The organism is Paenibacillus foliorum (genome assembly GCF_013141765.1).
Taxonomy (GTDB): domain Bacteria; phylum Bacillota; class Bacilli; order Paenibacillales; family NBRC-103111; genus Paenibacillus_S; species Paenibacillus_S foliorum.
This window is the reverse complement of record NZ_WHOD01000022.1, coordinates 1-115343: the sequence shown is the minus strand read 5'-3', so window position 1 is coordinate 115343 and position 115343 is coordinate 1. Positions and strand designations below refer to the sequence as shown.

General features: G+C 44.4%; 105 protein-coding genes and 1 riboswitch (1 of these 106 running past the window's edge). Of the genes, 78 read left to right on the top strand and 27 right to left on the bottom strand.

What is annotated here, in order from left to right; all coding sequences use genetic code 11:
* Positions 1–714: the 3' portion of a copper amine oxidase N-terminal domain-containing protein gene (locus tag GC093_RS06295; protein ID WP_171651016.1), read on the top strand. The gene continues 867 nt to the left of window position 1, outside the view; only the last 714 of its 1581 coding nucleotides appear in the window; the start codon falls outside the window, past its left edge; the stop codon is at positions 712–714.
* Between the two features lie 142 nt (positions 715–856).
* On the opposite strand, the gene GC093_RS06290 is transcribed toward GC093_RS06295, so the two are convergent.
* Together GC093_RS06290 and GC093_RS06285 are read right to left on the bottom strand one after the other, a co-directional pair.
* Complete coding sequence (locus GC093_RS06290) at positions 857–1060, bottom strand: type II toxin-antitoxin system antitoxin (protein WP_171651015.1); 204 nt, start codon at positions 1058–1060, stop codon at positions 857–859.
* An 11-nt stretch (positions 1061–1071) separates the two neighbouring features.
* The gene (locus GC093_RS06285) at positions 1072–1914 is read right to left on the bottom strand and encodes an SPFH domain-containing protein (RefSeq protein WP_171651014.1); all 843 of its coding nucleotides are present in this window, start codon (positions 1912–1914) and stop codon (positions 1072–1074) included.
* A 203-nt stretch (positions 1915–2117) separates the two neighbouring features.
* Here GC093_RS06285 and GC093_RS06280 point away from each other — a divergent pair, with 203 nt between their 5' ends.
* The 4 genes from GC093_RS06280 to GC093_RS06265 all read left to right on the top strand — a co-directional run bounded on the left by GC093_RS06280 (position 2118) and on the right by GC093_RS06265 (position 5528).
* Positions 2118–2462, top strand: coding sequence for a thioredoxin family protein (locus GC093_RS06280; RefSeq protein ID WP_171651013.1), 345 nt, complete (start codon positions 2118–2120; stop codon positions 2460–2462).
* A 209-nt stretch (positions 2463–2671) separates the two neighbouring features.
* On the top strand, positions 2672–3604 hold the full coding sequence (locus GC093_RS06275; RefSeq protein ID WP_171651012.1) for a COX15/CtaA family protein: 933 nt from the start codon (positions 2672–2674) through the stop codon (positions 3602–3604).
* 241 nt (positions 3605–3845) lie between these two features.
* The gene (locus GC093_RS06270) at positions 3846–4565 is read left to right on the top strand and encodes a Cthe_2314 family HEPN domain-containing protein (RefSeq protein ID WP_246313676.1); all 720 of its coding nucleotides are present in this window, start codon (positions 3846–3848) and stop codon (positions 4563–4565) included.
* Positions 4566–4739: 174 nt separating this feature from the next.
* Positions 4740–5528, top strand: coding sequence for an SDR family oxidoreductase (locus GC093_RS06265; RefSeq protein WP_171651010.1), 789 nt, complete (start codon positions 4740–4742; stop codon positions 5526–5528).
* Positions 5529–5646: 118 nt separating this feature from the next.
* Here GC093_RS06265 and GC093_RS06260 read toward each other — a convergent pair whose 3' ends face one another.
* On the bottom strand, positions 5647–5892 hold the full coding sequence (locus GC093_RS06260; RefSeq protein WP_171651009.1) for a NifU family protein: 246 nt from the start codon (positions 5890–5892) through the stop codon (positions 5647–5649).
* A 79-nt stretch (positions 5893–5971) separates the two neighbouring features.
* Here GC093_RS06260 and GC093_RS06255 point away from each other — a divergent pair, with 79 nt between their 5' ends.
* Positions 5972–6226, top strand: a complete 255-nt coding sequence (locus tag GC093_RS06255) for a YuzB family protein (protein ID WP_171651008.1) — start codon at positions 5972–5974, stop codon at positions 6224–6226.
* 1 nt (position 6227) lies between these two features.
* On the opposite strand, the gene GC093_RS06250 is transcribed toward GC093_RS06255, so the two are convergent.
* Complete coding sequence (locus GC093_RS06250) at positions 6228–7292, bottom strand: NAD(P)/FAD-dependent oxidoreductase (RefSeq protein WP_171651049.1); 1065 nt, start codon at positions 7290–7292, stop codon at positions 6228–6230.
* A gap of 91 nt (positions 7293–7383) precedes the next feature.
* The gene (gene mqnE / locus GC093_RS06245) at positions 7384–8484 is read right to left on the bottom strand and encodes an aminofutalosine synthase MqnE (protein WP_171651007.1); all 1101 of its coding nucleotides are present in this window, start codon (positions 8482–8484) and stop codon (positions 7384–7386) included.
* A gap of 430 nt (positions 8485–8914) precedes the next feature.
* Here mqnE and erpA point away from each other — a divergent pair, with 430 nt between their 5' ends.
* From erpA to sda, 5 genes are all read left to right on the top strand, one after another.
* Positions 8915–9286 carry an iron-sulfur cluster insertion protein ErpA gene (gene erpA / locus GC093_RS06240; protein WP_171651006.1) on the top strand — a complete coding sequence of 124 codons (372 nt, stop codon included), beginning with the start codon at positions 8915–8917 and terminating at the stop codon, positions 9284–9286.
* Positions 9287–9433: 147 nt separating this feature from the next.
* Positions 9434–9640 carry a hypothetical protein gene (locus tag GC093_RS06235; RefSeq protein WP_171651005.1) on the top strand — a complete coding sequence of 69 codons (207 nt, stop codon included), beginning with the start codon at positions 9434–9436 and terminating at the stop codon, positions 9638–9640.
* Positions 9641–9655: 15 nt separating this feature from the next.
* Positions 9656–10915, top strand: coding sequence for an ATP-binding protein (locus GC093_RS06230; RefSeq protein WP_171651004.1), 1260 nt, complete (start codon positions 9656–9658; stop codon positions 10913–10915).
* A 92-nt stretch (positions 10916–11007) separates the two neighbouring features.
* Complete coding sequence (locus tag GC093_RS06225) at positions 11008–11415, top strand: cytochrome-c oxidase (protein WP_171651003.1); 408 nt, start codon at positions 11008–11010, stop codon at positions 11413–11415.
* Positions 11416–11759: 344 nt separating this feature from the next.
* The gene (gene sda / locus GC093_RS06220; RefSeq protein WP_376768632.1) at positions 11760–11906 is read left to right on the top strand and encodes a sporulation histidine kinase inhibitor Sda; all 147 of its coding nucleotides are present in this window, start codon (positions 11760–11762) and stop codon (positions 11904–11906) included.
* Positions 11907–12003: 97 nt separating this feature from the next.
* On the opposite strand, the gene GC093_RS06215 is transcribed toward sda, so the two are convergent.
* Positions 12004–12990, bottom strand: coding sequence for an NAD(P)/FAD-dependent oxidoreductase (locus GC093_RS06215; protein ID WP_171651001.1), 987 nt, complete (start codon positions 12988–12990; stop codon positions 12004–12006).
* Between the two features lie 422 nt (positions 12991–13412).
* Between GC093_RS06215 and GC093_RS06210 the strand changes: the two genes are divergently transcribed.
* The 7 genes from GC093_RS06210 to GC093_RS06180 all read left to right on the top strand — a co-directional run bounded on the left by GC093_RS06210 (position 13413) and on the right by GC093_RS06180 (position 18566).
* Positions 13413–14603, top strand: coding sequence for an NAD(P)/FAD-dependent oxidoreductase (locus tag GC093_RS06210; protein ID WP_171651000.1), 1191 nt, complete (start codon positions 13413–13415; stop codon positions 14601–14603).
* Between the two features lie 2 nt (positions 14604–14605).
* The gene (locus GC093_RS06205; protein ID WP_171650999.1) at positions 14606–14893 is read left to right on the top strand and encodes a hypothetical protein; all 288 of its coding nucleotides are present in this window, start codon (positions 14606–14608) and stop codon (positions 14891–14893) included.
* Positions 14894–15133: 240 nt separating this feature from the next.
* On the top strand, positions 15134–15916 hold the full coding sequence (locus tag GC093_RS06200; RefSeq protein ID WP_171650998.1) for a hypothetical protein: 783 nt from the start codon (positions 15134–15136) through the stop codon (positions 15914–15916).
* Between the two features lie 3 nt (positions 15917–15919).
* Positions 15920–16291 (top strand): GntR family transcriptional regulator, encoded by a 372-nt coding sequence (locus GC093_RS06195; protein WP_171650997.1) that lies wholly within the window; start codon positions 15920–15922, stop codon positions 16289–16291.
* A gap of 26 nt (positions 16292–16317) precedes the next feature.
* Positions 16318–17052, top strand: a complete 735-nt coding sequence (locus GC093_RS06190; protein ID WP_171650996.1) for an ABC transporter ATP-binding protein — start codon at positions 16318–16320, stop codon at positions 17050–17052.
* A gap of 48 nt (positions 17053–17100) precedes the next feature.
* Entirely contained in the window at positions 17101–18069 is a 969-nt protein-coding gene (sppA, locus tag GC093_RS06185; protein WP_171650995.1) for a signal peptide peptidase SppA, read from the top strand.
* A gap of 23 nt (positions 18070–18092) precedes the next feature.
* A complete protein-coding gene (locus tag GC093_RS06180; protein ID WP_216624522.1) occupies positions 18093–18566 on the top strand; it encodes an RDD family protein in 474 nt (157 codons plus the stop codon).
* A 98-nt stretch (positions 18567–18664) separates the two neighbouring features.
* Here the strand turns inward: GC093_RS06180 and hemQ are convergent, their stop codons facing one another.
* Complete coding sequence (gene hemQ, locus GC093_RS06175) at positions 18665–19411, bottom strand: hydrogen peroxide-dependent heme synthase (protein ID WP_171650992.1); 747 nt, start codon at positions 19409–19411, stop codon at positions 18665–18667.
* Positions 19412–19625: 214 nt separating this feature from the next.
* Between hemQ and GC093_RS06170 the strand changes: the two genes are divergently transcribed.
* From GC093_RS06170 to dnaI, 4 genes are all read left to right on the top strand, one after another.
* Positions 19626–19910, top strand: a complete 285-nt coding sequence (locus GC093_RS06170; RefSeq protein WP_171650991.1) for a YuiB family protein — start codon at positions 19626–19628, stop codon at positions 19908–19910.
* 21 nt (positions 19911–19931) lie between these two features.
* Positions 19932–20129 carry a YwbE family protein gene (locus GC093_RS06165; RefSeq protein ID WP_171651048.1) on the top strand — a complete coding sequence of 66 codons (198 nt, stop codon included), beginning with the start codon at positions 19932–19934 and terminating at the stop codon, positions 20127–20129.
* Positions 20130–20305: 176 nt separating this feature from the next.
* Entirely contained in the window at positions 20306–21811 is a 1506-nt protein-coding gene (locus tag GC093_RS06160; protein WP_171650989.1) for a replication initiation and membrane attachment family protein, read from the top strand.
* Between the two features lie 24 nt (positions 21812–21835).
* A complete protein-coding gene (dnaI, locus tag GC093_RS06155; protein WP_171650988.1) occupies positions 21836–22786 on the top strand; it encodes a primosomal protein DnaI in 951 nt (316 codons plus the stop codon).
* A gap of 872 nt (positions 22787–23658) precedes the next feature.
* On the opposite strand, the gene GC093_RS06150 is transcribed toward dnaI, so the two are convergent.
* The gene (locus GC093_RS06150) at positions 23659–23805 is read right to left on the bottom strand and encodes a YqzM family protein (RefSeq protein ID WP_171650987.1); all 147 of its coding nucleotides are present in this window, start codon (positions 23803–23805) and stop codon (positions 23659–23661) included.
* A gap of 300 nt (positions 23806–24105) precedes the next feature.
* Here GC093_RS06150 and trxA point away from each other — a divergent pair, with 300 nt between their 5' ends.
* Complete coding sequence (gene trxA, locus GC093_RS06145) at positions 24106–24423, top strand: thioredoxin (protein WP_171650986.1); 318 nt, start codon at positions 24106–24108, stop codon at positions 24421–24423.
* Positions 24424–24579: 156 nt separating this feature from the next.
* A complete protein-coding gene (gene uvrC, locus GC093_RS06140) occupies positions 24580–26529 on the top strand; it encodes an excinuclease ABC subunit UvrC (protein ID WP_171650985.1) in 1950 nt (649 codons plus the stop codon).
* 20 nt (positions 26530–26549) lie between these two features.
* On the opposite strand, the gene GC093_RS06135 is transcribed toward uvrC, so the two are convergent.
* Entirely contained in the window at positions 26550–28205 is a 1656-nt protein-coding gene (locus GC093_RS06135; protein ID WP_171650984.1) for a CPBP family intramembrane glutamic endopeptidase, read from the bottom strand.
* Between the two features lie 249 nt (positions 28206–28454).
* Positions 28455–28601: riboswitch (cyclic di-AMP (ydaO/yuaA leader) on the top strand.
* 109 nt (positions 28602–28710) lie between these two features.
* On the opposite strand from GC093_RS06135, the gene GC093_RS06130 reads away from it, so the two are divergent.
* The 3 genes from GC093_RS06130 to GC093_RS06120 are packed head-to-tail and all read left to right on the top strand — an operon-like array spanning position 28711 to position 32034.
* Positions 28711–30063 carry a TrkH family potassium uptake protein gene (locus tag GC093_RS06130; protein ID WP_171650983.1) on the top strand — a complete coding sequence of 451 codons (1353 nt, stop codon included), beginning with the start codon at positions 28711–28713 and terminating at the stop codon, positions 30061–30063.
* A gap of 12 nt (positions 30064–30075) precedes the next feature.
* Positions 30076–30738 (top strand): potassium channel family protein, encoded by a 663-nt coding sequence (locus GC093_RS06125; protein WP_171650982.1) that lies wholly within the window; start codon positions 30076–30078, stop codon positions 30736–30738.
* A 51-nt stretch (positions 30739–30789) separates the two neighbouring features.
* Entirely contained in the window at positions 30790–32034 is a 1245-nt protein-coding gene (locus GC093_RS06120) for a cation:proton antiporter (protein ID WP_171650981.1), read from the top strand.
* A gap of 26 nt (positions 32035–32060) precedes the next feature.
* On the opposite strand, the gene GC093_RS06115 is transcribed toward GC093_RS06120, so the two are convergent.
* A complete protein-coding gene (locus tag GC093_RS06115) occupies positions 32061–32948 on the bottom strand; it encodes a LysR family transcriptional regulator (RefSeq protein ID WP_171651047.1) in 888 nt (295 codons plus the stop codon).
* Positions 32949–33272: 324 nt separating this feature from the next.
* On the opposite strand from GC093_RS06115, the gene GC093_RS06110 reads away from it, so the two are divergent.
* The 5 genes from GC093_RS06110 to GC093_RS06090 all read left to right on the top strand — a co-directional run bounded on the left by GC093_RS06110 (position 33273) and on the right by GC093_RS06090 (position 39511).
* On the top strand, positions 33273–33929 hold the full coding sequence (locus GC093_RS06110) for a succinate dehydrogenase cytochrome b558 subunit (protein ID WP_171650980.1): 657 nt from the start codon (positions 33273–33275) through the stop codon (positions 33927–33929).
* A gap of 16 nt (positions 33930–33945) precedes the next feature.
* Complete coding sequence (gene sdhA, locus GC093_RS06105; protein WP_171650979.1) at positions 33946–35706, top strand: succinate dehydrogenase flavoprotein subunit; 1761 nt, start codon at positions 33946–33948, stop codon at positions 35704–35706.
* Between the two features lie 2 nt (positions 35707–35708).
* Positions 35709–36473: a succinate dehydrogenase iron-sulfur subunit gene (sdhB, locus tag GC093_RS06100; RefSeq protein ID WP_171650978.1), complete on the top strand. Its 765-nt coding sequence runs from the start codon at positions 35709–35711 to the stop codon at positions 36471–36473.
* 748 nt (positions 36474–37221) lie between these two features.
* Positions 37222–38289, top strand: coding sequence for a LacI family DNA-binding transcriptional regulator (locus GC093_RS06095; protein WP_171650977.1), 1068 nt, complete (start codon positions 37222–37224; stop codon positions 38287–38289).
* 94 nt (positions 38290–38383) lie between these two features.
* Positions 38384–39511, top strand: coding sequence for a glycoside hydrolase family 88 protein (locus tag GC093_RS06090; protein ID WP_171650976.1), 1128 nt, complete (start codon positions 38384–38386; stop codon positions 39509–39511).
* Between the two features lie 52 nt (positions 39512–39563).
* Here GC093_RS06090 and GC093_RS06085 read toward each other — a convergent pair whose 3' ends face one another.
* A complete protein-coding gene (locus GC093_RS06085) occupies positions 39564–40514 on the bottom strand; it encodes a cation diffusion facilitator family transporter (RefSeq protein WP_171650975.1) in 951 nt (316 codons plus the stop codon).
* 753 nt (positions 40515–41267) lie between these two features.
* Here GC093_RS06085 and GC093_RS06080 point away from each other — a divergent pair.
* The gene (locus GC093_RS06080) at positions 41268–43358 is read left to right on the top strand and encodes a stalk domain-containing protein (RefSeq protein ID WP_312886465.1); all 2091 of its coding nucleotides are present in this window, start codon (positions 41268–41270) and stop codon (positions 43356–43358) included.
* Between the two features lie 310 nt (positions 43359–43668).
* On the opposite strand, the gene GC093_RS06075 is transcribed toward GC093_RS06080, so the two are convergent.
* Positions 43669–43830: a hypothetical protein gene (locus tag GC093_RS06075; protein ID WP_171650974.1), complete on the bottom strand. Its 162-nt coding sequence runs from the start codon at positions 43828–43830 to the stop codon at positions 43669–43671.
* 172 nt (positions 43831–44002) lie between these two features.
* Here GC093_RS06075 and GC093_RS06070 point away from each other — a divergent pair, with 172 nt between their 5' ends.
* Complete coding sequence (locus tag GC093_RS06070) at positions 44003–44665, top strand: carboxylesterase family protein (RefSeq protein WP_246313667.1); 663 nt, start codon at positions 44003–44005, stop codon at positions 44663–44665.
* Positions 44666–44857: 192 nt separating this feature from the next.
* On the opposite strand, the gene GC093_RS06065 is transcribed toward GC093_RS06070, so the two are convergent.
* On the bottom strand, positions 44858–46087 hold the full coding sequence (locus tag GC093_RS06065) for a PQQ-binding-like beta-propeller repeat protein (protein WP_171650973.1): 1230 nt from the start codon (positions 46085–46087) through the stop codon (positions 44858–44860).
* A gap of 223 nt (positions 46088–46310) precedes the next feature.
* A complete protein-coding gene (locus GC093_RS06060) occupies positions 46311–47915 on the bottom strand; it encodes an FAD-dependent oxidoreductase (RefSeq protein ID WP_171650972.1) in 1605 nt (534 codons plus the stop codon).
* A 352-nt stretch (positions 47916–48267) separates the two neighbouring features.
* Here GC093_RS06060 and GC093_RS06055 point away from each other — a divergent pair, with 352 nt between their 5' ends.
* From GC093_RS06055 to GC093_RS05980, 16 genes are all read left to right on the top strand, one after another.
* Positions 48268–48570 (top strand): 4Fe-4S dicluster domain-containing protein, encoded by a 303-nt coding sequence (locus GC093_RS06055; RefSeq protein WP_171650971.1) that lies wholly within the window; start codon positions 48268–48270, stop codon positions 48568–48570.
* Between the two features lie 64 nt (positions 48571–48634).
* Positions 48635–49411, top strand: coding sequence for an ABC transporter ATP-binding protein (locus GC093_RS06050; RefSeq protein WP_171650970.1), 777 nt, complete (start codon positions 48635–48637; stop codon positions 49409–49411).
* 26 nt (positions 49412–49437) lie between these two features.
* Positions 49438–50286 (top strand): ABC transporter permease, encoded by an 849-nt coding sequence (locus tag GC093_RS06045; protein ID WP_171650969.1) that lies wholly within the window; start codon positions 49438–49440, stop codon positions 50284–50286.
* A 98-nt stretch (positions 50287–50384) separates the two neighbouring features.
* Positions 50385–51242, top strand: a complete 858-nt coding sequence (locus tag GC093_RS06040; RefSeq protein WP_171650968.1) for an ABC transporter permease — start codon at positions 50385–50387, stop codon at positions 51240–51242.
* A 28-nt stretch (positions 51243–51270) separates the two neighbouring features.
* A complete protein-coding gene (locus GC093_RS06035) occupies positions 51271–52305 on the top strand; it encodes an ABC transporter substrate-binding protein (protein ID WP_246313659.1) in 1035 nt (344 codons plus the stop codon).
* A 60-nt stretch (positions 52306–52365) separates the two neighbouring features.
* On the top strand, positions 52366–53973 hold the full coding sequence (locus GC093_RS06030; RefSeq protein ID WP_171650967.1) for an FAD-dependent oxidoreductase: 1608 nt from the start codon (positions 52366–52368) through the stop codon (positions 53971–53973).
* A complete protein-coding gene (locus GC093_RS06025; protein ID WP_171650966.1) occupies positions 53970–54317 on the top strand; it encodes a 4Fe-4S dicluster domain-containing protein in 348 nt (115 codons plus the stop codon). The genes GC093_RS06030 and GC093_RS06025 overlap by 4 nt, the downstream gene beginning before the upstream one ends.
* A 479-nt stretch (positions 54318–54796) precedes the next feature.
* Positions 54797–55087 carry a hypothetical protein gene (locus GC093_RS06020; RefSeq protein ID WP_171650965.1) on the top strand — a complete coding sequence of 97 codons (291 nt, stop codon included), beginning with the start codon at positions 54797–54799 and terminating at the stop codon, positions 55085–55087.
* A gap of 122 nt (positions 55088–55209) precedes the next feature.
* Positions 55210–56034 (top strand): prohibitin family protein, encoded by an 825-nt coding sequence (locus GC093_RS06015; RefSeq protein WP_171650964.1) that lies wholly within the window; start codon positions 55210–55212, stop codon positions 56032–56034.
* Positions 56035–56641: 607 nt separating this feature from the next.
* The gene (locus GC093_RS06010; RefSeq protein WP_171650963.1) at positions 56642–57835 is read left to right on the top strand and encodes an MFS transporter; all 1194 of its coding nucleotides are present in this window, start codon (positions 56642–56644) and stop codon (positions 57833–57835) included.
* 492 nt (positions 57836–58327) lie between these two features.
* Complete coding sequence (locus tag GC093_RS06005; protein ID WP_171651043.1) at positions 58328–59185, top strand: ABC transporter permease; 858 nt, start codon at positions 58328–58330, stop codon at positions 59183–59185.
* A 26-nt stretch (positions 59186–59211) separates the two neighbouring features.
* Positions 59212–60087 (top strand): carbohydrate ABC transporter permease, encoded by an 876-nt coding sequence (locus GC093_RS06000; RefSeq protein WP_171650962.1) that lies wholly within the window; start codon positions 59212–59214, stop codon positions 60085–60087.
* 74 nt (positions 60088–60161) lie between these two features.
* Positions 60162–61700 (top strand): extracellular solute-binding protein, encoded by a 1539-nt coding sequence (locus GC093_RS05995; RefSeq protein ID WP_171650961.1) that lies wholly within the window; start codon positions 60162–60164, stop codon positions 61698–61700.
* A 274-nt stretch (positions 61701–61974) separates the two neighbouring features.
* On the top strand, positions 61975–63873 hold the full coding sequence (locus GC093_RS05990) for a hypothetical protein (RefSeq protein WP_171650960.1): 1899 nt from the start codon (positions 61975–61977) through the stop codon (positions 63871–63873).
* A 26-nt stretch (positions 63874–63899) separates the two neighbouring features.
* Complete coding sequence (locus GC093_RS05985) at positions 63900–66191, top strand: helix-turn-helix domain-containing protein (RefSeq protein ID WP_171650959.1); 2292 nt, start codon at positions 63900–63902, stop codon at positions 66189–66191.
* Positions 66192–66416: 225 nt separating this feature from the next.
* Complete coding sequence (locus GC093_RS05980; RefSeq protein ID WP_246313644.1) at positions 66417–68714, top strand: helix-turn-helix domain-containing protein; 2298 nt, start codon at positions 66417–66419, stop codon at positions 68712–68714.
* Positions 68715–68786: 72 nt separating this feature from the next.
* Here the strand turns inward: GC093_RS05980 and GC093_RS05975 are convergent, their stop codons facing one another.
* The 7 genes from GC093_RS05975 to GC093_RS05945 all read right to left on the bottom strand — a co-directional run bounded on the left by GC093_RS05975 (position 68787) and on the right by GC093_RS05945 (position 76689).
* Positions 68787–70130 carry an FAD-dependent oxidoreductase gene (locus GC093_RS05975; RefSeq protein WP_171650958.1) on the bottom strand — a complete coding sequence of 448 codons (1344 nt, stop codon included), beginning with the start codon at positions 70128–70130 and terminating at the stop codon, positions 68787–68789.
* An 11-nt stretch (positions 70131–70141) separates the two neighbouring features.
* Positions 70142–70999 carry a carbohydrate ABC transporter permease gene (locus GC093_RS05970; RefSeq protein ID WP_171650957.1) on the bottom strand — a complete coding sequence of 286 codons (858 nt, stop codon included), beginning with the start codon at positions 70997–70999 and terminating at the stop codon, positions 70142–70144.
* Positions 70989–71906 carry a carbohydrate ABC transporter permease gene (locus GC093_RS05965; RefSeq protein ID WP_171650956.1) on the bottom strand — a complete coding sequence of 306 codons (918 nt, stop codon included), beginning with the start codon at positions 71904–71906 and terminating at the stop codon, positions 70989–70991. Before GC093_RS05965 ends, GC093_RS05970 begins: the two co-directional genes overlap by 11 nt.
* 13 nt (positions 71907–71919) lie before the next feature.
* Positions 71920–72606: a hypothetical protein gene (locus GC093_RS05960; protein WP_171650955.1), complete on the bottom strand. Its 687-nt coding sequence runs from the start codon at positions 72604–72606 to the stop codon at positions 71920–71922.
* Positions 72607–72669: 63 nt separating this feature from the next.
* Positions 72670–73968, bottom strand: coding sequence for an ABC transporter substrate-binding protein (locus tag GC093_RS05955; protein ID WP_171650954.1), 1299 nt, complete (start codon positions 73966–73968; stop codon positions 72670–72672).
* 125 nt (positions 73969–74093) lie between these two features.
* Positions 74094–74873, bottom strand: a complete 780-nt coding sequence (locus tag GC093_RS05950) for a response regulator transcription factor (RefSeq protein ID WP_171650953.1) — start codon at positions 74871–74873, stop codon at positions 74094–74096.
* Positions 74851–76689 carry a cache domain-containing sensor histidine kinase gene (locus tag GC093_RS05945; protein WP_312886464.1) on the bottom strand — a complete coding sequence of 613 codons (1839 nt, stop codon included), beginning with the start codon at positions 76687–76689 and terminating at the stop codon, positions 74851–74853. Before GC093_RS05945 ends, GC093_RS05950 begins: the two co-directional genes overlap by 23 nt.
* A 217-nt stretch (positions 76690–76906) precedes the next feature.
* On the opposite strand from GC093_RS05945, the gene GC093_RS05940 reads away from it, so the two are divergent.
* The 11 genes from GC093_RS05940 (at position 76907) to rpmG (ending at position 88837) form a co-directional block, all read left to right on the top strand.
* Positions 76907–77875 carry an ABC transporter permease gene (locus GC093_RS05940; RefSeq protein ID WP_376768633.1) on the top strand — a complete coding sequence of 323 codons (969 nt, stop codon included), beginning with the start codon at positions 76907–76909 and terminating at the stop codon, positions 77873–77875.
* Between the two features lie 16 nt (positions 77876–77891).
* Positions 77892–78767: a carbohydrate ABC transporter permease gene (locus GC093_RS05935; protein WP_312886463.1), complete on the top strand. Its 876-nt coding sequence runs from the start codon at positions 77892–77894 to the stop codon at positions 78765–78767.
* A 138-nt stretch (positions 78768–78905) separates the two neighbouring features.
* Positions 78906–80492 (top strand): extracellular solute-binding protein, encoded by a 1587-nt coding sequence (locus GC093_RS05930; RefSeq protein WP_171650951.1) that lies wholly within the window; start codon positions 78906–78908, stop codon positions 80490–80492.
* A gap of 15 nt (positions 80493–80507) precedes the next feature.
* Complete coding sequence (locus GC093_RS05925) at positions 80508–81713, top strand: oligogalacturonate lyase family protein (RefSeq protein ID WP_171650950.1); 1206 nt, start codon at positions 80508–80510, stop codon at positions 81711–81713.
* Between the two features lie 233 nt (positions 81714–81946).
* Positions 81947–83161: a GTP-binding protein gene (locus tag GC093_RS05920; RefSeq protein ID WP_171650949.1), complete on the top strand. Its 1215-nt coding sequence runs from the start codon at positions 81947–81949 to the stop codon at positions 83159–83161.
* Between the two features lie 239 nt (positions 83162–83400).
* The gene (locus tag GC093_RS05915; RefSeq protein ID WP_171650948.1) at positions 83401–84285 is read left to right on the top strand and encodes a carbohydrate ABC transporter permease; all 885 of its coding nucleotides are present in this window, start codon (positions 83401–83403) and stop codon (positions 84283–84285) included.
* Between the two features lie 18 nt (positions 84286–84303).
* Positions 84304–85203 (top strand): carbohydrate ABC transporter permease, encoded by a 900-nt coding sequence (locus tag GC093_RS36580; protein ID WP_171650947.1) that lies wholly within the window; start codon positions 84304–84306, stop codon positions 85201–85203.
* 37 nt (positions 85204–85240) lie between these two features.
* Positions 85241–86524, top strand: coding sequence for an ABC transporter substrate-binding protein (locus GC093_RS05905; protein ID WP_171650946.1), 1284 nt, complete (start codon positions 85241–85243; stop codon positions 86522–86524).
* Between the two features lie 76 nt (positions 86525–86600).
* A complete protein-coding gene (locus tag GC093_RS05900) occupies positions 86601–87320 on the top strand; it encodes a glycerophosphodiester phosphodiesterase (protein ID WP_171650945.1) in 720 nt (239 codons plus the stop codon).
* A 37-nt stretch (positions 87321–87357) separates the two neighbouring features.
* Complete coding sequence (locus tag GC093_RS05895) at positions 87358–88575, top strand: ROK family transcriptional regulator (RefSeq protein ID WP_171650944.1); 1218 nt, start codon at positions 87358–87360, stop codon at positions 88573–88575.
* A gap of 112 nt (positions 88576–88687) precedes the next feature.
* Positions 88688–88837 (top strand): 50S ribosomal protein L33, encoded by a 150-nt coding sequence (rpmG, locus tag GC093_RS05890; protein ID WP_171650943.1) that lies wholly within the window; start codon positions 88688–88690, stop codon positions 88835–88837.
* A 114-nt stretch (positions 88838–88951) separates the two neighbouring features.
* Here rpmG and GC093_RS05885 read toward each other — a convergent pair whose 3' ends face one another.
* Complete coding sequence (locus GC093_RS05885) at positions 88952–89857, bottom strand: LysR family transcriptional regulator (RefSeq protein WP_171650942.1); 906 nt, start codon at positions 89855–89857, stop codon at positions 88952–88954.
* 124 nt (positions 89858–89981) lie between these two features.
* Here GC093_RS05885 and GC093_RS05880 point away from each other — a divergent pair, with 124 nt between their 5' ends.
* Positions 89982–91259: an adenylosuccinate synthase gene (locus tag GC093_RS05880; protein WP_171650941.1), complete on the top strand. Its 1278-nt coding sequence runs from the start codon at positions 89982–89984 to the stop codon at positions 91257–91259.
* Between the two features lie 95 nt (positions 91260–91354).
* Here GC093_RS05880 and GC093_RS05875 read toward each other — a convergent pair whose 3' ends face one another.
* Positions 91355–92689, bottom strand: coding sequence for a DUF4179 domain-containing protein (locus GC093_RS05875; protein WP_171650940.1), 1335 nt, complete (start codon positions 92687–92689; stop codon positions 91355–91357).
* Positions 92676–93215 carry a sigma-70 family RNA polymerase sigma factor gene (locus GC093_RS05870; protein ID WP_171650939.1) on the bottom strand — a complete coding sequence of 180 codons (540 nt, stop codon included), beginning with the start codon at positions 93213–93215 and terminating at the stop codon, positions 92676–92678. Before GC093_RS05870 ends, GC093_RS05875 begins: the two co-directional genes overlap by 14 nt.
* 247 nt (positions 93216–93462) lie before the next feature.
* On the opposite strand from GC093_RS05870, the gene GC093_RS05865 reads away from it, so the two are divergent.
* From GC093_RS05865 to GC093_RS05835, 7 genes are all read left to right on the top strand, one after another.
* Positions 93463–94488 carry a response regulator transcription factor gene (locus tag GC093_RS05865; protein ID WP_171650938.1) on the top strand — a complete coding sequence of 342 codons (1026 nt, stop codon included), beginning with the start codon at positions 93463–93465 and terminating at the stop codon, positions 94486–94488.
* On the top strand, positions 94488–96305 hold the full coding sequence (locus GC093_RS05860) for a cache domain-containing sensor histidine kinase (protein ID WP_171650937.1): 1818 nt from the start codon (positions 94488–94490) through the stop codon (positions 96303–96305). Before GC093_RS05865 ends, GC093_RS05860 begins: the two co-directional genes overlap by 1 nt.
* Before the next feature lie 128 nt (positions 96306–96433).
* Positions 96434–97405, top strand: a complete 972-nt coding sequence (locus tag GC093_RS05855; RefSeq protein ID WP_246313635.1) for an ABC transporter permease — start codon at positions 96434–96436, stop codon at positions 97403–97405.
* Between the two features lie 15 nt (positions 97406–97420).
* A complete protein-coding gene (locus tag GC093_RS05850) occupies positions 97421–98314 on the top strand; it encodes a carbohydrate ABC transporter permease (protein WP_171650936.1) in 894 nt (297 codons plus the stop codon).
* A gap of 16 nt (positions 98315–98330) precedes the next feature.
* On the top strand, positions 98331–99992 hold the full coding sequence (locus tag GC093_RS05845) for an ABC transporter substrate-binding protein (protein WP_171650935.1): 1662 nt from the start codon (positions 98331–98333) through the stop codon (positions 99990–99992).
* Positions 99993–100101: 109 nt separating this feature from the next.
* Positions 100102–102354, top strand: a complete 2253-nt coding sequence (locus GC093_RS05840) for a glycosyl hydrolase family 95 catalytic domain-containing protein (RefSeq protein ID WP_216624521.1) — start codon at positions 100102–100104, stop codon at positions 102352–102354.
* A 25-nt stretch (positions 102355–102379) separates the two neighbouring features.
* The gene (locus GC093_RS05835) at positions 102380–103408 is read left to right on the top strand and encodes a glycoside hydrolase family protein (protein WP_171650933.1); all 1029 of its coding nucleotides are present in this window, start codon (positions 102380–102382) and stop codon (positions 103406–103408) included.
* A gap of 667 nt (positions 103409–104075) precedes the next feature.
* Here GC093_RS05835 and GC093_RS05830 read toward each other — a convergent pair.
* Entirely contained in the window at positions 104076–104276 is a 201-nt protein-coding gene (locus tag GC093_RS05830; protein ID WP_171650932.1) for a hypothetical protein, read from the bottom strand.
* 207 nt (positions 104277–104483) lie between these two features.
* On the opposite strand from GC093_RS05830, the gene GC093_RS05825 reads away from it, so the two are divergent.
* The 5 genes from GC093_RS05825 (at position 104484) to GC093_RS05805 (ending at position 109448) form a co-directional block, all read left to right on the top strand.
* Positions 104484–106139, top strand: coding sequence for a GAF domain-containing sensor histidine kinase (locus tag GC093_RS05825; protein ID WP_171650931.1), 1656 nt, complete (start codon positions 104484–104486; stop codon positions 106137–106139).
* 32 nt (positions 106140–106171) lie between these two features.
* Positions 106172–106843 carry a response regulator gene (locus GC093_RS05820; protein WP_216624520.1) on the top strand — a complete coding sequence of 224 codons (672 nt, stop codon included), beginning with the start codon at positions 106172–106174 and terminating at the stop codon, positions 106841–106843.
* A 150-nt stretch (positions 106844–106993) separates the two neighbouring features.
* The gene (locus GC093_RS05815) at positions 106994–107575 is read left to right on the top strand and encodes an NADPH-dependent FMN reductase (protein ID WP_171650930.1); all 582 of its coding nucleotides are present in this window, start codon (positions 106994–106996) and stop codon (positions 107573–107575) included.
* A 32-nt stretch (positions 107576–107607) separates the two neighbouring features.
* Positions 107608–108057 carry a VOC family protein gene (locus GC093_RS05810; RefSeq protein ID WP_171650929.1) on the top strand — a complete coding sequence of 150 codons (450 nt, stop codon included), beginning with the start codon at positions 107608–107610 and terminating at the stop codon, positions 108055–108057.
* An 89-nt stretch (positions 108058–108146) separates the two neighbouring features.
* On the top strand, positions 108147–109448 hold the full coding sequence (locus GC093_RS05805) for an FkbM family methyltransferase (RefSeq protein ID WP_171650928.1): 1302 nt from the start codon (positions 108147–108149) through the stop codon (positions 109446–109448).
* Between the two features lie 52 nt (positions 109449–109500).
* Here GC093_RS05805 and GC093_RS05800 read toward each other — a convergent pair whose 3' ends face one another.
* Positions 109501–110403 carry a cyclic di-GMP-binding domain-containing protein, MshE-related gene (locus GC093_RS05800; protein ID WP_171650927.1) on the bottom strand — a complete coding sequence of 301 codons (903 nt, stop codon included), beginning with the start codon at positions 110401–110403 and terminating at the stop codon, positions 109501–109503.
* Positions 110403–110783, bottom strand: coding sequence for a response regulator (locus GC093_RS05795; RefSeq protein WP_216624519.1), 381 nt, complete (start codon positions 110781–110783; stop codon positions 110403–110405). Before GC093_RS05795 ends, GC093_RS05800 begins: the two co-directional genes overlap by 1 nt.
* Positions 110784–111085: 302 nt before the next feature.
* Between GC093_RS05795 and GC093_RS05790 the strand changes: the two genes are divergently transcribed.
* The 4 genes from GC093_RS05790 to GC093_RS05775 are packed head-to-tail and all read left to right on the top strand — an operon-like array spanning position 111086 to position 114854.
* On the top strand, positions 111086–111631 hold the full coding sequence (locus GC093_RS05790) for a SiaB family protein kinase (protein WP_171650926.1): 546 nt from the start codon (positions 111086–111088) through the stop codon (positions 111629–111631).
* Between the two features lie 19 nt (positions 111632–111650).
* On the top strand, positions 111651–112037 hold the full coding sequence (locus GC093_RS05785) for a DUF1987 domain-containing protein (RefSeq protein WP_171650925.1): 387 nt from the start codon (positions 111651–111653) through the stop codon (positions 112035–112037).
* Positions 112038–112046: 9 nt separating this feature from the next.
* The gene (locus GC093_RS05780) at positions 112047–113012 is read left to right on the top strand and encodes a sensor histidine kinase (RefSeq protein ID WP_171650924.1); all 966 of its coding nucleotides are present in this window, start codon (positions 112047–112049) and stop codon (positions 113010–113012) included.
* Positions 113013–113015: 3 nt separating this feature from the next.
* Positions 113016–114854, top strand: coding sequence for a SpoIIE family protein phosphatase (locus GC093_RS05775; protein WP_171650923.1), 1839 nt, complete (start codon positions 113016–113018; stop codon positions 114852–114854).
* Positions 114855–115343: the final 489 nt, after the last annotated feature.

The following is a 115343-nucleotide window of genomic DNA, read 5'->3' as shown; positions in this document are numbered from 1 at the left end:
TCTGTGCAGGAATTACTGAACTCCCCATCCGGAGAAGATCTGAGTAAGCTGTTAAATGATTCGCTGTACTTGAAGATGGATTTATTTGTTGACAGTGAACTGACGACTCGCAAATCCAATATGGAATTTGCTTATTCATTACCTGATACTGAAAGTGCTGTAAAAGGCTTGAAAATCAACGCATCCAGCGAAATCTGGGATGTGAACAAGCCAGTAACGGCAGACAAGATCGATACTTCGAAGGGACAATTAGAGCTTACGACGCTAGGTAAACCGTCCAGAGTGATTTCGGTTGTGGACCCTAAGTCTCGCTTGTACACATTACTTAAAGAAGATTTAAATATTACGAAAAAAGAAATCACTATGATTATGGGCAGCCAGGATGATTATGTGGGGGACTCCTCTAAACCCTACAACAGCAACGGTACAATAATGGTTCCAGTTCGTTTTGTTGTCGAACAGCTGGATGCTGATGTAGCATGGGAGTCATCTACGCAAAAAGTAACCGTCACCGACCTTGTGAGCGGAGCTGTGATCAATCTGAATGTCGGAAGCAAGCAAGCAACTGTTAATGGTATGATCAAACTGCTAGATAAGGAGTCGGAGCTTACCAATGGTTCAACCTATGTACCTATTCGCTTCATTGCTGAGAGTATGGGCGCTAAAGTGAATTGGAACCAGGAGCTGCAGATGGTTACTATCACACGTGATTAGTCTACCCTAGTAAATGAAATCCATTACATGTGAATATTAAGTTTTGAGAATAGTCTCCATAAGAAAAAGCCTGATTCCGCCGGATCAGGCTTTTTTCTTATGCTTGCGGTTCGGTTGGAAGTCAGGCGCTGCTTACCCGAGCTTAATCCTTTAATTTATCCTGGCTATCTATTTCTGTGATTCCAGGAGGACGTGGACCAGGTAGCCGCCCAGCACGGGCTGTAGCTTCACGCAGTAGAAACTCGATATGTCCGTTGACACTTCGGAACTCATCATTAGCCCATCGTTCTAGCGCTTCATATAGCTTCGGGTCCAACCGCAGAGCAAAGTTTTTCTTGGTTGCCATAGGGGTTCAGCTTAATAAAGACTGCCTGTATTAATAACAGGGCTGGCGGAACGATCTGAAACGATGGCAACCATCAAGTTGTTGATCATAGCGGCTTTGCGCTCTTCATCGAGAACTACGATGCCGTCCTGCTCGATTTGGGCAATTGCCAACTGGACCATGCCGACGGCTCCTTCAACAATTTTGGAACGCGCAGAGATGATGGCCGCCGCCTGCTGACGCTGAAGCATGGCACTGGCAATTTCGGTTGAATAGGCAAGGTGAGTCAATCGGGCTTCCATAACCTCTACACCGGCTACAGACAATCGTTCCTGCAACTCGCGGCTCAGCTCAAGCGCAATTTCTTCGGAATTACTGCGCAGTGAATATCCTTCTCCTTCAAACACATCATAAGGGTACTTGTTAGCAACATGACGTAGTGCTGTCTCACTTTGAATTTCAACGAACTGCTCGTACTTATCAACATCGAACATGGCTTTGGCCGAATCAACAACGCGGAATACAACAACTGCGGCAATTTCAATCGGATTGCCTTCTATGTCATTGACTTTAAGCTTGACGCTGTTGAAGTTGCGGACCCTTAATGAAACGGATTTGCGAATGGAGAAGGGCATGACTAGCCAAAGGCCACTTGCTCTTATTGTACCGACGTAGCTTCCAAAGAAAGTAACGATTATAGCTTGATTCGGTTGTGCAACTGTAATACCTGATGCCAGGGCTACTCCGATAATGAGAAGAAGAATACCTGGGATTACTATCTCCTTAACCAGTAAGAAAGTTGCGAGAGCCATAAAGATCAAGATTAATAACAAACCAAGGAAGCCGTTAAAGGACCAAGCTTTTTGTTCTTTCATTTTAGAACACTCCTTTTTGTGTAACATATTGTTTTGATATTTAAATGATATCACTTTTAGTAATAAATGTAAAATGGAATAAGATGTTAATTAACAAAACGGGCGTTGACAGGGGATGGACATCGTGCTATAAGTGGTTGTAAGCTGAGTGTGAGGGCGAGAGAGAAATCGCCAAACTAATTAATTAAAGGCGGTGCAATAGGATGGAGCAAGTGTCGACCGAGCAAGTATTTGAACAGAAAATTGCTGGAAGCAAGCCTACAATTGCTGTATTTAAAACAACCTGGTGTAAAGATTGTCATTTCATTGATCCATTTATGCCTGCAGTGGTGGAAGCATATAAAGATCGTTTGGACTTTATTCAGCTGGACCGGGATGAAGTGCCGGATCTATGCGAGAAGCTGAACATTCTGGGGATTCCGAGCTTTATTGCTTTTCGTGAAGGTGAGGAGCTCGTTCGTTTTGTTAGCAAGCTGCGCAAAACCAGAGATGAAATTGAACAGTTTCTCGATCGCGCCCTGGAAGTTGCCGAAGCCTTGAAGAAGTAACGCATAGCAAATAATTTAGGTGAAAAAAGCTGATGCTTCAGGGATATGTCTCTCACATATCTCTTTGAAGGGAATCAGCTTTTTTCTTTCAACGCTTTGTAACATTTCCACATGGATTTGCTCTTGGATTATCGCTATAATGATACATGAACGATTCGACTTAATTAGCAATATATGTCGAATTCAGAAAAAGTAGGTGAAACCAGTTCATGAATCTTCAAAAATGGCTGAAACGGTTTTCGTTCGCCAGCATGTACGGAATGTTTTTAATTCTTGTAATGGGCGCGCTTGTCACTAAGACAGAATCAGGCCGCGGTTGTGGAGACGATTGGCCGTTATGTAACGGTAAATTCATTCCAGCCTATACGATCGAATCTATTATTGAATACAGCCACAGGTTTGTGGTCGGCGTCGTTGGTATCATATTGTTGATCACGATGTTGTTGGTCCTCTTCTACAGTAGAAGCAAGGAAGCCAAATGGTTTGTATCGGGTGCGATGTTGTTTACAGTATTGCAGGCTATTCTTGGGGCAATGGCTGTTATATGGCCGCAATCGTCTGCTGTTCTGGCGCTTCATTTCGGCTTCTCATTGATGGCATTTGCGTTTACTCTACTGCTCGCCTTAGTGTTTACCCGATTCGGAAGCTCAATGTCGGGACCGCCTTCAACCTTATCGATTGGTGTTCGCTGGGGAGTAGCATTGACCTTGATTTACAGCTATGCGGTTGTTTACCTGGGAGCCTTTGTAAGACATACAGAAGCATCGGGAGGGTGTATTGGCTGGCCGTTATGCAATGGACAAGTGATACCCGAGATGATAGGGGCAACCCGAATTGTATTTGCACATCGTGTAGGCGCGATTATTTTGTTTCTGATCATCATGTGGTTATTTATGGCTATAAGATCGCAGAACGGGAAGCAGGATAATGCTTATCAAGCTGCCAAATGGGCGCTCATTCTGGTTGTGCTGCAAATATTTAGCGGTGCCTTTGTAACTTTGTCCCTGGGGTATGATTGGTACTTGATAGCAAGCCTTATCCATGCGGTTCTCATCGCTTGCTTGTTCGGTATTCTTTGCTATTTATGTGTACTTGCCCTGCAGGCAGGAAAGGGCGGCAGACAGGCTTACGGAGCTAGATAGCTGCGTAAGCCTTCTTTTCTATCATGCGGCTCATTGGAAGCGCTGCACAAAGAAAAAGCAGTGGGTTGAAATAAGTGTCGCTGTAGATCCGAAGCTGGGCATGTTCGTAGGGAAGTTGGTTTATTTAGCATTTAATGCCTCATGGAATCGGGTATCATCCCGATTCCGCGGGTGTATACTTAGTTGATAAGCATAGGCAATATCATCTGGAAGGAAGTGAGCACATAGGATGCTTAGAAGCATGTTCGGCGAACCGCGCCGTAAAGATGAAGGACTGTTAGCAGCCGTCAATCAAGCGATAACGGGCTATCTGCACTTGCTTGAGTCGGTTCCGGCTGAGGAGCGCAACCTGCAGGAGCGGCGATATATAGTATGGGGCCGAGGCTTCCTTCGCGCGTTAGACGAGCTGGAGCAAAGCCAATTCGCAGCTGTAAGCTACGGCAGCAAGGTGACGAAGACCTATATTGATGAAATGTCAGACACTGAGCTTGACGACTATCATAGGCATCTATATTTCTATAAAAATGCAATCATTCGTTTATTCGCTATATTGGATAAGCTGGGTCATTTCATGAACGAGCGGTTCCGTCTAAAAACCGAAGAAATTAAAGCGCGATATTCTTATTTCACGGTACTGCGTAATATGCACACAAATCATTTGTACACCAAATTGGAAGAGCAGCTGTATGGATTAAAAGTAGCTTACAAAGTGCCTGTTGAGCGTCTTCGCAATGAACGGAACATGGAAATTCATACGATTAATGCAGATCTGCTTGATGACCTGCTTCAGGCTGCTGAATCAAAGCAATCATTAGATCAACGTAAGAAAACGGAAAATATACAAGAGCATCTCAAGGATCTTGAAATTGGCTGTAATATGACGTTTACCGCCAGTGAGAAGATATTTACCTATATTCGTACTTTATCGGAATCGTCCGGTCAGTACTCACCTTCGAACTGAAGGGCTCGCATGGAGTCGCTTAACGTTGCATGGGTTGAATCGATGGGGCGGTTCATCTATACTTTAGAGTAGCAAAGCTTAGTAATTGCTTACTAAGTTTAACTTTCCTTGCGGAAAGTCTAGCAAATGCTTACGAGGTAAAATTTCCTCATGGAAAGTTTAGGAGGGGCGAGCATGACCGAACAACCAAAAGTTGCACTCATAACAGGAAGCGCCAAGGGATTGGGCAAGATGACAGCGCTTCTGCTCGCCGAATCAGGTTGCGATATAATTATTAATTATGTGCACAGCCAGAAGGAAGCATATCTATTATGTGAGCGCATCCAAGCAAAGGGACGCCGCTGCATAGCTATTCAAGGCGATGTGGCAAACCCGATGGAAATGAGCCAGCTTGTAAAGTCGGCTGTGGCCGAATTTGGCAGCATTGATATTTTAATTAATAATGCAGGTCCGTTTGTCCGCGAACGAAAGCTGTTTAGTGAGTATTCGCAGGAAGATATTAATTATTTAATGCACGGCAACTTGTTAGGCGTGATGCAGCTAGATCATTTGGTATTGCCCATGATGCGAAATAAGAGTTGGGGAAGAATCGTCCATTTTGGCTTTGGTCACGCAGCAGAAGCAAGAGGCTGGCCGCATCGTGCTGTTTACGCAGCGGCAAAAGTCGGGCTGGTATCATTTACTAAAACCTTAGCGGTAGAAGAGGCCCCTTACGGCATTACAGTTAATATGATCTGTCCAGGGGATATCCGTGGAATGAACAAAGAGAAATTGATTTCCGAGGTAGAGCAAGAGATTGATCCTGAATCTCCCCGTGGACGACCAGGAGCTGGTGAGGATATTGCTAGAGTTATTGCTTTTCTCTGCGAGGAGCGGTCTGATTTTATTACGGGCAATATCATGGATGTTTCGGGTGGTCTGGATCCAATCAGGGCGATCATTGGTTCATCTCACCAGAAGTAAGTAACTGCCATGAATGAGGGCCAGATTAAGTATAAAAAAGACCCTACAGCACTAAGAGTAGCGGCGCGAGCGCCAGCAACCTTAAGAGCTAAGGGTCTTTAATTTGTTGAAGGATAAATTAGAACACTTGTACAACCTCTTGAACACCCTCAACTTCTTCGAGCAATGCGCGTTCAATACCGGCCTTCAATGTGATCGTTGAGCTTGGGCAGCTGCCGCAGGCACCTACCAGCTTAAGTTTGATGATACCATCCTCCACATCAACAAGCTCAACGTCACCGCCATCGCGCTGCAAAAACGGGCGAAGCTTATCTAAAACCTCCAGTACCTCATCGTACATGGTGCTTTGTGTTTGTTCACTCATTTGCTTCAACTCCTTTCTATAACTTATTATATTACAATAAGCGCAAAAATAAAATGGTTTACAAGGCGGATGATCATATATGAGACCTATCATTGAATTTTGTACGAATAATATGCACCATGGAACGGATCGATTAATGAAACAATTGGAAGACAACCCCGATTATGATGTGATTGAATACGGCTGTCTTGGCAATTGTGGAGAATGTTATATGTTCCCTTATGCTCTGGTTAATGGTGAAATAGTGGTGGGAGCCAATATTGAGGAACTGCAGCAGCGAATCGAACATAAACTAAAAGAGATCGAAGCCATGTTCGATCTCCTTGGAGAATAGATTAACCAAAATGATGCTTGGACAGCCAGAGTACACCGCTCTTTAGAGTTCGTGCAATTTTACCTGTCATAATCGTCCTTTTGCCCATCAGCCCAAAACCTGATTTTTTACCTAGTGAACCCAGAACCCCTTTGAGCTTAATTTTTCCTAGCCGAGGGGTTTCATTTTTCCAAATAGCCTTCATGACCTCTGCAATCTGCTTGCCTTGGCCTTCCGCCGCCTGGGCGCTTGGAGAAAAAGGAAGGGAAGCGCAGTCGCCTACAACAAAAACGTCTGGATATTCATTGATTTGATGGAATTTGTTAATAATTATACGTCCCTGATTATCCTTAGGAAGCTGCAGCTGCTGTATGATCGGGCTTGGCTGAATCCCTGCAGTCCAAATCGTAACGTCTGTATGGATGATCTCCTGATCGTTATAGAGGAGCCCGCCTTCCAAACGGGAAAGATTAATATGTGACCTCAGTTCAATATCATGCTCCAGCATCCACTCACGAACGTAAGATTGAAGCTTAGGCGGGAAAGCAGATAACACGCTAGGGCCGCGGTCTATAATCCTTATGTTCATATCCGGACGGCTTTCTCTTAGTTCTGCAGCCATCTCTACACCGCTTAAACCGCCGCCTATAATTGAAACTTGGCCGTAAGGAACGGTATCATTGACGGTTTGATAAGTTTTGCGTGTCGAGGACAATGTTTGGATACTATGCGAATACTGTTCGGCTCCAATAATTTGGTGATACTTGTCCACACAGCCGAGCCCTATAACGAGCCAATCATATGAAAGCGGGTCGTCATTCTCAAATAGAACCAGCTTGTTAACCGGATCAACCGCCGTCACTTCTCCATATTTAAGGATTAGGCGTGGGTCTACTGGAAACTGAACACGTATTTCATTATCTGCTACCGTTCCAGATGCCAGTGCGTAATATTCCGTCTTCAGTCCCTGATAGGGCATACGGTCGATAAGTACGAGCACAGTGTCCGAAGGTAACTCTTTTTCTAAAAGCTCGTTGGCTATAGTCAATCCCCCGTAGCCGCCGCCTAAAATAACTAATTTCTTCATCATGATGAACCCTTTCTATATGGGGACGGCAAGCCTCCCTGAAAAATATCAGCAGCATTGTCATGGTCATATCTTCTGAGTAAATTTTGAACTAATAAACTTTGATTTCGTTATAGAATGTATCACGTTCAACTGGAATGCGACCGGCACCTTTAACAAGCCAAACTAGCTCTTCACGGGTCAAGCTATCCGGTGATAAGGCACCTGCGGCATGACTGATACGCTCCTTTACAATCGTTCCGTGAACATCAGAAGCACCGAAAGTTAGGGCTATTTGCGTTAATTGTGTGCCTAGATTGATGAAGTATGCTTTGATATGTTGAATATTATCAACCATTAAGCGGCTGATTGCGATTGTTTTCAGATCATCAAAAGCAGCCACGCGGCGTTTCAAGCCTGCACTTACGCTGGCCGGTTGTACGGAGTTCGGAATGAACACCATGAAACCGTTGGTCTCATCCTGCACTTCGCGCAAATAGATCATGTGTTGAATTCGTTCTTCCAGCGTCTCAATGGAGCCATACAGCATAGTCGCATGTGTTTTCAGACCTAAACCGTGAGCAACCCGTTGTACTTCTAGCCATTGGTCCGTTGTTGCTTTACCAACGCCCATTTTCTTCCGATAGCGCTCAGATAGGATCTCGGCACCGCCGCCTGTCAATGTGCTTAAACCGGCATCCATAAGTGTCTGAAGCACCTCTTTATAGCTTAACCCACTGAGGCGAGAATAAAACTCGATTTCAGCGGCAGTATGAGCCTTGATGGTAACATCAGGATAACGTTCCTTCAATGCGCGGATACAATTCACATAATATTCAAAAGGTACATTAGGGTTATGTCCTTGAGCTATATGGAACTCGCGCATACCCGGATGATAATGCTCATCAATAAATTCAAACATTTGCTCAGGTGAAAGCGTATAGGAACCTTCCTCGCCCTCATCTTTGCGGAAATGACAGAATGCACAGTGAGCTTCACATACATTGGTAAAGTAAAGGCTCATATTATCGATGAAATAAACCCGTTTACCATTCAGTCTGAGATTAACTTCATTTGCCAGCTGCCCAATTGTAAGCAAGTCATCGGATTGATACAAAAATACGCCATCCTCAAGCGATAAGCGTTCACCATGCTTCACTTTTTCTGCTATTTCTGCCATTCTTTGATCCGGATTACTGATAACGATGCTCATAAATCCACCTCCAAAATGAATAACAAAGTCATGCTTTTACCATGAATGACCTTTTGATTGATATCGTCGAACAGGGAGGAGTGTACCATTATATTCATATATAAAGTCTCCTTATTAAAACAAATAAATTAAAACAATACTATCTATTATAGACCTCCTTATCGGGCGGGGCAATACGTAGTTCGACAAAATGGGGATTAGCCCTTAACGGGCTCGAGACAGGTTGTGGTAATAGATATAAGTCCTTGAGGAGTCTGCTTATTAGGAGTATACTTATAAAGAAGAGGCAATATGTTAGAGAAAAGAGAGCTCCTATCTGGGCTAATTAACCTTTCTAAAAGTTGAACATCTGTTTCATTATTGCTCTCTAGCGATATATGAACTTTGAGCATTATCATGGCACTCCACTACCGTAAGGAGGTTGTATTTTATGATTACAATTAGCGAAACAGCAAGCGATAAAATTAAAGAAATGTTGGCCAGTGAGGAGACACCGGATTTATTCCTTCGTTTAGGGGTGAAATCAGGAGGCTGCAGCGGTTTTTCATATGGTATGGGCTTCGATGACCAAGAGAATACTGACGATAAAGCTTTTGAATTGAATGGGTTAAAAGTGGTAGTCGATCAAGAAAGCTCTAAATATTTGTATGGCATCGAGATCGATTTTAAAGAATCCGGCATGGGCGGCGGCTTCACCATCAACAACCCGAATGCAGTTGCATCCTGCGGCTGTGGCTCTTCGTTCAAAGTGAAGGACGAAGAAGGCACACCTGAGAAATGCGACGATAAAGTCGAGGCTTAACAGGGCTATAGAGATTTGAGTGAAATATTGACTTGCAATTATCTTGAAAGTACACAACCCTAGAAATACGATTTCTGGGTTGCAGATTACGACCTTCTAAGTGTGTGTGTTGATGCTGATACACATATTTTAGAAGGTTTTTTTTACATGCTTAAAAACAAAAAAACGAAGATACCAGATGGCAAACGTCCAGATCAGCAAGAATATCCGCAGATTAGCTTTCAACAACAAAGTGAATATCAAATTGGATTCAAAAATGAAAGAGTGTGGTATAATTTTACTATAAAGAGAGGTAATAACTCCTTCCAATCAAACTTTAACTCACAAATGTTAGGAGATAGGTTATGTCACTAAAAGTGGTGCAAATTTATGGGATTTAACTACGAATTAAGCAATTTTCTTCTTAATATTTTTTTCATCTTGTTCCCACTAATTTTTTATCAATTTACAATTCATGAAAAGATGAATCATAGAACAGCTTTTAAAAATGTAGTCATCTTTTTTTTATTTGCCACCCCAATGATTTTATGTATGTATTTTCCTCCTGTAGAAGCAAATGGTTTAATATTTGATCTTAGAATTATTCCTTTGATATTGGGATGTTTTTATGGAAACTCCAAAACTTCTATTATGTTACTCCTCTCTCTTATAAGTGTTCGTTTTATGATTGGCGGTACAGGCGCTTATCTAAATTTAATTTCTTCCACTCTATCGTTCATTGTAATCATATCTTTATCAAACAAATATCATTCTTATAGTTTATTTAATAAAATTCTCATATCCTCTATACTATCTTTTGTTTGTAAAATAATTGGCATATCAAGTATTCTAGTTATTGATTCTTATTATGATTTCCTATCTGCTTTTAAATTTTATATTGTTCAAAGTTTATTTATGGGCTTAGCTATATACATTATTGAATCTATTAGAAGAAACGCTGAACTAAAAAAAGAATTAATATTCTCAGAAAAAATGAACATCGCAAGTATTATTTCCGCATCCGTTGCGCATGAAATTAGAAATCCGCTAACCTCAGTTAGAGGGTTTATTCAACTACTTACTCAAACAGAACTGAATCCTGACAAAAAACAGATGTATGGGAAAATTTGTTTAGAAGAAATTGATCGTGCGGAGCAAATTATTAATGATTATCTATCATTAGCAAAGCCTTATCCGGAGATTTTGGAAGAATTGGATATTGGTGAGGAAATTCAATATATTTATAATGTTTTAAAATCCGTTGCAAACCTTACAGGAGTAGAAGTAGAGATTAAATATGACATTAATTTGTTAGTATTAGGTGATCGGAAAAAGCTAAGGCAAAGCATCATTAACATTGCCAAAAATGGTTTAGAAGCGATGCGAGATAAGAGAGGAGTACTTAAAATTGAAGCTTATAAGAGAAACAATGAGGTGATTCTCTCCATTAGCGATACTGGAATTGGAATGACAAATGACCAAGTAAGTCGTCTAGGAATGCCCTATTATTCTAACAAAGATAAAGGTACAGGTCTTGGGATGATGGTGTCATTCAGCTTGATAAAAGGTATGTTAGGAAAAATCAATGTAAAAAGCGAATTAGGAAAAGGAACTGTATTTGATATTTCCTTTCCCTTATTGAAAATATAAAAAAAATAATTGTAAAATTTAGTTGATTGTCTTGAATTTGGGAATGTATTTGTTATAATCATCTTGTCAAATACCTGAAGAGGGGTTGTCTTATGGGTGCTAAGCTAATTAAAATTGCTTCGGTATACTTTGTTGTAGGTGTGTTTTTTGGCATGTTTATGTCCATCACGCACCAGTTTCAATTCGCTTCTGTGCATGCCCATATTAATTTGGTAGGCTGGGTTTCACTTGCATTAGCGGGGTTTGTGTACCATGTATTTCCAAAGGCGGCCTCATCCTTGTTGGGGAAAATTCATTTTTGGCTCCACAATATCGGATTGCCGATTATGATGATCGGACTTATTTTCCTTCTTAGTGGAATGCAAGCTGCGGAACCTGTTGTTGCGGTAGGCGGTTCTTTGACTGCTCTTGCTGTAGTCCTGTTTACCATTAATGTACTGAAAAATGTCAGCGAAGCCAAAGATCAAAGCATTACACACAACAAGACAACATCCTTGTAAACCCGTACATAATGAGAGCGCATGCCTTAGGGCTTGCGCTTTTTTTGCTTTCCTCGATTGAATGAGGATGCTTACTAGTATTCACAAAAAAGGGAGCCATCCTTTTATCACTCGATTAAGTAAAATCTGGAAAAAATATTTTTGAATTATTATTTTCAAATAGGAGCTTGTGCATAACCTTGTCCACATAATCCACTGCATAACCGTATAGGATTCCACACTTATTAACATAATACACACAGGTTATACACAAAATGATGTGGATAACAGAACGCTTGTTCTAAAAGCATATACATGTTAATATAATTTTACCTTAAAGAAGTTAGGTGATCTTAATGAGACTAATGAGTAATGAAATTTTAATTGATTCATACTTTAAGGCGTTGAATTTGAAGCTGGAAGCCGAGTTTATCGAATTACTGCTCGAAGAAATCAGACGTCGTAAGCTGAATTTGGAATATTACGGTAACAATGAAGCGCAGGTCAGTTGACCTGCCTTTTTTTTGGATTTTGGCATTCTGAGAACAATAAAAAGGTTTCCGCCAATGTTAGTTGTGGCAGAAACCCTTATTATTTGAACTGGTTAAATTACATTTTCATGTTGCTGCTGTGACCTGGGGACAACTTAGCCGAAGGGTCAATATAAACTTTTGCATTGTTGATTGCCGTTGGAGCTTCACCAAAGCCTACAGCTATGAGCTTGAGCTTTCCAGGGTATGTAGTGATATCGCCTGCTGCAAAAATACCTGGAATGCTTGTTTCCATACGCGAATCAACAATAATTGAACCATTGTCAATTTCAAAGCCCCACTCTGCAATAGGACCAAGCGACGAAATAAATCCGAAATTAACGATAACCGCGTCGACATCCAAATCATAGGTTTCTCCGGATTTGATATCAGCCAAGGTAGCTTTAGTGATAAATTCATCTCCGTGAAGCGCTGTGATTTCTTTTGGTGTCTGTACATCTACTTTGGAACTCATTAGGTTTTCAACACTGTGTTCGTGAGCACGGAACTTATCTCTGCGGTGAATTAACGTAACTTTCTCAGCAATCGGCTCCAGCATCAAAGCCCAATCTACTGCAGAATCGCCTCCGCCGCTAATCAGAACCTTTTGTCCTTTGAAACGATTCAGGTCGCTGACAAAATAATGCAGGTTCTTTTTCTCGAACTTGGATGCCTCTGGAAGCTCTAGACGTCTAGGCTCGAATGCGCCAACTCCGCCTGTTATAATAACGGCTTTAGATTGATGAACTCCTTTATCCGTTACTACCTCAAAAAGACGCTCATCCTTTTTGATAACCTGAAGCACTTTTTCCTCTAAACGAATATCGATAGGGAAATGCTTCATTTGCTTATCGAGGTTGTTAACTAGCTCTTGAGCTGTAACCTTCGGAAAGCCTGCAACATCATAAATATACTTCTCCGGGTACAACGCGGCTAGCTGCCCACCTAATTGCGGCATGCTTTCAATGATCTTTACCGATGCTTGACGCATACCGCCATAGAAAGCGGCAAACATACCTGCTGGGCCTCCGCCCACGATAATAATGTCTACTATTTCATTTTGCATTTTTCTAAACGCACCTCCGAGACTTAATAACAATCGAATTATATTATAAACCTATAAATTTGGAAAGAAAATAATAACGATTTTCATTTACATTTAGAATAAAAAGATATAATCATGTGCTTTATTAACTATTATGGGAATATTCAGCAATCAGAAGTAATCCTGTATATATACGGGCTAGTCTCGGTTTTTTCTGTGATTTTTAACCAAAATAATACTTGCTATTTGTCATGTTACATTATATTATGTCTTGAGGAACTGGATAAAACTGATGGCTTAACTCGCTTTTTAACGCTTATATTTTCAATTCATACTGTTCAAACTAGTATTGAAAAATAATTCTCGGCGTAGTATGTGTAAAATTTCACAAACGAATTATGACCATTAAATACAGAATATAAACAGGATGGAAGGGATCAACCATGAGTCGAATACCAAGAATAGTCATTTTGGGAGCAGGATATGGTGGCATTGTGACGGCTATTCGTTTGCAAAAGGAATTAAATTATAACGAGGCAGATGTAACTCTGGTTAACAAACATGATTATCATTATATTACTACTCATCTGCACATGCCTGCCGCAGGCACAGACAATCCGGAGAACGCGCGCGTTAATATCCTTAAGCTAATTGATGAATTCAAAATCGACTTTGTTAAATCCACTGTTGTACAAATTCGTCCACAAGAGAAAAAGGTTATTTTGGAAGAAGGTACATTGTCTTATGATTATTTGGTCGTAGGACTTGGCGGAGAGCCAGAAACCTTTGGTATTCCGGGATTGAAAGAGAACGCGCTTAGCATTCGCAGTATTAATAGCGTACGCTTTATTCGCGAGCACATAGAATATCAATTTGCAAGATTTAAACGTGAGCCGAACCGTTTGGACTACTTAACCTTTGTAGTGGGCGGAGCAGGCTTTACAGGAATCGAATTTGTCGGAGAATTGGCCGATCGTATTCCTCAACTTTGCAAAGAGTTCGACGTGGATCCGTCCCTTGTTAAAATATATAATGTGGAAGCGGCGCCAACGGCTTTACCTGGTTTCGATCCCGAATTGGTAGAATATGCGATGAATGTTCTGCAGAATAAAGGGGTTACCTTTAAAATAGCAACCGCAATTAAAGAATGCACGCCGGATGGCGTTTCATTGGCTACTGGTGAAGAGATTAAGTCGGCTACTGTTGTATGGACTGGCGGTGTTCGCGGTAATCACATGCTGGATGATGCTGGTTTTGAAACGATGCGCGGCAGGATCAAGGTTGACGAGCAGCTTCGCGCTCCTGGTCATGATAACATTTATATTCTGGGCGATTGCTCGATAGTATTGAATCCGGAAGGCCGTCCTTACCCGCCTACAGCACAAATATCGATGCAGCAAGCTGATGTCTGTGCGCACAACCTCGTAGCTTCAATTCGTGGCGAGCAAATGAAAAATTTCGTCTTCCAAAGTAAAGGTACAGTTGCATCCCTTGGACGCGGTGAGGCTATCGGTATTGTTGGTTCACGTAAAATCAAAGGCGGCCTCGCGGCTGTAATGAAAAAAGTCATTGACGTGCGCTATTTGTACATCATTGGCGGTATTCCATTAGTACTTAAGAAAGGCCGTTTCTAGTAATGCGCCACTGCAGCGTACAGGTACGCGGTTTATTGACGCGGGACGAGTTGGATCGTTACAATGCCCTTATAGACGTTGGTCACTTCCTAGAATCTCAAACCCGCTATGATCTAGTTTATACGGTGCAAAAAGAAATTGACATTCTCATTCTCCCGGCAATTGAACGTCTTAAGGAGAAGTCGCGGCAGCGTGATAGGGACACAGAAGCCTATCTGGCGGCTAAGAACGATAAAAGCGAAGCAAGTCGCGATGATCGTTTTGATGATGATGACGAAGACGATGTATAAGCATTGAGTTTACTTTATATTAAAAAACCTGTGGTTTCACCGATGTTCTGGTGAAACCACAGGTTTTTTTGCTATTTGAATCATCAGTTTCCTTAGAAGCTAGATAATCCTTCAATATTGATGACGTTGTTATCGAAAACTTGCTTTATTGGAACATATTGACACAAGAATTGAATCGGTGTACTATTGTGGTAGTACACTAGTTATCTGAATATTTCGCATCTCTAGGGGGGCAAACAGTTGAAGGTTTGGTGGAGTTTGTTTAAGAAGGAATTGGCCTTTGGTACAAGGTGGTCAGGTCCTATCTGGATTTATTTATGCATTGTTTTGATTTTGGGCGGTTTATCAGTCTTTTTATCCTATCGCTTTCAATCTGGTTTTATTAGCAATTTATGGCTGTCTATCATGTATCTCCATTTTTTTGCTCCGGCTGCCTATATGCTAATAAGCTTACAGAAAGAACGTAAGCTGGACCCTTTTTGGTTGCAATTGCCATTGCCAGGCTGGAAGCTGTTAGCGGCAAAATATGCGGCAGCATTTGTTGAATTCATTTCGGGTTTATTGGTTTCAACCGTATTTTTCTTATGGGTACAGGCCGTTGAAAAATCAGGAGTTGAATGGCTAGTTGGGGAAGAGAATCGAATTGATATAAATAGTGAAGCTCAGAAAATATGGGTTGTATTTAATGGTACTAATGTTTCTATTGTTCTGGAATTTATATCTATATCCTTTGCATTGGCGATATCACTAGTTATGCTGTATCTTACTGCCTCTGCGTTAAGGAACCGATTTGGGCGCTGGAACTGGCCTCTGGCTGTATTGTTGCTTGTAGCCGTTTCAACTCTGGAGTATTTCTTTGAGCAAACTGCCGCATACCGTTATTTTTTCGACTGGGGTAATCCTGATGTCAACGGGGTAGGAAGCTTATTCAACTCCTCTGGTGAACATCTGTGGGTATGGTTGAATATGGCAATATGCTTGTACTTATCTGCATGGCTATTGGATCGCAAAGTGGAGGTATAGGATATGGTTGAACAATTTTCGAACACACAACCGATTTATTTACAACTGGTTCAGCGCATATGCCGACAAATTGTTCGACGGGAGGTACAGCCTGGTGAAAAATTACCCTCTGTACGCGATCTGGCGGTCGTATATGGAGTAAATCCAAATACCGTACAACGAGTAAATATGGAGTTAGAGCGGATGAAGATTGTTGAAAGTCGAAGAGGACAGGGCATTTACGTGACAGAAGACAGCTCAAGGCTAGCCTTAATGAGAGAGCAGCTAAAAGAAGAACAAATTACTCGTTTTGCAGACGAGATGAATGAATTGGGCTATTCCGAAGAGGAAATTGTTGCTGGTGTAAAGGCATTTTTGGAAAGTAAAAGCAAATAGATCTACTAAGTGCAGGAGGAGTTCAAATGGGCGTAGAAGCGGCCAAGAAAGAGCCTATTATTATTTTCGATCAAGTGGAGAAAAGGTTTTTCGGTAAATTAGCTATAGTTAAGGTGAGCTTTGAGATTCCAAGAGGTGAAATTATTGGGGTTATTGGGAGAAATGGCAGCGGTAAATCCACGGTTTTGAAATTAATGGCCGGGCTGCAAAGACCAAGTGCAGGGCGTGTGCTGCTGAATGGCAGGGCTCCGGAGCGACTAAGCTCAAGAGAGGTTGCTTTTTTGCCGGAGGCTGATGTGTATTACCCCTTTCATACTGTGAAAAAAGCACTGCAATTCTACGATGAGATATTTGATGATTTTGATAGGGATAAGGCATTGGAGGTAGTTGAAGTTTTCCGATTGGACTTGGAACAGAAAGCCTCTCAATTATCGAAAGGACAACGTGCACGCTTGAAATTAGCATTGACGCTAGCTCGACAGGTGCCTTTAATTGTGATGGATGAACCGTTATCAGGTTTGGATCCCTTAGTTCGAGAGGAGATTATCCGCAGCGTTATAGCATTAATTGATCCTCAGAAACAGACCTTGGTGATGACTACTCATGAGGTGGATGAAATTGAATCCTTATTGGATAGAGTAATGCTGATTAATGAGGGAAGAGTGGTTGGTTATGAAGAGGTAAGTCAAATTCATGGTGAATATAACGTTGGATTAGTTGAATGGATGAAAAAAAAGATAGTAAAGGACTTATCAATATAATTAATTGTTAATAAACACAGTTCATTTCAATGGGGGAGGAAAGCATCAATGGGACGAAAGGGATGGGCCTGGCTCATTGTAGGCGTATTATTTGCAAGTTTGATCGTCATTCTTATTACGAAGTCTGACTCGCTAATGAGTGGGGATGTAATGGGAGGTAAACAAAAGTGGAATGAACAAACCGTTCAAGGTAAAGGGACTGATAAAGTAGTCCAACTGTTTGTTGAGGGTGCTATTACCGAAAAAAGCGGGAGCTTCTCAAGCGCTTTAAACGCAGGCAGCTACATTACCCAACTGGACCAGGCTCGCAAGGATAAGGATGTGAAGGCTGTTGTAATCCGGGTAAACAGTCCGGGGGGAGAGGTAGTAGCTTCGGACGAGATTCATTCCAAAATTGTGGAGCTTAAGGAAAGCGGTAAGCCGGTTATTGTGAGTATGGGCTCAATGGCTGCTTCAGGAGGTTATTATATCTCGGCCCCGGCAGATTATATATTTGCCAATCCTGCAACTTTAACAGGCAGCTTGGGCGTTATTTTCTCTATAGCTAATTATGAGAAAGCAGCTGAGTGGCTTGGTTACAAGGAAAATACAATCACAAGTGGTGCATATAAAGATATTGCGAGTCCACTTCGGGAGATGAAGCCAGAAGAGAGAGAAATATTTCAGAAGCTGGTAGATGAGAGTTATCAACAGTTCGTTACGGTTATTGAAAAGGGGCGTAAGCTGCCGCGAGAAACGGTCCTGAAGCTCGCAGACGGGCGTATCTATTCAGGCCAGCAGGCTAAAGCCTTGGGTCTGATTGACGCGTTCGGGACTATGGAAGCAGCTACTGCCTATGCATCGGAAAAAACAGGAATTGCCAATCCGAAGGTGGTTCGTTATGTTAAGGAGCCTTCTTTGTCGGATCTATTCAGCGGTGCAATGATGCACTCGGCATCTCCTGCAGCGCAGGTGCTGCAAGAAGTACTACCGGAAGTATCCATAGGTCCTCGACTTATGTATCTTTTTAAATATTAATTTCTTAGAAGGAGTGAAGAGAGTTGGAGAGCGAAACGAGATCAGAACCCGCATATTCAGGAGGGAAAACGTCTTATTCTGAAACCATTAGCACTGAAAGAAGGTACGCAGGGTTTTGGATACGATGCGGGGCTACTTTGTTGGATGGAATTTGTTTACAAACGGTATTCATTATCTTTCATTTAATGCTTGGTTATAGTCTACTTGAGCCGCCGTTTGCTATTTCTATGCTGGAGTCCTTCCTAGCTTGCGTTTATTATATTGTTATGACGGTGATCTGGGGACAAACCTTAGGTAAAATGGCTCTAGGCATCAAAGTTATTCGTAATGATGGAGCTCCAAATACTTGGGGAATCATTATTTTAAGAGAGGTTATCGGTAAATTTATATCCGGTATTATTTTCTGCGTTGGTTATATGATGGCTGGCTGGGATGATAAAAAACGTGCACTTCATGATCGGATGTTTGCAACTCGTGTAGTGCGGGTAAATAAATAATTAGAAATCGTTGCTAGGAAAAGAGCCTTGTCCGCTAAGTAAAATGGCGGAAAGGCTCTTTTGGGATAACATACAATTTCAGCGGTATGGAACCTCTATTAAAGCTTCAACATAGCTGTCATCTTGTCTTTGTTCAACAGGTTGCCGACATAGAACTCGCCGAACTCGCCGAAACGGGCGCTAGTTTCATCGAAACGCATTTCATGAACGATTTTTTTGAATTGCAGCGCATCGTCCGCGAACAAGGTAACGCCCCATTCCCAATCGTCCAGACCGATGGAGCCAGCAATAATTTGTTTGATTTTACCGGCATAGTTACGACCGATCATACCATGGTTGCGCATAAAGCCGCGGCGCTCGTCTGCGGATAGCATGTACCAGTTATCATTGCCCTCGCGACGTTTGTTCATAGGATAGAAGCATACATGCTTAGCTTTAGGCAATGTAGGCTTTAGACGAGCAAGAATATCTGGATCCTGCATCGGATCTGTACCTGGTTTAGCCATATAGCTGCCAAGCTCTACAATAGAAACATAGGAGTAGGTAGGTATGGTTACTTGAGCAAACAACGTTTTGTTGAATGCTGTTTCCAGTTCGTTAAGTTCCTCCAAGGTTTCACGCAGGTGCATGAACATGAAGTCGGCTTTTTGTCCGACGATACTGTAGAACGCGGTGCTGCCCTGTTTTTGATCCTCTACATCTTGATACTGTGCAAGCAGGCTGTACAGCTCGTCCTCTGCACGGTTTCTTTCCTGTTGGGTAAGACTCTTCCATGCCGTCCAGTCGATAGCACGGAAATCATTCAGCGCATACCAGCCTTCTAATGTTTGGATTGCTTCACTCATAAGGTCCACTCCTTTTATATAATGGAATAATTCGTAATTTTCACTTGTTTCATTGTAACGAAATCATGATCAAAGGGCAAATGAAGTGAGCTTATATAATAACAAATTGAGTCAATCGGGGTGGGGATGTTCATCAAGCGTTCACTTTACCCCGGACCAAATTTTATATAAAATGAACATACGTGTAAGTATCGATAAAAAGGAGTTGGCGGTTTTGCTGCAATTAGTAATTGTTACCGTGCTGCTGTTCGTATTGTTTTTTGGGCTCGGTTTTATATTAAACATGCTGATGAAAACAACCTGGTTTCCCATCTATGGTTACATTGCGCTCGTGATTTTTCTGGTCGTATATTGGGGCTGGGGGACAGGCTCTCTTGCAACGAACTTGGCGGAGTACGGAATTGCCGATTATGTACCTGCGGTTGGAGGCTTGATTGGAGCTGCGTTGAGCGGCTCGACGATTAAGTCTTTGCGGACGAAAGGGTATACCATGTTTTAGAAAAAGGGCGTGAGAAATACAATGAATGGACAGCTTCGCAAGGATGTTGTGCCCGGCAGAAGGGTTCAGATTGTGCAGAAGCAGGATCAGCGATCCGGTAAACTGACAGCTGGCACGGTAAAGGATATATTAACGAATTCACCGAATCATCCGCATGGGATCAAGGTGCGATTGACGGATGGGACGGTTGGTCGGGTCAAAGAAATTATTGCAGACTAGAGTTCCTTTCCTACCAACGTACAAACATACAAGGTTGCACCCACAAACCGTCAGGATGATATTGAACCCTGACGGTTTTTTTGTAAAAATTTCTGGATTCTTTTCATCACCCGAATTGTCGGTTTATGTGGTAAAATGGACTTTAAGATGTTGGATCAAAGATGGGATTTGAGCTTATGCGAATAACGAATATGCTGCATTTTTCTGAATATCACCGTTTTTATGTGGCGCGTGATTTTTCACTAAGCAGTTTGGATATGAAAGTGCTGTCTACAATCTATCAGCCGATGATAGGGGCTTATGCTATAAGCTTGTACCAGACTTTGTTTTTACAGCTGCCCTCCGATAAAGTGGGGTATTCTCCTATGGAGCAGCAGCGCAAGCTATTTCTTTCTCTGGAGCTTGAAACTGGGGAACGAGGACGTAAATTTTTTATTGAGCAAACCTCGAAGCTCGAAGCGGTAGGGTTGCTGCGGACGACTCGCAGGTTTTCTGCAGAATCGGATGACTACGTATATCAATACACGCTATTTGCCCCGTTGTCGCCTAATGAATTTTTCAAAAATCAACATTTAACCTTGCTGCTGAGAGATAAAGTTGGCAAATATATGGTATTCTCGTTGCGGGATGAGCTGGTTCTACAGGAGCTGGATGAGCTTAAGGATGCGAATTCTGAAAACTTATCAGTACCTTTTTACGAGCTGTTTCATCTGAATTCACAGGTTATTGATCTTGATTTGGAGCAGGCATTTTTCGAATCGGCTGCCTCCAAGCCTGACGAGTCCAAGCCGGAGTTAACTAATAAAGGCTTCCAATACGCTGATATTATTAGGCAGTTTCCAAGACAATCGAATAACCGGGATTTTGTAGAGCGTTTGAAATACGAAGTAGAGCAAATGGCGCAAATTAACTTTGTAGTTAAAAAATACGGCCTGTACCTGACGGACATATGCAGATTGTTGGATGAAGATGGAGTATTCGAGCCTGACGGCAGCCTGAGTCTAGAGCTATTGCAGCACAAGGCCAATGAGACCTTTCGGCAAGACAAGAAGCGCGGAGAGGAACGAAGCCGTTATTTATCCAAAGTGGAGCAATCGCGAGAGCAGCCAGGGCAAGGAACGGCAGCTTCAGAGGAAAAAACGGTCGAGATGGAGTTTTATCTGGAAGTACCGGATATTTTCCAAGGGGAATGCAATCAGCATCAATATAATTATATATTGCGTAATGAGCCGTATACGTTTGTGTTGGAAAAGATTTTCTCCAAAGGTACAGTGCCTGACGGATTGTTGGACACGCTGGCCAAGGTGGATTTGAACTACAGGTTGAACGAGGAAGTTATTAATGTTCTTATTCATTTTATATATGTCAATAAACGATCATGGGCCAAAAATTCAATTGAAGCCAGCGTGACGGATATGCTGGGGAAGCAGGTCAGCACGTTTGAGCAAGCCGTTCAATATATACGTGAGTACGCGAAGTTTAAGGAGCGTCAGTCAGGTAAAGGGGCCGCAGCAAGCGCCGGTGGTGCTAGCCGAGGTAACAGTAGGGGAAGCAGCAGACAGCCGCAGAAGCCTGCGCTGCCGATTGTTGGCGATAATGTAATCGCGCCTGCTAAGCAGCTTACCACTTCCGAGCGTGAGGAAATTCGCCGTAAGGCACAGCAGCTCGATAGCCGGAAGTAACCGAAGGAGAGAGGGGGCCGTGCTGTGGAATCATTAGGAGAGATTTTACGAGGGATGCCTGGGCGTGAGCTGTTGAAAAAGGCTGAGGACAAGCTGCAGGAAGTAGCGGCAGATCCATTGATCGTCAAGCTTCGCACTAAATACCCGCAGCTGGATCATGAGGCTTTGAAGCTGAATTTAAACAGGCTGCATCAATATACAGTGGAATACCGCAATTGCTCCAATTGTCCGGGGCTGGATCGCTGTCCGAACGACATGGAAGGCCATTATACCTTGATTACGGTGGAATCTGAGCAGCAGCAGGCCAGAGTATACGACCAGAAGGTGGCCTGTAAAAAGTTTATTGCCCAGCAATCGCAGCAGGCGATCCGCGGACGCATCCGCAGCTTTTATGTGGACGAGCGGGCTTTGTCCGAGGGATATTCCACATTGGAAATCTACGATAAAGATGAGGACCGTGTGGGTGCTGTTGGTCAAGTGATCGATTATATTTTGAAAACTCAAAATGAGGGGATACAGAAGCAGGGCCTTTATTTGGCAGGGACCTTCGGTACAGGGAAGACCTTCCTCATGTGCTACATGCTTCACGAGTTGGCGAAAGACGGTTACACAGGAGCGATAGTGTACATGCCGGATTTTGCCGAGGATCTGAAGTCAATGTTTAATGATCCGCTTAAGCTAAAGGAAACGATCGATGCGTTGAAGGAAACGGATTTGCTGGTGTTTGACGATATTGGTGCAGAAAACCTTAATCCTTGGCTGCGCGATCATGTCATGGGAGCTATTCTTAACTACCGGATGAACCGGAAGCCGACCTTTTTTACTTCGAACCACGATTTGGGAGCGTTGGAGAAGCATTTTAGCTTCACGAGCAAGGATGGCGATGAGGAGTTCAAGGGGAGGCGAATTATGGATCGGATTCGTCCGTTTGTCGATGTAATCCTGGTCAATGGTTTTAATAAACGCGGTGGATAAATGAAAAGCCCGGCTCTGCGATGTGATGCGGAGCGGGCTTTTTTCTTATAACATCAGAATTGATAAGTTGCCAGCGGAGCTGAACCATTCTGATATTGCAAGAAAAGCTACCTCTATTACATAAATGTATCTTCATCGATAAGGCTTCGAGTAGAATCCTTTGTGAAACATATAATTTATATGTTTTTGGGTTTGGTGTATGTTTATTTCACCTAATTTAATAAATGTGCGTATGCAAATTTCACCGTACATCGAAAAGACCGACGAGGGGTTAAGCTGAGGATTGACGGTAGATCTCCGAGTTCACATCATAAACAATTGGCGGGTAGAGGAACTGAGGTACGCTATTTTGAAATGCACACGTGTTCATTCAAGTGAAACGGAAGTACGATGCTCTATTTGTATGAAATGTAGTCATTTAGGTAGGTCGGAGACGAAATAGAGCATCGTAGTTCCGTGTAATAATGAATTTACGAGGTAGCGTGTCCATTAGCGGAATCACGTTCCGCGAGGGGAAATGGAGTGATCTCTTTAAGGGCGTATGGTTCTATACAAGGGTTAAATAATGAAAGCTTCCCATTGGAAAATTCTCTTCGTTGTAAGCAAGTTAGTTAGGGAGTTGCATAACAAACCGGTAAAGCAAGAAAGAAGGAGGTATTCTTCCAACAGCTGCAAGCCTACAAACAAATGAACACGACTTCAACAACGTCTTTAACCCCATCCGCCTACCCTCCAGACGCACAAACATTTGTGTTTACACATAAAAGGATCGTAAGGGAGATCTGAAGTGACGTTTTTTTCTTGAAAACTATTGGTTATATAAAAAGCCCGCCCCGCGTATTCGCGGAGCAGGCTTTTGACACAGGCACAGCTTATTTGATCATTAATGAGATAACAGTGGCAGCAACTGCAATAAGGAGCAAAACTCCAAAAAACACGCCGAAGCCGAGGGCTGTATCGATAAAATCATTGCTTGGTTCTTCGTTGACGTGCAGTTCAGGATGTTTCGGGTCGTTCATGGATGGGTCCTCCTCGGGGTTTTCATGTTAGAAAACGGTATTTGTAAGCATTCGCTGTGTTCATCATATTTCCGCAATTCGGTATTACGGGATTAGTTAGGATTAGTATACCCAACTTTGCGAATAATTTAAAGGCTAGGAAAGTGACAATTGTGCGACGGTTTTTTAAGATGCGATTTGTAAGCGGTAAAAACGGTTCTGGAAACACTTTGATACACCAGGGTGCGGTTGAAAATAGGGTGCTTTGTGGTATACTTTACATGTTGACAACATTTTTATAGGTTGAAAGGAGAACGTTAAATGGCTATCGTAAATGTTACGGACCAATCTTTCCAGAATGAAGTTGAAGGATCCGGTACGGTTCTTGTTGATTTTTGGGCTCCATGGTGCGGGCCTTGTAAAATGATCGCTCCAATATTAGAAGAGCTGGATAATGAGCTCGGTGACAGCTTGAAAATTGCAAAAGTAAATGTGGATGATAACCCGGAAGCGGCATCCCGTTTTGGAGTTATGAGTATACCTACACTAATCGTGTTCAAAGACGGTCAACCGGTTGATAAAGTAGTTGGCTTCCAATCCAAGGATGCTTTGAAAAATGTAGTAAGCCGTCATCAATAATTCGAATTTTAGATGAGAAAAAGCTCTTTTTCTGCTATGCTGAGAAAGAGCTTTTTTGTTGTATTAGGGGGCTCCTCCGAAAGTAATTGGAATAAGCTTCAGGGCATGTTCTTCACTTATGGGGACTGTTTGTTTATCGGAAAGGAGAGGACGCCAATGTCACTGTATGACAGTGAACTGGAACGTAAGGAAAGAGACGAAGCGATTCGTCATAAGCTTGCACTATTACCAGAGCAGCCTGGCTGTTACTTAATGAAAAATAAAGAGAACACCATCATATATGTCGGTAAAGCTAAGGTGCTGCGCAATCGGGTGCGTTCTTATTTTACAGGGAGCCACAACGCCAAGACGCAGGCACTTGTCAGTGAGATTGCGGATTTTGAGTATATTGTTACGGGAAGCAATGTTGAGGCACTTATTCTGGAATGTAATTTAATTAAAAAGCATCATCCTCGCTATAATGTTCTGCTGAAGGATGACAAGTCATTCCCTTATATTAAAATTACGAATGAAACACATCCGCGGCTGGAAGTAACACGTCGGGTGTTTAAGGATAAAGCTAAATATTTTGGCCCGTACCCGAATGCTTTCGCTGCACAACAGACGAAAAAGCTGCTTGACCGTCTGTACCCGATGCGTAAATGCAAGACGCTGCCGGATCGGGTATGCTTGTACTACCATATGGGCCAGTGCGTGGCTCCCTGTGAATACGAGGTGGCACCGGAAACCTATGAGCATATGGTACAAGAAATATCGCGCTTCCTAAATGGCGGGCATGATGAAATCAAACAGGATTTGACTCGGAAAATGCAGGAAGCTTCTGAGGAGCTTAACTTTGAGCGAGCCAAGGAGCTGCGTGATCATATCTTGCACATCGATGCGGTGATGCAGAAGCAGAGCATTACGACAACTGATGCTGTGGATCGGGACGTATTCGGCTTCGCTGTAGATAAGGGCTGGATGTGTGTGCAGATTTTGTACATGCGTTCAGGCAAGCTGATTGAGCGCCATGCTTCAATGTTCCCGTATTACGGTGAACAGTATGAGGATTTCATAACGTTCGTATCGCAGTATTATAGCGAGAATCCGGCATTGCCCAAGGAGATATTCCTTCCTGTTGAAGCTGCTGGTGAGGACACAGACCCTGCAACTGCCCCTGCTACAGTTGATAAATTGGAGGCAGAAGTTGAGATCGTTAAGACCGATGTGAAGGAAGCTCTGGAAAGCTGGCTGAAGGTGAAAGTCCATATTCCGAGGCGTGGGACCAAGAAAAGTATGGTCGAAATGGCTGGAGACAATGCGCGGGTTAGTCTTGAAGAGAAATTTAAGCTTATTGAGCGAGATGAGCGGCGTACGATTAAAGCGGTGGAGAATTTGGGCGACTGGCTAGGTACAGGAGGGATTATTCGGCGGATAGAAGCATTCGATAATTCCAATATTCAAGGTTCCGATCCGGTATCCGCGATGGTTGTATTCATAGACGGGAAGCCTGACCGTAAGGAGTACAGGAAATATAAAATCCGTACCGTACAGGGACCGGATGACTACGGTACAATGCGTGAGGTCGTCAGACGCCGCTATGAGCGCGTTTTGAAGGAAAACCTGCCACTCCCCGACTTGGTCGTAATAGACGGCGGCAAAGGGCAAATATCCGCCGCAATAGACATCTTGGAGAATGAGCTAGGCCTCTTTATTCCGGTTTGCGGGCTGGTAAAGGATGCGAAGCATAAAACAGCTCAGCTGATCATTGGCGATCCTGCTGAGGTAGTGCCTTTGCCTCGCGATAGTCAAGAGTTCTACCTGCTTCAGCGTATACAGGAGGAAGTTCACCGCTTCGCCATCACCTTCCACAGGGAAACCCGTGCGAAGTCTATGATTGTCTCACAGCTCGATGCGATCCCCGGCATTGGCGAGAAGCGGCGCAAAGCTCTGCTTAAGCATTTTGGTTCGTTGAAGAAAATAAAAGAAGCCGGAATTGAAGATTTCCGGCCCCTTGGAATTGGGGAGAAGCTGGCTGCTCAAATTATGCAGTCTTTGGGTAGCGCTGAAGCTGCTGCTCAGGACCCAGAGCAAGAATCTGAGCTTTCTGATACATTCGACGAGTGATAGCTAAGGTTTATATGGATTCAAGACGGGACAATCTGCTCTCGTCTTTTTCTTTTGCCATGGAGCCATGCAAGGAACCAGCCGATTATTGCAGGAAAAATCAGATAGAAGGTGCCCGTAATGCTTTGCAGAAGGTCTCCCATATCTATAAGAGATAGCCCCATTAGTATACTGTCCATAGTGGCATGGGCAAACAGCACAGTCATAAAGCCATATTTGAAGAAGGCGAAGCCGAAAATAAGACCAATAATAGTAACCTCAATTAAACGCGTATAAACGGGATAGATCGGATATTGGGTGTGACTGAGCGCCCAAACGATACTTGGAAGCAATACAGCCACAAATCGATTGCGAACGAGCTTCAAGAAGAAGGCGATACCGAACAGCCGGTAAATAGCTTCCTCCGAGATCGATGCAGACCAGGCTAACAATGGAAATACAGCGGGAATGGACATGTTTAGCACCGAATCCGATGGGTCACTTACCGACCAGACATCGAAATACTCCCCTGCAATGAAGAAAAGTCCCTGCTGTACACCGAGGATGAATAAACAAAGCAAGTATCCCCGGCCCATAGCTGTCATAACATGATTCCCAAACTTTGAATCGCTCCATTCGGTGATCGGATTCCAGCCTCGGCGGAGCCACATGTTCTTGCCTGCAAGCAATGCGAAATAAACACTTACAGCCATCAAGAAGATAATCACATTGCTAATCCATAAGTAAATGATCCCTTGAAGCTCCGAGGGACCTTCTGTATGAGAGGTGCGGAACGCAGGCAGCATATTAAAATTATTTGCAACGTAGACAGAAAAAAAGAGAAAACTGAGAAGTAAGCCGCGGCGAAACGTAATTTCTCTACGGTAGCGGATGATGATGTATACAGAAGCAATTGCCATGATTAAGGAAACGCCTAAGCTAAAGCGTGTCATTAGAGTAGCTCGGTCGTCCTGATGCTTCTGCCATTCCGTGAATGATGCTGGAATGTCGAATATCGGATGGAAGGACACGACCTTGCCGTTAGCAATAGATATGGACAATAGCAGCTTGGCCGTACCAATCTGTTTATCTTTGCTCTCAAACACAAATTCCGTACCAGCGGCGCTTGACGGACCATCGAGTCTTTCGGCGATCTTTTTGCCTTGATAATGTGAAGCTCTGTTGAAATCTGCTGCTGGGTATCCCATATTGGTTATAGCTTGCTCGGCCAGTTCTAAGGAACTTGTATTGGGAGAAGAAGTAACGGGCCGCTTGGTCGAAGGAGAGCTGTAGGCTTCCCAGCCAAGTATTCTCTGGTTAGAATAATTCACATCAATATAATAATTCATCTTGTTGGTATTATCGTTGATTTCGACCTCATAATAATCAATCGGCAAGCTACTGAAACGCTTTGTATATTCTTCGCTAAGCTTTTCTTTCTGCAAATAGCCGCTTCGTTTGGTATAGGATTGAAATAAAGTGTTGGTGGTGTAACTATCAACAGGAAGTCCAAACCGTTCTTTAACAAATTGGGTAGCTGCATCAGCTGCTTCCTGCTTTGTAATGCTGGGATATCGCGGTTCTTGCTCGACCGCTTTGCTTGGATCTTGTAAATATGATGATCCTATAACAGTCAAATAAATAATGATGCCGATAACGGCTAACAGCAGTAGAGGAGATTCGGATTGACGTTTCACTAATGATTGTCTCCTTTTGAAATGAATGGATTGGGGAGTCTGAGTATTTTAACAGTGTATTCTTTTAACTTAGCACAAATGACTAAGCAAAATCCAATGAATTCAAGAGCAAAAGGAGGATAATCGGTGAAAAGCCAAGCGAATCCTCTATCCTACTCACGCCAGTACTTGTAAAATTAAGAATTTCACCCGTTTTCGATCAAAAGCGACTTTGTACTTCCTGATAAAGACCATTATAATTCATATCAATTGAATAAAAAGCCGAATTTCTTTTCGAAAACGGGGGAACCATTGTAATAGGGGTGAATTCAATTCCATCGTACACCACGGTGGAGTGATAGGGTACCTGTAAGCCCGAATCCGTCAGCTAACCTCGTAGGCTTAATAACAGGACCCATAAATACGGCAGTGGGCTTCCAGTGTCTTTTTTGTTGTGCTTATAGAAAGGTATTTTCTGATATTTGGAGGTTTTTGTCGTGTGGATTATTAAGGGTTGGGGTGGAAAATGAAGCTTACATTGAAAAAAATCGAACTAACACCGCCGCAAATTTTGGTCTTAGGTTTTGCTGCAATTATTCTCGTTGGGACGATACTTTTAACCCTTCCTATAGCATCTGCAACTGGGGTGCCGCATTCCTTTCTTAACGCATTGTTTACAGCTACTTCAGCTACCTGTGTAACCGGACTTGTGGTTGTGGACACAGGATCATCGTACACCATGTTTGGGCAGATCGTTATCATCACGCTGATTCAGGTTGGCGGACTCGGTTTTATGACGATGGCGACCTTGTTTGCTTTTATGCTGAAGAAACGAATCTCGCTTAAAGAACGCTTAGTCCTTCAGGAGGCTATGAATCAAGGGAGCATGGAAGGAATCGTACGCCTCATTCGTAAGGTGATTCGGTACTCCTTAACGATTGAATTGATTGCTGCGGTCATCTTCTCCATTCGTTGGTCGATGGATTTAGGTCCGGCTAAAGGGATATATTATGGAATTTGGCATGCAATTTCTTTTTTTAACAATGCGGGCTTCGATTTGTTTGGATCAGTGACAGGACCTTTCAGCAGTCTAACCTCCTACGCTTCCGATCCGACAATTAATATCGTCTCGATGGGGCTTATCGTATTAGGCGGAATAGGATTTATAGTTATATCCGATTTACTTGACTTTCGAGTGAGTAAAAGACTTTCGCTCCATTCAAAGGTAGTGCTTAGCACAACAGGATTTTTAATTGTTGTCGGGGCGATTGTTATTTTCATTTTTGAATTTACGAATCAGAAAACCTTTGGCCCTCTTAATTGGTCAGGTAAAGTATTGGCAGCGTTCTTTCAATCGGTTTCTCCCCGGACAGCAGGAGCTAATACGATTGATATAGGAGGCATGAGGCAGGCCAGCCAATTTTTCACCATTATTCTGATGTTTATAGGGGCTTCTCCTGGGTCAACGGGCGGCGGTATTAAGACAACAACGTTTACAACGCTGGTTGGTGCCACCATCGCTATGATTCGTGGTAAAGAAGATATCGTCCTGTTTCATTACCGCTTGGGCAAGGATCGTATTCTAAAAGCCATTACGTTGACGATGATTGCCCTGTTTCTAGTCATAATCGTCTCAATGGTGCTGTCGACAACGGAGGATCATCCTTTTCTAATGATATTGTTTGAAGTAACCTCGGCATTCGGCACGGTGGGTTTAACCATGGGATTAACACCAGACTTGTCGGATATCGGTAAAGTTATGATCGCACTAATGATGTTTATAGGCCGCCTAGGACCATTGACGTTGGCATATGCGCTCGGACCGAAAACGGAAAAAGAATTATATAGATACCCGGAAGGGAAAATTACAATCGGATAGGGGAACATACTTATGAAACGCAGTCAGTATGCTGTAATTGGTTTGGGGAGATTCGGTTCGAGCTTGGCGAAGGAATTGATTGAATTAGGATATGAGGTATTGGGCATCGATAAGGATGAGGAAGCGGTCGATGAAATGAGCGAGAAGCTGACACATGTTGTGGTGGCGGACTCGACAGACGAGGAAGTGCTTAGGTCTCTAGGGATTCGCAACATCGACTGTGCTATCGTAGCAATTGGCGATGATATTCAATCGAGTATTTTGACGGCTATCCTTCTTAAGGATATCGGTGTGAAGCAAGTGGTGGCCAAGGCGCTGTCCGAGCTTCATGGCAAGGTGCTGCAAAAGATAGGCGTGGATAGAGTGATCTATCCGGAGAGGGATATGGGTATCCGCGTTGCCCATCAGCTGGTATCTCCTAACTTGCTCGATTATATTGAGCTTTCGAAGGATTACACAATCGCTGAACTGACTGTGCCCAAACGATTATGCGGTCGTTCATTAAGAGAACTGGATACGAGGGCCAAATACGGCTGCAGTGTTGTAGCTATTAATAAGAAGAACAGCGTTATTATAGCCCCGACAGCCTCAGACACCCTTGACGATCAAGATATAATGGTCATCATTGGCACCAATCAGCAGATCGAACTATTTGAGAATGAAGTTAGGCGGTAATTAGCTTAAAGGTCGAGCAAGCATTTGTAAGGAAACGGATGGAGCGAACCGATGCAGACTGACGTTAATGAAATGATTCACCATGTATTGTTCTTATTAATTTTTATTCTTGGAATAGGCATGTTGTTTGGTAGACTGTCAGGTTGGCTTAAGCTTCCAGATGTTGCTCTTTTTCTAGTAGCTGGCATGATTGTAGGGCAAGGGCTTCACTTGGTAACCGAGACTAGCAGCTCGTTTACCAATCAATTCATATTGACGCTTGGATCAGCATTGATCCTGTTCGATGGGGGACGCAATATTCGGCTATCCGGGTTAAAGAAGGTGTGGTTAACCGTCTCGCTGCTCTCGGTACCTGGTGTGCTTATTACATGTGCTGTAGTTGCTTTTGCAGCGCATTGGTTCCTCGGCTTACCTATGATGTATGCTGTATTGCTGGGTGCGATTATTGCTTCTACAGACCCGGCTACTTTAATACCCGTTTTCAAGCAGGTGAGGATTCGTACTAAGGTGAGGGAAACGGTTGAAAGTGAATCTGCGTTCAACGATGCAACCGCGTCCATCTTGACTTTCACGGTTATTGCAGTAATTGTAGGCGGACAGACAGTATCTCTAGCATCCGGCGTGATTGATTTCTTGAAAACAGCTGTTGGCGGGATCCTAGTCGGTGCAGTCGTAGGCTTCGTATTAGCTTATATTACAGGGCATCTTAAGCTAGGCTTGCTGCGTGATTATGCGACTATATCCTTGGTTGTAACAGCGATTGGAGCTTATTGGCTGGGGGACATGCTCCATGTCAGCGGATTCATGGCGACCTTCACAGCAGGCTTAATCTGGGGCAATGTGGATTTATTCAAGCTGAATTTGAATGATAAGCGTAATGAGATGGGGCATTTTACGGAGAATATAACTGTTATTATGCGAATGCTTATTTTTATTATGCTGGGCAGTCAAGTGAACTTCCAGCTGATTCTGGCAAATTTGTGGCCAAGTCTTGCTGTTATCGCCGTATTTATGCTGGTTGCGCGTCCGTTAACCGTGTTGGCGTGCACGTTACCTGATCGCAAGGCAGGTTGGACCCGGAACGAGATTGTATTCATGTTCTGGGTCCGTGAGACTGGTGTTATTCCTGCGGCGCTGTCAGGTTTGATCGCTGGACTTGGCATTAAATACGCAGATGTTATCGCATCTGTGACCTTTTTAGCTGTGCTTCTGACGATTCTCGTTCAGGCGGGAACTACTGCCTATGTCGCGAAAAAGCTGGGTATTGAAGAAACAGATGAAAGCGTTCATCAATAATAGAAGTAATATTGATAGAAAACTGACTAACCCTGTTTATTGAAATAATCCTTTGCCTTTTCAATAAATTGCTGCGCGGACGGATGATGAGCGGCCTCTTCTGTAAACAACAGAGAGGTCGTTCTTGTTGTTTGCTCAAGCGCTGGTATAAATCGGATGATAAGCTCGTTTTCTTCTATTAAATGGCGTCGCAAATACGACTCCGGCAGGAGCGTAGCTGTTTTGCAGGTAGATACGAGACGAATGATCGCTTCAAAGGAATCAATCTCCATCTTAACATCGGGATGTACCGCATATCGGTGAAACAGCTCATCCATTAGGACACGGTACCAGGTACCTCTGGAAAAGAGAATCATAGGCAGCTCGTGAAGATCGCTTATTTCTATGGAAGCTTTGTCTACGAACGGATGACCAATGGGCAGAACGAGACAGAGGTGATCATCGAACAAGGGGATGCACTGCAAGCCAGGATGCTCTATCTTGGAAGCAACTAGGCCAATATCGACTTTACGCTCCTTCACCATGGGTACAATTTCGTGAGTTTTTCCTGTAATAGCCTTGATATCGGTGTTCGGGTAATCCTTTGTATAGATGGTGATTAGATCCGGCAGTGTGGATTGCAGTGTGGTCAGGCTTGCACCAATAATGATGCTGGAAGGCTTGACCGCTGATTTGAACTCTTCAAGAGAGCGCTGGAGCTTACGCTCCAAGTGGCGCTGCTCTAATGCGTGCTCATAGCAAACTTGCCCTGCGCGAGTAAGCTCGAGCCGTTTGCCCTTACGGAGAAATAGCTCGACTCCTAGCTCCTCCTCCAATCGCATAATTTTGCGGGAGAGGGCAGGTTGGGATATGTTCAAGGATTGCGAGGCTTTATTCAAGCTTTCCATTTCAACAACGATGGCGAAGATATCCATATTTTCTGGCAACAGGTTAGCCTTCTTTCAAAAAGGAGATGATGATATTGTGATATTTATCCTTGCTTATGTCAAAAACGAATAACAGATTATAAACAATCGGCACTTCCATTATAAGCGATAAAAGAGTAGTATGTATATGTCACGCATCGTTCACATTTTTCGCATGATTCTGCATAAAAAAATGTCGATCCATGGAAAATAGGCATAGTGATTTTATTGACGCTTGTTTCCTGCGGGAGTACAATGAAACATGGTTTATTAACGTGTGACCCGGCTTTATTAAAATGAAGTATTTATTATTTAAGGAGGGAAAGGAATCCAATGTTTCGTAACTCGTATTTTTATCGTAAGCTGCATTCATTGCTTGGTGTCATCCCGGTCGGCTTCTTTTTGATCGAGCACCTGCTTACTAACTACAAGGCTTACAAAGGCGGACATGTTGCATTTCTAGAAAATGTACACTGGCTTCACGATCTGCCTCTAATGCTGGCGCTTGAGATCTTCGGAATCTGGCTGCCGCTTCTTTACCATGCCGTCTATGGCTTGTACGTTGCTTACACAGCACGTAATAATGTGTCGAATTACGGATATTTCCGTAACCAAATGTTCTTCTTACAGCGTGTTACAGGTGTTATCACGTTCTTGTTCGTGGCCTGGCATTTCTTTGAAACGCGCTTCCAGATTACATTGGGTAACGTAGCTCAGGACGCAATCGGAACACAGATGCATGCTATTGCATCGAATCCTGTTAATTTTGTTCTTTACTGTATTGGCATCGTGTCGGCTGTGTTCCATTTTAGCAATGGAATGTGGTCATTCCTGGTTAGCTGGGGAATCACTGTCGGCCCGAGAGCGCAACGCGTATCCACATATGTATGGATTGGTGTGTTTATTGTAATGTCAATTATGTTTATCATGTCTTTGTCGGCTTTCGTAGACCCGCAGTTCCAAACCGTGCCTAAGATGGCTCAAGGATAAGGAGGAGTGAACAACAATGGCTAATTCAAAAGTAATCGTGGTTGGTGGAGGCCTGGCAGGTTTAATGGCAGTCATCAAAGCCGCAGAAGCCGGGGTTCACGTCAACCTGTTTTCCTTGGTTCCTGTAAAACGATCCCACTCCGTTTGTGCCCAAGGTGGAATTAACGGAGCTGTTAATACAAAAGGTGAAGGTGACTCCACATGGGAGCACTTTGACGATACCGTGTATGGCGGCGACTTTCTAGCTAACCAACCACTGGTAAAAGCAATGTGTGACGCGGCGCCGGGTATTATCCACTTGATGGACCGGATGGGCGTTATGTTCAACCGTACACCGGAAGGTCTGCTTGATTTCCGCCGTTTCGGAGGAACACAATATCACCGTACTGCTTTTGCCGGCGCTACTACAGGTCAGCAGTTGTTATATGCATTGGATGAACAAGTACGTCGCTGGGAGACTGCTGGTCTTGTAACGAAGTACGAGCATTATGAATTTATGGGCGCTGTGCTTGATGATGATGGCGTATGCCGCGGCGTGTCTGCTCAGGATCTGCGTACCATGGAAGTGCACACGTTCGCAGCTGATGCTGTTATTTTGGCAACAGGCGGCCCTGGTATTATTTTTGGTAAAACAACGAACTCGGTTATCAATACGGGTACGGCAGCTAGTGCGGTTTATCAGCAGGGCGTATATTATGCTAATGGTGAGTTTATCCAGATTCACCCGACTGCTATTCCTGGGGATGACAAGCTGCGTCTGATGTCTGAATCTGCTCGCGGCGAAGGTGGTCGTATTTGGACTTATAAAGACGGCAAGCCTTGGTACTTCCTTGAAGAAAAATATCCGGCTTACGGTAACCTTGTGCCTCGTGATATCGCGACACGTGAGATTTTTGCGGTCTGTGTAGACGAGAAGCTGGGTATCAATGGCGAGAACATGGTATACCTTGACCTTTCCCATAAGGATCCGAAGGAATTGGATGTTAAGTTGGGTGGTATTATCGAAATCTATGAGAAGTTCATGGGTGATGATCCACGTAAAATTCCAATGAAAATCTTCCCTGCGGTTCATTATTCAATGGGCGGTATGTGGGTCGACTTTAACCAAATGACGAATATCCCAGGGTTGTTCGCCTGTGGTGAGTGTGAATACCAATACCATGGAGCTAACCGTTTGGGTGCGAACTCATTGTTGTCAGCTATTTACGGTGGTATGGTGACGGGTCCTAAGGCCATTGAATACATCAAAGGCTTAAGCAAGCATACCGAAGATATCTCTTCTTCTGTATTTGACCGTGAGAAGAAGAAGCAAACGGATAAATACGAGGGCCTCTTGAAAATGGATGGCACCGAGAACGCATATGTGCTTCACAAAGAGCTTGGCGAGTGGATGACCAACAATATGACGGTGGTTCGCTACAACAACAAGCTGCAGGATACATTGGATAAAATCAATGAGCTGAAGCAGCGCTACCGGAACATCAGCATGACGGATACGGCTCGTTGGAATAACCAAGGCGTGGCGTTCACTCGTCAGCTTTGGAACATGCTGGAGCTATCCCATGCTATGACATTAGGTGCACTGCAACGTAATGAAAGCCGCGGCGCGCATTACAAGCCTGAATTCCCTGAGCGGGACGATGATAACTTCCTGAAAACAACGAAAGCTAAGTGGGGCGCTGAAGGCCCGACTATCGAGTGGGAAGAAGTCGATGTATCGTTGATTAAACCGCGTAAACGCGACTATTCGACGGACAAGAAGAAGGGAGGAAGCTAATCATGGCCGAAACTACAACTGCAGGTAAGAAGGTCAAGTTTATCGTTACCCGCCAAGAATCGCCTGAAAGCAAGCCTTATACAGAGGAATTTGAAGTGCCGTACCGTCCGAACATGAACGTAATCAGCGCATTGATGGAAGTACAGCGGAACCCTGTGAATGTACAGGGAGGCAAGACCACACCTGTGTGCTGGGAATCGAACTGTCTGGAGGAAGTATGCGGAGCATGTTCAATGGTTATCAATGGCAAGCCGCGTCAAGCCTGTTCGGCGCTGATCGATAAGCTGGAGCAGCCTGTACGCATTGCGCCTATGAGTACGTTCCCTGTTGTTCGTGACCTTGTTATAGATCGTGAGCGGATGTTCAACGCATTGAAGCGGGTCAAAGCATGGATTCCTATCGATGGTACGTACGATCTAGGTCCAGGACCTCGTATGGCTGAATCCAAACGTCAATGGGCTTATGAGCTGTCCAAGTGCATGACCTGTGGCGTATGCCTTGAGTCTTGCCCGAACGTAAATGATAAAACATCGTTTATCGGACCTGCTGCTATATCCCAGGTTCGCTTGTTCAATGCTCATCCAACGGGTGAGATGAACGCAGAAGAGCGTTTGGAAACATTGATGGAGGACGGCGGTATCGAGGGCTGCGGTAACTCGCAGAACTGTGTACGCTCATGTCCAAAAGGCATTCCGTTGACGACTTCGATTGCAGCCATGAACAGAGATACAACTAAGCATTTGTTTAAACAGTGGTTGGGTATGTAATTGTAAAATTGAGCCCCGAATGGACTATCCCAGTCCATTTGGGGCTTTTTTTTACTCTTGTGTGCGTGTCCCAGGTGTGCTTTGCTGTGATGCATGGCGATGGGGCAAACCTATGCAAAAATCTATATGGTTTGGGTTTATTGAAGCTTACGCCTACACACTACACTACTTCGAACACGGTTTCCTTATATTCCTCTAAATGGTGGGGAGAGGAACTGAGGTACGCTATTTTGTTATGCACACGTGATCATTCAAGTGGAAGGGAACTACGATTCTCTATTTGCATCAGAATGTGGCATTTTGACAGGTTATACAAGAAATAACGCATCGTAGTTCCTCGCAATCATGAGTACGGTGGGATAGTAGAGGAGTAACGGAATGACGTTCCGTAAGCGAGAGCAAGAGCAAGAGCAAGAGCACTTCCCCAATTAGCAGTTAGAATAGATGAGGTGTTAACGATGTTTCCTTCCCAACCTAGAAGCATCCTTAGGGCGCGGATGCTTTCAATATTGCGTGTGCATGGCTATGAATGAATGCCGGTTCAAAGATCGGAGATAAGACAGAGTAAAGAACCGAAACAAGAGCCGATTAGTGATCGGTTATGAGGTAAGTTGTGGCGTTTTCTTGAGTATCAACAATTTAAAAAGAGAAATGTGAAAATCTGTATTGACCTTGTAATCTGCAAAGCTTATAATTTATTTAAACGTTTCAATTGAAACGTTTAAATAAGAATAAAAGGACATGATTCATGAATAAGAAACGCACGGTTACGATCGTTGATATTGCAGAAGCAGCTGCTGTCTCAATTGCTACTGTTTCCAATGTACTGAATCGGCGTAATGTACCGATAGCGGAGGAAACAATCCGTAAGGTGGAGAAGGCTGCGGAAGCGCTTGGTTATCGGCGCAACGCGATGGCTGCCAATCTAAGCCGTAGAAAGTCGAATGAGCTGGGATTGATTGTCCCTGGGTTTATCGGGTACTATGGGCGGTTCGCAGAGGAAATGGAGCGTACAGCACATCAGCATGGGTATCACCTGTCCGTATATTCTGCGGGAGGCTTTGACTCAGAGGTCGAGAAGCGGCATCTAGACGCTTTGCTGCAGCGCAGGGTTGACGGATTGTTTTGTCATGGTTTGGCTATGTCACCCGATACTACGCGAAAGATTGTCGGCGAAGGGACTCCACTAGTTTTGTTTAATGGCTGGAATTGGCCTCAGGATATCGCCGTCGGTGCAGTTAACCTTGATTTTTCCGAAGGCTGTGTGGAAGCGGTTAGGCATTTGTACGATCAGGGCTGCCGCAGTCTGTTCTACCTTAGCTCGGGAAGAGCACATGCTATCAATGAGCAGAGGGTAATCGGTTTTAATAAAGGATTGATTGAGTTAGAAGCTTCAGTTATTTCCGAAATCATTGAACTAGGTTTGCATGAAGTCCACAGCATTGTTCGTATGACACAAGAAATAAGCGGGGGATCGAAACCGATTGGTATTCTGGCTTTTGATGATTTGGTTGCATTGAGGTTTATGTCAGCTGTGGTGGAACAAGGATACAGGGTACCGTTGGATTACAAAATTGTTGGAATTAACAATGATAGCGTGTCCAGCGATTGTTATCCGCAGCTAACCACTTTGGACATCCCCTACAACCAGCAGGCTCAGTTAATGATCGCCTTGATGCTGCGACAGCTAGGTGAAGCTATAGAACCAAGCGATTGTGATAGTAAATCTGGAGGCGTGATACTGCCTAAGCTCGATGATGAGCATGAAGTGAAAATTCCGCTCACGCTAATCCCAAGGATGTCTACATCCCTGTAACTGTGAGGTTAAGTTATTTAAACAGCTTCTTAAAATGGACTGCATCTGCATTCATTTTAATAGATTATCTAACCATGAAGGAGCGAATTTGCAAATGTGGAAACAGGCTATTGAGCATGCTTTGCAAAAAACAAGAGAGAACATCGAGCGATTTGGTGATCAATTCCCTCATGTGAGTGAGAAAGGAAAGTATCTGCTTAATGACAATAACGAGTGGACTGACGGATTTTGGTCAGGTATCTTGTGGTTGTGCTATGAGTACAGCGGAGACGAAGTATTCAAAACAGCCGCCCAAAAAACAGTGGAAAGCTTCCGCAATCGGTTAGGAACGAACCAAAAATTAGATCATCATGATATTGGCTTCTTATATTCTTTATCCTCTAAAGCACAATGGATTATTGAGGGCAACGAAGATGCCAAGCATTTGACCCTTCAAGCTGCGGATGTACTGATGTCGCGCTGGAGAGCAAAAGGCGGGTATATTCAAGCCTGGGGCCCTGAAGGTGATCCGGAAAACGGGGGACGCATTATTATAGATTGCTTAATGAATCTGCCGCTTCTTTATTGGGCTTATGAACATACAGGCAAGGAAGAGTATAAAGAGGTTGCTGTAGCTCATGCTGACAAATCCCGGCGTTTCTTGGTGCGAGGGGACGATTCTTCCTACCATACCTTCTACTTTGATCAAGAGACGGGCGAAGCTATTCGCGGCGGTACTCATCAAGGATACACCGATGGTTCCACATGGACTCGCGGTCAAGCATGGGGAATTTACGGCTTCGCCTTATCATACCGCTATACGAAAAATCCTTTGTACCTAGAAACCTCCAAAAGATTGGCCAAATATTTTCTGGAGCGCCTGCCAGAGGATGATGTTGTGTATTGGGACTTCAATGTAGCTATTAATTCCGATACCAAACGGGATAGCTCAGCTTCAGCCATAACCGCGGCGGGGATTATCGAGCTTCTGACTCATCTGGAAGCAAGTGATCCAGACCGTAATTTATTGGAGGGTGGTATGCAGCGTTCTTTGCAGGGCCTCGTGAAGGGCTATTCGACAGTTGGGCAGCCTGCCGCAGAAGGACTGTTGGACCGTGGTTCTTATTCGGTTCGCGGCGGAGTATCTCCTGATGACTATGTGATATGGGGAGATTATTATTATTTGGAGGCTTTAGTGCGTTTGGATAAAGGAATTCAAGGCTATTGGTACGAGAGAAAATAGCAGGCTCAATTAAAGCAAAAACCTCCAACCTTGGAGGTTTTTGCTTATTCATTTAGTGATGATTAGAAAGCTCTTCTTCTTTATGACGAAGAAACTCTTTACCGTACTCCCCGTGGGGATGAATCGTAGCGTGCTCCATCTGGATGGTGGAGTGTTCGATCCCGTACTTTTCCTTCAATGTTTCATTGATAGCGAGTATGATGCAGAACGGTTGAATCTTCTCATTGATAAATACGTGAGCGGTTAGCGAGAAATGGTTCGAGGAAATAGCCCATAGGTGCATTTCGTGAACATCCTCTACACCTTCCACCTCGGCAATCGCATGACGGACCTCATCTAAGTTATATTGGGAAGGGACAGATTCCATTAGTATGAGGTAGGACTCTGTAATGATCTTCCAGCCTCCGGCAAAGATAATGCCGCCGATAATCATACTGATCAATGGATCGAACCACAGTAGGCCGGTAAAATAGATGAGAATAGCAGATATAATAACCCCTGCGGAGCTTAACAAGTCACCAATGAAATGCCATAGTGCGCTTTGCACATTCAAATTCTCTTCTTCCTTCATGCTGCGGCTAAGCACAAGCGTTAGTACCAGATTAACAACAAAACCGATCGATGCGATGATTAGCATTAGCTTGAAGTCAATGGGTTCAGGGTTGAAAAATCGGCGGATACCTTCCACAAAGATTCCGATGGATATGATGGCGAGTGCCAATCCGTTCAAGAATGAAGCTACGATCTCAAATCTTAAATAACCAAACGTAAATCTGGCGTTGGGCTGCCTTGTGGCCAAATAAATAGCTACCATGCTAAGTCCAAGAGCTAGGACATCAGATATCATATGAGCGGAGTCCGATAGAAGGGCTAGTGAGTTAGAGAGTAAACCTCCGATAATTTCAACAATGGTGAAAAACAAGGTTAAAAATAAGGTAATCCACAAAGTCTTCTTGGATTTCGATTGTTCTTTAACATGATGTAAATGATGATAATCGTACATATAAATCACCTCCGTATGAATTTGTCTATGTTCGAGTTATTATACGTCAAGGTCCGTATTTTGGCAAATACTTTAATTGATAGCGATTTTCAGCCATTTGAGACGATTTATCATTGTTTTGATAAGGTTTATCAGCGATATGATAGGTTTTCTCAACAATTCGATAATTGTTATCAATATAAAGAGAACTTTTATCAATTAGAGGAGCATCTTTCGAAAATAATAGAGCGCTTTCAAATTTGTTACACAATTGAAATATTACTGTTATCGTTTTAACATGTTTTGGGAGTATTATAATAAACAAGACCCCCTTTTTAATATAAACTCTTGAAGACCCGCCCCGTTGGCGGGTCTCTTTTTTTGTCTAAAATAACCCTTATGGAGCAAGGATTCATGAGGATTGAGGCTTTACATTAGTTCTTAGAACTTTTGTGAGGTCTCTTTTTTACGATTGGGTAAATTTAAGGGGAATTCCATTCAATGAAACGTACATATGTTTGCTGACATATAGATGTCAATACCATAGTGTAAACTGGGGAAAAAATGTTGTAAAATGAACAAGCAATGGATCTTGTGTAGGATGACATAGGTCTTGAGGCATAATTTTGAAATTGGGGCGATGGGATTTCATCGCCAGAAAACACCACTTGGGGCGAGGGTACCGTCATAAGAAATAGATCGAGATCAAGCAATTTAGTTAGAAAAGCCCCGTTATGTATGGTAAAGTGAGATGTCAGCTACCATTGCCACACAGTGGAACAAGCTGCAGATAAAATGCCATTTGTAAACGGAGTGAAAAGTATGAAGTGTAGAAAAATGATTTGTTTGTTTATTATTTCCATCCTATTTTTCGGGGGCTTGGATCTTTGTGCAGGAGTTGTAAATGCTAATGACTCGCATGAATTTAAAGAAGGCGATTCCCTTGTAAATCTCCTTAAAGATGGGGATGGAAAGGAGCGCATTTATAAATTCACACCCGGCAACAAAATTACGGCCACTAATACTAAACTTCGCTTGTTTATCAATGCAAGTGAAATCGATTCCTCAGAGTATACGGTTGATTATGAAAGCTACGCCATAACTATGCGTAAAGCTCCCGATAGAGGAGCCGAAGTCTCAATTAAATACTTAATAAGCCCTACATTTGAATGGGAAGAAGGAAAGTCAGGTGTAGCCCAAATTGGAAATGCTCTGTCTAACGGAGATGGTTCAACAAGAGTTTTTAAATTAACTACAAATTATAGTATAAACTCTAGTAAAAATGTCAGTTTATACATTGATGGGATCAAAATTTCCGCCTCTGAATTCACCTTTAATTATGAGAATAATACAGTAACTATATTAGAAAAACGCCGAGCACCGAGCGCGAAGTCGAAAATTTACTTTTATTTTCCTAAATCTGCTATTATCGGTACCCAATCATCTTCTGGTGAAACAACAGCAAATCATCCATCAACAAACAATCCGCCAGCTAATAGTTCATCGGGTGGAGTTGTAGATTCATCCCCAATTAAAGCGGTAGAACCACAATTTCAAGTACCTAGTGGAGCAAGCTTTCCTGGCAATATTACGATAAAGTCGGATGGTACTTTCACTGCTAATATGAATGTTACAACCATGCAGCCGACCTATACTTCATACTTAATGGTCAGAAATGCAAATGGGAAAGTAGTTAGAAGAATCGAAATTAACGCGAATAACCCTTCACCCTTTTCGCTGAGCAAACTTGGGCTGCCTTCCGGTGGATATTACTTTTATTTGAAAACAGTCAATCAATCAGGTAGCTTGGCAGCATCTATACCTCAATTTGTTCCGATCAACAATGAACATCCAAATATTCAAGTGTTTATTGGAGGTCAAAAGCAAGCTTATGAGCAACCACCTGTAAATTTGAGTGGTAGTGTACTCGTTCCGCTCCGTGCTATTTTCGAATCGCTTGGAGCAAAAGTAGAATGGGAAAGCTCCAGCCAAACTGTTACTGCAACAAGAGAAGGTAGAACCATTTTATTAACTATTGGCTCTAATATTGCTTATGTGAATGGGGCTCCTATAACATTGAATGTAGCTCCACAATTAATAAATGGAAACACAATGGTTCCTGTTCGATTCGTTAGCGAGGCTCTTGGCGGAATTGTAAAGTGGGACGAGACTTCTAAGTCGGTTGTTGTTTTTCAAAACCAGCCATCTATCCCTACATCTGCTGAAAGCGAACAGGCTCCAATTGAGGAAGTTGTACAAGTACAATCTGAACCGTCTAGTTCTTCGCCTATTTTAGGAAAAATATCGAAAGGTATTACCGATTCTTCTGATATCGTTTTTGTAATTGACGTTACAGCTAGTATGGGTGGTGTTATAGACTATGTAAAAGAAACGGTTAAAAGCTTCGCGGATTCCGTCCCATCCGGTTCTAATTTTGCTATCGTTGCTTATCGAGATATTAATTATGTGGACCTTGATAATAGGGATTTGGAGTTTTTTCAATTCACTAACGATAAAGATTTGTTAAAGGCTAATTTAGATACATTAGTGGCTTCTGGCGGAGGAGATCTGGATGAATCCGGACTGGAGGCGATTCATATGGCAGTTAATAAGTTATCGGAAAGCACTAACTCCAAAAGAATCATCTTTATAACCGATGCCCCAGTTCACGATAAAGGCACCTCACAAGGAATGGCCGGATTCTTTCTTGAACAAATTATTACTGAGTTGCAAACGAATAATGTTATTTTTGATGCTATCGCACCAAACAGCGGATTAGGCTATGAGCAAATTATTCAGCTTGTTGAAGGTAATAAAGGCTCCCTATACGATATTAATGATGCCACTACAATGCTATTAAACTAAGGCACCTCAACAATATCACCGCCGGCCATGCAGCCTGCAGTACTCCAACGTTTTAAATCTTAATTACAGTAGCCCTCAACTTGATGACAAGGTGGGGGCTGTCTGTGTAGCTTCAGAATTAAATACTGTTGGCATAGTTGAAAAGTTTACTGGTGATTGTGTGAAAAGAAGCGGGCAACTTTTGTGAGGGGAAATTGTAAAGTATGGATCAGATGAAGAGGAAGTATTTATTAGAGCTAGGAGGGGTGAAAAAATGAGCAGCGACGATGACGGTTAAGGAAGATAATTGTTAGAAAATAAAATAGCTATTTCATTTATGTGAAAAGAATATTATTCGTGAAAAGAATTTATTTCTTCTACGTTTCTTTTTTGATCTAGGAATAAACAGCTCTTCCTCAGCTGATTTCTCTGAAATATCTGATTTAGATAATAATAATGCTAATTCTTCATTTGTAATTCCTTGAGAATTCATCTGATACACACCCTTTGAAGTAATACCAATTAGCTTATCATATTTTTGAATGAAATAATGTGTCAGATCACACGTTTTGATTGAATAGGATTTTTCCTAACAGAAGTTTTCATTGTAAGGAAGAACACGACATGATATCCTGATTTTGACAGAAAAAGAAGGGGATATTGAAATGAACCCAAGACAGCAAGCTGGCAAGATGGACAAGGAAATTACAAAACGACTTCAGCTCGATTATTTGCTTCATTTGCCCGCTGGTTACGGAGAATCCGATCATAAATGGCCGCTTATTTTATTTTTGCATGGACGTGGTGAGCGTGGCTCTGATCTGAATCTTCTCAAAAAGTACGGTATCCCGAAGCTCGTTGAGGAGCAGGATGATTTTCCCTTTATAACGGTTTCGCCACAATGTCCAGACACTACATTATGGTCACAGGAAAATGAATTGCTTCACGCTCTACTGGATGACATCATTGCAAACTATGCAGTAGATGAAAATCGTATTTATGTCACAGGCATTAGCATGGGCGGTTTTGGGACATGGAATGTGGCTGCAGCTAATCCGGGCCGATTCGCTGCGATTGCACCGATTAGCTCCACTGGTCCAACGGATAAACTTCACCTACTCAAAGATGTTCCTGTCTGGGTGTCTCACGGTGGGAAAGATACGACGGTACCCGTTGAGCAGGCGGAAGCATTAATTGAAGCGCATCGCGCCGTAGGCGGTAATCCGAAGCTGACGATTTATCCAGAGGGCGGTCATGCCGATTTAGTATGCGCTTTTACGGAGATGGAACTATATGAGTGGTTTTTGAAGCATAGTCTGGCTAAATAAATTTAATTCCTTAGTAGCAAATTACCTAGACTCACGCCCCGTTGGCTGGGTTCTTTTTTTGTGTTTAAGAGAAAGTCCTAATATGCAGGGGTATTAGTTTGATCCTGTAAGATTGAAATGGCTGTTGGTAAAAAATACACTCCCTGCTATCAAGCGGGGAGTGTATTCATTCACATTTATGCATTAATTATATCATTCAATCATAACTACATCACCTGAGCTACCAGAAGCAGGAAGTACTAAGAATTTCCCATTGATGATTAATGGCGCCTGTGCGAAGCTTTTAGGAATAGGGTATTTCTTGAGGATATCCCCGGATGTAGAGTCGAGTGCAAGCATTTCTCCTTTAAGAGGTTTAAAATTTGAACTTGAACTTGAGTCTTCTTCTACCCATCTCCCGATGTAGATCACCTGGTTGTGATATGTAGGTTTGGAGTTCACATAAAATATTCGCCTGGCAAACGTAGGAGTGCCAATCTGTTTACTCCACTGGAGATTTCCGTTTTCCGGACTTATTGCATATAAGAATCCGTCTTTATGATTCGTAATATAAAGGGTATCCTCGCTAAAGGCAATGCCGGATCGAGCTACACCAACATTTTCATTCGTTATAAATTTCCAGAGCAGTTCTCCAGTTTCTATATCACAAGCTTCCACTTCTCCGAAGGTACCAACAGCTATGACTTTGTCGCCCCAAATATGTAACGAAGAGTGAATATTACCCGTTTCCCAGCTTTTGATGGTTTCACCATTTGCAGCATTGTAAATATAAATACTTCCGGGTATGGCAACGAAGATATTTTCTCCGACTATATGTAGAGTAGGTTCAGAATAGGAAAACATAGATTGATGATTCACCCAGACTTCTTCCTGGGTTTCTACATTGATTGCCTTTAACTCATTATGGTCTGTGAATATTAGCAAATTATCATATGTGCCCATGGAATGCAGGTCAAGATTTTCTGAATCTTTTTGCAATTTCTTGAACCAAGCTAATTGTCCAGAGTCTGCTTCGAGTACATACAGGGTATCTACTTTTGTATAGCAGATATAGGTACCCACAATTACAGGAGTAGAGATTTGTACTGAATCATCAGGTGTAGTATGCTCCCATTTTAAATTTCCAGTCGATGTTTCAATGGCTAGCAAGCTACTGCTTGTATTAATAAATGTTATATCTTTGTAAGCAATGGGCGCTATTAAAGGATAACCGTCAAGTGTTTTACTCCAAAGAGTATGCTCAAGTTTTATATCGCTGGATACCGCTGTGGGTGGTGCTTGAAATTGTTGTACTTGTCCGTCAAGTATTAGGGGCGATTCAGCATTAGAGATTGTTTCATTAGGAGCAGCAGTACATATGCCAGATACAATCTCAGAAAGAATTAATACAAAAATAACAATTGTAATTGACTTTAAATTCATGGAGTATTACACCTTTCAATCCATTATGGAATAGTAACTTAAAAAAAGGATATATGTTCATCATATCACGAAAAAGATAACATTTGTGTAAGCTTATGCTAACTTATAGTAGAGAAGCAGAATGGTCCACTATGCCACTATTTTACTAACAATTTCAAATAAACAGAGACCTCTCAGCATTCTGAGGGGTCTCTATCTGCATCTCTCATAAAATCAGATCGGCCTATACAGGCTTCACCCATACCTGATCTAAGCCGCCTGACAGAAGGCGGCGCTGCTGGGCCTGGTCCAGATGCGGGTAATCCTCGTACTGATGCATACCTCGCGATTCAGTGCGATTTAACGCAGATGTATACATCCATCGGGAGACGGCAGCCATAGCTGTTGCTTCACGGAATTTGACCTCCTGCCGACCCGTGGGCGCGGAGGTAGAGCGGATGTTTTTCCAGACTTCATGCAGATTAGACAAGGAGCTGTGCAGCTTGGCTTCGGAGCGGAAAAAGTTTTTATCATAGGGCATGACTTCGTCTTGAACAGCACGAATGATATCGGTATTATGCACGTCCTGGTAGGTTCGCTCACCTGATCCAGCCTCGGTGGTACCTGCCAGTCCTTTGAAATTGCGCTTCCTACCATGCTGTCCTAGTGTTGACGCAAACTGTGCGGCAGCTTGACCCGAGAAGACACCGGAGGACATTGCCCAAGCCGCATTATGGCTGCCACCGCCAGAGAAGCCGCCTGCTATATGCTCCCGAGTAGCAGCATCCCCTGCAGCATACAGACCAGGGACGCGTGTCGCGCAGGTCTGGTCGAGGATATTGATTCCACCCGTCCCGCGAACGGTCCCTTCCAAGCGCAATGTGACAGGGAAACGATCCCTGAACGGATCAATCCCCAATCGATCAAAGGCGAGAAAAAGATTAGGCTGGCTCTTCCGCATCTGCGGCTGCTGGGCTTCGCTGGCTTTATCGAATTTGCAATAAATAGGATGATTTTTTAATTTTTTGGCAATAGCGGATTGGATTGTAAAGATTTTGGCAGGCACAATTACATCTTCCGCTGCCTCCGTTCCCTCAACAAGTGAACCATCTTCATAGGTGTAGGAGCCATACGAGAAGAACGCATTCTTAGTGACTGAGGAATTAGCAGCGCAGATGCCGTAAGTGTTGGAGAATTCCATACCTGATAGCTCAGCGCCTGCTTCCACAGCCATTAATAAGCCATCGCCTGTCAGTACATTACAGCCGAGTGCTTTGCTGAGGAAGGCGCAACCACCAGTTGCTATGATGACTGCGTTAGCTTTTACACTCCACCGTTCCCCGCTGTCCAACAAGATACCGGCTGCTCCGCATACGCCTTCATCATCCGCAAGAAGCTCGGTTGCCGGGCAGTGGTCCATTATTTTTACTCCTGCTCGCTTCACGCGCGAACGCATCATTTTCATATATTCAGGTCCTTGAAGTGAGTAGATCGTGTCTCCCGCTTGATTATAATGAAAGGGAAATTTCCAAGCTTCCAGTCGAGACCTATTCACAACGGTTTGTGCAAGTACTGGATTCAAATAAGCATGGTCCGACAGAAAACCGCCAAGTCTATGACGATCTTGCATCGCCTTCTCGTGAAGCTCAGGATCGGGATGGGCCACCCAGATATTATTGCCTGACGGAGCAGTTGCTCCGCTAGTACCGCAATAGCCTTTGTCGGCCAAAATGACGGATGCCCCTGCTTCTGCAGCAGCAACAGCCGCCCAAGTGCCGGCAGGCCCACCTCCCAGAATGAGTACATCTGCTTCTAGGGAACGTTCTTTGTCCTTGGAATGGTTGGTCATGAGTTGTCTCCTTTGCCAAATGGGTAATATAAAAAGACGCGTTTCAATAGAAACGCATCTCCATGGGTATGGTCGATTAGTTGTAATGCATTCATACTACTATCCATGGAAGAGAGGTGTCAATATCTTTTCCGATTATTTTTATAGGAATTAAAGAAATTGGTTGACGTTATTCATCCTGAGGTGATAATCTATGGATATAAAAGTTTTATCCATACAATTCCTATGGTTTAACTAAGTTTTAAATATCCCGATCTTAACATCATAATAGGTGACTACCGTACGTACGGAGACACTTCTTCTCTTATCTAAGAGTGGGGTGTCTTTTTTTATATGAAAAGGAGGTGGCAGCATGATTGAAATCATCAGCGAAAGCAAATGCATCCAGTGCAACATGTGTGTATCTGCTTGTCCAACTAATGTCTTTGACAAGACAGTGAATGGAATTCCTGTCATTGCGCGACAAAGCGACTGCCAGACTTGTTTTATGTGTGAGTTGTACTGCCCTGCTGACGCTTTGTTCGTGGATCCAAATCCTGAACCACAGAGCATGCTGGACGAAGCTGAATTACAGAGACGAGGGGTGCTTGGCAGCTATCGAGCTGTGGTAGGCTGGGCAGTTAACAACCGAAAACCAGTTCTTGAATTCAAATAAATAGAGAAATTACTGATTGAAATTTTTTTGAATGCTCCGTACTTTTGAAAAGGGGATGACCGTTATGACTGAACCATTATTGAAAATCGAAAACTTAAACAAAACATTTCAATCTAACAAAGGCTTCGTTCAAGCACTTAACAACATTCAGCTTCAGGTCAAGGAAGGCGAGTTCATAACCGTCATTGGCCCAAGCGGCTGCGGAAAGAGCACATTGCTTAAGATCATCGCAGGATTGGATGTCCAGTACAACGGAGATGTAAGACTCGGCGGGCAGTCGATCAAAGGTCCCGGCATCGATAAAGGTTTTATTTTTCAAGAACCGCGATTGTTTCCATGGCTTACAGTTGAGAAAAATATTGCTGCCGATCTCTCGCTGCGAGACTCTGAAGTGCGTAAGAAGGTGGATGAACTCATCGAGCTTGTTCGGTTGGAAGGCTTCCAAAAGTCGTACCCAAGAGAGCTTTCTGGGGGGATGGCGCAGCGGGTAGCTATTGCAAGAGCATTGCTGAGAAATCCTAAAGTGCTGCTGCTCGACGAGCCCTTCGGGGCGTTGGATGCATTCACAAGAACACATATGCAGGAAGTGCTTATCGATATTTGGCAAAAAAATAAAACGACAATGATCTTCGTTACCCACGACATCGATGAAGCGATTTATCTTGGGAACCGTGTTGTGATCCTTAAACCGCGTCCAGGAGCTATTCGTAATATTGTTTCCATTGATTTGCCATTACCTAGGAAAAAAACAACGACCTCTTTTCAACAGCTGCGTTTGAAGGTGCTTAACGAATTCGAGAGGATAGAAGAACTGGAGTTAATAGATAGCTCAGGTATTTAGAACTGAAGCGGAGCGGGGGGATCAAGATGAGCCGGCAAAGGCAATTAGCAGCAGTTGATTTGGAATATGTGCAAAAGCCCGTCTTTTCAGAAAAAAAGCAAAGAATTATTCAGCGGATAACACGTTTTGTACTTGGAGCGCTGGTTCCGGTGCTGCTTTTGATCGCGTGGCAAATTCTTGGTGATCTAGGCATCATTTCATCATTGCTGTTTCCGACACCGCTGCGGATATTTCAAGCAGGTATCCGGTTAATTCAGACGGGCGAGCTGTATGACAATATGAAAATTAGTCTAATACGCGCTATATCCGGATTTCTAATGGGGGGAGCCTTAGGACTTGCTTTTGGCGTACTAGTGGGCTTGTTCCGTAGCTCAGAAAGAACGTTGGACCCAACGGTACAGATGATACGCATGGTGCCGCATTTGGCTATAGCCCCGCTGTTCATATTATGGTTCGGCATTGGAGAAACGGCCAAAATTCTGCTGATCGCCAAAGGAGCCTTTTTTCCTCTCTACATTAATACGTTTATAGGCATTCGAAGCGCTGATAACAAGCTGTTCGATGTGACGAGAGTGCTTGGTTTCAGCAAATGGAAGCAGATCATACGTCTGATTTTACCGGCTGCGCTGCCCAATATTCTACTTGGCGTTCGCATATCGTTGGGTGTAGCTTGGCTCGGTCTGGTTGTAGCCGAGTTGATGGGTTCAACGGCAGGGATCGGTTATCTGATGTCGGATGCCAGACAGTTCTCCAAGACGCCGATTGTGTTCGTTGGTATTCTGATCTTTGCAGCATTCGGTATTCTCTCCGATTCATTGGTACGGTTGCTTGAACGGAAGTGGCTATCTTGGCGCGAAAGTTACAATGGACGATAAGCCGATCTTACGATGCAAGCTTTCTTGGCTAGAACCAATATGTATATGCCTTTGAAGAAAGCTTGTTTTGAGCTAATCAATTGAGGAGGAAGGAATTTATGAGCAATGGAGTCAAAGTGCTAATACAACGGCCGCAGTCTAGAGATAGAACGGATCGGACTGAACTGCTGCTCCTTCGGAACAAATGGTTTAGGGAAAAAATAAACGATTTTGCCATCGGGTCGATACTGCCCGTATTGATTGTGGTGATGTGGCAAGTACTTGGAGATTTAGGCGTGTTTTCCTCCTCGTTCCTACCAACGCCAATCAGTATTGCGTCCGAATTTCAGAAGCTGATCCTTTCAGGAGAATTAGTTCAGCACTTATCGATTTCACTGCAACGGGCTCTTGTGGGCTTCCTGATTGGAGGGGTCTTAGGACTTGTGTTCGGGATTTTCGTTGGATTTGCGCAACGGCTGGAATTTATGCTGGATCCTTCGTTTCAGATGCTGCGGATGATACCTCATTTGGCGTTGGCTCCGTTGATCATTCTGTGGTTTGGATTTGGAGAAGTTTCCAAAATATTCATTATTGCGAACGGCGCTTTTTTTCCCATGTATATTAATACGTTTATAGGGATTCGCAATGTGGATCGCAAGTTTTTTGAAGTGGCTCAAGTTCTCAATTTCAGTAAAACGAAACAAATTTTTCGATTGATTCTTCCGGCTTCCTTGCCGGGCATTTTGTTAGGATTACGTTTATCTGTATCCATTTCCTGGCTGGGTCTTGTCGTAGCGGAGCTAATTGGCTCACAGGCCGGCATTGGTTTCCTTATTAATTACGGTAAGCAAACCTCTAGTGTGGAGCTCATTTTTGTAGGGGTCATTATATTTGCTGTTATTGGCAAGCTTGTGGATTCTGGAGTTCGTTTGTTGGAGAGTAAGTGGCTAAGCTGGAGAGATAGCTTTCAAGGTTGATTTAATCAGTTAAAAGGGGAGAAGTACAATGAAAAAGGGACAAAACAAGCATGGTTTTCATAAGAGTCGTTACGTGGGGGGATTGCTGGCGTTAGTTTTTATTATGTTGTTTACTCAAGCTTGCGGTAGTGTGGCACAACAGACGCCTTCAACCGGAGCTGCTTCTACTGCGTCTACGGTGGGGAAGGGTCCGACAACATTAAATTACGGATATATCGGGACAAGTAAGTTGAATTTCCCAAGTGGGGCCGAAGGTTGGGGGTTTTACAAAGGTATCATTCAAGAGGAATTGAAAAAGCACGGTATCACTGATGTGAAATTAACTGCATTTCCGAACGGACCGGATCTAAGTGAATCGTTAATCAGCGGTCGTCTGGATGTTGGCAGCTTGGGGGACACACCGGCTATTCTGTCCAGATCGACAGGTGCCAAAACACGTTTTATTACGCAAGGATCGACTAGCAGTATTGGCTATTTAATTGGTAAAAAGAACGGTCCCCAGACGTTAGCTGAGTTAAAAGGCAAGACGGTTGCTACACAAAAAGGTTCATTCCACCATCGTTACCTGGCAGGATTGTTGAAAGAGAATAATATGACAGATGTAAAAATTGTACATTTGCTTCGCGTTGATGCAGAAGCTGCGCTCGCTCGAGGTGAGATCGATGCGATGACCAATACGGATGTATTTGCACTCAAACAGATCGATCAGGGTTATCCCTTAATCGACGATGCAACGAAGCATACGAACTTGCTCGGAACAAGCGCAACGGTCACGACTGAAGACTATTTAAGTAAAAAAGCGGATTTCCCTAAGATTTGGAATGAAATTCGATTGAAAGTTTTGAATGACCTGAAGACGAAGCCGGATGAGTATTACAAATTTTTGGCGGAGTTGAACAATTCAACGCCGGAGCTTATGCAGAAGGTAAGCCCAATCAGTAATATTAAGGATGTTCCCTTTACGGATGAAGGCATTAAGCTGCTGGAAGGCACCAAAAAGTTTCTAGTAGACGAGAAGTTAGCGGAGAAAGATTTTGATCTGAATCAATGGATTTTGAAATAACTTTATAGCTGTCGCTGAGCAGGTCGCTGGCTGTAAGAACTTCAAGGGGGTAGGTGGCATATGAGTTCATCCCAAATCAATCAAATGGAAGCTGATGTGTTGGTACTTGGCGGGGGGCCGGCAGGCGCATGGGCAGCCTGGAGCGCAGCCAAGCAGGGTGCCAGAGTCATACTGGCTGACAAAGGCTATCTGGGCTCGAGCGGAGCTACAGCACCGGGAGGAACCAACTTACTATACCTTCCACCTGATCGTGAGCTGCGGGAGAAGGCCGTGCAGCAGAGGTATCGGGAAAGCGGCTATTTGGCGGAGCCGGAGTGGATTCATCGAGTGTTGGATCAAGTGTATGAGAGCCTCGTGTTGGTCGATGGTTGGGGGTATCCATTCAGACGTGACGAGGATGGTGTACCATTGAGGGATCATCTGCAAGGACCTGAATATATGAAGCTGATGCGCCGGCAGGTGAGCAGAGCAGGCGTGCGCATCCTTGACCAGTCGCCTGCGTTGGAGCTGTTGGTGGATGAGCATGGCGTAGGAGGAGCTCGCGGTATTTCTCGTCTGGATGGAGGAGAATGGGAGGTACGTGCTAATGCGGTCGTTATTGCGACCGGGGGCTGCGCCTTCTTAAGTAAAGGACTCGGATGTAATGTGCTCACAGGAGATGGTCTGCTGATGGCGACGGAGCTTGGAGCCGAGCTGTCGGGAATGGAATTCACCCGTCAATATGCACCGAGTGTTGCCTACGGTACGGTCACACGCGGAAGACTTCTGAACTGGGCGACGTATACGTCGGAGGATGGTACGGTTCTGCAAGGAGGGGGACCGAGGGCTGGCGATTTTCTACCGACTATGCTGAGTAAAGGACCCGTTTACGCAGTGCTTAATCATGCGGATACGGAAGAGAAGCGGCAAATTTTGCGAAAATCGCATGCGATTTTCTTCTTGCCCTTGGATCGTGCGGGTATCGATCCATTCACCCAGCGTTTTCCTCTGACGCTGCGCTATGAAGGGACGGTTCGCGGCACGGGCGGCATACGCTTGACGAACGAGGAATGCGCCTCCACCGTCCCTGGACTGTACGCAGCGGGAGATGCGGCTACCCGTGAACGTGTCACGGGAGCGAAATCCGGTGGCGGCGCGTTCAACGCCTCCTGGGCGATCTCCTCCGGCACATGGTCCGGTGCCGGTGCGGCGCGGTTCGCGCTGGCCCAGGGGCGCAGCGCGACCGCGCGGAAGTTGCAACCTGCCGGACGCTACGGCTTGGCAGGCCGCAACCAGTCGCCGGAGGAGATTGACTCGGCGGCGATGGTGAAGGCTGTCCAGCAGGAGGTGTTTCCGCTGGACATTAATTATTTCCGCAGCGAGCCTGTGCTGCGTCAGTCGTTGGAGCGCCTGCATAGCCTGTGGGCAGGCGTGCGGGGAGCGGTGCGGCCTACGATCCAGGACCGCTTGCGGACACGAGAAGTCGCAGCGATGATCGCGACGGCCAGATGGATGTACACGGCCGCGCTGGAAAGAAGAGAAACGCGCGGATTGCACATGCTCCAAGAGTATCCGGCAACTGAACCTGCCCTACAGCATCGCCTTATCGTGTCAGGCATTGATCATATTCGGGTTCATGCGGAGCAATTGAGAGAACAGCAGCTTGGACAGGAGGTAGTGCCCGGATGATAGAATTTGTAAGCTCAGATCGATGCGTCCAGTGCACGCTGTGCGTGAAAGTATGCCCAACGAATGTGTTCGATAAAGGTGAGGATGGGATTCCGGTCATTGCTCGTCAAGAAGATTGCCAGACCTGCTTTATATGCGAAGCCTATTGCCCTGTGGATGCGCTCTACGTTGCTCCGTATGCAGATCCTCTGGAAGCGGCTCCTATTGAGGCACAATTAGTTGCGAACAACGTATTGGGCAGCTGGAGGGAGACCATCGGCTGGGGTAAAGGACGAACTAAGCTTGCCGAGATCGATACGACTCCGTTCATTGATCGCATTTTACCTCCTAAGCGCACGGGTTGATGAGTTTTTTTGTATTTATCCAAGATGGATTTGTATAAAATGGCTTAACTGGAAAAGCTCCATCTAATGCAGCACTCATTGGCGAAAATACTGCGAGGGGTGAATTTAGCTTGATTTCCCGCTATTGGTGGCTATGAACCCACTTTGCCAATCTTTAACTGGAGTTTCTCCCGTCAATCATTTAATCTTAAAATTATGGAATAAGCCGAAATTGACGTGTTCGTCGAATTCGTTTTTTTTGCTATTTATGTACTTGAAGCTCATTGGTTTCTTTGGCAAGATACGGAAGTATGTTAAAGTTAAAGAATAACAGTAGTAAATGGTGTACTTGAGGAAAGGGTCTAAAGGTATTAAATTTTTAAATTAGGGCTCGTAAAAAATGTTAGCATTGGGCGCAATATTAATTATAAGTTATACGGGGAAATGCTTCATGTAAAGTTCAGAATAGCTTTAGATTTGACGTAGATAGGGGAGTTTTTATGATAAAGCTCAAAAATAAAAATCCATTATGGTTTAATATACTTGCTCTCATAGTGGTGCTTGTTCAAATAACGAGTATCATTTTGTATAAGGAGTATTATTATCAAACAGGCGATGTAAAAGGTATAAACCCTCTGTTTCTATCTCAGCTTGTTATGGCTATCTTTTTAGGGGCGTATAGTTTTAAGGAATGGAAAAGAAAACGTGGATACGGCTATCTTTTTCTGATTTTAGCACTTATGTTTGTCTATTTATCTGTGCAAACATTCAAGCTATACGGATGGAAATAGAGTGGCTAGGGCCGACACATTGTTATAATTTACCGACACAAGTCCAGATTGCGAAACGCAATCGTTATTCTCACGTATACAAGAACAAAGCGTGATTATAGCGTTGGGGGAGGGTGTTTAGTATGAGTAGTGAAACGGTTGTCCAGAATCCGAATCCAAAGAACATTTCTAGATCCATTATAGGTCTTATTGTAGTAGTTGCTATAGTTCTGCTCGGGTTTCAATCCTATACTATTGTAGAAGCGGGTCATCGCGGTATTGTATTGCAATTGGGGGCGGTACAGCCGCAGGTATTAGAAGAAGGGCTGCATTTTAGAATACCCTTTATTCAAAAAGTAATTCCGGTAGAAATTCGAGTGCAAAAGGCTGAATCGAGCCAGGTGTCCGCAAGCCGAGACTTGCAAACCGTCACTACAACATTGGCAGTGAACTACCACTTGGATGGAGTTGCTGTTAATAATCTTTACCGGACGGTAGGTATGGAATATAAAGCACGTGTCGTTGACCCCGCAATCAGTGAGGCGTTGAAAGGAATTACAGCCCAATACACGGCAGAGGATCTCATTGCCAAACGTTCAGAAGTCAGTGCGAAGGTAAAAGATGCGTTGGCCAGTAAGCTAGGTTTGTATAATATGGTGCTGGATGAAATCAATATTACAGAGTTTAAGTTCTCGGAGGAATTCGACCGCGCTATTGAGCAGAAGCAAATCGCTGAACAACAAGCGCTTAAGTCCAAGCTTGATCTAGAACGAATTAAGATCGAGAAGGAGCAGGAGATTACTCGAGCACAAGCGCAAGCAGAAGCTTTAAGACTTCAAAAGCAAGAGGTTACCGCGGAGCTTATCAAGCTAAGGGAAATTGAGGCTCAATTAAAAGCCATTGAGAAGTGGAATGGCGCTTTGCCTAATGTAACAGGCGGAGCCACTCCGTTTATCAATGTGAAATAATCTATATAACAAAATAAGGACTATTAATAAAAAAACCGTGTGACTGAAAGCAGTCGCTCGGTTTTTTGTTATAATATCAGAATTAATAAGTTTTCAGCTTCACAATGCAGCACTTATTACCATCTTCTACGTCTTCCTTCCAGCAGAACAATCACGAGTAAATTTTACCATCTTCTACGTCTTCCTTCCAGCAGAACAATCACGAGTAAATCGAAGAGAACAAGAGGAAGGATGAAAGGGAAGAAGGAAGTGTGCGCTTGCTTGCCGTCTCTGAAGGATGAAACTTTCAGATACACTTTTTTCTTATCAACTTTGACAATTTGTCCCCTGTAAGTACCACGTTTCGTTTTTATTGATACATATTTATTTAGGTGCATTTTGCATTTCTTATAGTTTGATAGAGCTTGCATAAGTATCCCCCCCATTCTAGTAAGTGTTACAAGCTAGTATATGATTTGGAAATGAGAAGAGTGTGGGTTTCTATTGCTAATTAGGGATTAACTGCAAATTTTGTTTGTCATGTATGGCATCCAATGAAATAATAGGAAAGTGCTTGTCTATGCCGAATATACATAAATTTTAGAACAAAAGGGAGGATGAATTTGGTATGAACAATAAGAACGTTGTGGTCCTTGCGATTTTTTATGCATTTATTTATATGAGTACAGGTTCATTCTCCTCGTATATCGGAGTTTACTTCGCTGAAGCGGGAGTGAGCCATACGCAGATCGGAATACTTACCTCAATCGGTGCAGTCGTTGGGATATTCTCACAACCTTTATGGGGGATGGCGGCTGACCGTTCTAAGTCGAAAAACCGGATATTGATCATTTGCACACTGTTTTCCTGTATAACGGTATGGCTGGTGCCCGCTGCAGGCGATATGTTTGTACCGCTGTTGCTTGCGATGGCGCTGTTCAGTCTGTTCCAAGTAGCGATTAACCCAATGAGTGATGCAATAACGCTGGAGCTGTCATCTAAAGGAATTGTTCGTTTCCCTACGATAAGAACCTTTGGTTCTGTAGGCTATGCGTTCATCTCTATTCTAGCGGGCTGGCTGTTCGCCACTCACATCAATTCGATATTTTTGGTCACATCTCTTATTATGCTGGGCTGCTTTCTTTTATCACTAGCGATACCTCAAGTGGCTGGTCATCAAAGCGGAAAAAATAAGGTGAAGCTGGTAGAAATTTTTCGAAATAAGCAATTGACGGTTATATATATCTATACGCTTTCTTTATCTGTGGCTATGGGGTTTCTGTGGTCGTTTCAAGCGATTTACAGCAAGGAGCAAGGAATCAGCATGGAGATTATAGGCATTGGACTCGCTGTCGGGTCGGTAAGCCAATTTCCATTTATGCTGTTCTTTCAAAGGTTCTATAACCGTTTTGGAATACGTAATATTCTAATTTTCTCGGGCGTTATTCATACATTAAGATGGTGCTTATATGCATTTGCTTTGACACCGTTTACTTATTTATTTAGCTGGGTTCTGCATGGGGGAACCTTTATCTTGTTCTATATGTGTCTGGCTGAGTATGTAAACACCCATGTAGTCAAGGAATTAAAGGCAACCGGACAAATGCTGAATTCAGTCATCCAGTTAAGCGTTGGTAAAATTATCGGGGGGATGCTGGGAGGTGTGTTTGCTGCACAATACGGTTTTCAAAATTCCTTTATAGTACTGGCAGTGATGGGAGCCATTTCAACGCTAGGCTATTATTTGGCGGGACGGTTCTTCCACATAAATAGAGGGAATAAGGAGCAGCTTGTTGAGGGAGATAGGTCGATAAGCAGCTGATCATTCAAAGGCGAAATTAGCAGCAGACCGCATCGCATATTGGAACGCAGATTCTAGCTTTCATTCGCCGGTCGGAATGCTTTGTAATACAGTAGAATTTGTTATCAAAAACAGGCTTTCTCAAGCAGAGATTCTGCTTAAGGGAAAGTCTGTTTTGTTGATTTAGCACAACTCATGGGCTGCTTGACTCGGAATTTATAGGGTATCCCGAACCGAATAGGCAATGATCATCCTGTTAGCTCATGATTATTCCCTTGCACAAACCCTTGTGAATCAAGGGCTTTCGCCCAATCCAAGATTTAGTTCAGCAATGATCGTAGACTGAACTTTTATCCGCTTGCTATGCTTAATGCAACACGACATGCAAATTGAACAGGAGGAATACGAGTGAAATCTGCATCAATAACTCCGGAGCTGCGGACCCGGCCACGGACAAGAACGGGCAGCAACAAGATATGGAAGCGGTTTATACGCGATCATTGGCTGTACATCATGCTGCTTCCCGGAGCATTGTACTTTATCATTTTCCGGTATATTCCTATGTATGGTTTATTGATCGCATTTAAGGATTATCAGCCGTTTCTCGGATTTGTAGAAAGCAAGTGGGTTGGACTTCATCATTTTGAAAGGTTTTTCACGGACCCCGTATTCACCAAACTATTCGTGAACACCATCGTGCTGGCAGCGTACAACATTTTGTTCTTTTTTCCATTGCCGATTATTTTAGCTTTAATGCTGCATGAAGTGAGGTTGATGATTTATAAAAGCTTTGTTCAAACGCTCATTTATATTCCGCATTTTGTTTCCTGGGTCGTTGTGGTCGGGATTGTATATATATTTTTCGCTACGGACGAAGGGATCGTTAACGAGCTAATCAGAAAACTGGGCGGGCAAGAGGTTAATTTCCTTCTGAGCGAGCAATGGTTCCGAACGATGATCACGGCTGAGGTAATATGGAAGGAAAGTGGTTGGGGAACGATTATTTTTCTTGCTGCTTTGGCTGGAGTTGATCAGCAGCTGTACGAGGCGGCTCGGATTGACGGAGCCAATCGATGGCGGTTGATATGGAACATTACACTGCCTTCCATCCGCAGCACGATAGTCATATTATTGATTTTGAGACTTGGCAATTTTTTGGATACCGGATTTGAACAAATATTTTTGATGTTAAACGCGATGAACCGCGAGGTCGGGGAAGTGTTTGATACGTATGTATATTCGGTAGGCATACAGGACGGCCAATTCAGCTACAGCACGGCGGTGGGTCTATTTAAATCGATCGTTGGGCTTATCCTGGTAGTTGGAGCTAATTTCCTCGCCAAGAAGCTGGGAGAAGAAGGGGTCTATTAATTCAGGAAGGGAGGAGGAGTTTAGCAATGCTTTATAAATCTTTTGGTTCGAAAGTATTCGATTATGTTAATTATGCAGCACTACTTCTGGTTGCTTTATGCACGATTGTTCCGTTTCTCTACATTCTTTCGGTTTCCTTTGCCACCTCCCAGGAGGTGTTGACGAAGAAGTTCATTTTGTTCCCGGAGACTTTCACTTTGGACGCATACCTCTACATCTTCTCGACAGGTACGGTAGCGCGCAGTATGCTAGTAACCATTTTCATAACGGTTGTTGGAACCTTGATTAATCTGCTGTTGACTTGCTTAACGGCCTATCCTTTGGCGAGGAAGGAGCTGATGGGCAGAAGAACGATGCTGCTGATGGTCACGTTTACCCTGCTTTTCAGTGGAGGCATGATTCCTACCTTCCTGGTAGTCAAATCGATGGGGCTGCTTGACTCGGTATGGTCGTTAATACTCCCTACGGCTATAAGCGCTTTTATATTGATTATCATTAAAAATTTCTTTCAGCAGCTGCCGGACGGTCTGGAAGAAGCGGCCAAAATTGACGGATGCTCCGATATTCGAATCTTATTCAATATTGTGCTTCCCCTGTCTCTGCCTGCTATTGCGACATTTTCATTGTTTTATGCAGTTGGGCACTGGAATGCCTTTTTTAACGCAGTTCTGTATATTAATGATCATACGAAATGGCCGATTCAGGTATGGATGAGACAAATCGTTATTCTGGCTCAAGCGGGTGTGGGCGATTCCTCTGCAATGGCGGGTGAAGCAGTGCCGCAGTCCCAGACCATTAAGATGGCAATTATCGTGGTCTCGACGCTGCCGATTGTGCTGGTGTATCCGTTTCTGCAAAAGCATTTTGCTCAAGGGGCCTTAATGGGCTCTGTGAAAGGATAGACATTAATCCGCGGGCTTTAAGCTTGCTGGTGATGGTTATAGATGAAGGAAACATACTAAGGGGAGGGTTTACAATGAAACGAAAATTAGTTGCTAGAAAAATGATGGCTACGATCATGTCCTGTGTAATGGTAGCTGCTGTCGCGTCCGCTTGCAGCAGCCAAGGTACAGGCGCAAGCACGCAACCGGCGGGAACGGCAGGGACTGGAGCAGGTGAAGCTGCAAAAGCCAAGGCGCCGGTAGATATTTCGTTAATGATGGCCTTTTTCTCTAAGGAACCGCCGCGCAGTGACGCCGCTATTAAGAAAATTGAGGAATATACAAATTCCAAATTAAATATTACTTGGGTTCCAAACAATGGTTATCCTGAAAAGCTGAATGCAACCATTGCATCCGGGTCACTTCCGAAGGTGATGGTTATCCCCGATATGAAAGCTTCGGTCGTCGTGAATTCGGTGAAATCCGGGATGTTCTGGGAGTTAGGGCCTCTTCTGAAGGATTATCCGAACTTATCTAAGTTAAACGCAACTGCATTGAAGAATACCGCAATCGACGGGAAAATGTATTCGCTGCCGAGGGAGAGGGTCTTGGCGCGCAACGGAATTATCATCCGTAAAGACTGGCTGGATAATCTGGGCTTGAAGGAGCCGAAAACCGTTGATGAACTATATAATGTAATTAAAGCGTTCGCACAAAATGATCCGGATAAGAATGGAAAAAATGATACAGCAGGCATCACGGAAGATAAGAGCCTGAATATTTTCAGCCATATGCTGGCCGTTATGGGTGGAGGAAATACATGGGACGATAAAAGCGGGTCACTAAGCCCAGTTTTTGCATCAACGGAATATTTGGAAACGATGAAGTTTATGAAACGGTTGGTCGATGAGAAGCTTATGAATCAGGACTTTGCTATCAATCCAAACCGGGATGACGACTTTAACAAAGGTAAAATAGGTATCGCCTTCAACCCGTTGGATTCTTCTCTAAGCGGTTCATATGCCGAGCTAAGGAAGCTGAACCCGCAGGCTAAGCTGACTGTTATCAGCCGTATTGACGGACCGAAAGGGCCCAAGGTGATGGGGGGCTCTGGATTTAACGGCGGCTTCATGATTCCAAAAACATCGGTGAAGACAGAGGCCGAACTGAAAGATGTGCTGACCTTCATGGATAAAATCATGGACCCGAAAATGCGCGAATTGTTCACATGGGGAATCGAGGGCAAGCATTTCAAGAAAGAGAACGGCGCCTTTGTGTTCACGGATAAAAACGCTTATGTGGAAGAGGTAGATCCGCTGACGCAGCTCGTATTTATTGGGTATAACTTGCTTTACACGGAACAGAGTCAATCGGAATTAGGCAAAACAATCGAACAGATGTGGAAAGAAAACGAATCTATAGCGGTGATGAATCCGGCGATTCCTGTCATTTCGAAGACACAGGTTGAGAAAGGTAAAGAGCTGGATAAGGTAATCTCCGATGCTCAGGTAAAATTCATTCTGGGCAATATCGATGAGAACGGTTGGAAGCAGGCTATCGAGCAGTGGAAAAAGAACGGCGGAGACAAGGTTATAGAGGAAACGTCAGCCGAATATGCAAAGCTAAAAAAATAATGAAATCATAGACAAGACTGAAGGCTTCAAAGTGAGAGTTAAAAAAGTCAACATTTCAGCACCGAAAAGGTTGCAAGAACCTGAAGAAGGAGGAGCGGAGTTTAGGCAAAACCTAAATGAGCACCGGACTTCGAAGGTGAATGCAAGATTCGATGCCGAATAAGCTTCCTGAGATACTTCGTGATCAAAAGGGGACTTTTTGAACAACCTCTATAAGAAGCAGTGAAGGTCTTGTCTCCCTATTTATAATATGACATGCCGGAGGGTTATAGAGATGAACGAAATAGATACTGGGCAAGACTCGCATTATATATGGAAAGACGGACAGCTATACAGCGGAGTAGAGCGAATTGGACATATTGTTTCTGAAGCAAGCAGCGGTATCAAGTATCGAGATGAAATTAAAGAAACGGAGGAGGGCGTGTTTCAATGGACACGCAGCTTTACAGTCGAGGAGCGCCAGACGGTTGCTTTTACGATGGGCTTTCAAACCTCTTATCCGACCACGTACGGCATGATTCCTGCGGTAACCTACAACGGAAATACATGGGGATCGGGCTTGGAGCCGAAAGGCTTCGAGAAGGACGGGCAGCCTTGGACCTTTGCTTATCACCGCGCAGCCGTTGCGGGTGCAACCTACTCCGAAGGATCTGGATGGTCAGTTGGGCTCTTCGGGCAGTATGAGGACTGTGGTTTTTCCTGTTCTCTTACGCCTCAGGATGAATATACTGTTCACCGTCTTATATGGCCGCTTGCGGAAACGCCAGTCACGTATGTAGGAAGAGACAGGGACGGAGCCCCCTACCGAGAGGAATGGCTATGTGAACCAGATCAGGAGTACCGGATCACGGCCTATCTCGTTATCCGCCCGCTTGCGGAAGCAGGGGCTTCCTGGAGCAAAATGCTGGAAGCTGCGTGGGGCTTGAATTACCATGCTGAAAAGCCTTCTTATCAGGCGGATCAGCTATGGCAATTGGGAATTCGCTACGCGAAGGAAAGCTTGTGGGCCGAGGAGGGGATATTCAAAGGTTTTTCAATCGGGTTGAAATGGAATGGCGAAGCGTGGGAGCAAAGAAAAACATGGAGATACAAAATCGGCTGGACCGGTCAAAATATTTCGTTGGCCAACTCCCTGCTGGTTGATTATTTAAAGACCGGCGACCTAAGCTCGCTGGAAAAGGGGATTGTTGCCTTGGATACCTGGGCAAATCATGCCAGGCTGGACAACGGCTTGATCCGCTGTCATTTCGATCATTTGCTCGAAAACAAGCCGAGTTCTCCTGAAATCCAGGATGCGGTTCATTTGGGGGCTGCAGCCATGAACTATTTTGAAGCCTATGAGCTTGCCAATAAGTGCGGAGTAGCAAGACCGTCTTATAAAGAAACAGCATTGGGTATTTGCAGCTTTGCTGTGGAGCATCAGAATGAGGAAGGGAAGATCGGCAAAGCGTGGAATAACGAAGGAATCCCTGTCGACCCTGAAGGAACGATAGGAAGCTCTCTTGTGCCTCCATTGATAAAAGCCTATAATATGACCAACGAAACGAAGTATTTGGAAGCAGCAGAGCAAGGCTATCGGTACTATATTAGAGAATTGCTCGACAACGGATTTACAACGGCAGGTGCTCTGGATACGTATTGTATTGATAAAGAGTCCGCCATTCCTCTGTTGAAGGCAGGATTAGGATTGTATGAAGCGACAACAAACGTTCAGTATTTACAGTGGGCAGAAGCAGCTTCCTGGTATTTAGCGACATGGCAGTGGCATCATACCGTAGCCTATCCAGAGGGAAGCGCTCTCCATGCTCTTGGTTACGATACGCTCGGCGGTACCTCGGTTTCAACTCAGCATCACCATATCGATCCTTATGCGCTCGATTTCGTGACGGAATGGTTGAAATTAGGGGAGCTTACAGGTAATGCTGCATGGATTCAACGGGCTAGAGCGGCTTGGGTGAATGGCTCCATAGGTATTTCCGACGGTACTTTGAAGGTTATGAATAAGCTTAGACCGGTGGGAAGCCAGGACGAGGGGTACTATCATACACGTTGGGGATTTCTAACGGAACGGCATGAACAGCCCTTTGATGTAACCGAGTGGCTTGTAGCATGGCCGACTGCTTTCCGGTTGGAGGTGCTGCGCCATTTGGAGGACTGGTCGGTTTTTGAGTAAATCCGTATAGACGGTGGGGGAACGAAATGAAAATCAGGCTGCCGCGTCGTTTTTTATATAAAATGATCTTGTTCTGCCTTCTGGTAGGCACCTTACCGCTTATTTTTCTCGGCGTCTTCTCTTATTACAAAGCATCCCAAACGATAGAGAAGAAAGTGCTGCAAGGAAATATGCAAATCTTGACGCAAATTCATTCCAGAGTGGAGCAGGTTCTAAAAAATGTAGACAACTCGGTGACCCAATTTGTTAACTCGTCCTTTGTTAATCAAGCCATGAACAAGCCTTTGTCAGTCGATGACTTTCAGACGGTGGATCAGCTTTTGACGGACTTATATTACTTTCAAACCTTCGAGCTTGGGGTGCAAAATGTATCCTTAATTAATTTTAACCGGGAGTGGATTTTGTCAAGCGGCGGGGTGTCTCGTTTCGATAACGGAAAAGCATCTCCTAAGCTGTCGGAATACAGGTCATCCCCGCTGCTCTCAGCTTGGGAAACAGAGAATTATTATGATTCTTATATCTCCTCTGACGATCCGAAAGGGAAGAAGTATTACAGTGTCAATCTGGTTAAGAAGGTTCCAATTAATTCACCCAATCCGGTTGGATTGGCCATTGCCAGAATTCCGACCTACGAGCTCAATAAAAATTTGATTCAAAATGCGGAGCTAGGGGAGTTTTTGATCCTTGACCGGAATTATCAAATTATTGCCCATTCGGATTCGAGTATGATCGGGGAGGATGTATCTCATGCTCCATATATGGGGAAGCTGATCGCCTTGAACAGCTCGGAAGGGTATTTTGAGGACAGACAGACGGGTATCTCATTCCGCAAATCGGATTATAACGGCTGGGTGTATATTTCATTGGTTTCTATAACGGCCATGAATAAGGAATCTCGGGAAATAGGCTGGTTGACCTTGATTATTACTTTGAGCAGCATTCTTGTCATCTGCATCATTTCCTATAAAGGCTCGCAAAGGATGTACAGTCCGATCCGTAAGCTGCATACGATGGTTGCCGACGGTGGAGGGGCCAGTGATCGAGAGACTACTGATGAAATTGAATCGATTGGTCATTCTATCCTCCATATGATGCAGACCCAAACGAAAATCAATAACCAGCTCCAAGAGCAAATACCGCAGCTGACTTATTTTTTCGTCCTCAGGCTGTTCCAAGGAGAGCTGACTGCCCGAGAAATCAAGGATAAGTTACCTAGCTTGAACGGAGCCGGTCACTGGAAGATATTGCAGGTTATTGCGGTTCAGATAGATACGTTGGAAACGACGAGATATGAAGAGAAGGACAAAGACATTCTCATGTATGCTGTGAATAATATTGTGTCTGAGCTTATTCCCGTACATAATCGTTTAAATCCGATCGTAATAGGGGATTCGCTGGTCACTTTGTATGGAACTCTGAAGGAAGATATGGACCTGATAAAGGCGGAAGTGAATGATCTGACCCGCAAAATCCAAAAGTCGGTCGGCTATTATTTGGAATTGCCAATAAGCATAGGAATCAGCAAGCCTTACCATGATTTCAAGGCGACCCAAAGGGCTTATCACGAAGCTCTGGAGGCATTAAAATACAGGGTGGAAAAAGGACAGCCGCTTATTGTATCGCATGATGAGATGGATTCCGTGGAATCGAACAAATTATCGTATCCGGTTCAAATCGAACAAGAGCTTCTTGATGCAGTCAAAGTATTGGATAAAGAACGGATCAGACCGCTCCTTCATCAATTTATGGAAGCTTTAACCGCAGAACGGATGAACATCAAGCAGTATGAATTATCATTGGTCAGGCTGCTGGTTAGTATAGTTCGGTTCGTGCAGGATTCGGGACAAAGTGAAGTCATATGGACTGAGGATGAAAAATCATTATTAAATCAGCTGCTGGAGCTGAAAAATCTTCATGAGATCGAGAAGTGGTTCTTCGACGTCATTATTGAGCCTATTATCGATCATATATCGGATAGCAAGGAAGACCATTATACGAAGATCATCGAGCAGGTTGTCCGTATCATTGAGGAAAATTATAATAAGGATGTCACCTTGGAGATGTGTGCAGCCTCCATTAATTACCATCCTTATTACATAAGCAAAGTATTCCGTTCCCAAACGGGAGTCACCTTCAGTGATTATGTACATAAGTTTCGGATGGATATGGCTAAGAAGTGGTTGGTTGATACGGATATGAGGATCAATGAAATTGCTAAGCAGCTAGGGTTCTATAATGCGCAAAATTTTATCCGATCGTTCAGGAAGCTCGAAGGATTAACTCCAGGCAGGTACAGGGAGCTGTATTCGAAGTTGTGAGCTTTAGAATGGAATGAATGCAAAAAGAAAGCTTTAATTAACAGCCTCTATTAAAGTAGATTTTTTACTTTGATAGGGGTTTTGTGTAGTTAAATAGTCCATTTTGCTCCTAACCGCCGTAATGAGTCAGGAAGAAATGGTATATGCGCGATTAAAGGAAATAAATTGTAAAACATCGAATCTATAATAAGTAACAAATAGGGCGAAACGGGATGGTGAGGAACCTTGTTAAAAGGTAGATTTTTTCGCAACAGCTTGATCTTAATCCTGATCATCTCCAGCATTCCAGGCATCATTGTAGGAGCTATTGTTTATTGGATGGGAGGAGAGCGGCTCGAGAATGAAATGCTGCAGCTTCATAAAAATCAAATTTTGCAAAGGGCCGCCAATATCGACGATCAGTTTTCCTATATGGAGCAGTCTCTTGCCCACTGGGCGTTCGACCCTAAGTTCAACAGCAGCTTGATTACGACGAACTTTTTCAAGGATTTCGAGGTGGCCCGAGACGTTACCAAAACGCTGGGCGTTATGCAAGGATCAACTCCTCTAGCGAGACAGGTGGAGCTATTCGTTAATGGCCCGAGGCCGATCCGGTTTTATCCCGAATATGATGTTATTCAAAGCTCTGCGCTCTTGAGCAGCTATAGTCAAATGCTATCGCGGGGGCAGCTCGCTTTTTGGTTAAGCCTAGACGCGGATCCGGATAAAGTGGGGGTAAAGGACTTAACCCTGGTGCATAAATTACCGGGAGTCGACTTTGAACCATTCGGGGCTCTGCTCGTCCGTATTAACGCTGATAAAGTATCAGGCTTGTTGAAAACGCTAACACCCTATAATGTGGGTGAAACGTTCATTATGGAAACGAGTGGGAATGTTCTTGTGACGAGTGCAGGTGTGTCCAGAGAGGCTTTATTCGACGAGGCTTTAAGAAGTGAGGTGCTTCTTAGAGATTCAAGGTCAGGCTCCTTCTTGTATGATTGGAAGAAGACGACTTATACCGTATCTTATGGAGCCTTTTCCCGAATTGGTACGGATTGGATTTACGTATCGGCTTCACCGATCAGTGCTATTACGAAACCGGTTGTCATGATTTCCAAGCTTATTTTACTCGTCAGCTGTTCGGCTCTGCTATTGGCGTTTTTCTTATCGTGGCTGGCATCCCGCCGCATTTATTCACCGATTGATCGACTTGTCAGATTGCTAGCGGCAAACAAACTGTTTGCAGGAAACATGGCTGAGCATAACGATGAGTTCAAAATGATCGAGAAAGAGTGGCTTCACTTAAGCCGGGAAAGCATATCGCTGCAAAACAAGCTTGAACAGCAGCTCCCGCATGTTAAAGAAGGCTTCCTGCTGCAGCTTGTGCAAGGCTTCCTTTACTCCTACTCGGAGGAGGACTTAAAGGAGCGCATGAGAAATTTGGGCTGGGCAGTCGATGATCGGCTGTTTCTGGTCATGCATATACAGCTTACCGGATTCGAAAATTTGGCGGGCCGTTTCTCGAACGGGGACGAGGGCTTAATTACCTTCGCGGCTGCAAATATGATCGAGGAGCTGGCTGCCAATCGATTAGAGCAGGCGAATGTCATTAATTTTCATGATTTGTCAGTCGGCTTGCTCATTATTGTACCTGCAGATCGGTCCTATACAACGGAGCTCCATGCTCTAAGCGATGAATTGATGCAGGCGATCAACCACATATTAAAGCTGCAGGTTTCCATTACCATAGGTAAGGCAGCTTCCTCGGTCATTCAAATTCCTCTTTGCTATGAGGAGGCTAAGCAGGCATTAAGCTACCGTAATTTTGAAAATGAGAACCAAATCATAGATTTAGAAATGCTGGAGGTTGTCGAGGTAATCGATGAGCTGAAGTATCCATTTGTACTTGAGAGGGAAATCATTCAATTGATCCGTACAGGCCAGCAGCAGGAAGCGGGACATAGGATTGTTGATTTTCTCGAAGCATTGCTGGAAAGAGGCGCCAAAGAAATGGATATTCAGCAAAGTATGCTGCAGCTGCTGGGGAGTATCCTGCACGCTATACGTCATTCAGGCCTGGATCCTAATCGGGTGTATAAATCCGTAAATTTGTATGAGCAGCTAACTCAAATCCGGGAACCGCAGAAGATGATTAAATGGTTCAACGGCAAAGTGATTCAACCTTTCGTGATGGAACTGGAGGCGAGATCCGATGTACAGATTAAGAAGGTCATAGAGTCAGCTATGATTTACTTGCAGAATCAGTACATGAACGACATTTCGCTGGATAGCTGCGCTGACCATACGGGCATGAATGCTGTAACGTTAAGTAAAACCTTTAAACAGGTAACCGGTAAAAATTTTATCGATTATTTGACGGAGCTGAGGATGGGTAAGGCTAAAGAGCTGCTGATAGATACGGAGCTGAAAATTAATGATGTTGCAGTCCAGGTAGGCTATCAGCACAGCTATTTTAACCGTATTTTCAAAAAGCAGGAAGGCATTACACCGAGCCAATATCGTGAAATGAGCCGCACGATGTAAAGCTTACACCGTGCTTGAGGCTATCTCTCCAATTGTGTCTAGTGTTATGCCTTCATGAATGAATGAGTCTATTTAATTTAATACAACGTTGCCTTGGAGCAGCAGCTTCTGCAGCTGTTTCACATCGACATTTGCAGCTGTCGTGCCGGACGCGCTGGCTATAGCTGCGGCTGTGCCAGCCGCTTGTCCTGTAGCCATGCAGCTTGGCGTCAATCTTGTTGTTGCCAATGCTTCGTGTGTAGTGGATACGCAGCGGCCGGCTGCCAGCAGATTGTGCACCTGCTGAGGAACAAGGCAGCGATATGGGATGTCGTAGGCTCCATCCCCACGGACTTCTGCTGCGGTCACGCCCTTGCCGGATGGATCGTGGAGATCGATGGGATATCCGCTTCGCGCAATGACATCATCGAAGCGTCTTCCTGTGACCACGTCGTCGATGCTAAGGCGGTATAGCCCGTCAATCCGTCGAGTTTCACGAACACCGATTTGTGTGCCAACGGATGAGATGGAGGCTTGAGCAAATCCGGGAATGGAGGATTTCAGAAACTCGGCCATAAGCAGAACCTGGCGAAGCCCTTCCTCTTCGGCCTGAGTCAAGTCCTCGACATTTGTACCGTCTAATCCTTGGACCCGGGTACAGTTGACCAGAACCTCGTCATGAGCCGGTCCGGTGAACAGCAAAACCTGATCCCGGTTTATCGGCACTTGACCCGCATTCCATTGGGAATAAAAGCCCTGAATGCCGGTAAGCGGCAATTCATGAAGCTGGTCAAATGGTGTCTTGTGATAAAAATTGGTTGGATTATCTATCATATTCTGACGAATGGCTTCGATATCGACCCCGCGCATACGAAACTTCATGGTCATCGGCTGGGTTAGCTTATCGCCCTCGCGCCCCATCAGAGTAGGGACTCCAGACAAATAGGCGACGTCTGCATCACCTGAAGTATCGACAAACATGTTGCCGGAAACTTGGATATGTCCTGATTTCCCTGTGAGTTGAACAGAACGGATAGTTTGATTCTCCATTTCAACGCCATCCACAAAGCTGTGCATAAGCAGCTTGACGCCAGCTTCCTTCAGCATATCGATGGCGAGCAGCTTATAAATTTCCGGATGATAGGGCGTAACGGTATGGACAAAGCCAATGGTATCACGCAAATGCCCAGGCGACCCTCCGCGCTGCATTAACTGCTCGACAATTTCCTGAGCAATCCCTTTAATTACTTGTTGTCCTTGTTCCGTATGAAAGGTCATCCATGGGTAGACGGAGGCTGCGGTAGACATTCCACCCAGAAAACCGTACCGTTCGACCAGGATTGTGCTTGCTCCTTGTCTTCCAGCGGCGATAGCTGCATTGATCCCGGCCGGGCCTCCTCCGACAACCACAACATCCGCCTGTAGCTTGCGAGTCATTATCATCTCTCCTATTCCTTTAATCCCGTCATAGCTGCGCCTTCAATAAATTGCTTTTGTGCGAAGAAAAAGACAATAAGCAGTGGCAGTGTCGCCATGGCTGATGCGCTCATTAAATGATGCCAGGAGGTACCTGCTTCATCGGTGAAAAGCGATAGCGCGAGCGGTAACGTCATTAGTTTACGGTCATTGATAAAAATAAGCGGCTCAAAAAAATCATTCCAGCTTGTTAAAAATGTGAATATGGTTAAAGTGGCTATCGCAGGCTTGGCCAAAGGCAGCATAATATTCCAGTAAATGCGAAATCTTGAACAGCCATCGATCATAGCCGCTTCTTCCAAGTCCTTAGGTATTCCGAGAAAAAATTGCCGCATGACGAAGACGCCAAAGACGCCGCCGGCCCCGAATATCGGCAGTATAATAAGGGGGACGTGCGTATTAAGGAAACCGATATCGCGCATGAACAGGAACATTGGGATTGCTGTCACTTCAGTAGGAACCATCATGGTGCTTAAGAGAGCCAAGAACACAATGTTTCTCCCTATGAAGGGGATTCGACCGATCGCATAACCGGCAAGAGAAGCAAAGAAAACTGTTCCAATTACAACGACAATGGCTATATATAAGCTGTTAAAATAAAACAAATGAAACGGAATGATACGCAGTACTTCCAAGTAATTTTCCCAACGGATGGGCGATGGGATGAACTCCGGCGGGAAGACGAAAATTTTGGCCGGTTCCTTTAAGGAGGTTGAGATCATCCAAATAAAAGGGACCAGCAGCAGGACGGAGAACAGGGTCAAAACAGCATAATGCAGAGTAACGCCTACCCGGTTAAAGGCTGTTGCTGCTAAGGTTCTAGTTTTCATGAAAAATCCACCTTTTCCTAAGCGTCCACTGAATCAATGTGAATGCCATGATCAGAAAGAAAAGAATATAAGCTAAAGCTGAAGCATAACCGAATTCAAATAGCTTGAATGCTTTCTCCCAAATATAGAACACCATTACCTTGGTGCTGCTTCCCGGACCGCCTTGGGTCATGACGTAAATTTGTCCGAACACCTTCATAGAGCCTATGACCGTCATTATTATCGTGAGAAATAGGGTCGGTGTAATTAATGGAATCGTAACGCGGATAAATTGTGTGAATCGCCCTGCGCCGTCGATTTTGGCTGCTTCATATAAATGAGCAGGTACCTGCTGCAAGGCCGCAATGAACAGCACCATGTTTAAGCCGACGTTCTTCAGCACGCTGGTAAGGATGACCGCAGGCATAGCCAATTTAGGATTATACAGCCATGCAGGTCCCTGGATGCCGATTAGCTGCAGTATCTGGTTAATGAAGCCGGAGTCTGTGGCGAACATGTATTTCCAGACGATAGACCAGACGATTAGCGATGTCATTACGGGAACGAATAGCGCTGTGCGGAACAAGCTGATGCCCGGCATGCTTTTGGCTAGCAGCACAGCTAACAGGAGAGCTATCCCAATATTTAACGGCACCAGTCCAGCTGCAAAATAAAAGGTATTGCCGAGCACGCGCCAAAAGTCGCGATCGGATACAATGTTTACATAATTTTCAAAGCCAATGAATTTGGCTTCTCCAAGCAAGGGCCAATCCGTTAAGCTCATATAGAATGCTCTGAGCAGAGGGATCATTAATACGGCAGCAAACCCTATAACCATAGGTGAGACAAAAATCCATCCTGTAATATTTGCTTCACGAGTTAACGGATTTATTGTTTTTTTTCTTTTTGCAGAAGGTAGGCTTCCCATATTCTTTACACCCCTAACTGTCAATCGCATTGCGAAAGTCATGTACGGCTCGTTTTATTTCATCTGCGCTTTTTCCAACAACGACAGCTCCCAGCAACAAGGCTTGAACACCGCTATCTTTAAACGCTGGAACATCTCCCGCTACAAGCTTACGCTGAGACGGAACGATTACAGGCAGATGTGTGGATTGTACCAACCAACGATAGCGAAGCAGGTCAGCGAAGGTTAGCGGAGTCCCATACTCTGACGAGGGAATGACGGAAGCTTCCAATGCTTCGATAGGGAAGGCTTTAGCAGCCTCGAGCAGTCGGGTATCAAATTGATTGTCAATAGCGAAGGTAGCGGCGAGTTTGGGTGCACGCAATAAAAAGGTAGGCATATGCCAGGCGTAAATCGAGAAGAAGTCTACGTCTAATTCACTTAGCTGTTCGATTTCCTGAGGATCAATGGACTCAAGCGAGCCTCCTGGAACAATACCTAACGGTCCATTGAATAGCGAACGAATGTCTCGGAAGGTCTCGGCATATTCGGATAAAGGCCCAAAGCTGTTTCCGCTGGCGCGATGATCTACATTAATATGTACCTTCAGCCCATCCGCTCCTTCTTGAAGGGCCGCTTTCGCCAATTCCAGATTGTTGGAAGGCAGACTGACGAATAGCTGAAGCTTGGGCTCATGCAAGGCTTGGCGTAATCGATTCATGGTAACTCCCTTCTTTATGAAGCAACGGCTCGTTATGAAACGAACCGTTGCTTGATATGCATGTTATTTTTTTAGTAAAGGCTGCACCTTTTCTTCCATCGTTTTAATAATTTGTTCAGGTTGTGCGGTTTGACCGAATAGTTGATCAAATCCAGCTAAAATCTCGTTGTCGATCTTTTGCCACTGAACATGTCCTGGCTGTACGATAGCCTTAGCCATCTCGTCGATGACAGCTTGTTTAATGATAGAGGGATCTGGACTGTCGGGCTGTTTAAGAAATTGATCCGAACTCAACACGGACTTACGTGGAGGCACGAAGAAGGTGGACGAGCTTTGAATACCTTCTTGACTGGCAAAAAACTTCAGAAGCTCCTTCACTTCTTTCTGATTTTTGCTTTCTTTAAACACGACATAGCCGGCTTGCCCCATCATAGGAACGGAGCCTTTCGATCCGGATGGCATCGGAGCGATGCTCCATTTGAAATCCTTGATGGTACGAGCTTTGGACACATAGCTGTATACATCGAAGAACATGCCGATTTTTCCGGATTCGAAATTGATTTGTTCTCCTGCTTTGGGATGAGATTGATCGACGAACATCATATTTTGAACCATTTTCAAAGTATCAACGCCGTATTTATCATTCCAAGTAAATTTGGTCATATCCTTATCGAACGGCCCACTGCCGTTAGACCAAGCATAGGAGGAAAGTAAAATCCACGTTTTCCAATCACGGAAGAAATTAGCGCCGTATATTTTGTTTGCTCCATTACCGCTTGTGATGGCTTTGGCAGATTTGACAAACTCTTCCCAAGTCCATTTACCTTGTTTAGCCAGCTCATTAGGAGAAGTAAGCCCTGCTTTATCAAATAAATCCTGGTTATAGAACATGACGCTTGGAGGTGTTGAGAAGGGTAGTCCATATAATTTGTTTTCCTTTGTAAACAAGCTCAACGTGGAGGGAATGAAATCGTCCAAATTGAATGAAGCGTCGGATTTTACATCGGAAACGTCGGCTAAGATGTCATTAGCCATAAACTGTGGAACCATACGCTCAGATACCCAAGCAAGGTCTGGAAGCTCTCGTCCTGCTGCGAGCACGGATACCTTCTGTTGATAGTCGGCGAATGGGATTGATTCCATAGTTACCGTGACATTCGGACGTTTCTGTTTGTAGGTCTCAAGCAGCTTGGTGTACATATCGAGATGTGCTTGATTTCCCCAAGTCAAAAACTTCAATGTTACCGGTTTATCGCCTGTGCTTGTTGGAGTAGTGCTTTGCTTGGCTGCTTCCTGCGTGGAGCATCCTGCTGACAAAGCTATGATAGGTACGACTAAAAGACTGCTTACCCATTTCTTCATGCGATTCCCCCCTGATTCATAAGTTCTAGTCTACAGCTTTCATTATATGGGCAGTGGGTATGACAAAAAATCACGCAGCTTCTAGGTTTGGTTCGTTATTTATAGATGTTGTTCATATGGATGTTTTACAAACCGTAGTCCTCTCGATAAGAGCCGGGAGACATTCCGACCTGCTGCTTGAATACAAGCATGAAATGCTTGGGACTCTGATATCCTGATAGCCGGGCAACATCGTAAATTTTTAAATCGGTCTGCACAAGAAGATGCTTGGCTCTCTCCATCCGAACTTGCATAATAAAATCAGATAGATTAATAGTTGTTTCCAATTTGAATAGCTGGCTGAGATAGGCCGGGTTTAGATGGATGTAATCGGACAAGGACTGAAGACGTAAATCTCCTTCAGGATGGGCTTGAATATATTCTTTGATTTTGCGAATGAGCCGTTTTCCCTCGCCGTTCTTCATAATAGGTTCCTTTGTTGATGGTTCTGTGTGAGCTTCAGCTTTAACGGTTTGTCCATCATTTTCTTTAGACTCAAGCGTTTGATGAATGCGTTCCAGTGCGGAGACCAACGCCATACGATTAATCGGCTTTAGCAAATAATCGGAAACTCCGAAGCGCAGTGCCTTCTGTGCATACTCAAAGTCGCTGTAGCCGCTAATAATTAAGAGCGGCATATGAGCGTAACGCTCTCTGACTTTGGCGATCAGCGATAATCCGTCCATCTCCCGCATCCGTATGTCGGTAATGACAACATCCGGCATATCCGTTTGCAAATAGGCCAAAGCCTCTTTTCCATGCTCCGCTTCTTTAACAATCTCAAATTCACTGGATACCTTGGTGATTAAATGCTTGATGCCTGTCCGGATAATTTCCTCATCCTCAACCAGCAAAATTTTGTACATCTCCGCTCTTCCTTTCCGTAATAGGGATAGTGATTGTAACGGCGATTCCTTGGCCGGGGCTTCCGTCGAATTGAAGCTCATAAGAGGAGCCGAACATTAATACGAGCCGCTGATTAATATTGCGCAATGCAACACCTTGCTTACGCTCCCCATCTGGCAGGGGAGAGGTTAAAGACAATCTCAACCGTTCGATTTGGCTTTCGGTCATACCGATTCCGTCATCTCTAACGGTTAAGAGCAGATCATCGCCGAATCGAACAGCGGCTATCCAAATCGTGCCGCCCTGGGGCTTGTCTCCAACACCATGAAAGATCGAGTTTTCTACGAGCGGCTGCAATAACAGCTTGGGGACATAAGCACATGAGACATCAGGCTCGATATCAAAAATAAATCGCAGACGGTCACCATAACGAAGCTGCTGGATCTTCGCATAGGAGCCTACAGAAGCCAGCTCTTCCTCTAGCAGCACCAGCCTGTCGTTGTGATCGACTGTATATCGCATTAATTGTCCTAGTGTCGAGACCATATCGGATACTTCGTAATTCTCACGTTCCAGCGCCTTCATATTAATGGATTCGAGTGTATTGTATATAAAATGCGGGTTAATCTGGCTTTGCAGTGCCGCTAGCTCGGCTTCTTTTTCCCGTAGTCCTATCCAATATACTTCCTTAATTAAATGATTGATTTCCTCGGCCATCCGGTTAAAACCTCTGCTCAGCTGTCCGATTTCATCCTGCGACATGACCGGAACGCTTTGGTTAAACTGCCCCCGCTCGACGAGCTGCATTTTTTGTTTAAGACGAATTAATGGACTGCTTAAGTGATAAGAGAAAATAAAGGAGAGAATACCGGCAGCCACGACAAAAATAACAGCTATTAATATTGTGAAGTTACGCAGCTTTTTCGTTTCTGATAGCAAAGAGTCAACAGGGATGAAGTCAATTACTTTAAGTCCTGAATAATCGGAATAATCGACAATAGTAAGAAACCGTCGGCCATCGAGAACCAGATCACGGACTGCATTCTCATTGGGCTGTTGGGTACCGCGTAGAGCTTCAGCTAGGCGAGGCTCCAGATTTGAGCTGCTTTCCTCAAACAAAAGCTCATTTTGGCCGTTAACAACAAGCATGCTGCCCTTCTCCTCGAACTTTACATTGGATAGAATTTGCCGGAATACATCCAGCTTTAAGTCTATTTTAATCATACCAATAACGTCATTTTTATCAGGCTGGCGAATCATACGAGCTATGGAAAAAATTTGCTGCGAGCTCTCGTTATAATAATTAGGCTTATGCTGGGGGATGACGACCCAGGCTCCATCTGCAACCTGAACTCTTCTAAACCAGTCTTCCTGTCTGACATCGACGTAAAAATTCATGATGGAAGAATCAACATTAGTGAAAATGAATCCGTTATTAGCAATAATTTGAATTCCTTTTACTTCGGAACGGTTGTATGCAGAGCCTGAGATGTAAAGAAACATTTTTTCCATTTCGGCAAGGGTTGGGCGGGTCTGAACGAACTGTGATTGACTATATTTATCCAGTATGGTTAAGACTTGAGTATCGTATAGCGGCATAAGAGAAAGTCTCTGCATTTCCAACAATGCCCGGTCGAGATTACGGTTGATCTGTCCAACAATTTGGGTGGAATAGTCTGCTGACCTTCGTTCAACCGTAGATGAAAATTCGTAATAGGTGAGGATGCCCTGCAAGCTAAGGGGGATGACCAATATCATAATAAAAATGATTAACATTTTGGAGCGTAAACCCAGATGTGAATAGAAGGCAACGGCGGTACTCTTTTTGCGGTTCACGGTACACTCTCCTGTCCATTAACTATATAAGCCGCTACGTCAAAATACCTAAAAGTGGACGTTTTGTTTGCCTATCGTACCACTTTTTAAAAAAGTCTTAAAGCTGAAAAAATGTCTAAAGCAATATGTTGGCGCTTTCAAAAAAGTCCGATTGCCGGAAAACTCACACCAGATTAAGGTTGAGGTATAGCCATAGAAGGAAGGAGTTGACAGAATGATTAAAGCTTCACAGTCTGAGCCGCCGCTAGCATCCCAAGCCCGGGCAACCAAGTATTCAACATTAAGCACGCTGCTGGCAAGAATCAAGAAAGACAAATATTTGCTTCTATTATGCTTGCCGGGTTTGGTCTACTTTCTCATCTTTAAGTACCTTCCGATGTGGGGCGTGCTGCTGGCCTTCAAAAACTATCAGCCCTTCATCGGTTTTTTCGGGAGCGAGTGGGTTGGATTTGATAACTTTAGGCAATTTTTCCAGGATCCTGTTTTTTTTCGTTTAGTGAGAAATACATTGCTGCTGGGGCTTTATGATATGGTGTTCTTTTTTCCGGCCCCGATTATCCTGGCATTGCTGCTCAATGAAATTCGCAAGTCCTTCTATAAACGTCTTATTCAAAGTCTCATTTATGTGCCGCATTTTATTTCAATGGTAATTGTAGCAAGTATTTCTTATCTTCTGTTAACAACGGAAGGTGGCGCTGTCAACGAAATGGTTTATGGATTGACAGGGGAGAAAATGGAGTTTCTGACCAGTGAAGAATGGTTCCGGCCGCTTATTATTACGCAGAGCCTGTGGAAGGAGATGGGCTGGGGCACGATTATCTTCCTCGCAGCGTTGGCGGGAGTAGATCAAGAACAGTATGAGGCCGCTATCGTGGATGGAGCGAACCGGTTTCGCCAAGTATGGCATATTACATTGCCGGCAATTCGGGGGACGATTATTGTACTGCTAATACTTCGGATGGGCAATTTTCTGGATCGCGGGTTTGAGCAGGTTTTACTGATGAGCAATGCTCTCAACCGACCCGTGGCCGAGGTATTCGATACCTATGTCTATACATTGGGAATTACGCAGGGTGCATTCAGCTACAGCACGGCAGTAGGCTTATTCAAAGCCATTATCGGCATCATTCTTGTATTCACATCCAATTACTTAGCCAAGCGGGCGGGTCATTCGGGCATATTCTAAAATAGGAGGAATCCTCGTGCATCAAAGCTCATTGGGCGGGAAAATATTCGATACCGCGAATTATGTATTCCTTGCTGTTGTTGCTCTCGTTATGATTCTGCCCGTTATGTATATTGTGGCTGGGTCGTTTGCTTCGGAAATTGAGATCGGCAGCAGGTCATTCTTCCTAATACCCAATTCATTTACTTTAAATGCTTACCAATACGTGTTTAAGGATAACACATTGCCCCGCAGCTTATTGGTTTCTGTGTTTGTAACGGTAGCGGGTACGATTGTGAACCTCTTCTTCACCTTCACTATGGCCTATGGATTATCCCGCCGGAATATGGTTGGGCGAAATGTCATGATGAACCTCATTGTATTTTCCATGGTGTTCAGTGGAGGAATGATTCCCACTTATTTAATTGTCAAAAGCATGGGTTTGCTTAACTCCTATTGGGCAGTCATGCTGCCTACGGCAATTAACGCCTTTAATCTGATCGTTGTGAAGTCGTTTTTTCAAGAGATTCCTAACGAGCTTATCGAGTCCGGGCGAATAGACGGCTGCAATGATCTGGGTGTTTTGTGGAGGATTGTGCTTCCTTTGTCCAAGCCGGTTATCGCCACCTTCGCACTCTTTTATGCGGTGCTTCACTGGAATGATTTCTTTAATGCGCTGCTTTATTTAAGCGATTCTCGAATGTGGCCGATGCAGGTGCTGCTGCGACAAATGATTCTGCTGGCTTCAGGAGCACTGGATATGTCGACCATGGACCTGACTTATGTCAAGCCGCCGGATCAATCGATCAAAATGGCTGTCGTTGTAGTTGGCACGCTGCCGATCCTGCTGGTGTATCCGTTTATTCAGAAGCATTTTGCCAAAGGGGTGCTGCTGGGTGCGGTAAAAGGATAGTGTGTGCGTAGAGCTACTTTTGAAAGCGCTAATTGCAAAACTTTAAAGCGAATGCTTACGTGCAAGTTGTTCTTACGAAAGCTCAGTCCATACTTACGATGCAAGTTTTCTTGCGAAAACTCTAAGGAGGAAATCATTATGAAACGGGTTCAAAAACAGAGACGGCTTTATATTTCCGCAACCAGCGCAATTATTGCAGTAAGCGTTATTGCTGGCTGCAGCGGCACAAGTACTAATACAGGTACAAGTACAACAGGTACAGGCAATACGGGTGCAGCTACCCAAAGTCCGGGTACGAAACCGGCTGAAACCAAGACGAAGGATGCGCCATTCAAGATTAGTGTAATGTTGAAAAGCTTCTCCAATGACAACGCCTCGGCGGACAGCAAAGTATGGAAGCAAGTCGAAGAATATACCAATACGAAGCTGGATCTTCAATTTACGCCTGACGCGAGCTATCTGGATAAAATGAATATTACGCTGGCTTCCGGTTCGATGCCTTCGGCTATTTTTGTAGTCAACGTGAAGCTTCCTGCTGTTGCCAATGCTATTAAAGGCGGTGCATTCTGGGAAATTGGGCCTTACCTGAAGGATTATCCGAATCTTAGCAAGGCGAATCAGACTATTCTGAACAATACATCGGTTAACGGTAAGTACTACGGACTGTACACAACTCGCCCGATCGGCCGCATGGGGATTTCGTACCGTAAGGATTGGCTGGATAACCTCGGAATGAAGGAGCCGAAGACGATCGATGAATTTTACAATATGCTAAAGGCTTTTACTAACAATGATCCGGATAAGAATGGCAAGAATGATACGTACGGGATGGTAGTGACCAAATATCCGGGGCCGTGGGACATTATGCAGACGTGGTTCGGGGCGCCGAATAAATGGGGGGTCAAGGATGGCAAGCTCGTTCCCGCTCATCTGACTCCAGAGTATTTAGAAGCGTTGAAGTTTTATAAAAAGCTGTATGATGAGAAGCTGGTGAATCAGGATTTTGCCGTGTATGATTCAGCCAAATGGAATGATCCGATTGTTAATGGCAAGGCGGGAGTTGCAGTTGACGTAGCAGACCGTTCCTATCAAATCGATGAGAAATTAAAAACCGTCGATCCCAAAGGAACGATGGATTTGATCGGGGCTGTAAGCGGGCCTTCAGGACTTCATAATCAACCGACAACCGGCTATGCAGGTGTGTTCCTGATTTCCAAATCCACAGTAAAAACAGAGGCTGAGCTTAGAAAGGTACTGGAGTTTTTCGACAAAACGAATGATAAAGTAATGCAGGCTTTGCTTGGTTATGGGATAGAGGGAACTCATTATAAAATGGACAACGGTAAACTCGTCACGATTCTGACCATCAACGATAACATGGGACCTGATATAAACAACAAAAATATGAATCAGCTTTCGCTGCAAATTCCATACATTATTCCTGAGCTGTTCAAGCCGTCCACTCCGCTGCGCATTAAAGCCAATGAAGTGATGAAGGAAAATGAGAAGATTATTATTGCCAATCCGGCAGAACCGTTTACTTCCAACACCTTTACGCAAAAAGGCGCACAATTGGATCAAATCGTGGAAGATGCGAGAGTTAAATTTATCGTAGGCAAAACAGATGAAGCCGGATTCAAAGCAGACATGGATTTGTGGAAAAAGAGCGGCGGCGACGATTACACGAAGGAAATGAACGAAGCTTATTCGGGTGTGAAAAAGTAGAAGGAAGGTGTAAAGATGGCAGTGGCAAGCAGCGGTAAGGGAACGGTTTGGGCTTCTGAGCGGCGAAGTTTTCAAGACCGACTCACAGGGGTGACTGTAACTCAATTGACCGATTATTGCTCGCATAGCTTTCATATTTATTTTACGAATAATGGATTTTATGGAGATGACAATGGGAAGCTGCTATTCGGTTCAGACCGGGGGAATGTCACCAATCTCTATAGTATGGATTTGCAGGATGGGGTTATGACACAATTAACCGATCTGGAGCGAGGGCATGGATCAAGGATTCAAGGGACCTTTCTTCACCCTAAGGGCTATGAAGCGTACTATTATTATGATCGTGCCATTGTAGCTATTGATCTGCAGACATTGAAGGAGCGTATTCTATATACGGTTCCGAGCGGCTATAATTTCGGCTCGATGAGCTGTACCGCAGACGGACAATGGGTGTGCTTCGGTCTTAATGAGGATTATTCAAGCCGTCTTCACATGGATATGTCGAACGGGTACACAGGCTTTGAGCAATATTTTAGCGCTAAGCCGCATTGCATGATCATGGCGGTTTCTACAACGGAAGGCACAATAAAGCAGCTTCATGAGGATCAGCTCTGGCTCGGTCATGTCAATACATCTCCGACACAGCCGCATTTGCTTACCTTTTGCCATGAAGGTCCCTGGGAGCAGATCGATCATCGGATATGGGTACTGGATATGGAAACCGGCAGTCATTGGAAGGTTAGAGACACGCTGAAAAATGAATATGTGGGCCATGAATATTGGATGGCAGACGGTATTCATATTGGTTACCATGGCTTTACCAATTCTTTATCGGATCATACCGGTAAAATCATTGGAGCTGTCCGTTACGATGATAGCTACCTTGAGGAGTACAGCTTCCCGTTTCAGAATATGCATGTCCATTCGAATGATTTAAAGCTAGTGGTCGGTGACGGCCAGCAGTCAGGGGCTTATCATGGCCAGCAGCTTCAGGATACGCTGCAGCTGTGGCGTAATGATGGCACGGGTTTCCAGGGTCCTCGCGTATTATGCAAACATCGAGGCAGCTTTCATACACAAACCTTGCATGTACATCCAAGGCTAAGCCCTGATCGCAAGCATGTTCTCTTCACGAGCGATATGTCGGGCTATGGTAATCTTTATATGGTTGATGTTCCAGAGTTTGAATCGCTTCCTGAGATTCCAGTTGATGGAGCATAGAATCAGTCGCATATGCAGCCGCCAGTGATTATTTCACTGGCGGCTTGCTGCTGCTTACAGCCTTCCAGTTAAACCTTTTGTGATTTATTTGACAGGAAGGATAAAGGTATGTAAACTATTAATTGTAAATATTACGTTTAAACGATGGACTGCAAACAGAAGCCGAGCTGAGAAGATCGGCTTTATCAATGGACATTAATAGTAATTATTACACATTGGGGAGTGCTGCTGCAATGAACGAACAAAAAATTCCGGTTGCTGTTTTGAGCGGATATCTAGGGGCAGGGAAAACAACGGTATTAAATCACATTTTAAGTAATCGCAATGGATTGAGAGTGGCGGTAATCGTAAATGATTTAAGTGAGGTTAATGTGGATGCGGAGTTAATCAAAGACGGCGGCGGGCTTTCACGTACGGAGGAAGCTTTGGTTGAAATGTCCAATGGCTGCATTTGCTGTACGCTGAGGGAAGATCTGCTGCGTGAAGTAGAGAAGCTTGCTAAACAAAATCGATTTGATTATATACTCATAGAATCAACCGGTGTCGGTGAGCCTGTTCCGGTTGCACAAACCTTTACTTATCTGGATGAAGAGCATGGCATTGATTTGTCGCAGTTTTGCCGTCTGGATAGCATGATTACCGTTGTTGATGCTTATCGGTTCTGGAGTGATTTCTCCTCAGGAGAAACATTGCTGGAGCGTAAACAAGCTGCCAGTGAAGAGGATACACGTGAAGTAGTGGATTTATTAATCGATCAGATTGAGTTCTGCGATGTGCTGATTCTTAATAAATGCGATAGGATCAGCGGGGATGAATTGAATGAATTGGAAGGTGTTCTTCGTACCCTTCAGCCACGGGCTAAGCTGATTCGCGCCTCACATGGCAAAGTAGATCCTTCTGAAATTCTACATACGGGATTGTTCGATTTCGATGAAGCCAGTGCTTCTGCAGGTTGGATTAGAGAAATGGAGAAGTCGGTCCATATTCCAGAAACGGAGGAGTATGGGATTGCATCGTTCGTCTATGAGCGGGCCAAACCCTTTCATTCCGGCAGACTTATGGAATGGATGGTTAATTGGCCGGAGGAGATTGTACGTTCGAAGGGCACCGTTTGGCTGGCGACGCGCAATGATATGGGGCAGAGCTTAAGCCAGGCCGGACCTTCGATCCGATTTGGCCCATCGGGCTATTGGGTAGCCGCGCTACCTGAACAGGAAAGGCAAGAAATACTTCAGGATGAAAGTGAAGTATTCGAGCATTGGGACCCGGAGCATGGTGATCGTATCAACAAAATTGTGTTCATTGGAATCGATATGGATCGCGCCCAAATTGTTTCATCACTGGATGATTGCTTGCTGACTGAACTGGAGATGAGGATGGACTGGAGCAGCTTTCCGGATGAATTCCCTGCTGTGGAGACTCGGCAGCAGGAAGAAGTTGTTCATTAATGTAAAAGAGGCCAATAAACGGCCGTATACTCAAAAAAGCAGACAGCCAGGGATTTATTCCTTGGCTGTCTGTTTGGTTTGAGTTCAAAGCCGCTGAATCGACCGGACACAGCGTCTTTTTACCCGTAAGCTGACCACATATAAAATCTTCACATTCATTTTACAGAGCGATAACAAAGCGGTGATAAGATGATTTTATATTAGTCCAATGATTTTACTAAATAAATCGAGGTGAATGTATGAGTGCTGCCAAGCTTAGGGAACATGCCGCAGGTTATGTATTGCTGCTTCCCGCCCTGCTAATTTTGTTTATCTTTGTTGTCATTCCTATCTTTTACAGTGCAGGGTTAAGTCTGCTTTCTTGGGATATGATGCGTCCGGCGCCGACTTTTATCGGTTTGGACAATTATGTAAACCTGTTTCAGAACGATAGTTTCTACAACACCTTGTTTCGGACTCTGCTCTACGCTGTCATGACCGTGCCTGCTTCGATGATTCTGGCTCTAGGATTTGCTCTGTTATTGGACAAAGGACTGCGCTGGGTGCTGACGGTTTACCGTTCACTCTTTTTCGCACCGATTGTCACTTCGACAGTCGCCATCTCCGTTGTATGGATGTTCATCTACCATCCCGATTACGGTTTGGCCAATGAACTGATGAAGTGGCTGGGCTTTGAACCGTTGCGTTGGCTGAATGACTCGGACACAGCGCTGATCTCGCTAGCTATCATGGCAATCTGGAAGCACATTGGATTTTGCGTCATCATTTATTTGGCTGGACTACAAGGAATTCCTAGCGATGTGGAAGAGGCGGCCAAGGTTGACGGTGCGGGACTTGTGAGGATCCTATTTAGTATTAAGCTTCCGTTGCTGACTCCTACGATATTTTTTCTGCTCATTTATTTGACCATCGAACAGCTGCAAACCTTTACCCAGATTGATGTTATGACCAAGGGAGGGCCTGCGGGAAGCACGGAGCTCATTGTTATGCACCTTTGGAATTATGCCTTTGAGCGGTTCCAGATGGGCTATGCCTCAGCGATTGCTATGGTTCTGCTTGGCATCATTCTCTTGCTTACTTGGATCCAGATGCGGTTTGTCGGAAGCAAAGTGCATTATCAATAACAAAGGAGGCTGCGACTCGTGAGCGTATCAACAGAAGAGATTAGAAACATGTCGGCTCCGCGAAAATGGAAGGCCGAGGTCAAAACATCAGTGAAAATGCCCAAGTATGCGGTAGTCCTGCTGAAGCATATCCTGCTGATTGGCGCTTCTCTGGTGATGGGGTTTCCGTTTCTATGGATGATCCTCGGTTCACTTAAACTGCCGGATGAAATATTCTCCGGGGATATTCTAGGACTGCCCAGCTTATTGCGCTGGGACAATTATGTGCAGGCTTGGCATAGAGCACCATTTGATCGTTTTTTTATCAACAGCTTGATCGTCTCCGTCAGTACCGTGATCGGGCAGCTTATCACCTGCAGTATGGCGGCCTATGCATTTGCCTGCGTACAGTTTAAAGGCAAAAATGCGTTGTTTCTGGCATTTATAGCAACAACCATGATTCCTTTTGAATCAACGATGATTCCATCGTATTTGGTTGTCAAATCATTCGGCTTGATCGACACGCATTTGGCTATGATTTTACCCGGCTTGACCAGTGTGTTCGGGATTTTCCTGATGCGGCAGTTTTTCTTGACCATTCCCAGAGATTTGCTGGATGCGGCTAAAATCGACGGCTGTTCGCATTTCTCCATTCTGCTGCGTATTGTGGCGCCTTTGTCTCAAACGATATCGGGCACGCTAAGTCTATTCGCTTTTATTCATGCATGGAACAACTATTTGTGGCCGCTTCTCGTGACCAACAGCACCAGCATGCGCACGGTTCAAATCGGCTTGCGGTACATGATAGATAAAGAGCTCGGAACGCAATGGCCACAGCTGCTTGCAGCTTCTACCTTTATTATTTTACCGATTCTCGTGCTGTTCTTGTTTCTTCAAAAATATTTTGTTCGCGGCATGGTCACCAGCGGGCTTAAGTAACCCGGCTGACATACAAACTTTAGGAGGATGAGGAAACATGAAAAAATCATTGGCAGTTCTAGTAGCAGCATCATTGGCGGTTGTATCTGGGTGCGGAGGAGGTACAGGGAATGGAAGTCAGGAAACTGCAGGGACGGTACAAAAGGGAGATGTGAAAGCTTCGTCCGCAGGACCGATTACGTTGAAGCTGTGGACTACCGAAAAGGATGCTTTGAAAAGCTATCTGGATGCTTTTCATGCGGCTAATGCTAATATTAAGGTAGAAGCGGAATTTATGGGCGATTATGATGAGATGGCCAAGAAGGTTCAGGCAGGCATAGTATCGAACAGCTTGCCGCATCTCGTACAGCTGGGTCAGCGCCACGCAATTCCACAAATTGCAGACAGCGGCAAGCTGCTGCCGATTGAAAGCTTCATGACCAAGGAAGAGATCGCAGATATTTTGCCGGGATTCTGGCAGCGTTATACGTACAAGGATAAAAAGTGGGTCATTCCATTCCAAAGCAGCACACCGATTATGTATTATAATAAAACAATGCTGGATAAGCAGGGCTTGAAGGTGCCGGACACTTGGGACGAGCTGATTGAGACTGGCAAAAAGGTGAGTGGCAACGGTGTGTGGGGCTTAAACTTGAATAGCGACAGTCCTTGGTATTTCCAGCCTATGGTTTGGAACCGCGGAGGCCAGATGATCAAACCGGATGGCACTCCTAATGTGAACGGTAAGGAAGCGGTTGAGACTCTGAAGTCGATTCAAGACGCAGTACATGTTTCCCATATTATGCCTCAAAATCAAATCAAAACCTCCGGCGAAGATTTCGCGGCAGGCAAGCTTGCCATGCTGATGAGGTCTGGAGCAAGTTTAGCCGCATTGAAAAAGCAGATAGGAGATAAATTCGAGATCGGTGTTGCTTTTTTACCTAAAGTCAAAGAGCGTTGGGTACCGATCGGCGGCAACGGCTTGGGCATTTTTAAATCAGACAAAGCACACGAAGAAGCGGCATGGAAGTTGGTTTCCTTCTTGACGAGTGCTGAGATAACAGCGAAAAATTCAATGGAAACCGGGTATATCCCGGTTAAGAAAGCAGCATTTGAACTGCCGGATTTCAAGCAGCATCTGACCAAGGATCCCAATTTCAAGGTGGCTATTGATCAAACTCAATATCTTCGGGGAGAAGGAATTCATCCGGCCGATGCGTTAATTTGGTCCGGTGTTATCAAAGCGATTGAGACGGTTCATAACGATCCAAAGTCAGATCCGCAAAAGGTCATGGATAAGCTGCAGACGGAAATAATCGAATACATGAAAACATATAAATAACAATCACAACAGCTCAGAGCGGCATCGGCGGGAGCGATTCACGCCGGTGTCGTTGTGGTCAGAAGGAGAATTGTTCGTGGGTATAATTATGAATTTAGCACATCGAGGAGCATCGGAATATGCGCCTGAAAATACACTTGCGGCTTTTTACAAAGGATTGGAGATGGGCGCTAATGGCTTGGAAACCGATCTGAGAATGTCCAAGGATGGGGTAATATTCTTGCATCATGATGACCTGCTGAACCGAACGACTGACGGTACGGGCAAACCTTCCGGGCTTACATGGAAGGAACTGCAGGAGCTCGATGCGGGAGGATGGTTTTCACCTGCGTATAGGGGGGAACGGCTTGTCAGCCTGGATTCGTTCCTTCATATTTTTGGGCGTAAACCAATCCATCTTGTTTTGGAGCTTAAAGAGCCGGGATTGGAGAAAGTAGTTATTCATTCTCTAAACGAACAGGGGCTATTAGGGAAGGTGACGATTACCTCATTTCATTACGATATTTTGCGTGCAGTCCGGCGCTATCATGGAGCAGTCCGTATAGGCTATTTGGTACAGCAATGGGATGAGGAAAAGTTGGAACGTTTGAGGGAACTGCAGGCTCAGCAGCTTTGTCCCAGAGCTGAGACGGTGTCAGAAGAGGACGTTCGGGCCATTAAGCAGCACGGGTTCGAGGTTCGGGCTTGGAAAGTAAGCAGCGAAGCTCTTATGAAGCATTGCTTGCGCTGCGGCGTTGATGGAATGACGGTCAATTTCCCCGATAAACTGTCCGATGCTCTACAGGATATGGTATAATAATCGGCAAATTGTGGGCGTAACCGGAGGTTAGACAGTGACAGTGCGTATCAAATCAGACAGCAACAGCCATCAACGGATGAAGCAGGAGAACCGAATTCAGGTTCTGACGCTGCTTCATCAAGAACCGCTCCTCTCGAGAGTTGAATTGGCTGAAAGGACGGGCTTAACCAAGCAAACGGTGACCAATATTATTCAGGAGCTGCTGACTCAAGATCTGGTCATGGAAGCTTCGACTCGTGAGGCCGATAGCGCTGGACGCAGGCCGATTCTGCTGCGGCTGCGGGGAGAGACGCTGCTCTCAGCTGGCATTCAAGTCACCCGCAGCCATATCCGCGGGTTGATATTGAATCATGAAGCGCTTGTCCTTTACGAAGCTCAAATATCTTTGGATTCCTCGCTTATGGATAGGGAAGATTGTGGAGCTTATGTAGTTTCCAGTATTCGTGGTATGATCCATCGGTTGCTTAACGAGCTGCCTGGTGAGGCCCACTTTTTGGGTCTAGGCATCGGGCTGCAGGGCATTATCGACGGGAGCGGGGGTGTAGTGAAGTTTTCCCGTTATTTAAAGCTGTTTGAGTATCCTCTGGAAGAAATATTCCGCTCGGAATTTCCGTTTCCCATTTGTGTCGATAACCTGGTACGGGCTTTTGCCGCGGGGGAGGTCTGGTTCCACAATCGGAGAGAGCTGAAGCATGTATTATGTGTTTATCTGGATCAGGCTGTGGGCGGAGCTATTCTGGTTGATGGCAAACTGTATACCGGCAGCGACTGGCAGGCGGCCAAGTTCGGTCACACCAAGGTTGTAAGAGGAGGCAAGCTATGCCGCTGCGGCAAGAAGGGCTGTCTGGAGGCGCACATATCAATACCAGTTATTCTATCGCAGCTAGGACACCGATATTCAACGATGGATGAACTGGTGCTCCATATGGAGCAGGAAGAACAGCAGCTGATGGATGAAGCTGGCCGCCATTTGGGCTATGCATTAGGAAATGCTATCAATTTGCTTAATCCAGAGTGCGTTATTGTCGGAGGGGAACTAACGAAAGCGAGTCCATGGTTCGAGCGGGCTATGCGGGAAGAAATGGCGGAAACTGTCAGTATACCGAATGACCAGACGCCTGTCTTCATTACGCATTACGATCAAAATAACGGCAGCATCGGCGCTGCTGCACTTGTCTTCAACCGCTGGCTTAGAGAGCCTGTGCAAGTGAATGCAGCGGAAGTTAAGGCATGGGCAAAGACGCATCAATGAAAAACGAAGGCTTCGAGACTTTTTGAGAACAGCAGGACGTTGACAAAAAGGATGGAAGCCTGTAAGATGCTAATAAATCGTAAAATTTACTTATAACAAGGAGGTGAAAAGCATGAGAGTTATTGTTACATTAGCTTGCACAGAAACCGGAGATCGTAATTACACAACAACGAAAAATAAGAGGAATCAAACGGGACGAATGGAGCTGTACAAATATTGCCCTCGCCTGAAACGGCATACGCTGCACCGGGAAACAAGATGATTTAAGCAGGTTTTTGTTATGCCTAAGACAGCAAGGAGCCTCGTAACTGGATTGGCATAGCCGAGCAGCAACTGCAACAGTTTGAGCAAGTGATATAGAACAGCAAGAACCTCCTCAGTTATGTGGAGGTTCTTGCTGTATCATTCTTTCCAAAATATGTTTGGCGGCGACAGATAGAGGGGTGCCTTTTAGAGTAACAATACCTACTTTTCTTGGTGGAACCGGGGTTTTCAGTTGAATTTCGAACAGGCTGCCTTCAGCGAGCTCATTCGAGACAAAGTCTTTGATGACATAGGCTATTCCAAATCCGCTGCGAGCAAAGTCGACCAGCAGATCAATGCTGCCAAGCTCAATCTCCGGCTTGATCGTGAAGCCCTGAGATTCAGCGAAGGTGTCGATGTAAGTGCGGATACTGCTGCCTTTTTCTAGCAGGATGATGGGTTGCTGGAGTAAGGTTTCTAACGAAATGGGGGATTCCGACAAATGTTTATGCTTTAATCCGGCAACGAAGCAATCCTCAATCTGTATGCTTTCTTGAACCTGAACTTTATTATCGGCTTGGACCAATGGCAAATTAATGATCCCCAGATCGATTTTTCCTTCTTTTAGAAGGGCAACCGTTTCAGCCGTTGTCCGGTTCGTTACTTGAATTTTGATGCTTGGGTATGCTTCATGAAATTTTTGAAGATGAGGCAAAAGATAGTGCCTGCACAGCGTATCGCCAGCTCCGATTTTGATTTCTCCCTCGATCAGCTGATGCATTTCGGCAATTTTCCGTTCCCCATTACTAATAAAATGATAAGCTTGCTCAATATATTTGAACAGCACCTCGCCTTCGGTAGTCAAGGTGACTCCTTTGGAAGTACGAATGAATAGCTGCCCACCCAGTTTGGCTTCCAGTTGTTTAATGGAATGCGTTACAGCAGGCTGTGTGATGAATAGCTCTTCGGCTGCCCTGGATAAGCTCCCTGCTTTTGCTGTGAAATAAAAAACGCGATACCATTCCATATTATGAATCATAGGCTGCCCCTTTATAATATTAGCTGTGTTTATATCATATATAAATAATATTCATTATTTTTATATGATTATTTCTATTATACTTATCCCTGTAAGCCATTACAAACGAAAAGAGGGATAAGATATGACAGTTACAGCCATAGTGGGGGCGAACTGGGGCGATGAAGGGAAAGGTAAAGTAACGGATGTGCTTGCGGCTAAAGCGCGTTATGTCGTCAGGTATCAAGGAGGCAGCAATGCGGGGCACACGATTATTAACCACTTCGGTAAATTCGCTTTGCATTTGCTTCCATCGGGTGTTTTTTATCCGCAAACGGTTAATGTCATTGGTCCTGGTGTTGCTTTGAATATAGATAATCTGTTAGGGGAAATCGATCATCTGCTGGCAAGAGGTGTGCCGGAGCCTAATCTTCGCGTTTCTGACCGGGCGCAGATTGTGCTTCCGTATCATATAGCGTTTGACTCCTTGGAGGAGGAGCGGTTGGGGGATCGGAAGTTTGGTTCTACGAAACAGGGAATAGCGCCTTTTTATGCGGATAAGTATGTAAAGCGTGGTATTCAGGTGGCTGATTTGTATAACGAAGAGAGACTTAGAGCACAGATCGAGGCCTCACTGGAGTCAAAAAATGTGTTGCTGGAGCATTTATATAAGAAGCCGCCTATTGATGCAGAAGAAATCATCGCGGGTCTGTTGAAGCATGCCGAGCGTTTGAAGCCGTATGTGTGTGACACGACCACCCTTTTGCACCGTGCATTGGAACAAGGTGAGCAAATATTAGTTGAAGGTCAGTTAGGTGCGCTTCGGGATCCGGATCATGGCATCTATCCTTACTCCACCTCATCGTCAACATTAGCCGGATTTGCTTCTGTCGGCGCAGGCGTTCCACCTCATTCAATCAAGCAGGTCGTAACGGTTGTTAAGGCCTATTCAAGCTGTGTGGGGGAAGGTCCGTTTGTAAGTGAAATTAGCGGTAATCAAGCCGATGAGCTTCGTACACGCGGCGGCGATGCAGGAGAATTTGGAGCAACAACCGGTCGGCCTCGGCGGATGGGATGGTTTGATGCGGTAGCGTCAAGGTACGGCTGCATGCTTCAAGGAACTACGGAAATTGCTTTGACCAATCTGGATGTACTTGGCTACTTGGATGAAATCCCGGTATGTACAGCCTACCGTATTGCCGGAGAGATCACAGAGCGGTTTCCTGTTACTGCCGAGCTCTATAATTCGGAACCAGTCTTGGAAAACCTGCCTGGCTGGAAAATGGACATTTCCAATGTAAGGAAATTCAGCGATTTACCCGTGAATGCCCAGAACTATGTGCTGCATATTGAGAAATGGTTAGGGAAGCCTGTACGCTGGGTATCTATTGGTCCGAAACGTGAGCAGATGATTGAGCGCTAAGCTCTGCGTATAGCCTGTAAAATAAAAGAAAAAGCCATTCCGTTATAAGAGTGTATGTTCATCTAACACTCCTCTAGCGGGATGGCTTTTAATGATTATGGATTGACTGGAATTGTCATTTCAAGCTCTTTTGTATAATCGGGGAGAGGCAGCTCCCTGGTCACTAAAGTCAGCTTTTGTTCCGGGCGAAACGCAGGGAATTCGCGGACAAACCTATATTGAATCGGATCAATGACCTCGGTATGTTTATCGAGCAGAAGATGTTTTTTACCGGCTTCATCCTCAATCCATAATTGAGTTCCTTGAAGATGAGGTTGAACGCCCTCAGCTCTGTAATGAACGAATGTTTTATTGTTTAGTAATTCGATCTTAGTAACCAGCAAATGTCCGATACCACCCTGGGGCAGCACAATCGGATGCTCCTCATCCGGTGATCGGTCTAGAAGGACGCGGTTTTCCTTAAGCGGAGAGGAAGCCTGCTGATCATCGACCGGACGAACGGTAACGTATCTGGGAATGCCGGCTGCCGGACCGAATCTCTGCTTAAAATCCATAACGGTATAGTCGCCTTCCGTATGGCCTCCGCCGCTGCCGCCAAAGCGTTCCAGAACGATTCCTTTATCGTCGATCATATCGTAATTAATGAATTTCTCCGATTTAGCAGGCTGCTTGATCCTAACATCCAGCTCGGTAGAACTGGGTGTAAAAATAATTTTTTTGACGGTCAGGGTAATATCTCCGTGCGTTTTCGTAATCATCGGCATGATGGCTTTGTTATGGCTTGTCATTTTTTTAACCGGAAATTGAAATGCCCATTTTCCTTCTGTATTGCCTATTCGGAATACGGTCATGGTAAGGTCAAAATTGCCGGGCAGCTCATCCTCAGGAGAAACGTTAATAACTCCTGCATAGGTGTGTTCATCGATACGATTGCCTGATCCGCTGCTAGGATAATGAAACGGCTTCCCGTTGATTTCAAATGCTACATTGTTCAGCTCTTGTATGCCATCGGGCGATTCCTGCACATAACCGATGGTAAGTCGGGAATCGTCATACATCACTTCAGATACTTTAATTGTGATTCCTTGATCCGTAACGGTTTGGTTTACTTCTGTGACCAGACCTTTTTCATCAGCGATTTTCAATCCGAAATCACCGGCCATTCTGAAAACCGATTCAATGCCGGGAACTTGCCTGAGGGCCGCTGCCATCTCAGGTGACAGGAAGGCCGAACTAATGACGATCCCGACCATCACTACTGCGGCTGCTGATCCAACGGACAGCACATGGCGCAGCCGTTTGCTGCCTTGGCCTTTATCCGGCAAAGTGGATAGCGTTAGATCAATCCGCTTTCGAACCGCTTCGGGGAGCTCCATTGGGTGTCCATCCATTATTTTTTGCAGCTCCGCCTCCAAATTAACAGGATTCATAACTAATTCTCCTTTCATCAGGTCCTTGCAAATATTCGGCCAAGATGGTTCTGGCGCGGTGGAGTCTGGACTTGATCGTCCCTTCCGGCGTCTCCAGCAGCTGGGAGATTTGCTTGAGCGGTATATCCTCGAAATAATGCAGCGTGACCACTAGCTTAAGGGTTTCCTCTAACCGATTGACCGCTTCTTTTAAATCGATATTTTCATAGGTATCCTGGGTAGAAGCCTCGCTCAGAACAGCCTCAGACGAGGGTAAGAGCCGGTTCTCCTTCCGTAATATTTGGTTGCATTCGTTGATGAGGATGCGAAATAGCCACGTCTTGAAAAAGGACGGTTCACGTAAAGTATGAATAGCGTGATAAGCCTTTAATATCGTTTCCTGGATAGCGTCTGAACAATCCTCCTCTCTTTTTACAATGGACCGCGCCACTCGGTAAAGATTTAATTCCATGGCATGGATGAGTCGAATAAATGCTTCCTTGTCTCCTTTTCGTGCGAGCTTGATATCATATTCCAATTCCTTCACATGTAACCTCCTGAGAGTTTTTCGTAGAAAGGCTGTCGTTGGAAAACTTGCTACTTAAGTATTTGTTTACCTTTCGTTCTATGAATTAGATGGAGTACGAGTCCATTAGGTTCGTGAAGCTGCAATAAAAATTCAGTACAAGCATTTTAACATGCATGGCTGCTACAGGGTCACGATAAAATATGTTTACACCTTACTCACCATTTTGTTGTACAGTAGATAAAGTTATTTAGGGGAGGTCTGTGCTTTGAAAAGTATTTACATCATCGATGATGAACCCATGATTTGTGTTGGATTGAGCCAGATGGTGAAGGAATATAATCAGTTTGGTTCCATTCAAACCTTTACAGACAGTATTAAGGCTTTAGAAAGCATCATTTCGAATCCACCGGAAATCGTTCTAACGGATATAAGCATGCCCCGTATGGACGGATTGGAATTATGCCGAAACATTTATGAGCGCAAGCTTCCATCCAAAATGATCATCCTTTCAGGCTACAACCAATTTAATTATGCGCAAAAGTGCATTTCCTATGGAGTAAGAGAGTATTTGTTAAAACCGGTAACCGAATTGGAGCTGTATCCGGCTCTGGATAAGGTACTTAGCGAAGGTAGAACAAGCACCTTTTCCTTATCCTGGTTTGAGCATTGGCTTGAGAGCATGGAAGAAAGCATTTGGACTGCGGATAACAACCGGCTGGATGCACTGCTTCAGCAGATTCTCACAGAGCTGTTCAAGGATGAGTCAGACCTTGGTTTTCAGCAGCAAATTGTGAAGGATGGTTTAATGATGCTTAGCAAAAAGCTTAACATGCGTGGCGCCTATCAATTTCAACTAGAGCTGATTAGGGAAGAGCCGCATAAGAACGGGGCAGCTCCTTTCTACATGCTGGACAAGCAAATCAAAGAATGGAGCCAACAGCTGTCTGCTTACCGTGGCGGCAACCAAATTAATGTGCTGGAGGCGTCCTTGGCTTATATTGAGGAGCATTTGAGCGAGGATTTGACGCTTGAGGCTGTTGCTGAGCAGATGGGCTTGACGCCAACCTACTTCAGCCATTATTTCAAAAAAATGACTAACGAAACCTTCGTTCAATACCGCCTCCGTAAGCGGGTGGAGCTGGCTAAGAAGCTGTTGGCCGTCCCGCATAGCAAGATTATCGATATTATGACGGAGGTTGGGTATGACAGCTACCCTCATTTCTCGCGTACCTTTAAGAAAATAACGGGATATTCGCCCACCGAATATAGAACATTCCTGGGGATAAAATAATGAAAAACAGCCTGGCTACCCGCGTGTACTTATACTTTGTCACCATTATTGTTCTTACCGTTGCTACAATCGGAGTAACGGGCTATTGGAGATCGAGCAACGAGCTGGAAAATCAATACCAGAACCTGCTTACGCAAATCGTAGATAACGTGGTACATCAAACCGATTTATATTTAAAAAACTATGAACGAGCAACGGTCTCGATTCTAACGTCTCCTTTAGTCAAGGATGCGCTTGATTCCAATGCGAATACGGTTACAGACTTCTACACATCCTCTAATATCATTAATAAGCAAGTATTCAAACCCGTGCTTATTAATAATCCGCAGATTACGATGGTCTATTTGGCTGGCTATAACGGCTTTATGGCATATGATTTTAATACACATATTGGTAATTTTAACTATAGGTCGTTTGAGGAGTATGTTGATCAGCTTAAGGAGGACACTCGTGAGGATGGCGGATTAACGATTCAGGATTCCGGTTTCTTCGATGGGCATCTTACGTTGGCACGCCGAATATCCGACCGTCAAACCTCCAGAGCATTTAATGGCGTTATGGGCTTTGAATTGCGTATCGGAGAGCTGACAACTTTATGGAAAGGCATTCAGCTTGGAGAATCGGGTTATTTCTTTATTGTTAATGACAGGGGGAAAATTTTGTATCATCCCGATCCAAAGCGTATTGGCAAGCAGCTGGATGGGAGACAATTTGAAACTGTACAGCAAAATAAGAACCTTGTATTTGAGCTTCCCGATGAAGAGGAGAGAATTTTCTTCAGCAGAAGGTCCGATTATTCAGGCTGGACCCTTGTAGCAAGCATGTCGGTGAGCGAGCAGCGTAAACCAATTTCCAATTTGAGGCAAACGACGATCTACGTAGGGCTGGGCACTTTATTAATAGCTTCTTTACTTGCAGTGCGCTTCGGGCGTTCTATTATTCGTCCTGTTCGCTTGCTGGAGGATGGAATGAGGCAGACGGAAAAAGGGCTTTGGACTAAAGTTCCGTTGACGGGCAGCAGGGATGAGATGGATCGGCTTATTATTAGCTACAACACGATGGTAGGCCGCTTGGAAGAAATGGTAGACACGGTATACGAAACCGAGCTTCGCAATCAAGAAAATTTATTGAAGCGGCAGCTTGCGGAGTTCCAGTCGTTACAGCTGCAAATTAATCCGCATTTTTTATATAACACTCTTGAAATTATTATTTGCTATGCCGTCGTTCAGAAATCAAGCGAAATCAAAGATATTGTCCGTTCTTTATCCTATATGTTTCGTTACTCGATCCGTACCGATTTGGAGGAAATTACGGTAGCTAACGAGCTTAAGCATGTATTGAATTTCATGAACATTATGGGCTACCGAATTCAGCGGAAGTTCGAGATCGATGTTCGTATCCCGCCGGAGCTGCTGCTGCATGATATGGTTCGATTGACGCTTCAGCCGCTTGTTGAGAATGCGTTTAAGCATGCTTTTCCTAATGGATTAGAGGATCATCACACTATAGTTATAGATGGGTGGATAGAAGACAGTGATTTCTACGTAACGGTCGAAGATAACGGCTGCGGCATAGACGAGAGTAAGCTGGAGCAAATTCGCCATCGATTGAACGAAAGTCAAACCAGCATCAAGCCGTCTGAAGATGAACCTATGACAGGTGGCAGTATAGGTCTTGGTAACGTCCACAGCCGCATTCAAATGGTGTTCGGGGAACAATATGGGCTGTCCATTTATAGTAAAAATGGAGAGGGAAGCTGCATCACCATAAGAATGCCGTCGAAAAAAAGCAAAAAAAGTCATGCCGAAGTAATTTAACGCAATGTACAAATCGCATAAAAGCTATATTCTAAACAAACGGAAGGCATGCCGCCATCAACTCATAGTATTGTTTACGTTTACGAAGACAGTTTTGCTAAAGCAAAACTTTAAGGAGGAGCAACCCATTGGAAGTATCCGCAGGAAAATCCAAAATACTGGGCACCACAGCAGCAAAGACCGGACTCATCGCCCGATTTGGGAAGAATATAACGGAAAGATGGCAGTTGTACCTCCTCATCCTGCTGCCGCTTATTTATTTAATCGTTTTCAAATATGTTCCGATGTACGGTGCTTTGATTGCTTTCAAAAATTATGTGCCAACCAAAGGCGTTTGGGGCAGCGAATGGGTAGGCTTCAAGTACTTTATCCGCTTTTTTAACTCCTACGAATTTGTTCGAATTATGAAAAATACGTTAGTCGTCAGCTTTTATAGTCTTATCGCGGGCTTCCCGTTTCCGATCGTGCTGGCACTCTGCTTAAACTATGTGAAGTCTCGTTTTCTTCAAAAGTCCGTGCAGATGATCACCTACGCGCCGCACTTTATTTCGGTAGTAGTTATGATAGGTATTGTATTGCAATTTCTTGACCCGCGAATCGGTCTGATTAATATGATTGTTCAATCATTAGGCTTCGGTCCTATTAACTTTATGGGGGAACCCGGTTGGTTTTCACATATTTTTGTCTGGTCAGGTATTTGGCAAAATGTCGGATTCTCCTGCATCATCTACTTGGCTGCGTTAGCGGCTATCGATCCTTCGCTGCATGAAGCTGCAGTAATGGACGGAGCGAGCAAAGTACGGCGGATGTGGCATGTTGATTTGCCGGGGATTATGCCGGTTGCTGTTATCATGCTCATTATGAATACCGGTCACGTACTTGATATTGGCTTTGAGAAAATATTGCTGATGCAAAATCCTCTCAACACGAGCGCATCCGAGGTTATTGATACCTATGTGTACAAAGTAGGCTTGGCTTCCACAGCCATTAATTATTCGTATTCCACGGCTATTGGATTGTTTAAATCGGTTATCAATTTGATCCTTCTGATCCTTGTCAACCGCGCCGCCAAAAAATTGGGACAAACCAGTCTATGGTAGAAAGGGAGTGCACATATGACAGGGAAAATTAAAGAAGCTTATGACGACCGACTGTTTAATTATGCGAACCATATTATCTTATGCCTCTTTGCATTAAGTGTATTATACCCGGTAGTTTATGTTATCAGCGCTTCCTTCAGCTCGGCTTCTGCCGTCATCTCAGGCCGTGTCTGGTTGTTTCCGGTGGACCCTACCTTGGAGGGATATGAGGCGGTATTCAAGCACAGATTGATCATATCCAGTTTTTTGAACTCTGTGTTTTATATGGTTGTAGGTACGGGAATTAATGTTATTTTGACCTTAATGGCTGCGTATCCGTTAGCTAGAAAAGATTTTATGCCCCGCAATACAGTCATGGCGCTGTTCGTATTCACGATGATGTTTTCCGGTGGACTAATCCCATCTTATCTAATTGTAAAAGAGTTAGGTATGATCGATTCACGATGGTCCTTAATTATTCCGGCCGCGATTGCTGTGTGGAATATGATTATTGCGAGAACCTATTTTCAAACGACTATTCCGGATGAATTATTAGAAGCTGCACAAATGGATGGTTGTAGCGACATGACCTTTCTACGCAAAATCGTTCTTCCATTATCGGGGCCAATTATTGCTGTAATCGCTTTATTCTATGCGGTAGGCCATTGGAATCAATACTTCAACGCGCTATTGTATTTGAAACGTCAGGAATTGTATCCCTTGCAGTTAGTGCTTAGAGATATTTTGATTCAAAATGAAGTCGACTCCTCGATGATTACGGATGTTGCAGACCAAGCTGCCCGCCAAGGTCTTCGTGAATTGTTGAAATATTCATTAATCGTAGTTTCAACGGTTCCGGTTCTAATTATATATCCGTTTATTCAGAAGCATTTTGTTAAAGGCATGATGGTGGGGTCATTAAAAGGATAAAAAGGGGGAAATAACGATGAAAAAAAGTGCTGCGATTGTAGTATCGATGTTAACAGTAACCTCATTATTGGCAAGTGCATGTTCCAGTCCCAAGGAGCCGAGTAAAGCTAGTCCCGGTGCGGCCACGGCAGATCAAGTATCAGAAGCCGGAGTGTTCCCGATCACCAAGGAAAAGACCAAGATGAAAGTGATGATCAAGGGCTCCAGTATTGTTGAGAACTTTGCAACCAATGAATTTACGAAGTGGCTGGAGGATAAAACCAACATTCAACTGGAATGGGAGGTTGCGCCTGAGAAATCGTTCCAGGAGAAACTCAACGTGGCAATGGCCAGTGGGGACTACCCAGACATTTTGATTAATATGAGCGTCACGCCGATTCAACAATCGATTTACGGCAAGGACGGCGTATTCGTACCGTTGAATTCGTATATTGAGAAATACGGTGTAGAAACGAAAAAGATGTGGACGCAGGTTTCGTATGCCAAAGATTTGATGACAATGCCGGATGGCAAAATATATTCGCTGCCGCAAATTAATCAATGCTATCATTGCTCCTACGGACAAAAAATGTTTATCAACCAGACCTGGTTGACGAAGCTGGGCCTGCAGATGCCTACTACGACCGATGAGTTTTACCAAGTGCTGAAAGCATTTAAGGAGAAGGATCCGAACGGCAACGGTAAAGCGGATGAAATTCCATTGGTCGGAGCTATTGGTAGTCCGTCAACCTCCATTCAACAAACTCAGCTGGATCCGTTCATTATGAGCGCGTTTGTAGAGAAGGATTTTACTTACAAGCTGGTGAAGGACGGCAAGGTTCAGGTAGCATTCAATCAGCCTGAGTGGAAGGAAGGCCTCAAATATTTGAACAAGCTTTACAAAGAGGGCTTGATAGCGTCGCAATCGTTCACGCAGGATAAAAATCAGCTGAAGCAGATGGGGATGAATCCTGATGCTGCCATCATTGGTGCTGTACCTGCCCAAAACCAAGGCAATTTCATAGAAATTGACTCTGCGCGCTTTAAAGATTATGTGGCGGTTCCTCCATTAAAAGGGCCGACTGGTGTACGTTCAGCACCTTTCCAGCCGTACTACATTTTGCAAGGTCAGTTTGTTATTACGGACAAAGCGAAGAATCCGGCTGCAGCATTCCGGCTTGCGGATTTGATGATGTCGGAAGAAGCCACCTTACGCAGCACGGTAGGACGCCCGGGACAGGAATGGGACAAAGCAGCTCCGGGAGAGCTGGGACTTGACGGAAAGCAAGCACAATGGAAGCAGTTGACTACTTTCGGCAAGCTACAGAACGTGCATTGGGCGCAAGCGGGACCTTCCTCCCGTACCAACGAGTTCCGATTGGGCCAATATGCGGATCCTAAGCTCCCGCTCGAAACAATTCTGTACAATGAGTCGAAGCAAAAATACGAGCCGTACCAGCTTGATCCTAAAAAAGTCGTTCCTCCACTTTTCTTCACGAATGAACAATCCGAGGAATTGGCCAATATCGAGAAGGTTATCGCCGACTACCGTTCCGAATTTTTTGCCAAATCGGTAACAGGCTCTGTAGATATAGAGAAGGAATGGAGCAATTACTTAGCTACCCTCGACAAAATGAATATTAAGCGCTATCTGGAGATTCACCAGCAGGCGTATGACGCTTGGGCATCTAAGAAATAAATTTGGATGTAAAGGTTAAGAAGGGGGCGGTTAATCCATGGAGGATTACCGCCCTGTTCCTTGAATAGGTACATATACATAATAATGACGGGAAAAGGATGTGTTTTTTTTGATACAGAATCATATAGATTGGCCATCGTTTCTAGCAAGACATGATATGACGTGGTCCGTTAAGCCGATCTCTTGGGATGAGGGAGCTTTTATCGGCAATGGGATGATTGGAGCTATGGTTTATAGTGAGGAGCATCGAGATAAACGAAATGTGCTTCGTTTTGTTCTGGGCCGGACGGATGTAACGGCACGTAAGCCTGGAGGAGGCTATCCGCCCCGTGTACCTGTCGGAGAGCTCCATCTGGAATTGGTAGGCTGGTTGTATCAGCCATTGAGCATTCGGGTGGATTTGTGGAACGCTGAGCTGTGCGCTGAAATTACTACAACGGTTGGCACGGTAAAGGTTAGAGCCTTCGTTCATAGCGTTGATATGACGCTTGCAGTAGAGCTGGAAACAAGCGAGGAAGAAGCGGGAGCTCAGATGCAGTGGTATGCTTTCAGCGAGGTGGATGGGGTTCTAAAGAATGCGGACGGAAAAAATTTGAATCAATACATTCCACAGGCCGAAGTGACGCGACATACCCTGGAGGATATGACGGTAGGCTTACAGCAATTTTCGCCCCAGGGCGGTTGTACAACGATATGGAAAGAAGAGCGGAATGCGAAGGAGCCGAACCGCCGTATTCTTTATTTAACGATTGCTAACGGATCGGAAGAATCGGTTCAAGAGCAAGCCTGTGCGGTGATACGCAAAGCTGCCTCCCAATCCTGGGAGACATGGGTGGAGTCGCATCGCAGCTGGTGGCATGATTACTACCAGCAAAGCTTCGTGTCCATTCCGGATACGATGCTGGAAGGCTTTTATTGGATTCAAATGTATAAGCTTGCTTCAGCAACACGTGCCGATGGTATGATCATTGATAATCAGGGACCTTGGCTGGCCCCGACACCTTGGGCAGGCGTGTGGTTTAACATGAACGTGCAAATGAGCTATTCACCCGTATATACTTCGAACCGACTTCATATCGGGGAATCCCTGGTTCGAGCATTCCGTGAAAATTTCGATCATTTGCCTGGCAATTTGCCTGAGGCATACAGAGCCGATTCGTCTGGACTTCCGCGAAGCTGCAGCTATGATCTGATTAATCCAGTTGGAACGGAAATCGGTAATTTAACTTGGATTTGCCACAATCTATGGCGTCAATACCGTTATTCAATGGATGCTAAGCTGCTTGAGGAGCTGCTGTACCCGCTGCTTAAACGAAGCGTGCAATATTATTTGCACCTTTTGGAGGAGGGCGATGACGGCAAGCTTCATTTACCACCAACGGTTTCGCCGGAATATGGGTCATTTCTGCAAATGACGGTGCCGGACACTCATTATGATTTGGCTTTACTGCAATGGGGTTGTGAAACCTTACTGCAAAGCAGCGAAATTCTAGGCTTGCAGGAGGAAGAGGCAGCAATTCGGAGTCGCTGGAGCGAAACGCTTGAACGTTTGGTACCGCTTCCTGTTGACGAGACCGGCTTTATGATCGGCAGAGATCAGCCTTTGGAGTTCGGACACCGGCATTTCAGCCACTTGATGGCATTATTCCCGCTGCACCTCATTAGCGGCGACAATGAGAACGAGCGTGAGCTAATCGTGAGAACGCTTCGTCATTGGTTCTCCATGGAAGGTGATCTTCGTGGATTTACCTTTACCAGCGCTGCGTCTACAGCCGCTGCTTTGGGCGAAGGGGAAGAAGCGCATAGCTATTTAAAATCATTTATGCACCTGATCAAGCCTAACACCATGTACAAGGAAGCCGGACCTGTGATGGAATCGCCATTGGCGGCAGCGGAGGCCATTCAAGATATGCTGCTTCAAAGCTGGGGGGATACCATCCGTGTATTCCCAGCCATTCCTTCCGAGTGGGCAGAAGCTGTGTTTCACGATTTGCGGACAGAAGGCGCTTTTCTAGTGAGTGCGGTTCGGTCTGCGGGTGCAACGTCATGGATTCGCATCAAAAGCTTGGCAGGCCAGCCTTGCCGAATCCAAACCGGAATGATCGGAGATATAGGTATCTCTGGAGGAGAGGCTGCGCAGCTGCGGCAGTTGGCTAATGGAGTGTGCGAGCTTGGTTTGGAGCAAGGGCAAGAAGTCATTTTATATGCTAAAATTGATAATGTTACTAGTGCGCCTGGTGCGGAGCAATTAGCTAATAATGAACAATGGAAGATTGAACCCGTTCCGGCTGACAGTCATCTGTGCGGATATTTCGGAAGCCGCAAGCCTTGGCGTTTATATGGATTGCCTATTAAATCATAGATACTCAAAGAAGGGATGGATAACAATGGCTAGAAGCTTGTATGACAGATTATTGCCTGCACCCAAGGATGGAGGCTTCCGCATGGAAGGTTATTGGGTTTGGTGCGGTTCGGTTGTTAAAGGTGAGGACGGCCAATTTCATATGTTTGCATCACGCTGGCCCAAGCATCTCCCGATGCACCCTGGTTGGCTTGTAGCCTCTGAAGTGGTGAGAGCGAGCTCGCCTAGTCCTGAAGGCCCTTATGAGTTTCAAGAGGTTGTGTTTCCAGCTCGCGGAGCTGAATATTGGGATGGCAGAAGCACTCATAATCCGCATATTACGAAGCATGGCGATACTTATATCCTGTATTATATGGGCTCGACTCATCCTTTAACGGACGTAGCCCCTGGAGAGTCCTTCGGATTGGATGATCCGCGTTGTATAGTTGCCAGAGCCAACAAACGTATTGGCATAGCTACCTCTAAGAGCGTATTTGGTCCATGGGTACGGAGAGAGGAGCCGATATTGGGCACAAGACCAGGTAAGTTTGACAGCTTCCTGACCTCCAATCCAGCACCTTGCGTGAATGAGGACGGATCGGTGCATTTGATTTATAAGGCAAGACAATATGAAGGTAACACGCATGGCAAAATGATGATTGGAGCTGCCGGGGCTGACCACTATGCAGGCCCGTACCGCGTATTGAGCGAGGATCCAGTGTTTCCTCCAGCCCAATTTCATTTGGAGGATCCCTTCATTTGGAAAACAGAGCAAGGCTATGAGCTGATTGCCAAAGATATGGAGGGCAATATTTGTGGAGAGAAGCATGCCGGAATCCATGCTTTCTCTAAGGATGGACTTGAATGGCAGCTAAGCAGTCTTCCCAAAGCGTATTCGAGGGAAGTTGTGTGGGATGACGGCTCGACTACAAGAATGGGTAATTTCGAGAGACCGTTCTTGCTGTTCCAAGATGGGAAGCCTACCCATTTGTTTGCAGCGACTGCGGATGGATCGGGCGGATTTAAGAATGCTCAGAACACTTGGAATATGGTCATACCTATAGATGCGGAGTGAATTTCATTGTTATAGCTAGATAAAGGGGGACAACACCAGCTTGAGGGCAGGAGGTTGTCCTCTTTTTTGTATGAGGAAAGCGTAAAAACTCTCAGAACCGGAATCAGCGCTTGTCGAAATCATTCCATTTCGGTTCCTTACCTAGCTCAGAGCACAAGACATTATTCGAAGCTATTGCTTACCCTCAAATCCTGCATTAATACAGCCTTTTGGCCGTTTTATCGGCAGTCTTGGTGAATTCATGCAAATGTGCAGTATTTTATTCATTCTTAGCTGGTACCGGGCCGCTTTGCATGAAATTGCTGTACTTTTTGCAGTTCTTTCCTCTCACAAGCAAATTTCGGTAGCTAATAACTGCATGTTTGCAGGATTGTACAGGCTGATGATCGGAGGAGGGGGGGATGAGTCCCTTTTCCGCAGTTGTTTGATACAGATGATCTGATTTCAAAAGTTTCACGACGTAAGCCGAGATATGAGATATAGCATTTTCTCTCCTACTGCTAATCCAATTGAACATGATAAGCTCTCTCACCTCTCTCTATTTAATACGCTTAAAGAGTAACTAACAGGGTCATTTGTTATCAACTTTTTCACGACAAAAACCCAGTTTGCTTAAGCAGACTGGGTTTATCCATCGTAAATGAACTTGAAACGAGAGAGCAAATGCCTATTTCTTTTTAGCTTCTTCTACAAAAACGTCACTCGAATCATGCGTGGTCCCTGGAATAATTTCAATGATGGAGTATTTTTTATCCCCAATCATAATTACGTCTTCGACTAGAGGAAGAGGTTCCCCTAAATATACGGTTCCCAGGTACGAATTACTTTTTTTGAGCTTTAAATTCCATCTTTGCTGCTGATTAGCCATTTTATTACCCTCCAGTGTTTGTATTAAACCAAGTTACCACAGATCATTGAAATTTAAAAGCAGCTGAGCTTGACGGCTGAGCCTAGAGCAGGTCAAGACGGCTCTCAAGGACCAGGTGGAAGATAAAGGATATCGATGGATTTCCCTCGAATAAACATGATATAAGATAGAAAACCTTCAATTAAAAGTCAAAGAAGGAGTGAGGTTATGGCAATGGATCCTCGTATGCAAGAGTTAATCACTCTTAAAACAATTGCCGAAACATTGAATCAATCGAACGACCTTACACTTATGCTAGATATAGTACTGGACAAATTACTAAAGTTGACCGGGCTTACAGTGGGCTGGATATTTCTTGTAGATGAACATATGGAATATGAATGCGTGGCCGATCGGTATCTTCCTCCTGCTTTACTGCATGATGATAAGCACCCTATGCAGTGTGGTTCGTGCTGGTGTTTGGATCGCTATAGGAACGGACGATTGAATAATGCGGTGAATATTTTGAACTGTAAAAGGCTTGAGAACGCAGTGAAATTCCAATGGGGGGATACGCTTGGAATTACTCATCATGCTACGGTGCCGCTATATTCCGGGGACCGTCAGTTTGGAGTGCTTAATGTAGCAGCACCTGGAAAAACGCATTTCGAAGAAGAGGAGCTAGCGCTGCTGCAGGCAGTAGCCTTCCAGATAGGTAGCGCGATTGAGCGTATGCATTTATATGCGGCAGAGCAGCATCGAGCGGATTTATTCACGCGGCTAGGTGAGTTTAGCAGTGCGCTCGCAGCTATCAAAAATGCAGGCAAAACCCCTGTGCAGCTGATGGAGTATGCTTTGACTCTAGTTGGTGTTCACTTCGATTGGCCGATTACCGCATGGATCGAACCGGTAGGAAGTGACCTGGTATTGCGATCCGTCTCTACCAAAGACGGCATGATTAGTCCTGATGCTCCGTTTCCTCCTACTGCGCAATACTGGCTCAAGGAAGTGGCAGGCGAGCGAAGTTTTACAATGGTTAGGAGCACCGACATCGCCAAGTTGGCAGGTTGTCATGAGCTGCATGGAGCATTACAATCCCTATCTACTGCTATAGTCGCTCCGTTGCCGTTTTGTAGTAGTACGATGGCGGGGGTTCTCCTTATTGGCTGTCATAAACATGGAACGCGGCTGCACCTTTTTGACGGTGAAGTGCTTGAAGCAGTCACGGAGCATATTGCCGTAGCCTTGGAAAGTGCCCAACTAGAGGAAAAGCGACGGGAACTGGCTCGCTTAGAGGAGAGAAATCGTCTGGCGCGTGATTTGCACGATTCCGTCTGTCAAATCCTGTTCTCACTCTCTATGACAGCCAAAGGTGTAGAAAGCTTGCTTAACCACGATTCGAATGCGGTTCTATCCTCCATAAGGGATATGCAATCACTCTCACAGCATGCGCTTAAGGAAATGCGTGGGCTTATCATGCAGCTACGGCCTGCCGGACTTGAGACAGGGTTAATCACCGCATTAAAAGCTTACGGTGAAAAGCTTAATATGCGCATAAACACACAGATAACCGGGGTTCTGGATTTACCGCGTGCTGTTGAAGAGGCATTATGGCGCATTGGTCAGGAAGCGCTCAACAATGTGTGCAAACATGCGGGTACTCATCAAGCGGAGATTGCTTTGCAGTTAACTGCACGTGAAGTTGTGCTGAGTATCACTGATAATGGACTCGGAATATCTAAAAAGCGGCGCAAGCAGTCAACCTCCACATCTCTTGGGCTTTCGACCATGCAAGAACGTGCCGAAGCACTCGGCGGCCAACTAACCATTACGAGCGTTTACCGGAACGGAACGACAATAAAGGCCGTCATTCCTTTACGATAACAGTAGTCTTTTAAAGTGAGGTGATAGCTCGAATGACAATTAAATTACTGTTAGCCGATGATCATGCGATTGTACGGAAGGGGTTGCAGGTTTTCCTTGGGACTCTTCCAGATTTAGTACTGGTCGGCGAAGCCGTTAACGGTCAAGAAACGATTGACAAGGTGGCTGAGTTGTCTCCGGATATTGTATTGATGGATCTGAATATGCCCATTCTGAATGGTATTGAAACAACGAAGCGACTCAAGATAACTCATCCTGACGTAAAAGTAATCGTCCTAACCTCGTTCTCTGATCATGATCATGTGCTCCCTGCCATTCGCGCAGGAGCCAAAGGCTATCTGCTGAAGGATATCGAGCCTGAGGAGCTTGTACGCGCTATTCGACGGGTTCACCAAGGACATGTCGAGCTGCATCCTGAAGCTGCCGGACTATTAGTGAACCTAGTAGCTGCTCCAGAGCTGTTCGAGGCTTCCAGCCGAGATGATACTGCAGCATCAGGCGCTTCTCCATTTGAGCTGACTCCAAGGGAACGAGAGGTACTGCGGCTAATAGCTAGCGGTATGAGTAATAAGGATATTAGCGAGGCTCTGATTATAACAGAGAAAACGGTCAAAACCCACGTCAGCCATCTGCTCGATAAGCTTGGTGTGACGGATCGTACGCAGGCGGCGATTTTTGCAGTCAAACGAGGCTTGGATAAATAACATGAAATTTCAGACTAAAGTCGTAGATACGTTCAGCCTATAGGTTGAACGTTTTTGTGCTGCACAATCATTCTTACTGCTGACGTAAGAGTTCTCTATACGCGGTAAGATAAGTTCATCAAAGAGACTCACCGAAAGGATATGATAATTATGAATATTGTGATTATAGCAGGGGGCAACCGTAAAGCATCCACCAGTACTCGATTAGCCGAATATATAGAACGTCTGATGTTTCAAAAAGGCCATAGGGTTAGCATGTTCGATCTATATCAATCGCCATTGCCTTTCTATTCTCCTGATGAATCCTTCCAAGACCATGCACAGTTATCTAAACTTAAACGTTGGCTGTTTGAAGCGGATGGGGTCGTTATTGCAACACCGGAATATCATGGTGGCATGAGCGGGGTATTGAAAAACGCACTGGACCATCTTGGCCAAGTTCATTTTAGCGGTAAACCTATACTTTCCGTTAGTTCTGCAGGTGGCGCCGTCGGTGTCAGTTCATTGCAGCAGCTGCAGTCTATTATGAGAAATCTCCACGGAATCAATGCTCCAGAATGGATTTCGATCGGGGGCATGCAGCGCAAATGGTTTGAAACTGGGCAAGACAGCGGATATGAGGGTGGGCAGGAAGTAGATGACCGCATACACCGTGTACTTGGCTCATTCCTTGATCTGACTCAGCTTGTACGCGGACGTTTCGATTCAACAGGCACAGGGGGCACCAATTAAAAACTCAATGCACACAGAGGAGTGGTTTTTGAATGATTAGAGGCATATATGAAACTCATCTACAGGTAGGTAATTTAGAACGTTCCATAGAGTTCTACGAAAGTCTGGGATTAGTGATTGATTCAAGAAGTCGTAGAAGAAAAATTGCTTTTATAGTTTTTAATAAATACTCTGACTTTGAAACCATGCTGGGATTATGGCAAGTGAATGAGGGTGGGATTGTAAATAAACGTCACATTGCTTTTAATGTAACCTTAGAAAATTTAATGAGGGCAAAGGATTGGCTTGCCGACAGAAGTATTGTATCTAAGCCTGTTTTTGGCAGAGAGGGCTTTGAGCCCATTGTTCATGCGAGTGACCCGGCTGCAGCTATTTATTTTGATGATCCTGATGGCAATGAATTAGAATTTTATGCGAGATTACCTAGTGATCCCAGAGTGGTAGAATCCGTACCCTATTTAGGTGAATGGAATAAATGGTAGGAGGTAGGTGTAAGCCGTGTCGGCCGAAGAGTCCAGTTCATAATTTGATGAAAGGATTTTATGTAATTCTTTCTGAAAGGTTGTGAAGGATGGACATGCAAGCAATTGAGAGAGCGCTTAAGGAGAGCTTGCTTCTGGATCTTGGAAATCCCGAGCTTCTTAATAAACTGGCGAAACTATGCTATGCCCGCGGCCATTTTACGGAAGCTAGATTAATGAATACGAAAGCTATTGAAGGGTGTAGCGATCCGAGCCTTAAAGAAATCATAAGAATGGAATTATATAGGGTGGAGCGATCCATACAATATGAACCATCGAATGATGCTTTGCATACTCCAGATTTTGTGGATTTGCTCGTTAAGGAGCTGCTTGAAAACTCAGCAAATGATTATCGCTACAATGTAGATTTTGAAATGTACGAGCTTTTTCGTACTCCTGTTACAGATACCCTTGAAGTAGTAAATCCAGCGGAAGAAAGATACCAAGTTGTAAAGCATTTGCAAGGAATCTCTGACCTTTATCATTTACTTGCCGATCAAGCTTCCCGTGATTTATTAATTAAACTGCTTGCCTTCCGTATGCTGGGAAATAAAAAAGTTATGCTGCCTTTAAATGTTCCTGAATATTGGTCGAGCCGACAGTTTGTAAGGCAGCTGAAAAGCTCGTCCGATCCAATCAAGACCCGATTTCATCAATGGGATCTGCATCTCTTTGATTTACGGCCGCTTGGCTACGACATCCATTTTTACTGTTTTCCTATTGGGTTAAGTGCTACTTTTGTGGAAAAGCAGTATGAGTATGGCCAAGTAACGCCTACGATCAAAGCCGAGCCGGGGGATATTGTTATCGACGCAGGCGGGTGCTTTGGGGATACCGCTCTTTATTTTGCACATGAAGTCGGAGAAACGGGACATGTGTATACCTTCGAATTCATACCGAGCAATTTGGAAATCATGAAAAAAAATGTACAGCTCAATCCATCGCTTCAAGAACGCATTTCGATCGTGGAGCATGCAGTTTGGAACGAATCCAACCAGACGCTTTATTATATAGATCAAGGACCTGCCAGCTTTGTTGCCTTTTCTAAAATAGCAGGGGATTACGATACCACGCTCACGTTATCCATCGATGGTCTGGTTAAGCAAAAAGACCTGGATCGAATTGATTTTATTAAAATGGATATTGAAGGGGGTGAGCTGAGTGCACTAAAAGGGGCGAAGGAGTCGCTGAAAGCATTCAGGCCTAAGCTTGCTATCACCATCTACCATCAAATAAGTGATTTTGAGAATATAGCCAGATACATTAATGATTTAAACTTAGGCTATCGTTTCTATTTGGGGCATTATACCATTTATGCACAAGAAACGGTCCTGTTTGCCATATCGGATTAAAATGAGCGCCTCCTGCCACTTATTTCAGTGCCAGGAGGCGCTCATTCACTTTTTATAATAACTCAGATAAGTCTCCGATTATTAACGCTACGCTCCAGTCAGGGCCAATTACATTTAAGCTGACCTTTACAGACGTCGCTGGGCTGAATTCGGTTCCAGGAACGACTACCTGCGGATCCAAATCCAGCTCTACATTCTGATTCGATAAATTGACTAAATAGATACCGTTATGTAAGTTTAGAAACTCTCCTATGCAAGCCTCCATCATTTCTCCTGGCATATCTACCGTTTCTTGGGCGTATTTAGATGCAAATAGCAGGAGGGAAGATTCCGAGCCGCCAATAGCTGTAAATCGAGAGGTATACCGGTTCGGTGCGAGAATATGCTGCTCCGCAACCCAATCGAAAGATGGTTCACTAGTAGGACTTAGCTCCAAGCGAACGTCGTTATCGATAAAGCGTATGAGATTTTTGGCGAACAAACTGATGTAATCGGAGATTGCCGGATATTTGGATAGTCCGCCTCTCAGCAGAACGGATTCCAACAGAGCTTCAATGCTGCCTTTGATAATGGAGTCAAACTGGTCATCGGTCAGACTGTATTCCTTCTTATATTGCTCAAGTGTATCGGCAAATCCTTCGTAAGTCATGATTCCTTGATCTATCAGTACTTGACCGAGTGCGAGATGGGCGCTTTGCTGAGAGGTTAGAAGGCTACTCACGATCTCCTCACTAAGAAAACCAAGCTCTACGGCAATTTCGCCGAATTTTTTATCCAGCTTCATTTGAATTTGATGGACGGTTTCAACTTGGCTAGCTGTCATATAGCCGAAATTAATGGCCATGACCCCCAGCTTCACCCGAGTTTCCTTTTGGATGATTATCGCTTGTTTCAATCCGTCGGCTGAGATAAGACCCTTATTTAGTAAATATTGTCCGAAATATTGTGCAAACATCAACGCTCACCTCGTTCGTCAACGATTTTTTGGGTGATGTCGACAATGGCTTCGATGGTAACAGGCTTTTGCAAGAAGTTATTTGCGCCTAGCTTAATGGCTTTTATAAGGTTACTTTGGGTTCCTACCGAAGAGGCAATAACAACATGAATGGATGGATTGATTTGTTTGATTTCCTGAAGAGCTTCGATTCCGTCCTTTTTTGGCATGACTATATCCAGCAAGACCAGATCAGGTGTATCTGTCTGACAGAATGCGACGGCTTCTTCCCCATCTGCAGCTTCGAATAATTGGGTGAAGCCTTGCTCAGCTAGAGCACCCTTCAGTTTTTTGCGCACCAATAACGAGTCATCGCACAAAAGAATCTTTAAATCATACATAATAATCCCACTCCTTGTTATATACACGTTTGTACAAGATAATATTATGTGAATTTTGTCATAAAATACGGAGGGTCGTAATTGTTGTCGATAACGGATTATTGAATATTTAAAGAAACTGTGGAAGGAAAAATGAATAAATGGCGAACATTGTTATGGATATAAGTCAAAAGTCCTAACAGTATTTTGTCGTAAAAAAAGGTTTTTAAGAAAAAATATCGAAATATATACAATTGGGACAGGTAGATTAAATGTTCGGGAAGTACTAAACATAGACTGGACGGTCCGGGGGAGGATTGTTAATGAGCAACAGTTTGTTGGAATTGCAGCATATGTTAAGAAATTACGGCTTATTGATTAGTTTTTCAGGGAAGTTCTCGCAGGAAATTATTGAGGAGTTAGGTGAAGCGGTAAAAAAGTATCTGGAAACAGAAGACCGTCCCAAGAATGATATTTATAATGTTTTCTCCATATTTATTGAACAAACCCAGAATATAAAAAATTATTGCAAGAGCAAAGAAGGCACAGAGGCTTATGCCCAAATTTCCAGCTCGTGTATTGTGACAATCGGACGGACGGATAGCGGAAATTATGTGAGCTCAGGCAATTTAGTTGAGAACGATAAAGTTAGCCATCTTACAGACATTCTGGATGAATTGAACGGACTCGAAAAGACAGACCTGAAGAAGCTGTACAAGGAAAAGCTGAAGCAGGATTTACCTCCTGACGCATTGGGAGCGGGAATAGGGTTGTTGGATATAGCAAGAAAGGCTGCACAGCCACTGGAGTATACTATTACACCGGTTGATCAGCAATTCTCATTTTTCACATTAAGAGCTGTCGTATAGATGGCTAGGAGAGATTATGATGGATATATTACAAATCCAAGGTACAAAAAGTACACCGGAAGTTATTTTCGATGGGACCCTCCATACCCTTTCGGTTAAAGGGCAGTCATACCCTGAAAATTCATTTAAATTTTATGAACCTATTTTTCTATGGATTGATGAGTATCTACAGAAGCTGACCACGGAAGAAGTCCACATTCATTTCACGTTACCTTACATAAATACAAGCAGCTCCAAATGCATTATGATGCTCCTGGAGAAATTCGATCAGGCTCATCTCGATGGAAAGTCACTGGATTTGAATTGGTATTACAGTGCGGACAATGAGAGTGAGCTGGAATGTGCGGAAGAATTTAAAGAGGATATGAGCTTGCCATTTCATATTTTACCTTTGGAAAAGGAATAGGATGAGCTCATGGACAATAATGAAAAATCCAACATTTTTCATAACGAGCTGAAATATTTGGAGTCCGCACGCGGGCTCCTTACCAATAAAGAGCTATATGGCGAGAATGAGCTTTTGCCGCATTATGAGAAGCTTCTTCATGAATACGAGAGCTTGATCAAGATAACGACCAAAATATTCAGAATCAGTGATATTCAAGGTGAGAATGTGAAGCGCCAGGAATCAGAGATTCGCCAATATAATGAGCATCTGAAGCAGATGGAAGAATCTCGAAAGCAGCTTTTGACGGATATTTCGCATGAGCTTGGAACGCCAATGACGTCCATTCAGGGCTATTTAAGGGCTATGCTCGATAGCATTATTGAGCCCAATGTAAACTATTTACAGATGATCTACAACAAAACGATTCTTATTAACCAACTGGTTGAAGATCTTTTTGAAATATCCAAGCTGGAGTCAAATCAGACGAAGATGGAATTCGAGGATATTCTGGTTGAAAGTTTGTTCTCGATGTTCAAAAATAAGTTTGAATTGGAAATTAGCGATCGCGGGTATTTGTTTGCAATGGACCCACTGCAAGGTGTGCCGAAGTCCATGCTGGCTGTCGTTTCAGTAGATACAGTCCGTATTGAACAAGTGATGAATAATTTGATATCTAATGCATTTAAATACACGCCCCAGGGTGGAGTTATCCATTTTCAATGCGAGGTGGATGCAGAGCTGTCTATCTGTACATTTAAGGTAAATGATTCGGGTCCAGGGATTGAGGAAGCCTCCCTTCCTAATGTGTTTAACCGCTTCTATAGGGGGGATAAAACTAAGCAAAAGCAAGCGCCAGGAGGAACAGGCTTAGGACTTGCCATTGCCCATGAAATTATTAAGAAGCATCACGGACAGATGGGGGTAGAGAGCAAGCCTGGAAAAGGAGCAAGCTTTTATTTCTCACTGCCAATTAGACTATTAAATACGAGGTAGCCAATGGAAAATAAGTCGAAATCGATTCGACTAGATCAGGGCGTGTTCAAGGTCATACTGTTCGCCAGTCTAGTTATTATTATTTCTGTTCTGTTAGTAGGCACCATTGTTTATTTTATAACAGAGAAGGAAGCGGTAAAGAAGCTTAAGGAGAAGGATCTTGCCTTCATCGCGGAATCTATTGCTTCCAGTGTAAACGGTCGCATAGAAAGAGCTAAGGAAACCTCAAGTTTACTCGCGCAGGATCCGGGGATCATACGATGGGTGTCAAGTGGGGAACAGGATGTGCAGGCGGGCAAGGATGCTATGGATAGAATTAAGAAGCTGGCTAAGGAGTTCGACTACAGCAATGCTTTTATTGTAAGTACAATTACGAAGCATTATTGGGGAGAGAACGGAAGCATTATAGGTACGCTCAAGGAATCGAATCCTGAGGATCAGTGGTTTTTCAAAATACTGGCTGCCAAGCAGGAGGCTACCGTTCAGTTGGATTATAACGCGCAGCGTCAAGATACATTTGTATTTGTTAATGTTCTGATGGGTGATATTAATAATCCTGTTGCTGTAGCAGGCGTTGGCATGAGCTTGAAAAGCTTGTCAGAGGAATTTACCAATTATAAGTATGGGAAAAACAGCAATTTGTGGCTGGTCGACGGGACAGGGAAAATCCATTTATCGGACAAGTTGGAGCATGACGGTCAAATGCTCGAAGCTTTCCTCCCGAATCCAATTAAATCGATAGTAATGACAGCGGGACAAAAGGAAGGAGAGTCTAACTTTCAACCGCATATTATGGAATATACGAATGAGAAGGGCGAGCTCATTGATCTGATTAGCTACCCGATAAAAGCTTCTGCCAATTGGAGACTTGTTTATCAGATACCGCGAAGTGAAACGGTGGGCTTCCTAAGCACAATTAAAGTGAATACAGTGGCTGCTGCATTGATTAGCATTTTTGCCATTATTTTCATCTTTTATTATGTATCTACTCGTCTTGCCAATCCGTTTAAAAGAGCGCTTCAGTTGAACGAGGAGCTGGAAAGCAAAGTACTGGAGCGAACCAAAGAGCTGTTGGAGCAGAAAGAAAAGCTGGTTGACAGCATTGATTATGCCAAACGGATTCAAGAGGCGATATTACCGCCTAAAGAACGGTTAAACAATTTATGGAATGAACATTTCTTAATATGGAATCCGCGAGATACCGTGGGGGGCGACTTCTACTGGGTGAAGACATTTGATAGTGGCTATCTGGTTGCTGTTGGCGATTGCACTGGTCATGGTGTACCGGGAGCATTTATGACGATGGTATCGGTGTCGATTCTAAATCAAATTACGAATGAGAGCAATAAAGAGGATCCGGCTCACATTCTTCAGCGTTTAAATGAACTGATCAAGCAAACACTGCAGCAGGAGCAGGGGCGTTCGAGAACCGATGATGGCTTAGACCTTGGTCTATGCTATGTGAGTAATGAAGGTAGCCTTATATTTGCCGGAGCGAAAAGTACGCTATATGTATCTGATGGGCAAGAGTTGAAAATATTCAAAGGTGACCGGAAAAGTATCGGGTACAATAAAACGGATAACAGCTACTTATTTACGAACACGGCAGTTGAGGCGAATAAGACGGCTTCTGTTTATATGATCTCAGACGGTTTCATCGATCAGAATGGCGGGCCGAAGAATTACTCCTTTGGACGCCAACGTTTTGTGCAGATGCTGCAGGAAGTTATGAACATGCCATTATCTGAGCAGGAACCCTACTTCCGGGGAAGGCTGGAGACTTACAGTAACGGTGAACCGCAGCGGGATGATATTACGCTGTTAGCTTTTAAGGTTGGATAAGAAAACTGTCAGGGATCACATTGAGGATCCTTGACGGTTTTTTTTGTGATTAGACTAGTTTTTTTAGGTGTTACGCGCTAAAAATTGGTCACGCCAATGCCTCTTGTGCCACCTTTGGCGGAAAACCTTCAACGTATTGTTTTGTTATCCTCATCAGGGTCTCACCCCCCCTATGTTATAGGTAATTCATTTCCCGGGGTAGACTCCAGTTCATTTAGAGGGCTTAAGAGTAGGGGGCTTAATAGTAAACGGGAAGAGGAACGTGGATACGCTATTTTTCTGTGCACACGTGATCATTCGACTTAAACGGAACTACGATCACTTATTTACATCTAAATGGGGCATTTTGGCAGGCTAGAGTCGAAATAGCGCATCGTATTTCCGCGTAATTGCGAATTCGATGAAATGCGGACAAATAGAGGAATGACGTTCCTTAAGAGTAAGAGTAAGAGTAAGAGTAAGAGTAAGAGTAAGAGTAAGAGTAAGGGT

Excerpts from the sequence above, each read along its gene's own strand:
- GC093_RS06290 (WP_171651015.1), bottom strand. The coding sequence starts at position 1,060 with ATGGCAACCAAGAAAAACTTTGCTCTGCGGTTGGACCCGAAGCTATAT.
- GC093_RS06285 (WP_171651014.1), bottom strand. The coding sequence starts at position 1,914 with ATGAAAGAACAAAAAGCTTGGTCCTTTAACGGCTTCCTTGGTTTGTTA.
- GC093_RS06280 (WP_171651013.1), top strand. The coding sequence starts at position 2,118 with ATGGAGCAAGTGTCGACCGAGCAAGTATTTGAACAGAAAATTGCTGGA.
- GC093_RS06275 (WP_171651012.1), top strand. The coding sequence starts at position 2,672 with ATGAATCTTCAAAAATGGCTGAAACGGTTTTCGTTCGCCAGCATGTAC.
- GC093_RS06270 (WP_246313676.1), top strand. The coding sequence starts at position 3,846 with ATGTTCGGCGAACCGCGCCGTAAAGATGAAGGACTGTTAGCAGCCGTC.
- GC093_RS06265 (WP_171651010.1), top strand. The coding sequence starts at position 4,740 with ATGACCGAACAACCAAAAGTTGCACTCATAACAGGAAGCGCCAAGGGA.
- GC093_RS06260 (WP_171651009.1), bottom strand. The coding sequence starts at position 5,892 with ATGAGTGAACAAACACAAAGCACCATGTACGATGAGGTACTGGAGGTT.
- GC093_RS06255 (WP_171651008.1), top strand. The coding sequence starts at position 5,972 with ATGAGACCTATCATTGAATTTTGTACGAATAATATGCACCATGGAACG.
- GC093_RS06250 (WP_171651049.1), bottom strand. The coding sequence starts at position 7,292 with ATGAAGAAATTAGTTATTTTAGGCGGCGGCTACGGGGGATTGACTATA.
- mqnE (WP_171651007.1), bottom strand. The coding sequence starts at position 8,484 with ATGAGCATCGTTATCAGTAATCCGGATCAAAGAATGGCAGAAATAGCA.
- erpA (WP_171651006.1), top strand. The coding sequence starts at position 8,915 with ATGATTACAATTAGCGAAACAGCAAGCGATAAAATTAAAGAAATGTTG.
- GC093_RS06235 (WP_171651005.1), top strand. The coding sequence starts at position 9,434 with ATGCTTAAAAACAAAAAAACGAAGATACCAGATGGCAAACGTCCAGAT.
- GC093_RS06230 (WP_171651004.1), top strand. The coding sequence starts at position 9,656 with ATGGGATTTAACTACGAATTAAGCAATTTTCTTCTTAATATTTTTTTC.
- GC093_RS06225 (WP_171651003.1), top strand. The coding sequence starts at position 11,008 with ATGGGTGCTAAGCTAATTAAAATTGCTTCGGTATACTTTGTTGTAGGT.
- sda (WP_376768632.1), top strand. The coding sequence starts at position 11,760 with ATGAGTAATGAAATTTTAATTGATTCATACTTTAAGGCGTTGAATTTG.
- GC093_RS06215 (WP_171651001.1), bottom strand. The coding sequence starts at position 12,990 with ATGCAAAATGAAATAGTAGACATTATTATCGTGGGCGGAGGCCCAGCA.
- GC093_RS06210 (WP_171651000.1), top strand. The coding sequence starts at position 13,413 with ATGAGTCGAATACCAAGAATAGTCATTTTGGGAGCAGGATATGGTGGC.
- GC093_RS06205 (WP_171650999.1), top strand. The coding sequence starts at position 14,606 with ATGCGCCACTGCAGCGTACAGGTACGCGGTTTATTGACGCGGGACGAG.
- GC093_RS06195 (WP_171650997.1), top strand. The coding sequence starts at position 15,920 with ATGGTTGAACAATTTTCGAACACACAACCGATTTATTTACAACTGGTT.
- GC093_RS06190 (WP_171650996.1), top strand. The coding sequence starts at position 16,318 with ATGGGCGTAGAAGCGGCCAAGAAAGAGCCTATTATTATTTTCGATCAA.
- sppA (WP_171650995.1), top strand. The coding sequence starts at position 17,101 with ATGGGACGAAAGGGATGGGCCTGGCTCATTGTAGGCGTATTATTTGCA.
- hemQ (WP_171650992.1), bottom strand. The coding sequence starts at position 19,411 with ATGAGTGAAGCAATCCAAACATTAGAAGGCTGGTATGCGCTGAATGAT.
- GC093_RS06165 (WP_171651048.1), top strand. The coding sequence starts at position 19,932 with ATGAATGGACAGCTTCGCAAGGATGTTGTGCCCGGCAGAAGGGTTCAG.
- GC093_RS06160 (WP_171650989.1), top strand. The coding sequence starts at position 20,306 with ATGCGAATAACGAATATGCTGCATTTTTCTGAATATCACCGTTTTTAT.
- GC093_RS06150 (WP_171650987.1), bottom strand. The coding sequence starts at position 23,805 with ATGAACGACCCGAAACATCCTGAACTGCACGTCAACGAAGAACCAAGC.
- trxA (WP_171650986.1), top strand. The coding sequence starts at position 24,106 with ATGGCTATCGTAAATGTTACGGACCAATCTTTCCAGAATGAAGTTGAA.
- uvrC (WP_171650985.1), top strand. The coding sequence starts at position 24,580 with ATGTCACTGTATGACAGTGAACTGGAACGTAAGGAAAGAGACGAAGCG.
- GC093_RS06130 (WP_171650983.1), top strand. The coding sequence starts at position 28,711 with ATGAAGCTTACATTGAAAAAAATCGAACTAACACCGCCGCAAATTTTG.
- GC093_RS06125 (WP_171650982.1), top strand. The coding sequence starts at position 30,076 with ATGAAACGCAGTCAGTATGCTGTAATTGGTTTGGGGAGATTCGGTTCG.
- GC093_RS06120 (WP_171650981.1), top strand. The coding sequence starts at position 30,790 with ATGCAGACTGACGTTAATGAAATGATTCACCATGTATTGTTCTTATTA.
- GC093_RS06115 (WP_171651047.1), bottom strand. The coding sequence starts at position 32,948 with ATGGATATCTTCGCCATCGTTGTTGAAATGGAAAGCTTGAATAAAGCC.
- GC093_RS06110 (WP_171650980.1), top strand. The coding sequence starts at position 33,273 with ATGTTTCGTAACTCGTATTTTTATCGTAAGCTGCATTCATTGCTTGGT.
- sdhA (WP_171650979.1), top strand. The coding sequence starts at position 33,946 with ATGGCTAATTCAAAAGTAATCGTGGTTGGTGGAGGCCTGGCAGGTTTA.
- sdhB (WP_171650978.1), top strand. The coding sequence starts at position 35,709 with ATGGCCGAAACTACAACTGCAGGTAAGAAGGTCAAGTTTATCGTTACC.
- GC093_RS06095 (WP_171650977.1), top strand. The coding sequence starts at position 37,222 with ATGAATAAGAAACGCACGGTTACGATCGTTGATATTGCAGAAGCAGCT.
- GC093_RS06090 (WP_171650976.1), top strand. The coding sequence starts at position 38,384 with ATGTGGAAACAGGCTATTGAGCATGCTTTGCAAAAAACAAGAGAGAAC.
- GC093_RS06085 (WP_171650975.1), bottom strand. The coding sequence starts at position 40,514 with ATGTACGATTATCATCATTTACATCATGTTAAAGAACAATCGAAATCC.
- GC093_RS06075 (WP_171650974.1), bottom strand. The coding sequence starts at position 43,830 with ATGAATTCTCAAGGAATTACAAATGAAGAATTAGCATTATTATTATCT.
- GC093_RS06070 (WP_246313667.1), top strand. The coding sequence starts at position 44,003 with ATGAACCCAAGACAGCAAGCTGGCAAGATGGACAAGGAAATTACAAAA.
- GC093_RS06065 (WP_171650973.1), bottom strand. The coding sequence starts at position 46,087 with ATGAATTTAAAGTCAATTACAATTGTTATTTTTGTATTAATTCTTTCT.
- GC093_RS06060 (WP_171650972.1), bottom strand. The coding sequence starts at position 47,915 with ATGACCAACCATTCCAAGGACAAAGAACGTTCCCTAGAAGCAGATGTA.
- GC093_RS06055 (WP_171650971.1), top strand. The coding sequence starts at position 48,268 with ATGATTGAAATCATCAGCGAAAGCAAATGCATCCAGTGCAACATGTGT.
- GC093_RS06050 (WP_171650970.1), top strand. The coding sequence starts at position 48,635 with ATGACTGAACCATTATTGAAAATCGAAAACTTAAACAAAACATTTCAA.
- GC093_RS06045 (WP_171650969.1), top strand. The coding sequence starts at position 49,438 with ATGAGCCGGCAAAGGCAATTAGCAGCAGTTGATTTGGAATATGTGCAA.
- GC093_RS06040 (WP_171650968.1), top strand. The coding sequence starts at position 50,385 with ATGAGCAATGGAGTCAAAGTGCTAATACAACGGCCGCAGTCTAGAGAT.
- GC093_RS06035 (WP_246313659.1), top strand. The coding sequence starts at position 51,271 with ATGAAAAAGGGACAAAACAAGCATGGTTTTCATAAGAGTCGTTACGTG.
- GC093_RS06030 (WP_171650967.1), top strand. The coding sequence starts at position 52,366 with ATGAGTTCATCCCAAATCAATCAAATGGAAGCTGATGTGTTGGTACTT.
- GC093_RS06025 (WP_171650966.1), top strand. The coding sequence starts at position 53,970 with ATGATAGAATTTGTAAGCTCAGATCGATGCGTCCAGTGCACGCTGTGC.
- GC093_RS06020 (WP_171650965.1), top strand. The coding sequence starts at position 54,797 with ATGATAAAGCTCAAAAATAAAAATCCATTATGGTTTAATATACTTGCT.
- GC093_RS06015 (WP_171650964.1), top strand. The coding sequence starts at position 55,210 with ATGAGTAGTGAAACGGTTGTCCAGAATCCGAATCCAAAGAACATTTCT.
- GC093_RS06010 (WP_171650963.1), top strand. The coding sequence starts at position 56,642 with ATGAACAATAAGAACGTTGTGGTCCTTGCGATTTTTTATGCATTTATT.
- GC093_RS06005 (WP_171651043.1), top strand. The coding sequence starts at position 58,328 with ATGCTGCTTCCCGGAGCATTGTACTTTATCATTTTCCGGTATATTCCT.
- GC093_RS06000 (WP_171650962.1), top strand. The coding sequence starts at position 59,212 with ATGCTTTATAAATCTTTTGGTTCGAAAGTATTCGATTATGTTAATTAT.
- GC093_RS05995 (WP_171650961.1), top strand. The coding sequence starts at position 60,162 with ATGAAACGAAAATTAGTTGCTAGAAAAATGATGGCTACGATCATGTCC.
- GC093_RS05990 (WP_171650960.1), top strand. The coding sequence starts at position 61,975 with ATGAACGAAATAGATACTGGGCAAGACTCGCATTATATATGGAAAGAC.
- GC093_RS05985 (WP_171650959.1), top strand. The coding sequence starts at position 63,900 with ATGAAAATCAGGCTGCCGCGTCGTTTTTTATATAAAATGATCTTGTTC.
- GC093_RS05975 (WP_171650958.1), bottom strand. The coding sequence starts at position 70,130 with ATGACTCGCAAGCTACAGGCGGATGTTGTGGTTGTCGGAGGAGGCCCG.
- GC093_RS05970 (WP_171650957.1), bottom strand. The coding sequence starts at position 70,999 with ATGAAAACTAGAACCTTAGCAGCAACAGCCTTTAACCGGGTAGGCGTT.
- GC093_RS05965 (WP_171650956.1), bottom strand. The coding sequence starts at position 71,906 with ATGGGAAGCCTACCTTCTGCAAAAAGAAAAAAAACAATAAATCCGTTA.
- GC093_RS05960 (WP_171650955.1), bottom strand. The coding sequence starts at position 72,606 with ATGAATCGATTACGCCAAGCCTTGCATGAGCCCAAGCTTCAGCTATTC.
- GC093_RS05955 (WP_171650954.1), bottom strand. The coding sequence starts at position 73,968 with ATGAAGAAATGGGTAAGCAGTCTTTTAGTCGTACCTATCATAGCTTTG.
- GC093_RS05950 (WP_171650953.1), bottom strand. The coding sequence starts at position 74,873 with ATGTACAAAATTTTGCTGGTTGAGGATGAGGAAATTATCCGGACAGGC.
- GC093_RS05930 (WP_171650951.1), top strand. The coding sequence starts at position 78,906 with ATGAAACGGGTTCAAAAACAGAGACGGCTTTATATTTCCGCAACCAGC.
- GC093_RS05925 (WP_171650950.1), top strand. The coding sequence starts at position 80,508 with ATGGCAGTGGCAAGCAGCGGTAAGGGAACGGTTTGGGCTTCTGAGCGG.
- GC093_RS05920 (WP_171650949.1), top strand. The coding sequence starts at position 81,947 with ATGAACGAACAAAAAATTCCGGTTGCTGTTTTGAGCGGATATCTAGGG.
- GC093_RS05915 (WP_171650948.1), top strand. The coding sequence starts at position 83,401 with ATGAGTGCTGCCAAGCTTAGGGAACATGCCGCAGGTTATGTATTGCTG.
- GC093_RS05905 (WP_171650946.1), top strand. The coding sequence starts at position 85,241 with ATGAAAAAATCATTGGCAGTTCTAGTAGCAGCATCATTGGCGGTTGTA.
- rpmG (WP_171650943.1), top strand. The coding sequence starts at position 88,688 with ATGAGAGTTATTGTTACATTAGCTTGCACAGAAACCGGAGATCGTAAT.
- GC093_RS05885 (WP_171650942.1), bottom strand. The coding sequence starts at position 89,857 with ATGATTCATAATATGGAATGGTATCGCGTTTTTTATTTCACAGCAAAA.
- GC093_RS05880 (WP_171650941.1), top strand. The coding sequence starts at position 89,982 with ATGACAGTTACAGCCATAGTGGGGGCGAACTGGGGCGATGAAGGGAAA.
- GC093_RS05875 (WP_171650940.1), bottom strand. The coding sequence starts at position 92,689 with ATGAATCCTGTTAATTTGGAGGCGGAGCTGCAAAAAATAATGGATGGA.
- GC093_RS05860 (WP_171650937.1), top strand. The coding sequence starts at position 94,488 with ATGAAAAACAGCCTGGCTACCCGCGTGTACTTATACTTTGTCACCATT.
- GC093_RS05850 (WP_171650936.1), top strand. The coding sequence starts at position 97,421 with ATGACAGGGAAAATTAAAGAAGCTTATGACGACCGACTGTTTAATTAT.
- GC093_RS05845 (WP_171650935.1), top strand. The coding sequence starts at position 98,331 with ATGAAAAAAAGTGCTGCGATTGTAGTATCGATGTTAACAGTAACCTCA.
- GC093_RS05835 (WP_171650933.1), top strand. The coding sequence starts at position 102,380 with ATGGCTAGAAGCTTGTATGACAGATTATTGCCTGCACCCAAGGATGGA.
- GC093_RS05830 (WP_171650932.1), bottom strand. The coding sequence starts at position 104,276 with ATGGCTAATCAGCAGCAAAGATGGAATTTAAAGCTCAAAAAAAGTAAT.
- GC093_RS05825 (WP_171650931.1), top strand. The coding sequence starts at position 104,484 with ATGGCAATGGATCCTCGTATGCAAGAGTTAATCACTCTTAAAACAATT.
- GC093_RS05820 (WP_216624520.1), top strand. The coding sequence starts at position 106,172 with ATGACAATTAAATTACTGTTAGCCGATGATCATGCGATTGTACGGAAG.
- GC093_RS05815 (WP_171650930.1), top strand. The coding sequence starts at position 106,994 with ATGAATATTGTGATTATAGCAGGGGGCAACCGTAAAGCATCCACCAGT.
- GC093_RS05810 (WP_171650929.1), top strand. The coding sequence starts at position 107,608 with ATGATTAGAGGCATATATGAAACTCATCTACAGGTAGGTAATTTAGAA.
- GC093_RS05805 (WP_171650928.1), top strand. The coding sequence starts at position 108,147 with ATGGACATGCAAGCAATTGAGAGAGCGCTTAAGGAGAGCTTGCTTCTG.
- GC093_RS05800 (WP_171650927.1), bottom strand. The coding sequence starts at position 110,403 with ATGTTTGCACAATATTTCGGACAATATTTACTAAATAAGGGTCTTATC.
- GC093_RS05795 (WP_216624519.1), bottom strand. The coding sequence starts at position 110,783 with ATGTATGATTTAAAGATTCTTTTGTGCGATGACTCGTTATTGGTGCGC.
- GC093_RS05790 (WP_171650926.1), top strand. The coding sequence starts at position 111,086 with ATGAGCAACAGTTTGTTGGAATTGCAGCATATGTTAAGAAATTACGGC.
- GC093_RS05785 (WP_171650925.1), top strand. The coding sequence starts at position 111,651 with ATGGATATATTACAAATCCAAGGTACAAAAAGTACACCGGAAGTTATT.
- GC093_RS05780 (WP_171650924.1), top strand. The coding sequence starts at position 112,047 with ATGGACAATAATGAAAAATCCAACATTTTTCATAACGAGCTGAAATAT.
- GC093_RS05775 (WP_171650923.1), top strand. The coding sequence starts at position 113,016 with ATGGAAAATAAGTCGAAATCGATTCGACTAGATCAGGGCGTGTTCAAG.